The 114,833-nt window shown below is 70.5% G+C and carries 99 protein-coding genes, 1 pseudogene and 2 riboswitches (1 of these 102 running past the window's edge); of the genes and pseudogenes, 53 read left to right on the top strand and 47 right to left on the bottom strand.

The features are described from left to right. A protein-coding gene (locus tag ACV530_RS09575) for a MarR family winged helix-turn-helix transcriptional regulator (RefSeq protein ID WP_494331885.1) crosses the window boundary here: on the top strand, window positions 1-235 show its 3' portion. The gene continues 245 nt to the left of window position 1, outside the view; the window shows 235 of its 480 coding nt (coding positions 246-480); the start codon falls outside the window, past its left edge; its stop codon occupies window positions 233-235. Between the two features lie 33 nt (window positions 236-268). On the opposite strand, the gene ACV530_RS09570 is transcribed toward ACV530_RS09575, so the two are convergent. Beyond that, a complete protein-coding gene (locus ACV530_RS09570; RefSeq protein WP_494331884.1) occupies window positions 269-820 on the bottom strand; it encodes a hypothetical protein in 552 nt (183 codons plus the stop codon). A 328-nt stretch (window positions 821-1,148) separates the two neighbouring features. On the opposite strand from ACV530_RS09570, the gene ACV530_RS09565 reads away from it, so the two are divergent. The 4 genes from ACV530_RS09565 to ACV530_RS09550 all read left to right on the top strand — a co-directional run bounded on the left by ACV530_RS09565 (window position 1,149) and on the right by ACV530_RS09550 (window position 6,406). Then, window positions 1,149-1,613 (top strand): RICIN domain-containing protein, encoded by a 465-nt coding sequence (locus ACV530_RS09565; RefSeq protein ID WP_494331883.1) that lies wholly within the window; start codon window positions 1,149-1,151, stop codon window positions 1,611-1,613. A gap of 151 nt (window positions 1,614-1,764) precedes the next feature. Then, window positions 1,765-3,135: an FAD-dependent oxidoreductase gene (locus ACV530_RS09560; RefSeq protein WP_494331882.1), complete on the top strand. Its 1,371-nt coding sequence runs from the start codon at window positions 1,765-1,767 to the stop codon at window positions 3,133-3,135. A 644-nt stretch (window positions 3,136-3,779) separates the two neighbouring features. After that, window positions 3,780-5,009 carry a phosphatidylserine decarboxylase gene (locus ACV530_RS09555; protein WP_494331881.1) on the top strand — a complete coding sequence of 410 codons (1,230 nt, stop codon included), beginning with the start codon at window positions 3,780-3,782 and terminating at the stop codon, window positions 5,007-5,009. A 26-nt stretch (window positions 5,010-5,035) separates the two neighbouring features. Next, window positions 5,036-6,406: a S10 family serine carboxypeptidase-like protein gene (locus ACV530_RS09550; RefSeq protein WP_494331880.1), complete on the top strand. Its 1,371-nt coding sequence runs from the start codon at window positions 5,036-5,038 to the stop codon at window positions 6,404-6,406. Window positions 6,407-6,409: 3 nt separating this feature from the next. Here the strand turns inward: ACV530_RS09550 and ACV530_RS09545 are convergent, their stop codons facing one another. The 5 genes from ACV530_RS09545 to ACV530_RS09525 all read right to left on the bottom strand — a co-directional run bounded on the left by ACV530_RS09545 (window position 6,410) and on the right by ACV530_RS09525 (window position 11,058). Beyond that, window positions 6,410-7,441, bottom strand: coding sequence for an MDR family NADP-dependent oxidoreductase (locus ACV530_RS09545; RefSeq protein WP_494331879.1), 1,032 nt, complete (start codon window positions 7,439-7,441; stop codon window positions 6,410-6,412). 537 nt (window positions 7,442-7,978) lie between these two features. After that, window positions 7,979-9,043 (bottom strand): class I SAM-dependent methyltransferase, encoded by a 1,065-nt coding sequence (locus tag ACV530_RS09540; RefSeq protein WP_494331878.1) that lies wholly within the window; start codon window positions 9,041-9,043, stop codon window positions 7,979-7,981. Window positions 9,044-9,113: 70 nt separating this feature from the next. Then, a complete protein-coding gene (locus ACV530_RS09535) occupies window positions 9,114-9,287 on the bottom strand; it encodes a fibronectin type III-like domain-contianing protein (protein WP_494331877.1) in 174 nt (57 codons plus the stop codon). 20 nt (window positions 9,288-9,307) lie between these two features. Beyond that, window positions 9,308-10,531: an RNA-guided endonuclease InsQ/TnpB family protein gene (locus tag ACV530_RS09530; protein ID WP_494331876.1), complete on the bottom strand. Its 1,224-nt coding sequence runs from the start codon at window positions 10,529-10,531 to the stop codon at window positions 9,308-9,310. 59 nt (window positions 10,532-10,590) lie between these two features. Further along, window positions 10,591-11,058, bottom strand: a complete 468-nt coding sequence (locus ACV530_RS09525; protein WP_494331875.1) for a hypothetical protein — start codon at window positions 11,056-11,058, stop codon at window positions 10,591-10,593. A 182-nt stretch (window positions 11,059-11,240) separates the two neighbouring features. Here ACV530_RS09525 and ACV530_RS09520 point away from each other — a divergent pair, with 182 nt between their 5' ends. Genes ACV530_RS09520 through ACV530_RS09490 form a run of 7 tightly spaced genes read left to right on the top strand, consistent with a single transcriptional unit; the run spans window position 11,241 to window position 26,359 of the window. Further along, window positions 11,241-17,939, top strand: a complete 6,699-nt coding sequence (locus ACV530_RS09520; protein ID WP_494332028.1) for an SDR family NAD(P)-dependent oxidoreductase — start codon at window positions 11,241-11,243, stop codon at window positions 17,937-17,939. Between the two features lie 16 nt (window positions 17,940-17,955). Further along, window positions 17,956-22,299 (top strand): beta-ketoacyl synthase N-terminal-like domain-containing protein, encoded by a 4,344-nt coding sequence (locus ACV530_RS09515; RefSeq protein ID WP_494332027.1) that lies wholly within the window; start codon window positions 17,956-17,958, stop codon window positions 22,297-22,299. Continuing rightward, window positions 22,296-22,595: an acyl carrier protein gene (locus ACV530_RS09510; protein ID WP_494331874.1), complete on the top strand. Its 300-nt coding sequence runs from the start codon at window positions 22,296-22,298 to the stop codon at window positions 22,593-22,595. Before ACV530_RS09515 ends, ACV530_RS09510 begins: the two co-directional genes overlap by 4 nt. After that, window positions 22,592-23,380, top strand: a complete 789-nt coding sequence (locus tag ACV530_RS09505; RefSeq protein ID WP_494331873.1) for an alpha/beta fold hydrolase — start codon at window positions 22,592-22,594, stop codon at window positions 23,378-23,380. The genes ACV530_RS09510 and ACV530_RS09505 overlap by 4 nt, the downstream gene beginning before the upstream one ends. Beyond that, window positions 23,377-24,540 (top strand): nucleotide disphospho-sugar-binding domain-containing protein, encoded by a 1,164-nt coding sequence (locus ACV530_RS09500; RefSeq protein WP_494331872.1) that lies wholly within the window; start codon window positions 23,377-23,379, stop codon window positions 24,538-24,540. The genes ACV530_RS09505 and ACV530_RS09500 overlap by 4 nt, the downstream gene beginning before the upstream one ends. Before the next feature lie 8 nt (window positions 24,541-24,548). Then, window positions 24,549-25,610, top strand: coding sequence for a class I SAM-dependent methyltransferase (locus ACV530_RS09495; RefSeq protein WP_494331871.1), 1,062 nt, complete (start codon window positions 24,549-24,551; stop codon window positions 25,608-25,610). After that, on the top strand, window positions 25,607-26,359 hold the full coding sequence (locus ACV530_RS09490; RefSeq protein ID WP_494331870.1) for an SDR family NAD(P)-dependent oxidoreductase: 753 nt from the start codon (window positions 25,607-25,609) through the stop codon (window positions 26,357-26,359). Before ACV530_RS09495 ends, ACV530_RS09490 begins: the two co-directional genes overlap by 4 nt. A gap of 21 nt (window positions 26,360-26,380) precedes the next feature. On the opposite strand, the gene ACV530_RS09485 is transcribed toward ACV530_RS09490, so the two are convergent. Then, window positions 26,381-27,199 carry a class I SAM-dependent methyltransferase gene (locus tag ACV530_RS09485; RefSeq protein ID WP_494332026.1) on the bottom strand — a complete coding sequence of 273 codons (819 nt, stop codon included), beginning with the start codon at window positions 27,197-27,199 and terminating at the stop codon, window positions 26,381-26,383. Window positions 27,200-27,290: 91 nt separating this feature from the next. After that, on the bottom strand, window positions 27,291-30,431 hold the full coding sequence (locus ACV530_RS09480; RefSeq protein WP_494331869.1) for a bifunctional cytochrome P450/NADPH--P450 reductase: 3,141 nt from the start codon (window positions 30,429-30,431) through the stop codon (window positions 27,291-27,293). Between the two features lie 152 nt (window positions 30,432-30,583). On the opposite strand from ACV530_RS09480, the gene ACV530_RS09475 reads away from it, so the two are divergent. Then, the gene (locus tag ACV530_RS09475; protein WP_494331868.1) at window positions 30,584-31,162 is read left to right on the top strand and encodes a PAS domain-containing protein; all 579 of its coding nucleotides are present in this window, start codon (window positions 30,584-30,586) and stop codon (window positions 31,160-31,162) included. A gap of 7 nt (window positions 31,163-31,169) precedes the next feature. On the opposite strand, the gene ACV530_RS09470 is transcribed toward ACV530_RS09475, so the two are convergent. Beyond that, window positions 31,170-31,700, bottom strand: coding sequence for a SixA phosphatase family protein (locus tag ACV530_RS09470; RefSeq protein ID WP_494331867.1), 531 nt, complete (start codon window positions 31,698-31,700; stop codon window positions 31,170-31,172). Beyond that, window positions 31,697-32,488, bottom strand: a complete 792-nt coding sequence (locus tag ACV530_RS09465; RefSeq protein WP_494331866.1) for a hypothetical protein — start codon at window positions 32,486-32,488, stop codon at window positions 31,697-31,699. Before ACV530_RS09465 ends, ACV530_RS09470 begins: the two co-directional genes overlap by 4 nt. Window positions 32,489-32,619: 131 nt before the next feature. Here ACV530_RS09465 and ACV530_RS09460 point away from each other — a divergent pair, with 131 nt between their 5' ends. From ACV530_RS09460 to ACV530_RS09445, 4 genes are all read left to right on the top strand, one after another. Continuing rightward, a complete protein-coding gene (locus ACV530_RS09460; protein WP_494331865.1) occupies window positions 32,620-33,147 on the top strand; it encodes an AAA family ATPase in 528 nt (175 codons plus the stop codon). 115 nt (window positions 33,148-33,262) lie between these two features. Continuing rightward, the gene (locus ACV530_RS09455; protein ID WP_494331864.1) at window positions 33,263-35,188 is read left to right on the top strand and encodes a transglycosylase domain-containing protein; all 1,926 of its coding nucleotides are present in this window, start codon (window positions 33,263-33,265) and stop codon (window positions 35,186-35,188) included. Window positions 35,189-35,220: 32 nt separating this feature from the next. Then, a complete protein-coding gene (locus tag ACV530_RS09450; protein ID WP_494331863.1) occupies window positions 35,221-35,514 on the top strand; it encodes a hypothetical protein in 294 nt (97 codons plus the stop codon). Continuing rightward, on the top strand, window positions 35,511-35,750 hold the full coding sequence (locus tag ACV530_RS09445) for a hypothetical protein (protein ID WP_494331862.1): 240 nt from the start codon (window positions 35,511-35,513) through the stop codon (window positions 35,748-35,750). The genes ACV530_RS09450 and ACV530_RS09445 overlap by 4 nt, the downstream gene beginning before the upstream one ends. Here ACV530_RS09445 and ACV530_RS09440 read toward each other — a convergent pair. Then, entirely contained in the window at window positions 35,738-36,457 is a 720-nt protein-coding gene (locus ACV530_RS09440; RefSeq protein ID WP_494331861.1) for a (2Fe-2S)-binding protein, read from the bottom strand. The genes ACV530_RS09445 and ACV530_RS09440 overlap by 13 nt on opposite strands. Before the next feature lie 115 nt (window positions 36,458-36,572). Between ACV530_RS09440 and ACV530_RS09435 the strand changes: the two genes are divergently transcribed. The 3 genes from ACV530_RS09435 (at window position 36,573) to ACV530_RS09425 (ending at window position 41,103) form a co-directional block, all read left to right on the top strand. Further along, window positions 36,573-38,906 (top strand): GH92 family glycosyl hydrolase, encoded by a 2,334-nt coding sequence (locus ACV530_RS09435; protein WP_494331860.1) that lies wholly within the window; start codon window positions 36,573-36,575, stop codon window positions 38,904-38,906. 89 nt (window positions 38,907-38,995) lie between these two features. Continuing rightward, the gene (locus ACV530_RS09430) at window positions 38,996-40,441 is read left to right on the top strand and encodes an amino acid permease (RefSeq protein ID WP_494331859.1); all 1,446 of its coding nucleotides are present in this window, start codon (window positions 38,996-38,998) and stop codon (window positions 40,439-40,441) included. Continuing rightward, the gene (locus ACV530_RS09425; protein WP_494331858.1) at window positions 40,438-41,103 is read left to right on the top strand and encodes a YoaK family protein; all 666 of its coding nucleotides are present in this window, start codon (window positions 40,438-40,440) and stop codon (window positions 41,101-41,103) included. Before ACV530_RS09430 ends, ACV530_RS09425 begins: the two co-directional genes overlap by 4 nt. A gap of 1 nt (window position 41,104) precedes the next feature. On the opposite strand, the gene ACV530_RS09420 is transcribed toward ACV530_RS09425, so the two are convergent. Then, a complete protein-coding gene (locus ACV530_RS09420) occupies window positions 41,105-41,524 on the bottom strand; it encodes a VOC family protein (protein WP_494331857.1) in 420 nt (139 codons plus the stop codon). Between the two features lie 216 nt (window positions 41,525-41,740). Here ACV530_RS09420 and ACV530_RS09415 point away from each other — a divergent pair, with 216 nt between their 5' ends. From ACV530_RS09415 to ACV530_RS09400, 4 genes are all read left to right on the top strand, one after another. Further along, window positions 41,741-44,602 (top strand): alpha/beta hydrolase, encoded by a 2,862-nt coding sequence (locus ACV530_RS09415; RefSeq protein WP_494331856.1) that lies wholly within the window; start codon window positions 41,741-41,743, stop codon window positions 44,600-44,602. A 63-nt stretch (window positions 44,603-44,665) separates the two neighbouring features. Next, the gene (locus ACV530_RS09410) at window positions 44,666-44,857 is read left to right on the top strand and encodes a hypothetical protein (RefSeq protein WP_494331855.1); all 192 of its coding nucleotides are present in this window, start codon (window positions 44,666-44,668) and stop codon (window positions 44,855-44,857) included. 35 nt (window positions 44,858-44,892) lie between these two features. After that, complete coding sequence (locus tag ACV530_RS09405; RefSeq protein WP_494331854.1) at window positions 44,893-45,696, top strand: 2OG-Fe(II)-dependent halogenase WelO5 family protein; 804 nt, start codon at window positions 44,893-44,895, stop codon at window positions 45,694-45,696. A 77-nt stretch (window positions 45,697-45,773) separates the two neighbouring features. Next, window positions 45,774-46,613 carry a PhzF family phenazine biosynthesis protein gene (locus ACV530_RS09400; protein ID WP_494331853.1) on the top strand — a complete coding sequence of 280 codons (840 nt, stop codon included), beginning with the start codon at window positions 45,774-45,776 and terminating at the stop codon, window positions 46,611-46,613. On the opposite strand, the gene uppS is transcribed toward ACV530_RS09400, so the two are convergent. Continuing rightward, window positions 46,601-47,377, bottom strand: a complete 777-nt coding sequence (gene uppS, locus ACV530_RS09395) for a polyprenyl diphosphate synthase (protein WP_494331852.1) — start codon at window positions 47,375-47,377, stop codon at window positions 46,601-46,603. The two genes, ACV530_RS09400 and uppS, sit on opposite strands and share 13 nt — an antisense overlap. A 97-nt stretch (window positions 47,378-47,474) precedes the next feature. Between uppS and ACV530_RS09390 the strand changes: the two genes are divergently transcribed. After that, window positions 47,475-48,518 carry a methyltransferase domain-containing protein gene (locus tag ACV530_RS09390; RefSeq protein ID WP_494331851.1) on the top strand — a complete coding sequence of 348 codons (1,044 nt, stop codon included), beginning with the start codon at window positions 47,475-47,477 and terminating at the stop codon, window positions 48,516-48,518. Here ACV530_RS09390 and ACV530_RS09385 read toward each other — a convergent pair. From ACV530_RS09385 to ACV530_RS09350, 8 genes are all read right to left on the bottom strand, one after another. Then, window positions 48,507-48,974 carry a RidA family protein gene (locus ACV530_RS09385; protein WP_494331850.1) on the bottom strand — a complete coding sequence of 156 codons (468 nt, stop codon included), beginning with the start codon at window positions 48,972-48,974 and terminating at the stop codon, window positions 48,507-48,509. The two genes, ACV530_RS09390 and ACV530_RS09385, sit on opposite strands and share 12 nt — an antisense overlap. Before the next feature lie 73 nt (window positions 48,975-49,047). Beyond that, entirely contained in the window at window positions 49,048-49,716 is a 669-nt protein-coding gene (locus ACV530_RS09380; protein WP_494331849.1) for a response regulator, read from the bottom strand. Next, window positions 49,713-50,999 (bottom strand): sensor histidine kinase, encoded by a 1,287-nt coding sequence (locus ACV530_RS09375; RefSeq protein ID WP_494331848.1) that lies wholly within the window; start codon window positions 50,997-50,999, stop codon window positions 49,713-49,715. Before ACV530_RS09375 ends, ACV530_RS09380 begins: the two co-directional genes overlap by 4 nt. A 10-nt stretch (window positions 51,000-51,009) precedes the next feature. After that, window positions 51,010-52,134: an acyltransferase family protein gene (locus ACV530_RS09370; protein WP_494331847.1), complete on the bottom strand. Its 1,125-nt coding sequence runs from the start codon at window positions 52,132-52,134 to the stop codon at window positions 51,010-51,012. Further along, the gene (locus ACV530_RS09365; RefSeq protein WP_494331846.1) at window positions 52,127-53,095 is read right to left on the bottom strand and encodes an alpha/beta hydrolase; all 969 of its coding nucleotides are present in this window, start codon (window positions 53,093-53,095) and stop codon (window positions 52,127-52,129) included. Before ACV530_RS09365 ends, ACV530_RS09370 begins: the two co-directional genes overlap by 8 nt. A gap of 115 nt (window positions 53,096-53,210) precedes the next feature. Further along, window positions 53,211-54,590: an MFS transporter gene (locus tag ACV530_RS09360; protein WP_494331845.1), complete on the bottom strand. Its 1,380-nt coding sequence runs from the start codon at window positions 54,588-54,590 to the stop codon at window positions 53,211-53,213. A gap of 111 nt (window positions 54,591-54,701) precedes the next feature. Beyond that, window positions 54,702-55,673 (bottom strand): TauD/TfdA family dioxygenase, encoded by a 972-nt coding sequence (locus ACV530_RS09355; protein WP_494331844.1) that lies wholly within the window; start codon window positions 55,671-55,673, stop codon window positions 54,702-54,704. A gap of 340 nt (window positions 55,674-56,013) precedes the next feature. Continuing rightward, window positions 56,014-56,328 (bottom strand): putative quinol monooxygenase, encoded by a 315-nt coding sequence (locus ACV530_RS09350; RefSeq protein WP_494331843.1) that lies wholly within the window; start codon window positions 56,326-56,328, stop codon window positions 56,014-56,016. 143 nt (window positions 56,329-56,471) lie between these two features. On the opposite strand from ACV530_RS09350, the gene ACV530_RS09345 reads away from it, so the two are divergent. Next, complete coding sequence (locus ACV530_RS09345; protein WP_494331842.1) at window positions 56,472-57,335, top strand: helix-turn-helix transcriptional regulator; 864 nt, start codon at window positions 56,472-56,474, stop codon at window positions 57,333-57,335. Here ACV530_RS09345 and ACV530_RS09340 read toward each other — a convergent pair. Then, entirely contained in the window at window positions 57,332-57,877 is a 546-nt protein-coding gene (locus ACV530_RS09340; protein WP_494331841.1) for a DUF1707 SHOCT-like domain-containing protein, read from the bottom strand. The genes ACV530_RS09345 and ACV530_RS09340 overlap by 4 nt on opposite strands. A gap of 4 nt (window positions 57,878-57,881) precedes the next feature. Beyond that, a complete protein-coding gene (locus tag ACV530_RS09335; protein WP_494331840.1) occupies window positions 57,882-58,862 on the bottom strand; it encodes an aldo/keto reductase in 981 nt (326 codons plus the stop codon). A 128-nt stretch (window positions 58,863-58,990) separates the two neighbouring features. Here ACV530_RS09335 and ACV530_RS09330 point away from each other — a divergent pair, with 128 nt between their 5' ends. Continuing rightward, window positions 58,991-59,824: a helix-turn-helix transcriptional regulator gene (locus tag ACV530_RS09330; protein ID WP_494331839.1), complete on the top strand. Its 834-nt coding sequence runs from the start codon at window positions 58,991-58,993 to the stop codon at window positions 59,822-59,824. Here ACV530_RS09330 and ACV530_RS09325 read toward each other — a convergent pair. Both ACV530_RS09325 and ACV530_RS09320 read right to left on the bottom strand, forming a co-directional pair. Beyond that, window positions 59,783-60,658, bottom strand: coding sequence for a maleylpyruvate isomerase family mycothiol-dependent enzyme (locus ACV530_RS09325; RefSeq protein ID WP_494331838.1), 876 nt, complete (start codon window positions 60,656-60,658; stop codon window positions 59,783-59,785). The genes ACV530_RS09330 and ACV530_RS09325 overlap by 42 nt on opposite strands. A 24-nt stretch (window positions 60,659-60,682) precedes the next feature. After that, the gene (locus tag ACV530_RS09320) at window positions 60,683-60,856 is read right to left on the bottom strand and encodes a hypothetical protein (RefSeq protein ID WP_494331837.1); all 174 of its coding nucleotides are present in this window, start codon (window positions 60,854-60,856) and stop codon (window positions 60,683-60,685) included. Between the two features lie 162 nt (window positions 60,857-61,018). On the opposite strand from ACV530_RS09320, the gene ACV530_RS09315 reads away from it, so the two are divergent. Then, window positions 61,019-61,678: a double zinc ribbon domain-containing protein gene (locus ACV530_RS09315; RefSeq protein WP_494331836.1), complete on the top strand. Its 660-nt coding sequence runs from the start codon at window positions 61,019-61,021 to the stop codon at window positions 61,676-61,678. Window positions 61,679-61,927: 249 nt separating this feature from the next. Then, window positions 61,928-62,614: a double zinc ribbon domain-containing protein gene (locus tag ACV530_RS09310; protein WP_494331835.1), complete on the top strand. Its 687-nt coding sequence runs from the start codon at window positions 61,928-61,930 to the stop codon at window positions 62,612-62,614. Window positions 62,615-62,671: 57 nt separating this feature from the next. Here ACV530_RS09310 and ACV530_RS09305 read toward each other — a convergent pair whose 3' ends face one another. Further along, window positions 62,672-63,331 (bottom strand): hypothetical protein, encoded by a 660-nt coding sequence (locus tag ACV530_RS09305; RefSeq protein WP_494331834.1) that lies wholly within the window; start codon window positions 63,329-63,331, stop codon window positions 62,672-62,674. After that, on the bottom strand, window positions 63,328-64,572 hold the full coding sequence (locus tag ACV530_RS09300) for a pyridoxal phosphate-dependent decarboxylase family protein (RefSeq protein ID WP_494331833.1): 1,245 nt from the start codon (window positions 64,570-64,572) through the stop codon (window positions 63,328-63,330). The genes ACV530_RS09305 and ACV530_RS09300 overlap by 4 nt, the downstream gene beginning before the upstream one ends. 580 nt (window positions 64,573-65,152) lie before the next feature. Between ACV530_RS09300 and ACV530_RS09295 the strand changes: the two genes are divergently transcribed. Genes ACV530_RS09295 through ACV530_RS09285 form a run of 3 tightly spaced genes read left to right on the top strand, consistent with a single transcriptional unit; the run spans window position 65,153 to window position 71,368 of the window. After that, on the top strand, window positions 65,153-69,130 hold the full coding sequence (locus ACV530_RS09295) for a type I polyketide synthase (RefSeq protein WP_494331832.1): 3,978 nt from the start codon (window positions 65,153-65,155) through the stop codon (window positions 69,128-69,130). Window positions 69,131-69,177: 47 nt separating this feature from the next. Then, the gene (locus ACV530_RS09290) at window positions 69,178-70,611 is read left to right on the top strand and encodes a coproporphyrinogen-III oxidase family protein (protein ID WP_494331831.1); all 1,434 of its coding nucleotides are present in this window, start codon (window positions 69,178-69,180) and stop codon (window positions 70,609-70,611) included. After that, window positions 70,604-71,368 (top strand): SDR family oxidoreductase, encoded by a 765-nt coding sequence (locus ACV530_RS09285; RefSeq protein ID WP_494331830.1) that lies wholly within the window; start codon window positions 70,604-70,606, stop codon window positions 71,366-71,368. Before ACV530_RS09290 ends, ACV530_RS09285 begins: the two co-directional genes overlap by 8 nt. 50 nt (window positions 71,369-71,418) lie before the next feature. On the opposite strand, the gene ACV530_RS09280 is transcribed toward ACV530_RS09285, so the two are convergent. The 4 genes from ACV530_RS09280 to ACV530_RS09265 form a co-directional block, all read right to left on the bottom strand. Further along, window positions 71,419-72,084 (bottom strand): hypothetical protein, encoded by a 666-nt coding sequence (locus ACV530_RS09280; RefSeq protein WP_494331829.1) that lies wholly within the window; start codon window positions 72,082-72,084, stop codon window positions 71,419-71,421. A 625-nt stretch (window positions 72,085-72,709) separates the two neighbouring features. Next, window positions 72,710-73,024, bottom strand: coding sequence for a DUF7848 domain-containing protein (locus ACV530_RS09275; protein WP_494331828.1), 315 nt, complete (start codon window positions 73,022-73,024; stop codon window positions 72,710-72,712). A gap of 246 nt (window positions 73,025-73,270) precedes the next feature. Further along, complete coding sequence (locus ACV530_RS09270; RefSeq protein ID WP_494331827.1) at window positions 73,271-74,494, bottom strand: helix-turn-helix domain-containing protein; 1,224 nt, start codon at window positions 74,492-74,494, stop codon at window positions 73,271-73,273. Window positions 74,495-74,773: 279 nt separating this feature from the next. Continuing rightward, window positions 74,774-75,586 carry a hypothetical protein gene (locus tag ACV530_RS09265; RefSeq protein WP_494331826.1) on the bottom strand — a complete coding sequence of 271 codons (813 nt, stop codon included), beginning with the start codon at window positions 75,584-75,586 and terminating at the stop codon, window positions 74,774-74,776. 454 nt (window positions 75,587-76,040) lie between these two features. Between ACV530_RS09265 and ACV530_RS09260 the strand changes: the two genes are divergently transcribed. Continuing rightward, window positions 76,041-76,871 carry a hypothetical protein gene (locus tag ACV530_RS09260; protein WP_494331825.1) on the top strand — a complete coding sequence of 277 codons (831 nt, stop codon included), beginning with the start codon at window positions 76,041-76,043 and terminating at the stop codon, window positions 76,869-76,871. 11 nt (window positions 76,872-76,882) lie between these two features. Here ACV530_RS09260 and ACV530_RS09255 read toward each other — a convergent pair whose 3' ends face one another. Beyond that, a complete protein-coding gene (locus ACV530_RS09255; RefSeq protein WP_494331824.1) occupies window positions 76,883-78,373 on the bottom strand; it encodes a carboxylesterase/lipase family protein in 1,491 nt (496 codons plus the stop codon). 107 nt (window positions 78,374-78,480) lie between these two features. Between ACV530_RS09255 and ACV530_RS09250 the strand changes: the two genes are divergently transcribed. Beyond that, the gene (locus ACV530_RS09250; protein ID WP_494331823.1) at window positions 78,481-79,089 is read left to right on the top strand and encodes a TetR/AcrR family transcriptional regulator; all 609 of its coding nucleotides are present in this window, start codon (window positions 78,481-78,483) and stop codon (window positions 79,087-79,089) included. A 24-nt stretch (window positions 79,090-79,113) separates the two neighbouring features. After that, a pseudogene (locus tag ACV530_RS09245) lies at window positions 79,114-79,323 on the top strand (NF041680 family putative transposase); the annotation flags it as partial. A 10-nt stretch (window positions 79,324-79,333) separates the two neighbouring features. Here ACV530_RS09245 and ACV530_RS09240 read toward each other — a convergent pair. Next, entirely contained in the window at window positions 79,334-80,134 is an 801-nt protein-coding gene (locus tag ACV530_RS09240; RefSeq protein WP_494331822.1) for a helix-turn-helix transcriptional regulator, read from the bottom strand. 196 nt (window positions 80,135-80,330) lie between these two features. On the opposite strand from ACV530_RS09240, the gene ACV530_RS09235 reads away from it, so the two are divergent. Next, window positions 80,331-81,068 (top strand): SDR family oxidoreductase, encoded by a 738-nt coding sequence (locus tag ACV530_RS09235; protein WP_494331821.1) that lies wholly within the window; start codon window positions 80,331-80,333, stop codon window positions 81,066-81,068. A 65-nt stretch (window positions 81,069-81,133) separates the two neighbouring features. Here the strand turns inward: ACV530_RS09235 and ACV530_RS09230 are convergent, their stop codons facing one another. Continuing rightward, window positions 81,134-81,661, bottom strand: coding sequence for a DinB family protein (locus ACV530_RS09230; RefSeq protein ID WP_494331820.1), 528 nt, complete (start codon window positions 81,659-81,661; stop codon window positions 81,134-81,136). 34 nt (window positions 81,662-81,695) lie between these two features. Next, window positions 81,696-82,454, bottom strand: a complete 759-nt coding sequence (locus ACV530_RS09225) for an endonuclease/exonuclease/phosphatase family protein (RefSeq protein WP_494331819.1) — start codon at window positions 82,452-82,454, stop codon at window positions 81,696-81,698. Between the two features lie 214 nt (window positions 82,455-82,668). Between ACV530_RS09225 and ACV530_RS09220 the strand changes: the two genes are divergently transcribed. Then, window positions 82,669-83,379: an esterase/lipase family protein gene (locus tag ACV530_RS09220; RefSeq protein ID WP_494331818.1), complete on the top strand. Its 711-nt coding sequence runs from the start codon at window positions 82,669-82,671 to the stop codon at window positions 83,377-83,379. A 159-nt stretch (window positions 83,380-83,538) separates the two neighbouring features. Beyond that, the gene (locus ACV530_RS09215) at window positions 83,539-84,153 is read left to right on the top strand and encodes an RraA family protein (protein ID WP_494331817.1); all 615 of its coding nucleotides are present in this window, start codon (window positions 83,539-83,541) and stop codon (window positions 84,151-84,153) included. Between the two features lie 71 nt (window positions 84,154-84,224). Here the strand turns inward: ACV530_RS09215 and ACV530_RS09210 are convergent, their stop codons facing one another. Beyond that, a complete protein-coding gene (locus ACV530_RS09210; RefSeq protein WP_494331816.1) occupies window positions 84,225-84,782 on the bottom strand; it encodes a DNA-directed RNA polymerase subunit beta family protein in 558 nt (185 codons plus the stop codon). Window positions 84,783-84,887: 105 nt separating this feature from the next. On the opposite strand from ACV530_RS09210, the gene ACV530_RS09205 reads away from it, so the two are divergent. The 4 genes from ACV530_RS09205 (at window position 84,888) to ACV530_RS09190 (ending at window position 91,071) form a co-directional block, all read left to right on the top strand. Then, window positions 84,888-85,889: a GlxA family transcriptional regulator gene (locus ACV530_RS09205; RefSeq protein WP_494331815.1), complete on the top strand. Its 1,002-nt coding sequence runs from the start codon at window positions 84,888-84,890 to the stop codon at window positions 85,887-85,889. A gap of 116 nt (window positions 85,890-86,005) precedes the next feature. Next, window positions 86,006-88,255: an MMPL family transporter gene (locus tag ACV530_RS09200; RefSeq protein WP_494331814.1), complete on the top strand. Its 2,250-nt coding sequence runs from the start codon at window positions 86,006-86,008 to the stop codon at window positions 88,253-88,255. A gap of 173 nt (window positions 88,256-88,428) precedes the next feature. Then, complete coding sequence (locus ACV530_RS09195) at window positions 88,429-89,724, top strand: DUF5933 domain-containing protein (protein ID WP_494332025.1); 1,296 nt, start codon at window positions 88,429-88,431, stop codon at window positions 89,722-89,724. 177 nt (window positions 89,725-89,901) lie between these two features. After that, window positions 89,902-91,071, top strand: a complete 1,170-nt coding sequence (locus ACV530_RS09190) for an FAD-dependent monooxygenase (protein WP_494331813.1) — start codon at window positions 89,902-89,904, stop codon at window positions 91,069-91,071. 7 nt (window positions 91,072-91,078) lie between these two features. On the opposite strand, the gene nicT is transcribed toward ACV530_RS09190, so the two are convergent. Beyond that, window positions 91,079-92,194 (bottom strand): Nickel transporter NicT, encoded by a 1,116-nt coding sequence (nicT, locus tag ACV530_RS09185; RefSeq protein ID WP_494332024.1) that lies wholly within the window; start codon window positions 92,192-92,194, stop codon window positions 91,079-91,081. A gap of 31 nt (window positions 92,195-92,225) precedes the next feature. Continuing rightward, window positions 92,226-92,444: riboswitch (cobalamin riboswitch) on the bottom strand. 168 nt (window positions 92,445-92,612) lie between these two features. Between nicT and ACV530_RS09180 the strand changes: the two genes are divergently transcribed. Continuing rightward, window positions 92,613-94,103: an APC family permease gene (locus ACV530_RS09180; protein WP_494332023.1), complete on the top strand. Its 1,491-nt coding sequence runs from the start codon at window positions 92,613-92,615 to the stop codon at window positions 94,101-94,103. Between the two features lie 28 nt (window positions 94,104-94,131). Then, window positions 94,132-94,722, top strand: a complete 591-nt coding sequence (locus tag ACV530_RS09175) for a YIP1 family protein (protein WP_494331812.1) — start codon at window positions 94,132-94,134, stop codon at window positions 94,720-94,722. Window positions 94,723-94,820: 98 nt separating this feature from the next. Here ACV530_RS09175 and ACV530_RS09170 read toward each other — a convergent pair whose 3' ends face one another. From ACV530_RS09170 to ACV530_RS09155, 4 genes are all read right to left on the bottom strand, one after another. Then, window positions 94,821-96,020 carry a cytochrome P450 family protein gene (locus ACV530_RS09170; RefSeq protein ID WP_494331811.1) on the bottom strand — a complete coding sequence of 400 codons (1,200 nt, stop codon included), beginning with the start codon at window positions 96,018-96,020 and terminating at the stop codon, window positions 94,821-94,823. 125 nt (window positions 96,021-96,145) lie between these two features. After that, window positions 96,146-97,354, bottom strand: a complete 1,209-nt coding sequence (locus ACV530_RS09165; RefSeq protein WP_494331810.1) for an MAB_1171c family putative transporter — start codon at window positions 97,352-97,354, stop codon at window positions 96,146-96,148. After that, entirely contained in the window at window positions 97,347-98,015 is a 669-nt protein-coding gene (locus ACV530_RS09160) for a hypothetical protein (protein ID WP_494332022.1), read from the bottom strand. Before ACV530_RS09160 ends, ACV530_RS09165 begins: the two co-directional genes overlap by 8 nt. Before the next feature lie 5 nt (window positions 98,016-98,020). Then, window positions 98,021-98,530: a helix-turn-helix domain-containing protein gene (locus tag ACV530_RS09155; RefSeq protein WP_494331809.1), complete on the bottom strand. Its 510-nt coding sequence runs from the start codon at window positions 98,528-98,530 to the stop codon at window positions 98,021-98,023. Between the two features lie 243 nt (window positions 98,531-98,773). Here ACV530_RS09155 and ACV530_RS09150 point away from each other — a divergent pair, with 243 nt between their 5' ends. Next, window positions 98,774-99,691: a trypsin-like serine peptidase gene (locus ACV530_RS09150; protein ID WP_494331808.1), complete on the top strand. Its 918-nt coding sequence runs from the start codon at window positions 98,774-98,776 to the stop codon at window positions 99,689-99,691. A 51-nt stretch (window positions 99,692-99,742) separates the two neighbouring features. On the opposite strand, the gene ACV530_RS09145 is transcribed toward ACV530_RS09150, so the two are convergent. The 4 genes from ACV530_RS09145 to cobN all read right to left on the bottom strand — a co-directional run bounded on the left by ACV530_RS09145 (window position 99,743) and on the right by cobN (window position 106,323). Then, window positions 99,743-100,483, bottom strand: coding sequence for a hypothetical protein (locus ACV530_RS09145; RefSeq protein WP_494331807.1), 741 nt, complete (start codon window positions 100,481-100,483; stop codon window positions 99,743-99,745). Next, the gene (locus ACV530_RS09140; RefSeq protein WP_494331806.1) at window positions 100,483-101,742 is read right to left on the bottom strand and encodes a VWA domain-containing protein; all 1,260 of its coding nucleotides are present in this window, start codon (window positions 101,740-101,742) and stop codon (window positions 100,483-100,485) included. The genes ACV530_RS09145 and ACV530_RS09140 overlap by 1 nt, the downstream gene beginning before the upstream one ends. Window positions 101,743-101,844: 102 nt before the next feature. Next, window positions 101,845-102,618: a hypothetical protein gene (locus tag ACV530_RS09135; RefSeq protein ID WP_494331805.1), complete on the bottom strand. Its 774-nt coding sequence runs from the start codon at window positions 102,616-102,618 to the stop codon at window positions 101,845-101,847. A 114-nt stretch (window positions 102,619-102,732) separates the two neighbouring features. Beyond that, on the bottom strand, window positions 102,733-106,323 hold the full coding sequence (cobN, locus tag ACV530_RS09130) for a cobaltochelatase subunit CobN (RefSeq protein WP_494331804.1): 3,591 nt from the start codon (window positions 106,321-106,323) through the stop codon (window positions 102,733-102,735). Window positions 106,324-106,416: 93 nt separating this feature from the next. Beyond that, window positions 106,417-106,556: riboswitch (cobalamin riboswitch) on the bottom strand. 58 nt (window positions 106,557-106,614) lie between these two features. Here cobN and ACV530_RS09125 point away from each other — a divergent pair. The 3 genes from ACV530_RS09125 to ACV530_RS09115 are packed head-to-tail and all read left to right on the top strand — an operon-like array spanning window position 106,615 to window position 110,032. Then, window positions 106,615-107,898, top strand: a complete 1,284-nt coding sequence (locus ACV530_RS09125; RefSeq protein WP_494331803.1) for a ferredoxin-like domain-containing protein — start codon at window positions 106,615-106,617, stop codon at window positions 107,896-107,898. Continuing rightward, window positions 107,895-108,536, top strand: coding sequence for a precorrin-8X methylmutase (locus tag ACV530_RS09120; RefSeq protein ID WP_494331802.1), 642 nt, complete (start codon window positions 107,895-107,897; stop codon window positions 108,534-108,536). The genes ACV530_RS09125 and ACV530_RS09120 overlap by 4 nt, the downstream gene beginning before the upstream one ends. Further along, window positions 108,533-110,032, top strand: a complete 1,500-nt coding sequence (locus tag ACV530_RS09115; protein ID WP_494331801.1) for a precorrin-2 C(20)-methyltransferase — start codon at window positions 108,533-108,535, stop codon at window positions 110,030-110,032. Before ACV530_RS09120 ends, ACV530_RS09115 begins: the two co-directional genes overlap by 4 nt. Before the next feature lie 57 nt (window positions 110,033-110,089). On the opposite strand, the gene lepB is transcribed toward ACV530_RS09115, so the two are convergent. Continuing rightward, window positions 110,090-110,794 (bottom strand): signal peptidase I, encoded by a 705-nt coding sequence (gene lepB / locus ACV530_RS09110; protein ID WP_494331800.1) that lies wholly within the window; start codon window positions 110,792-110,794, stop codon window positions 110,090-110,092. A 139-nt stretch (window positions 110,795-110,933) separates the two neighbouring features. Here lepB and ACV530_RS09105 point away from each other — a divergent pair, with 139 nt between their 5' ends. The 3 genes from ACV530_RS09105 (at window position 110,934) to ACV530_RS09095 (ending at window position 112,707) form a co-directional block, all read left to right on the top strand. Further along, window positions 110,934-111,719, top strand: coding sequence for an SCO4651 family lipoprotein (locus ACV530_RS09105; protein ID WP_494331799.1), 786 nt, complete (start codon window positions 110,934-110,936; stop codon window positions 111,717-111,719). A gap of 220 nt (window positions 111,720-111,939) precedes the next feature. Beyond that, window positions 111,940-112,359, top strand: coding sequence for a DoxX family protein (locus ACV530_RS09100; protein WP_494331798.1), 420 nt, complete (start codon window positions 111,940-111,942; stop codon window positions 112,357-112,359). A 21-nt stretch (window positions 112,360-112,380) separates the two neighbouring features. After that, on the top strand, window positions 112,381-112,707 hold the full coding sequence (locus ACV530_RS09095) for an SRPBCC family protein (RefSeq protein WP_494331797.1): 327 nt from the start codon (window positions 112,381-112,383) through the stop codon (window positions 112,705-112,707). 4 nt (window positions 112,708-112,711) lie between these two features. On the opposite strand, the gene ACV530_RS09090 is transcribed toward ACV530_RS09095, so the two are convergent. Beyond that, the gene (locus tag ACV530_RS09090) at window positions 112,712-113,065 is read right to left on the bottom strand and encodes a hypothetical protein (RefSeq protein ID WP_494331796.1); all 354 of its coding nucleotides are present in this window, start codon (window positions 113,063-113,065) and stop codon (window positions 112,712-112,714) included. Between the two features lie 129 nt (window positions 113,066-113,194). Here ACV530_RS09090 and ACV530_RS09085 point away from each other — a divergent pair, with 129 nt between their 5' ends. After that, the gene (locus tag ACV530_RS09085) at window positions 113,195-114,016 is read left to right on the top strand and encodes a helix-turn-helix domain-containing protein (RefSeq protein WP_494331795.1); all 822 of its coding nucleotides are present in this window, start codon (window positions 113,195-113,197) and stop codon (window positions 114,014-114,016) included. Next, the gene (locus tag ACV530_RS09080) at window positions 114,013-114,228 is read left to right on the top strand and encodes a DUF397 domain-containing protein (protein WP_494331794.1); all 216 of its coding nucleotides are present in this window, start codon (window positions 114,013-114,015) and stop codon (window positions 114,226-114,228) included. Before ACV530_RS09085 ends, ACV530_RS09080 begins: the two co-directional genes overlap by 4 nt. Window positions 114,229-114,833: the final 605 nt, after the last annotated feature.

The following is a 114,833-nucleotide window of genomic DNA, read 5'->3' as shown; positions in this document are numbered from 1 at the left end:
CCGCCTGGAGAAGGCCGGCTACGTCACCCGTACTCGCGAAGAAGCCGACCGACGGATCGTCACCCTGCGCACCGGCCCGCAGGTCAAACAGCTCGCCGACGAGTTCTTCGGCCCCGTCAGACAACGACAGGACGCTGTCCTCGGCCGCTACCCCTCCGAGCTTCTGGAGCAGTTCGAGGCCTTCCTGACCCAGCTCCGCTCCGCCATGGACGTACGGCCCACCGACAGCGCATGACAGCAGCTCCGGCGGGCCCCTCGTCGGCGCGTTTCAAGCGACTGTCTCTTCGCGGCGGCGCGTGTAGTACGCGTACGTCACGGCCAGGAGAAGTGGTCCCCACAGGGCCAGCGGGAGTGTGGCCACTGCTGCAAGTGCCTTCCACCATCCGTTGGAGTACTCGACAAGGGGCACTCCACCGATGTGGAGGAAGGCGAGAGGCAGGGGATCCCACAGCGCGATCAGCCCCAGACCGCCCAGAGTGGCCGGGACGATCGCAGCGAGCGGTGGAATGCGCTTGCCTCCGATGACCGGGAGCCATGAGGGCGCCACTTCGCCCCACCGGGCCACCAGGCCAAAGGAGAGATAGGCCAGTCCCTCGGAGAGAAGGCTGAGTCCGAAGACGTACAGGATGACCCACCAGTGCCATGTCTTGTGGACCGCGTAGACCTGGCCCATCTCGTAGTCGAATGCGAACGGTAGACGCCACAGGCACGACGGGAGGACGACGAGGGGTACGAGCCGGGCGCAGCGGATGGCCCACCTCGGGACGGGCCGCCCGGTGTCACCGACCGTCGGGGAGGGATGAAGCGTCTTGATTCTCATGAGTCGATCTTCGTTGCCCGGTGAACGCCCGGGATCCGGCCCAAGACGGGTTCGTGGTCATCTCTGCGACGGGCATCGAGTCCTCCGCGCGGGGGACCCCAGGCGAACCGTTGGCCAGTTGACGCCGGACTGAGCAGCGCAGGCATGTCCGATTCCAGGATGTACGGCGCCGAGCACGACGGCCATCCTGAGCGATGCCCGAGAGGCAGACCAAGGGGAAGGAGTTCACGTGAACTCTCGCTTGAACCGTCGGCGAAGACTCATGAGCGCGGTAGTCGCGAGCGTTGCGCTCACCCTGACCGGCACAACGGCTGTGGCAGCGCCGTCAATGGCGCAACCAGCCGGCCCCGGCCCGCTGTTCAACCTACGGAACGCAGCCGACCCGAACGGGAACAAGTGCGTCGGGCTGGCGAACAACGGCAGCACCGCCAACGGGACGATCCTTGTCCTGTGGGACTGCCACCTCAACTTCGATCAGTGGTGGTACAAAGGCGACGACGGCGTCTCCCTCCGCAGCAACGCCTCCGGCTATCCGTACGGCAAATGCATAGGACTTGCGGACAACGGCAGCGAAAGAAACGGAACGCGCCTCGTTCTGTGGGACTGCCACCTCCACCCCGATCAGTGGTGGCGGATGCAGACTCTGAACGACGGCACCTTCGCCCTCGTATCCGGAGCAGGCCAGAACAAGTGCGTGGGACTGGCGGACAACGGCAGCACCGCCAACGGCACCCCGCTGGTCCTGTGGGACTGCCACTACCACCCCGACCAGCGGTGGTTCACGCGCTCATAGCGCCGGCCCCGGAACGCCCTCGCCACCTGGTTCGCGACCCTGCAGGGTGAGACACCGCCGAAACGACCGGTTCGCAACGGCGGAAGCCCTACGCTCGTCCCAGCGCCCCGCAAGGCGGGTCCGGCATCAGGTTCAGGGGAGGGACGCACCCATGAAGAACAGAGTTTTACGGTCCGATGCCCGCTGGGAGAAGGCCGTCATCGTCGGTGGCGGATACGCCGGTCTGGTGGCGGCCCGGGTCCTTGCGGACCACTTCTCCGAAGTGGTCATCCTGGAGCGGGACCCGGTGGACGAGGACACCGGTACCCATCCCCACTGCCCGCAGGGCTACCACGCCCATGCCATGCTCGCCAAGGGCGCGGAGGTCCTGGAGAAGCTCTTCCCCGGACTCCGTGCGGAGTTGAAGGACATCGGGGCACCCGTCTTCGACTACGGCGAGCGCATCAGCTTCCTGCTGCCGTCCGGGTTCGCTCCGCGGGCCCGGACAGGCGTGGAGATCCAGTCGTTCACCCGGGACGAACTGGAGCGGCGCCTGCGGCGCAGGGTGCTCGCGCTGCCCGAGGTGACGCTGCTCCCCTCGACCCGGTGCGAGGGTCTGAAGACGGGCACTCCCGGCACGGTGAGCGGGGTGCTGTACCGGACGGACGGCGCCGAGCAGCCGGTGGAGCTCACAGCGGACCTGGTCGTCGACGCCTCCGGGCGGTCCAGCGCCCTGGACGGCTGGCTGAAGGAGATGGGCCTGCCGGTCCCCCGCACACAGGTAGTGAAGGCGAAGATCACCTACACGTCGATGAACTTCGACCGGCCGGAGAAGGGCCATCCGGAATTCAACGTCGCCTACCAGATGACGTTCGCCCCCCACGTTCCCCGGGGCGGTGTCATCCTGGCCGTGGAGCGGAACCGTTGGACGTGCTCGCTGTTCGGGTTCGGGGACCATGTGCCGCCGACTGATGACGCGGCATACCTGGATTTCGCCAAGAGCCTCGACAACGCCCATCTCGCCGAGCAGATCGAACGCCGTACCCACCAGGAACCGGTCTACCGCTACACCAACGTCAACAACCAGTGGCGTCACTACCACAAGGTCAAGGAATGGCCTGACCGCCTGATCGCCATCGGGGACTCGGTCTGCGTGTTCAATCCGGTCTACGGGCAGGGCCTGACCGTCGCCGCGATGGAGGCCGACCTCCTCCACCGCACGCTGGGCGAACGCCGACGGCTCAAGGCCGACCTCGACGGTCTGAGCAGGACGTTCCAACGCGCGGTGGCGCGCATCGTCCTGGTGCCGTGGACGCTGTCGACCAACTCGGACCTCATGTGGAACCCGCGCCACCAGTCCGTCGCGGCGAAGATCGCCCACTGGTACAACAAGCACCTCTTCGCGGCGTCGGTCCGCGACGCACGGGTGTGGTCCCGTTTCGTACGGGTCGCCAACATGCTGGCGCCGCCCTCCATCCTGTTCCATCCCACAGTGGTGGCAAAGGTCGTCAGCCAGGCTCTGTCCGGCCGCCCGCGCCGCTGACCATGCCTCCGCGGTCCCCCGGACGCCACACCGCTCTCGCGCCGTGGCGTCCGCTGGGGCACCGTGGAGGAAGTCCCGGACACAGCCAAGTGGCTCCAGGAGCAATGAGCCCACGCTCCACGACAACCATCCCCGTAAAGTGGCTGAACTCAACGAGCCGGTTGTCGACCACCCAGTGAGTCGGGCACGCCGACCTGCGCCAGGATCCTGCTGTTCGCCTCCGTGATCCCCGCGGCCATGCCGAAATCCTGCCTCCAAGGGCCTCATCGAGGCATCCGAGCACTGGCCTGTTTCCCCCGAGCGGATCTCAGTCATCATGAACCGCTTCGGCGTGGGGCACCGGCGTTGCACGGTGAGATGAAGCCAACGCGTGGGGCACGCGGGAAGGCGACGCGGAGCTCGCGTGGGGCGCATGAGGCGCATGCCGTCAGCCGAGGCGGGATTCGACGCGGTTCCGCATGGCAGGGAATGCATTCCTACCCACAGTCCCCCTTTCGCAGAAGTCCGGCTCCGCGCCAGCCTTGTCCGGCACGCGAAGGCCCTGCCGCCAAACTTTGCCGCAATCCCCTATGCCGGTCCCGCTATCCGGGCGCGTGACACGGAGCCGCGCCGACGAAATCTGAGACGCACAGAAGGAGAGAGACGTGACGGACGACCAAGTGCATTACCCGCAAACCCTCGACGAGTTCATCGAGTTAATCAAGGAGTGGTACCACGACGACCACGAGGGTTTCCGCACCATGTACGACGCGGCGGTCAAGAACGTGGTGCCGTACCCGAATGACACACCGGAAGAAGTGCGCTGCGACTGGAAGAACAAGGACATCCAGTTCCTGTGCGACTTCTTCACGGAGTGGTACCGCTGGAAGTCAGGGGTCAACAACGGGCTGGACTACATCGAGAAGTTCAGCTGGATCAACTACGAGAACGACTACGGGATGGTCTTCGTGACCAGCGGTCCCGGCTACCGGATGACCGCCTTCTTCACGTACCTGCAGGGCCTGCAGATGGACGACAAAGGGCCGGACGGGCAGGAGCTCATCACGAAGTGGGTCAATGAGCTCGGGCCGAAGCGCATGGCCGACTTCGAGCCCGGGCCCTGGGCGACCTTCAACGAGTTCTTCATCCGGAATCTCAAAGACGAGGGCGTGCGGCCCATCGCCGACAGGGACGACGACAGCGTGGTGGTCGCCCCGGCCGACTGCGTCATCAACATGATCGTCGATGAGCTGACCGAGACCACACCGATCCCGGTCAAGACGGTGACCATGAACGTCAGGCAGTTGCTCGCCGACTCCGACTACGCCGAGATGTTCATCGGCGGTACGGCGGTGTCGTGCATTCTGATGCCCGACTCCTACCACTGGTATCACTCCCCCGTGAAGGGTCAGGTGGTGGAGGCCCGCAGTGACATCGGCGGTGTCTACTACGGAATGCGGGACTTCCCCGAACTGCTCAACAAGGGGAACGTGGGTTACGGCTACGACTACGAGATGTTCGATCACTTCCGCCGGGGCTACCTCATCATCAAGACGTGGTACCCGGACGCAAACGGAAACAACAGCGAGGTGGGATTCGTCGGGCTGGTTCCCGTCGGCCTCAACTCGATCGCCTCCGTGAACTTCAGGGACAAGTTCCATGGCCTGGAACCGGGCCTCACGACGCCGGTACCGGTGGACAAGGGCGAGAAGATCGGGAATTTCATGTACGGCGGGTCGCTGAACATCCTGCTGTTCGAAAAGGGCCGGTTCCCCGCGTTGCAACTGCTCCAAGGGCAGCGCATCGGAGTCCTGGAGCAACCGGAGCGCACGGCCGGTCTGTTCACCGGCTCCTACCACACGCAGTCCCGGCGGCGCCGTCCGCTGGCTCCCTGATCCTGCTGCCGAACAGAAGGTGAGTCATGTCCTCGGACCAGGTTGTCTCGATACCGGCGAACGTCCTCAACACCCAGAGCATCGGGTTCTTCACCACCGATGCCAAGAAGGTCCGCTCCTACGCCGGGCACGTGCACATCGACAGCACCGAGAATCCGGGAGCCCAGAACCACCTGTTCTACTGGTTCTTCGAGAGCCAGACCTGCAGCCCTCATGACGCGGCCCACGACCAACAGGACCTGATCAGCCGGACACCTCTGCTGATCTGGCTCAACGGCGGGCCCGGCGCCTCTTCGCTGCTGGGGCTGTTCCTGGAGAACGGGCCGCTGTCCATCGGCGACGATGCCTCCGGGACGATATCGGTAACCCCCAACACCTGGAACCAGGAAGCACACGTCGTCTACTGGGACCAGCCCATCGGCACCGGATACAGCTACTCCGACGCAGGGGAGCATGTCGAGAGCGAGGGCACTCTCGCCCAGATGTTCTGTGATGGCCTGCGGGAGTTCTTCGACGTACACCCGGAGTACGCTCAATGCCCGTTGTACGTCTGCGGTGAGAGCTACGCCGGCAAGTACGTGCCGGCGATCGCCCTGGAGATCGACAAGCGGAACAGCCAGGAAGCAGGCGGACGGCACCTCAACCTGCAGGGGATCGCCGTCGGCAACGGATGGATCAAGCCCGAGCTGTCGATCGGCGTCATGATCGACTATGCCTACGCGACCGGGTTCCTCGGCAAAGGCCAGCAGGAATCCCTGCGCACCGGCCCCTACGCCACCTTCCAGGACGCTCTCCGCCATGAAGAGTGGGAGAGGGCCACCGAGCTCGGCAACGACCTGGTGGCCACGATTCTGGCGTACGGGGGCAATTTCGACCTGTACGACGTGCGGCGCTGGGACGATCTGCCCATGGGAGCGCTGCGCACCTACCTGAACAACGAGGCCGTGAAAAAGTCCCTGCATGTTCCCACGGACGTCACCTGGGAGTGCGACGACGACAAGGGGCCGGTGGCCAAAGCGCTGGTGACGGACAACATGGCGGACCGCTCCGAGTGGTACGCCGATATTCTCCGCAAGGGTTACAAGTCCCTGCTCTACACAGGGAACTTCGACACCGCCTGCGGGTATCGGAGCACCGAGGAAATCCTGGACGACGTCACCGAGCAGACAGGTGAGCACGAGGCGTGGCACAACGCTCCCCGTCGGATCTGGACGCAGGCGCAGGGGAATCCAAAGGGATTCGTCCGCCACCACGGGAAACTGACGCAAGTCAGCGTGCCCGGCTCCGGCCACGAGGTACCGGCGTACCAGCCGCAGATCTGCCGGGAGATGCTCTACAACTGGCTCTTCGACCGTCCCTTCCCCGGCTATGACCCGCAGCAGCTGCGCAAGGGATGACGTTCAAAGCTCCACGACGACCGTCCCCACATGCCGTCCCGCGATGACGTCCAGCAGCGCCTGCGGTGCGTTCTCGAGCCCGGTGATGCGCACGTGCGGGAAGGTGACGGCGCCGGAGCGCAGCCAGTCGGCGGAGCACCGGGTCCATTCCGCCCGGGCCTCGGGGTGGTCGTCGGCGCTGTAGCCGCGTATCTCGAGCTTCTTGAGCAGGATCGGGAAGGAGTCCAGCTCGACCGGCGCGGTCCTGCCGGTGCCGTGCCGGGACAGCTGGCCCGAGAGGGCGCCGACCAGGACGAAGCGCGCCCCTGTACGCGCCGCGGTGACAGCCGCCTGGAGTTGTTCGCCGCCGACGGTGTCGAGGAAGACGTCGATGCCCTCGGGGGCGGCCTTCGCCAGCTGCTCGGCGATCGGTCCGGCGCCGCGGATCACGGCCGCGTCGTAGCCGAGTTCGGCCACCAGCCGGGCGGCCTTCTCCGGTGAGCCGGTGCTGCCGATGACCCGGCCCGCGCCGAGCGCGCGGGCGATCTGTCCGGCCATCGAGCCGATCGCGCTGCCGCCGGCGGAGACGAACACCGTGTCACCGGGCCGGATCCGTACGCCCCGGGTCAGCGCGGCGTACGCCGTCCAGCCGTGGCCGAGGTGCGCGACCGGGTCGGGCACGGCGTCCTCCACCGGGGAGCACTCGGCCGCCGCGACGGCGGCGTACTCGCGCCAGCCCTGGTGGTGCAGGACCAGGTCGCCGACGCGCAAGGCGGTCCCGGCGGGAGCCGAGACGACCTCGCCGAGCGCCTCCTCGGCCAGGACGTCGCCGGGGCGCAGGGCGGGGAAGGGAACGCCCTCCACGTTCTCGGCGCCCTCGCTGATCATCATGCGGAGCGAGGCGGAGATGCGGAAGTACCGGTTGCGGACGAGCACTTCGCCGTCGCGGGGTATCGGAAGCGGGCGTTCCATGATGGTGAAGTGTTCCGGTCCGGGCAGGCCGTCGGGCCGGGCGGCGAGGCGGACTTCACGGCTGGTGGGCGGCAGGGTGGACATGGTCGGTCGCTCCTCGGGTGTCGGATCGTGGAAGGAAGGATCCGACACCCGGTGGGTGTCTTCCAGACAGGAGCGGTTCGGTGACGATTTCCGACATGCGGCGGGTGCGATGGAGCGGAATTCCACGCGAGCAGCGCCCGGCCTGCATAAGGCCGGGCGCTTGGTCCAGCTGTCACCTAGGGGAAGACCCAGAAGCCGTTGAACTCCCCTCCTCGACAGACCAATCCAGTCGGGCCCCCATCGGGTACGACCTGCCCGCCGCGCTGCATGCACAGTTCGGCAGGAATGATGGGCTGCTGTGCTGCGGAGGCGGTACCCGTGGTGGCGGCCAGAGCACCCAGGCCAAGCGCCAGGGCGGCAAGGGAAGCCGCGATATATCGCCGCATCTCGAATCCCCCTTCAGGAAGCTCGTGTCCCTTTGAGACAGAGGATCGAGCACGCAGGCAAGTTGCGTACGGGTATCCACTCCTTCGTGTGACACGTCTTCACTCGTGTGGCCCATAAAACTGCCCATACGTCCGGGAGGCGTGTGACCGCTCAGTTCCTGCGTGCGAGCAGACGGTAGGCGTTGGACAGGCGGGTGCGGCGGGCGAGCGGGGCGAGGGCCAGGTCGAGCCCGAAGGCGACCGCCGTGAAAGGCATGGCGCCCACCGTCATCACCTTCCGCACACGTCGGTCCTTGGCGGACGGCGGCCGCGGGTACCAGGGTGCGTCGTCCCGGGGCATGAGGCGGGAGACGAGGAACTGGAAGGCCGTGCCCAGGTCCAACGGCTGGTGTGCGGGCCCGCGGACGGTCGACACCACGGTGAAGCCGCTGTCCGTCAGGGCTCGTTGGAGATTGCGGCAGGGGGCCATGTGCAGATGCTGGGGCTGGAACCACGGCATCCACCAGCGGCCCAGCAGTCCGGCATACGCCGACTCGGGGTCGGGGACTTCGATGTGGATCAGCCCGCCGGGACGCAACACGGTGCGGGCGGCATGCAGTTGGGTGCGCGGCTCCGGGGTGTGCTCCAGGTAGTGGTGCATGCTGACCACGTCGTACTGCCCGGCCAAGGAGGGTGCCAGCTCGTCGAGTTCGCCCCTCAGGGCGCGCTCGATCCGGCCGTCCCGTGCGGCGTCCTCCACCCCTTGGCCGTAGTCCAGGCCGTCGAACACGGTCCGCGGGAACTCCTTCTTGGCCATCAGCGGGAAGTGGCCGTGCCCTGTGCCCACGTCCAGCCAGCGCTCGGGGGCGGGGTTGGCGACGTGCCGGAGCGACTGCGCGACGGCCTGGTGGCGCCTCCTGTTGCCGGGGCCGCCGAGGATGGCTTCCGCCATTTCCCGGCCGAGCCCGTCGTAGAAGTCGCGGTAGTAGAACTCCATTCCGCCCAGGTTGAGCCGGGGGTTCTGGAAGTGATGGCCGCACGCACGGCACGCGTCGACGATGAAGGTGCCTGGTTTGCCCTGGATCAGGTCGGTTGTGCGCAGTCGCTCGCGCAAGCGGTCCGACTCGCACCAGGGGCAGGTGGCCCTGCGGGGCTCGAAGAACCGTGCCACGCCGGAAGCCAAGTCCTCTTGGTAGCGGGGCCGGAGGGCTGCGATGGTCTCGGCTCGCGTGGTCACGCTTCCCGTCTACCACCGCCCCGCAGTTGCGATGCATGCTCCGGCCCAAACCACCCCAAGCAGTGATGTGTCACGACAGGCGCGTCTCCGCGCTCAGTGGAATGTCGGCACTGGAGCGGCCGACGTGAATCCTGTAAAGGCCTGGGACGACTGTCCAGTCCTGCCGTGTCTCGCTCCAGATGGCGAAGGCGTCGCGGGGGACGTGGAGTTCGGCGGTCCGGGAGGACCCGGGAGCCAGGGTCACCTTGTTGAAACCTCCCCCTCCTAAAGGAGGGGGATTCCTGGCTCACGTTGGCTGTGGCCCGGCGGGCACACGGCTCTTACACGATCAGCACCAGCCGGGTTGAGACCAGCCCGGACGAGCATCACGCGCGCGGAGTTCTTGTCCCTGGGGGACACGGCTCCGCACGCGGTGCAGGCATAAGTACGTTCTGAGAGAGGTAGTGCGTGCTTGGTTCTCGCTCCGCACTGTGCGCAGTCCATCGTGGTGTGCGCGGGGTGTACGAGATACAGCTTGCGGCCGTGCTTGCGGGCCATCTCGACCAACGCCCGTTTCGTGGCGCCGATCGCCGCGTCAGCCGCTTTGCGGGCCATGGCCGACTTTGCCAGGAACTTCGGGCGGAAGTCCTCGACCGCAAGCCGGTCATGGTCGCGAACGACATGTTTGGCCCACTTGCGGCCGGTGTCCTCCCGTTGCCGGGCGACCTTCTTGTGAAGCTTTGCCCGAAGGCGCCTGGCCTCGCGGTAGCCCTTCGATCCGGCATGGCCTCGCTGCGGTTTCCTGCGGGCCATCATCCGGTCGTAGCGGGTCAGCTTCTCCCGCGCCTTCCTGCCGTGCTGGGCGTGGGGAAGGTCGTGCTCGTCGCTGGTGGTGGTCGCGGTCTCCCTGACGCCCCAGTCGATCCCGATGTCCCTGCCGGTAGTGGGCAGGGCCTCGGTGGTGATGGCCACCACGAAGGAGGCGTACCAGTGGCCGAGGCTGTCCCGGTAGATCCGCACCGACGAGGGGGGCTTGGGCAGGTCCCGCGACCACACCACCGTCACGACGATGCCGCCCGCCAGGTGCAGACGGCCGTCCTTGATCCGGAACCCGCGCTGCGTGTAGTTCAGCGACGGGTCGGATGCGTGCTTCTTCTTGTACTTCGGCATCCCGGCCCGCTGCCGGACCGGAAGCCGGGCCTTGACGTCCTTGAGTGCCCTGGCACGGGACTTGCCGAAGTCCCGGATGAGCTGCTGCTGCGGAACCGACGAACCCTCCCGCAGCCACCCGTTCACGGCACGGGCCCGGGTCAGCATCCTGTCCAGCCGCGCCGGACCGCACTCCTCGCCCTCGGCATGGGCCTTCTTCGAACGGGCCACGCACTCATTCCACACCCAACGACACCGCGCCCACTCCGCCTCAAGAGCGGTACGGGCTACCGACGACAGCCGCAGCCGGTAGGTGTACCGGGCATGCCCGGCATCCCCCGCCCTCGCCTCCGTCGCCACGCCCACCAACCTACCTGGGAGGTACGACAGTTGCCGATCCCCGACCATGGCAGGCCAGCTCACCACCACGGCGGGTGGACGATGAATCGCCCTGACGGCGATTCCTCTTTCCCTGCCCTGCTCCGCAGGAGTCCGATTCCTCCCCGGCCTGAACGCCGGGGCATCCTCGGAGGAATCCGGTGAACGCCTTGAGCACCGGTGACGGCTCGCCCGCGGAACCGGGGTGCTCCCGGGGAGCCGTTGCCCACGCCGTTCGGGCCGTCGGCGAAGTACAGGGCGGGGATGCCCAGCCGGGGGTTGCCGGGGATGCTCCCGTTGTACCCGGTGCCGCCGAGCTGGAGTCCCGTACCGTGCAGCTGGGCGATCTTCTCGTCCAGGGTCATCCGCCGCACCAGGCCGGCCTTGCGCCGCGCCCGGCCGGAGCCGGAAGGAGCGGCCGAGGCGGCGGGCACGGCGACCAGCCCTGTGCGCACCGCCACGACCGCCGCGCCGGCGAGCTTGACCGCCAGCCTCCGGCTCATCTCCATGCACGTCTCCTGAGGGAAGCGGGTCGGCCTGATATCGGCCTCACTCTTGCCCCACCTCAACTTCCCCGAACATCACGTGAGTTGCGCTTCACCGGAAGGGGTGAACGATTCTTGCTGCCCCGGGCGGGCCCCTGCCATCGTGATCGACACCATTGCAAGGTCTATGGAGAGCCGTCCTCTTGATGCAAGCCGTCATCGGTGTAAGTCCCTTCGGCGAAGCCAACGCGCAGATCGTCGCGGCCGTCAGCAAAGCCGGCGGGCTCGGCGTTCTCGATCTCGGCGTCGGGGACCGGCGCGCTCGTGAAGCCCTCGCTCTGGCCCGGCAGTGGACCTCCGGTGCGTTCGGTGTCCGCATCCCGGCCGGCTGCGCCGTCCGTCCGGACGACCTGTGCGTCACCAGAGACGGGGAGGGGCCGCACACCGTCCTCCTGGCCCCCGGTGTCACATGGCCCATGGGCGGCGGGAGCCGGGCCGTGACCGTCGTCGCCGAGGTCCGCTCACGGGACGAGGCCCGTGCGGCGGTACGGGCGGGGGCGGCCGGCATCGTCGCGCGCGGAAGCGAATGCGGGGGCCCGGCAGGCGAGTTGTCCACCTTCGTCCTGCTGCAACACCTGCTGTCCGACCCGCAGGTGACCGTTCCCGTCTGGGCGTGCGGCGGCATCGGACCGAACACCGCCGCGGCAGCCGTCTTGGCGGGTGCCGCGGGCGTGGTGCTCGACGTGCAGCTCGCGTTGCTGGAGGAAGCGGCCCTGCCGCCCGCGCTCGGCCGCCTGCTGCGTACCGCGGACGGCACCGGTACGGTCCTCGCCGACGGAGAGCGCCTGTTGGACCGCGACCGTCCCGGCCTCCCCGCCGACCTGCGCGAGCGCCCCGTACCACTCGGGCAGGACGCCTTCCTCGCCGCCCGGTTCGCCCGTACGCACCGCACGGTGGGCGCCGCCGTACGGTCCGTGCGCGAGGGCATCGACCGGGCGCTGCGGAACCCCGGCGCCGCGCAAGCTCTCCGCCCGGGATCGGCGATGAGCCGTGCGCTCGGTACCGAAATCCCCGTCGCGCAAGGGCCGATGACCCGTGTCAGCGACCAAGCGGGCTTCGCCGCGGCCGTGTCGGACGGCGGCGGCCTTCCGTTCATCGCGCTCGCCCTGGCGGGCCCCGACCGGACCCGTTCCCTCCTGGAGGAGACGAGGGACGCACTCGGCGGACGGCCCTGGGGCGTCGGCATCCTGGGCTTCGCACCCGAACACCTGCGAACCGCCCAGCTCGAAGCCGTCCGCGAGATCCGGCCGACGCATGCCGTCCTCGCCGGTGGCCGCCCCGCGCAGGCGGCCGCGCTGGAGGCCCACGGCGTCCGTACCTTCCTGCAGGTCCCGACGCCCGGGCTGCTCGGCCAGTTCCTCGCCGCGGGAGCCAGGCGGTTCGTCTTCGAGGGCGCGGAGTGCGGCGGCCACATCGGCCCCAGCAACTCCTTCCCGCTCTGGGAGGCCCAACTGGCCGTCCTGGAGGACTTCCTGGACAGACAACCGGCCATGAGTGAACCGCCGGACATCGAGGTGCTGTTCGCGGGCGGGGTGCACGACGAACGCTCGGCGGCGATGGTCGCCGCCCTGTCCGCCGGGCTCACCGGGCGGGGCGTGGCCGTCGGCGTACTGATGGGCACCGCGTATCTCTTCACCCGGGAGGCGGTGGAGTGCGACGCGGTCCGGCCGCTCTTCCAGCGCACGATGCTCGCGGCCGAGCGCACCGTACTGCTGGACACCGCTCCGGGCCATGTCACCCGCTGCGTGCCGAGCCCGTTCACCGACACCTACGAGACGCACAAGGAAGAGCTGCGCCGGCAGGGACTCCCCAGGCAGCAGGTGTGGGAGAAGCTGGAACGGCTCAACGTCGGGCGGCTGCGCATCGCGAGCAAGGGCGTCGAGCGGGTGGACGGCGAGCTGCGCGCGGTGAGCGGGCAACGGCAGTCGGACGACGGCATGTTCATGGCCGGTGAGGTCGCGGTACTGCGCGAGGCCACCACCACCATCGCCGACCTGCACCGGGCCGTGACGGACCGGGCGGCAGCGTTCTACGAGCGGCGGGCCACCCAACGGGCCGACGAACGAGCCGACGACGTCCCGGCCCCCGTGCCCGAGCCACTGGACGTCGCGATCGTCGGAATGTCCTGCATGTTCCCGGACTCGCCCGACCTGCCCGCCTTCTGGGCACACGTGCTCGGCGGCGCGGACGCGGTGACCGAAGTGCCGAAGGACCGCTGGGACACGGCGCTCCACTACGGCGAAGAGGCGTCCGCGCATGATGTCTCGGTGTCCAAGTGGGGCGGCTTTCTGCCGGGCATCTCCTTCGACCCGCTGCGCTACGGCATCCCGCCGTCCTCGCTCGCCTCCATCGAACCCGTGCAGTTGCTCGCCCTGGAGGCGGCCCGGCGGGCCATCGCCGACGCGGGATACGAGCGCAGGGAGTTTCCCCGGTCGCGCACCTGCGTGATCTTCGGCGCCGAGGCGGGAAGCGACCAGTCGCACGCGACGACGCTGCGCACCGTACTGCCGTCCTATCTTGGGCGGCTGCCCGAGGAGTTGGAGAACCAGCTTCCCGCCCTCACCGAGGATTCCTTCCCCGGCATGCTCGCCAACGTCATCTCCGGCCGCATCGCCAACCGGCTGGATCTCGGCGGCACCAACTACACCGTCGACGCCGCCTGCGCCTCGTCCCTGGCCGCGGTCGACGCCGCGTGCAGGGAACTGGTGACGGGCGCGGCGGATGTCGCCGTGTGCGGCGGAGCCGACCTGCACAACGGGATCAACGACTACCTGCTCTTCTCCTCCGTGCACGCCCTGTCCCCCACCGGCCGCTGCCGGACCTTCGACGCCGACGCGGACGGCATCGTGCTGGGCGAGGGCGTCGCCTGCGTCGTGCTCAAGCGCCTGGCCGACGCCCGGCGTGACGGGGACCGGGTCTATGCCGTCATCGAGGGGGTCGGCGCGTCCAGCGACGGCCGGTCCCTGGGCCTGACCGCGCCACGGCCGGAGGGCCAGCGCGCCGCCCTGGAGCGGGCCTACGCCCAGGCCCGGACGTCACCCGCGCGGGTCGGGCTGGTCGAGGCCCACGGCACCGGCACGGTGATCGGCGACCGTACCGAACTCGGCGTACTCACCGAGGTGTTCGAGGAGGCAGGCGCCGAGCCCGCCGCGTGTGTGCTCGGCTCGGTCAAGTCGCAGATCGGTCACACCAAGTGCGCCGCCGGTATGGCGGGGCTGATCAAGTCCGCCCTGGCGCTGTACACCGGTGTGCGCCCGCCGACCCTGCACATCCGGCGCCCCAACCCCGCCTGGCAGGGCGAGAACAGTCCTTTCGTCTTCCATGGACGCACCCTGCCCTGGGGGGTGCCGGCCGGCGAACGCGTCGCCGGAGTGAGCGCCTTCGGATTCGGCGGCACCAACTTCCATGTGGTGATGCGAGGCTGCGCGGATGGTGCTCCACCGCGCCGGGCCGCCGACGCCTGGCCCGCCGAGCTGTTCCTCTTCCGCGGCACGGCGGCGATCGAGGAGCTGCTCGCGATCACGGCCTGCCCGCAGCCGTGGCGACTGCGCGATCTGGCGCTCACAGCGGCACGCCGGGCCTCGGCGCAGGGCACCGGTCCCGTCACCGCGGCCGTGGTCGCGTCCTCCCCGGCCGAGTTGCCGGGTCTGCTGCGGGCCGCGCTGGGCGGCCGGGCCGCGCCGGGCGTCTTCACGGCCGGCAGCACCGAACGGACCGGCAGCACTGAACGCACCGAACGCACCGAGGGGAAGCTGGCCTTCCTCTTTCCGGGCCAGGGCAGCCAGCGGCCCGGAATGCTGGGGGACCTGTTCGCCGCCTTCCCTCAGACGCACCGGCATCTGCACGGTGCCCCGGTCTCCGCGATGTTCCCGCCCACCGCGTTCGACCCGGCCGGGCGGGACGCACAGCGTGCCCGGCTCGCCGACACCCGCTGTGCACAGCCCGCGCTGGGGGCCGTCTGTCTGGCCGCCCATGACGTGCTGTCGGAGCTGGGGGTCCGTCCCGACATGGCCGCCGGGCACTCCTACGGGGAGCTCGTGGCGCTGTGCGCGGCCGGAGTGTTCCCGGCGGAGACGCTGCCGGAGCTGAGCATGCTCCGTGCCGAGGCCGTGCTGGCCGCGGTCGGCGACGAGCCCGGCACCATGGCCGCGGTCGCCGCGGCGGCCGCGGCGGTGGAAGCGGCGCTGGCCGGAGCGGGCATCACGGACAAGGTGGTGCTCGCGGGCCACAACTCCCCCCGGCAGACGACGATTTCGGGCCCCTCGGAGGCGGTTCGGACGGCGGTGGCGGTACTGGAGGCGGCCGGCTTCGGCGTCCAGCCGCTCGACGTGGCCTGCGCCTTCCACAGCCCGGTGGTGGCCGACGCGGCGGATGCCTTCGCCGAGGTGCTGTCCTCCCGCGCCTTGCGGGCACCGGAGTTTCCCGTGTGGTCCAACGCGACGGCGACCCGCTACCCGGCGGACGGCGTGGAGCTGTGTGCCCGCCTCGCCGGGCAGATCGCGGCGCCGGTCCGGTTCACCGAGCAGATCGAGGCGATGTACGCCTCCGGTGCCCGGGTCTTCGTCGAGGCGGGACCGGGGACCGTACTCACCGGCCTGGTGCGCGCCGTCCTCGGCGACCGGCCGCACCTGGCCGTCCCCTTCGAGCCGCGTCCCGACGCGGGGTTGCACGGCCACCTGGAGGCCCTGGCCCGGCTCGCGGTCCTCGGCGGCATCCCGGTCGACGCCGAAGCGCTGTTCGCCGGGCGGGACGCGGTCGTGGCCGATCCGGAGCGGATGCCGGAACGACCCGGCTGGATCGTGGACGGCCATCGTGTCCGTACGGGGGACGGCAGCCCCGTCCCCGGAGCGCTGCGACCGGCGCGGCGGATCGCCCCGTCCGGCATGGGCACAGGGGACGATCGGGAAGCCCTGCTCCAGGAATTCCTGCAGAGCAGCCGCCAGATGATCGCAGCGCAGCGCGATGTGCTGCTGGCCTACTTGGGCGGACCGGGAGCACCTCCGCCAGTGACCCCCGCTCCGCCTCCCACCCCGGTCCCGGCAGCGGTACCGGACGAGCGGCCGGCGGCCGAGAAGCCCGACGTGCTGCACACGGTGCTGTCGGTGATCAGCGAACGGACCGGCTACCCGGTGGAGATGATCGAGCCCCACCTGGACCTCGAGGCCGACCTGAGCGTGGACTCGATCAAGCGGACGGAGATCGCGGGCGAGCTGGGCAAGCGGCTGGGAGGAGCGGGCGGAGGTCTGTCGTCCCTGGACGACGAGGAGCTCGAGGCCCTGACCCGGGCACGGACCGCGGCGGCCATCGCCGCATGGATGGCGGCACGCACGGGTGATCCGGCCGCGCGCCAGGAGCCGGAAGGCACCGCGGCCGTGGAGTTCGCCGGGGTCGCCCCCAGGCGGTATGTGCTGCGGAGCGTGGCACTGGACGACGCGCCCGCTCCGGAAGGCGAGGCGGCTCTGCGGGGTGCGCGCTTCCTCGTACTCGGTGAACAAGTCCCCGTGGCGGAGGCATTGGCCGCTCGACTCCGGGAACTCGGTGCACAGGTCGTACAGAACCAGTGCACCGGGGGCCTGGACGGCGCGATCTGGCTGGCCGACGCCACGGAGGAGGCGGAGGGGTCCGCACTGCCGGATGCCTTCCCCCTCCTCCGCGATCTGCTCGAACGCGGGCCGCGCCGGCTGCTGTACGTCCGGTGGGCCGAGGACCGTGACGGGGGCGCCGGACTGGGCGGGTTCTTCCGTACCGTCGCGCAGGAGTACCCGGACACGGTCGCCCGCGTCGTGTCCCTGCCCGGTGGGCCGCGCACCGCCGGAGCGGTGGAGGAGATCATCGGGGAGTTGCTCGCACCGGACCGGGTGCCCGTCGTCGAACGTGCCGGGGGCGGCCTGCGGTTCGGCACCGAGCCGCAGGAGTCCCCCCTGAACACCCCGGCCACCGACGGGGGATCCATCGGGGAACGGGCGGCCGAAGTCCTCGGGCTCGGGCCCGATTCCGTCCTGCTGTTCGCGGGCGGGGCACGCGGCATCGCCGCGCGGGTCGCCGTCGCCTTCGCGGCGGCCGCCCGCTGCCGGGTCGAACTGCTCGGCCGCACCGCGCCGGCCGACGCTCCGGAGCCACCGGATGTCGCGGGCCTGACCGGACGCGCCGCCCTGCGCACGGCACTCGCCGCTCGTGGTACGTCTGAGGCAAGCGGCGTCCGCCCCGCGGAGATCGACCGCGAAGCGGGCCTCATCCTGGCCCGCCGTGAGATCGAGGCGACGCTCGCCGGGATCCGTGAGGCCGGCGGCCGGGCCGGATACCGCGCTGTCGACCTGCGGGACGCGGACTCCGTCGAGCAGGCGGTCAAGGAGACCTACGCGCGGTACGGACGCATCGACGGCGTCGTGCACGCTGCCGGCGTCATCGAGGACCGGCTCATGGCCGACAAGGATCCGGTCTCCTTCAACCGGGTGTACGACACCAAGGCCGGCAGCGCCCGCGCGCTGTTCGCCGCTCTGCGCCGGATCCCCGAACCCCCCCGTTTCACCGTGCTGTTCGGCTCCGTGGCCGCGGTGTACGGCAACCGGGGCCAGGCCGACTACGCCGCCGCCAACGACGCCCTCGCCGTGCTGGGCAGGCAGTGGCGGCGGAGCACGGGGACCCGGGCACTGACCGTGCACTGGGGGCCGTGGGCCCCGGACGGTGTCCACGGCGGGATGGTCGGTCCGGAACTCGGCCGGCAGTACGCCCGGCGCGGTATCGGTCTGATCGACCCGGAAGAGGGGGTCCTCGCCCTGTTGCGCGAACTGACATGGGGTGACGACGACACGGACGAGGTCGTCCACGCCGCGCCGGGATGGTGAGCCCGGGATGGTGAGCATGGACCTCCGGCAGCAGCCCGTCGCCATCGTCGGCATGGCGGTCACCCTGCCCGGTGCGGACGGCCTCGAGCAGTACTGGCACAACATCGTCACCGGCGTGGACGCCATCTCCGAGGTTCCGCCGGGCCGTTGGGACCCGGCGGAGTACCGGCCCGACGCCATCTACTGCCGGCGCGGCGGATTCGTCGACGGGCTGCTCGCGGATTTCGATCCCGCCTCGTTCGGCATGATGCCGGGCGCCGTCCCTGCCACCGAGCCCGACCAGCTGATCGCCCTGCGCACCGCTGCCGCCGCGATCGCCGACGCGGGCGGCCTCACGGCGGTGGACCCGGCGAGGGTCGGAGTGGTGCTGGGCCGTGGCGGCTACCTGACACCCGGACTGGCGCGGCTCGACCAACGGGTCCGCACGGCCGGTCAGTTGGTCCGTACGCTGCGGGAACTGCTGCCCGAGCTCGGTGAGGGGCGGCTGGCCCAGGTCCGTACCGCCTTCGAGGAGGCCCTGGGACCCGACAGCGCGGACGCCGTCATCGGCCTCGTCCCCAATTTCGCCGCCTCGCGCATCGCCAACCGGCTGGATCTGCGCGGACCCGCGTACACGGTCGACGCGGCCTGCGCCTCCTCACTGCTGGCCATCGGCCAGGCGGCGGCGGAACTGGCCAGGGGCGACTGCGACATGATGCTCGCGGGCGGCGTGCACCACTGCCACGACGTGACCCTGTGGACCGTGTTCGCCCGGCTGCGGGCGCTCTCCCCGACCCAGCGGATCCGGCCCTTCCACCGGGACGCCGACGGTGTGCTGATGGGCGAAGGCACCGCGGTGGTCGTCCTCAAGCGGCTCGCCGACGCGGTACGCGACGGCGACCGGGTGTACGCGGTGGTGCGCGGCGTCGGTGTCGCGGGCGACGGTCGCGCCGCGGCCCTGGTCAACCCGGACCCGGACGGCCAGGTCCGAGCGGTCCGGCGCGCCTGGGAGTCGGCCGGCGCCGACCCGACCGCTCCCGGATCGATCGGCCTGCTGGAGGCGCACGGCACCGGCACTCCGAACGGTGACGCGGCCGAAATCACCACGCTGCGCCGCGTGTTCGGGTCACAGCACACGCCGGACGCGGTGATCGGCTCGGTCAAGTCGATGATCGGTCACACAATGCCGGCGGCGGGCGCGGCCGGCATCGTCAAGGCCGCCCTGGCCCTCCACCACCGGGTACTCCCGCCCACGCTGCACTGCGAGGATCCCCACCCGTCCCTGCTCGCCACCCGCTTCCGCCCGACCGCCGTGGCCCTTCCCTGGCAGGCGGAGGTGCGCCGGGCCGGGGTGAACGCGTTCGGGTTCGGCGGCATCAACGCCCACGTGGTTCTGGAGGAGTTCCCGCAGTCGCAGTCGGCAGGACCTCGTCGCACCGCGCGGCTCCGGGTCGGCGAAACCGAACCGGTCCTGCGGATCGCAGCGGAGACCGTGGACGGACTGCGCACACTGCTGGAGACCGACGACGCGCGACTGCGCACCGACTGGCACACCGGCACCGGAGAAGTACGCCTCGCCGTCGCAGGCCCCGGGACCGAACGCCTTGCCCTGGCCCGGAAGGTCGTCGCACGCGGACGGGCCTGGGGCGGGCGCCGCGAGGTCTGGTTCGCGCCGCGTCCACTGCTGGGGCCGGACGGCAGCGGGCGCACCGTCTTTCTCTTCCCCGGCCTGGAGGCCGGGTTCGAGCCCCAGGGCGAAGACGTCGCCCGTCACTTCGGACTGCCCCGTCCGCGCTGGCAGCAGGCCCGGGTGGGTCAGGTGGCCGAGCACGGTGCCGCCGTCGTCGACACGGGACGGCTCCTGGCCGCCGCACTGCGCCGGGCCGGTGTCGGCCCCGACGCGCTGGCCGGTCACAGCGTCGGGGAGTGGACCGCCATGGCCGTCGGCGGAATCTTCGCGGACGATGAAGTGGACGCGTTCCTGCGGGACTTCGACCCTGCGGCGCTGCGCGTGCCGGACCTGGTCTTCGCGGCGTTCGGAGCGCCTGCCGGCCAGGTGGAGGCCGCTCTGGCCGGGGTCCCCGGGGTGGTCCTCTCGCACGACAACGCCCCGCACCAGTGCGTGGTCTGCGGCCCGGCGGCCCGGGTGGCGACAGTGACGGAACGCCTGCGCGGCGAGGGGGTGCTCGGCCGGGAACTTCCCTTCGAGTCGGGCTTCCACACGCCCATGCTGGAGCCGTATCTCGGGCCGATCGAGCAGGCGATGGGGCGCTTCACCGTGCACCGGCCCTCGGTGCCGGTCTGGTCGGCGACGATCTGCGCGCCGTTCCCCGGGCGGGAGGCGGACATCCGTGAGCTGGCCGTGCGCCACCTCCTGGAACCGGTCCGGTTCCGCGGGCTCGTCGAGTCCCTGTACGAGGCCGGGTTCCGGGCCTTCGTCCAGGCTGGCCAGGGCCAGCTGCCGGCCCTGGTCGCCGACATCCTCGCCGACCGCGACCACCTGGCGGTGTCGGCAGGCTACACGGGCGGTGACGGTCTGGGGCAACTGCGGCGGGCCGTGGCCGGGTTGTGGGCGTACGGGGCGGAGCCCGACTTCGCGGCCCTGGCCCCAGGTCACGTGGCCGGTGCCGTGCGGCCGGGAGTACGGCTCGACTTGAGTGCCGGTCCGGTCGCACTCGAGCCCGCCATCCGGGACCGGCTCCGAACGGTCATGCTCGGCGCGGCCCCGTCCGGGGTGGGCCGACTCGATGCCGTGGCCGAGCGGTTCCCGGCGGCGGCGCAGCTGCGGGCTTTGCTCACCGAGACCGCCGACGCGGCCGCGACCGTTTTCACCGCGCTCGGCACACCCCGGCATACCACGCTTCGGGTGTCCCTCGACACCATGCCCTACCTCGCCGACCACTGCTTCTTCCACCAGCGGCCCGACTGGCCGGACATCGGCGACCGTTGGCCGGTGATGCCCGCGACGACCATGGTCCAGCACATGGCCGACACCGCGGCCGCTTCCGGAGGCATGCCGGTGGCCGTTCACGATGCCCGGTTCCTCACCTGGCTGGTCGCCGAGCCCGCCGTCGACGTCCCCGTGACGGTCGCTCCCCTCCCCGGCCGGCCGGACCGCAGCATCGTCGAGCTGGGCCGACATGCCCGCGCGGAGATCGAGACGGCCCCCGACCACCCGACACCGCCCGGCCGTTGGCCCGTTCCGGACGACGAGCACATGCCCACCGTCTCGGCCCGGCAGATGTACGACGAGCGCTGGATGTTCCACGGTCCACAGTTCCGGGGCGTCACCACTGTCACAGCGCTCGGGGCGCGGCATGTCAGAGGCGTGCTCACCGTTCCGCCCGCACCCGGCGCGCTCCTCGACAACGCCGGGCAGTTGCTCGGCTACTGGCTCATGGCCACCCACACCGACCGTACGGTCGTGCTGCCGTCCCGGATCCGCGAGATCCGCTTCCACGGCCCGGCGCCCTCCGTCGGCCGCCGTCTCGACTGCCACGTCCGGATCACTTCTCTCACCGAGACCCTTCTCGCGGCGGATATACAACTCAGCCACGACGGGACCGTCTGGTGCGAGATCCGGGGCTGGGAGGACCGCCGGTTCGACTCGCCGCCCGCCACCGAGGCCATCAGGCGGTGGCCGGAGCACAGCACCCTGTCCGTCGCCCAGCCCGGGGGCTGGCACCTGGCCTTCGAGTACTGGCCCGACCCCGCCTCGCGCGAGCTGTTCATGCGCATCCTCCTGGCCGGTACCGAACGGGAGGCCTACGCGGCCCGGCCGCCGGAGGGCAGACGGCAGTGGCTGCTAGGCCGGTTCGCCGCGAAGGACGCCGTGCGCCGCCACTTGTGGCAGCACGGTGCGGGCCCGGTCTTCCCCGCCGAGATCCGGGTACGCAACGACGCCAGCGGCCGACCGCACCCGGAGGGGGTGCACGGCCGGGAACTGCCGCCCCTCGACCTGTCGCTGGCCCATTGCCGGGAAGCCGCTGTCGCTCTTGTGCGTGCGGCCGGCGGCGCACCGGCCGGCATCGACATCGAGGAGATCACCGAGCGTCTGGCAGTGACCCGCGATGCGGCTCTCACCACCGACGAACACGCACTCCTCGACCGACTCGGTGGCAGTGCGCTCGACTTCACCCGCTTCTGGGCGGCCAAGGAGGCCGCGGCCAAGGCCGAGGGCACCGGACTGCGAGGCCGCCCGCGCGACTTCACCGTCGCCATCGCCGACGGCGGCCGGCTGACAGTCCGCGCGCCCTCCGGCCGCACCCACCAAGTGTCCCTGGCCGAGACCCGCAACCCGCCGGGTCTGCGGCCCCGGCAGTACGTCGTCGCCTGGACCGGGGACGACCGCCCGCACCACCCTCAGGAGAGCCCCTCATGACCACCACCCCGGCTCCGCGAGCCGACGAAGCCGTCGTGCTCGCCGAACTCACCGAGGCACTGCACCGGGTGCTCCCCGAGATCGGGTTCGAGGGCACACCGGTCATCATGGACACCCGCTTCGTCGAGGACCTCGACCTGGAGTCGATCGACCTGGTCGCCCTCACCGGCGAGCTCAGGAGCCGGTTCGACGACCGCGTCGACTTCCCGGCCTTCTTCGCCTCGCTCGAGCTGCCCGAGATCATCGGGCTGACCGTCGGGCAGGTCGTCCGTTACATCGCCGGTCGTCTGCGATGACGGCGACCCGCCGCCCTCGCCTGAACGTCGAACGCATCGGGCCCCCGGGCCGGGACACCGTCGTGCTGGTGCACGGCATCGCCATGGACAGCCTGGCCAGCTACTACTTCACCGTGGCCCCGGCGTTCGCGGCGGCCGGGTACAGCGTGATGATGTACGACCAGCGCGGCCACGGCCGCAGCGAACGCCCACCCACCGGCTACCGTCTCGAACACTTCACCCAAGACCTCACCGCTCTCCTCGACCGACTGGGCATCACCGGGGCGGTCCACCTCGTCGGGAACTCCTTCGGCGGCACTGTCGCCCTCGACTTCGCCCTGTGCCATCCCGGCCGGATCGCCAGTGTCCTGGTCGTGGAATCCGAGCCGCCCACCGTCGCGTGGGCCGAGAAGATGAGTGGCCTGCTCGCGGACACGGCACAGAAGTTTCGCGACGAGCGCGCGCTGCCATGGCTCGAGCGGACCTACGGCCGGTACGAGGCCCGGCTCGGCCGCCGAGCCCGTCCGCTGCTGCACGGGACCACTATCGCCGAGGACATCGCGGCCAGCCGCATACCCGCCGAGGAGCGCTGGCGCACCCTCGACGTTCCCGTGTTCGCCGTGTACGGGGCACACTCGGACCTCGCCGGCACGGCACCCTGGCTCGAACGCCTGCTGCCCAACTGCCGCACCCGGCAGGTCGAGGGCCATGGCCACTACGTGCTCGTGGGCGCCCCGCAGACGGTGGGACCGCTCATGCTCGACTGGGTCAGGACGGGCCACCGCACGAAGGCGGTCCGGACATGAGCCGGTTCCTCTTCGTCGTGCCGCCGCTCGTCGGGCACATCAACCCGGCCGTCGCAGTCGCCGGTGAGCTCGGCGAGCGCGGCCACCACGTGGGCTGGGCCGGACTGCCCGGCATCATCGAGGAGTTGGCAGGCCGTGCCGAGATCCACGCCTGCGACGTCCCCCGCGAGCTGCGGCGGCCCCCCGGTCTCCGAGGCGTCGCGGCACTGCGCTACCTCTGGCAGGACTTCCTCGCGCCGCTCGCCGGGGCCATGGCTCCCGGGGTGGAACGGGCCGTCGCCGCCTTCCGCCCGGACGTGATCGTCGCCGACCAGCAGGCGCTCGCCGGGGCCCTGGCGGCCGAGCGACTCGGCATTCCGCATGCCACCTCCGCCACGACCTCCGCCGAGTTCTCCGCGCCCCTGGCCGGGATCCCGAAGGTGGACGAATGGATCGGTCGACAACTGCGCGAACTACGTGGCGCGTTCGGCGATCCGTCACGCACCCATGACCTCCGGTTCTCGCCACAGCTCGTCCTCGCCTTCACCACGGCCGCCCTGGCCGGTGACTGCGTCGCACCCCGGCAGACCCGCTTCGTGGGGCCCGCTCTCGCCCACCGGCCCGATCCGGCCCCCTTCCCCCGGGAGTGGCTGGACCCCGGGCGGCATACCGTCCTGGTCTCGCTCGGCACCGCCAACACCGATCTCGGCGGGCGCTTCCTCGCCGAGTGCGCGGGAGCCCTGCGGGACCGGGCCCGACGTGTCCAGGCCGTGATCGCCGACCCGGGCGGGGTGCTCGGCGAGGTCTCGGACCCCGATGCTCTGGTCATGGCCCGGATTCCCCAACTCGCCCTGCTGCCCCAGGCGTCGGCGGTCATCTGCCATGCCGGGCACAACACCGTCACCGAATCACTGCTGCACGGTGTGCCGTTGGTCGTCGCACCCATCCGGGACGACCAGCCCGTCGTCGCCGCCCAGGTGGTGGCAGCAGGCGCCGGAATCCGCGTCCGGTTCGGCCGGAGCGACCGCCGAACGGTCGGCGCCGCACTGGACGGCGTGCTCGACGGCGCCCGGTACCGGACCGCTGCCGGCCGCGTACAGGAATCCTTCCGCGCTGCGGGAGGCGCCGCCTCGGCAGCCACGCACCTTGAAGCATTCGCCGCCGAACAGCAAGCAGAATGAGGAAAATCATGAACCGGACCCAGGAGATCGCCCGGCTCCGCCCCGCCTACCAGGGCGAACTCGCCCTCGGCACGGACCGCTTCCACGGGCCGAGGCGCACCGAGTGCCCCTGGTGCGGTTCCTCCCGGCTACGGACCCGGCTGCGCACCGTCGATCTGCTCCAGCACAAGCCGGGCACCTTCGTCATCGACCAGTGCCGTGACTGCTCCCACTCCTTCCAGAACCCCCAACTCACCGTCCAGGGGCTGGAGTTCTACTATCGGGATTGCTACGACGGCCTGGGCGCCGACGGTGCGGAACGGCTCCTCGGCTCCAAGGGCAGCAGGAAGCGCTACCTTTCCAGCGCCCGTGCGCTCCTCCCGTTCGGGGCTTCCCGGCGCTGGCTGGACGTCGGCACCGGGCACGGGTACTTCCCGGAGGTGGCCAGGACGGTCCACCCGGCCACCGTTTTCGACGGCCTCGACATCAGCGAGAGCGTCGAGGAAGCCCAGCGGCACGGCCGGATCACCGAAGCACACCACGGCTTGCTGACCGACCTCGCGCCCAAGCTCGAAGGCACATACGACACCGTGAGCATGTTCCACTGCTTGGAGCACTCCACCGACCCGCGCGCGGAACTGGCCGCGGCCCGGACCGTGCTCGCCCCCGGCGGTCACCTGATCATCGAAGTCCCCGACCCCGACTGCGCGCTGAGCAGGGTCCTCGGCCGCTGGTGGGTGCCATACTTCCAGCCGCAGCACCTGCACCTCATGCCGCTCGACAACCTGCGCCGCGAGCTGGAGTCGCTCGGCTGGACCATCGCCGCCGTCGAACGACGGGATCCGCATATCCCGGCCGACCTGGTCGGCGCGGGCGTGCTCGCCCTGTGCCGCTTCCTGCCGCGCAGCGACAACCCCTGGCATGCCCGGCGGCCGGGCCCTTTCCGGCGAGTGTCCGGGACGGTCCTGTTCTGTTCGGCCGTCCCGTTCCTGTTCGGCCTGTATGTGCTGGACCGGCTCCTCGCCCCGCTCGCCCGCCGTACCCGGTTCTCCAACGCCTACCGGATCGTGGCCCGCAAGGGGGCGGAATGACCGGCGAGTTCACCGGCCGCACGGCACTGGTCACCGGGGGCGCGTCCGGTATCGGCCTGGCCGTCGCCCACCGTCTCGCGGCCGGAGGGGCGGCCGTCGTGGTGGCCGACCGGAACGCCGAGGCGGCGGCCGACGCCGCCACGGCACTCGCGGCGGCCGGTGCCCGGTCCCACGCCCTCGCCGTCGACGTCACCGACCCCGAACAGGTCGAGCGCGCGGTCCGTACGGCGCTGGAGGTCTTCGGCGCACTCCAACTCGCCGTCAACTGCGCGGGAATCGCCGGACCGCCGGTCCTCACGGGTGACCTCTCGCCCGAGAAGTGGCGCCGTGTCATCGACACCAATCTGACCGGGGTCTTCCACTCCCTGCGGTACGAGATCCCGGCGCTGCTCGCGGCGGGCGGCGGTGCGATCGTCAACATGGCGTCGGTTCTCGGGACCAAGGGCTTTCTGGGCTCCCCCGCCTATACGGCGGCCAAGCACGCGGTGATCGGGCTGACCAGGACGGCCGCCATCGAGTACGCGGCCCGGAACATCCGGATCAACGCCGTCGGCCCCGGGTTCATCGAAACCCCGATGATCGCCGGAGCCGGTGCCGGAGTACGGGACATGCTGGCGTCCCTCCACCCGGCGGGCCGCCTCGGCACTCCCGGAGAAGTGGCCGAGCTGACGGCATTCCTGCTGTCGGACCGGGCGTCCTTCCTGCACGGAGGCCACTATCCGGTGGACGGTGGCTACGGGGCCCGCTGAGAGCGTCACCGGCCGTGCGGTTCAGACGAATTGAAGGAATGTCACCGCGGGAGAGATGGACCGGAAGAGCGGCACCCGGTGCTGGTACTGGATCCACCGGCCCGTCATCCCGCGGCCGCGGGGCATGGTCAGTGCCCTCACCCCCGCGATGCGCGGATGCACCTCGTACAGCGCGCGGCGCTCGCCGGGCGCCATCGACCAGTACATCGGCGGGATGGCCAGCCTGCCGATGCGGATCTTGCCCTCACGGGTCAGCCGGGTCATCCAGCGGGGCATCGAGTCCAGGACCATCGCCCCGTCGGGCAACCGCTCGGCGCACGCGGCGATGATCCCCTTCACCTCGTCAGGGTGCAGGTACATCATCAGTCCCTGCGCAGTGACGATGACGCCCTTCTCCGGGGCCTCGATCTCGTCCAGCCAACGCAGATCGGTGGCGGACCGGGCGAGGGTCCGCACCCGTGGATGGTCCGGCAGCAGCGCGCACCGCAGTTCCGCGGCCTCGGGAAGGTCGATGCTCAGCCAGCGCAGCCGCCCGTTGTCCACGCGCCAGAAGCCGGTCTCCAGGCCCTCGCCGAGCGCGACGACGGTCGCTTCCGGATACCGGTCCGTGTACCGCCGGACGGCTCGGTCGAAGGTGAGCGAACGCAGGCCCTGCACTTGGGAGAAGAGCGGGTGCGGAGGGCCCAGCCGTTGTTCGAAGGGGTAGTCGACGGCTCGGATCAGCTCCCCGGCCATCGGATCGTCCAGCACCGCGTCGGTGCGCTGTGCTTCACAGGCCCGGTTCCACAGGGTCCACAGCAGGGTCTCCGGCAGGCCGGTCAGCTCGGGCTTGACAGTCATCACGCCATGGACCCTATGGATACGGTCGGGTGTTTACTGGCGTGAAGCCGTATCTTCACCCCATCTGTTGAGCCTCAGGCTCCCGGACATGTCAGGCACCCGCCGCGTAGACGTCCTCCACGTACCGTCCGGCGTCGGTGAGTTCGCGCAGCCACGCCTCGGCGGCCTGCTCGTCCGCTCCCGTGCGCGCCGCGTACAGTTCGCGGAACGCGGCACGCACGCCGGGGGCCATGCGGTTGCCGTCGCCGCACACGTACACCCGTGCCCCGGCCCGCAGCAGCTCCCACACCTCGTCGCCCTCGGCGGCGATGCGGTGCTGGACGAACGGGCCTTCCGGGCCGGGTCGTTGACTGAACGACGGGCGTACAGACACCGCGCCCGCGCGCAGCTCGGCCTCGTGCAGGAAGTCCGCACCGGGGGCGTCGCAGCCGAAGTACAACAACGCCGGGGCGAGTTCGGTGCCCGAGGCCGCGAGCGCGGTGCGGTCGGCCACGGTGCCGCGGAAGGGGGCCAGGCCCGTGCCCGCCGCCACCATGACGACCGGTGCCGGGTCCCCGTGGTCGATGCGGAACGCGTCCCGGCACGGCTGGACGCGGGCGAGGACCGTGTCGCCGGGGCGGACGCGGCAGAGGTGGCCCGAGCCCGTGCCCGTACGGGACGGGGTCTCCAGCAGCGAGACCATGAGGTCGACGTGGCGCGGGTCGCGGGCCGGTGACGAGGAGACGGAGTAGTGCCGCGGGCGCAGCGGGGGCAGCAGGTCGAGCAGGGCCGCCGGGCCGAGTGCGCCGTGCAGGGCGGGGTGGTCCTCGATCAGGTCGAGTACGGTGCGCGGGTCGTCGTCGCCCGTCGCGCGCAGGGCGGCCTGTTCGGGCGGGCAGGGGTTGAGCCCGGCCAGGGTCTCGCGCTGGCGTGCGGTGGCGCGCTGCTGCAACTCCAGGTGGTGGGTGAGGAGTTCGCGCACGGCCAGGGGGCGGTCGACGGGGAGGGTGTCCCGGCCGGGGCGGCGTGCCTGGACGGCGAGGAGGGTGTCCGGGTCGAGGCCGAAGAGCTTGGCGGCGCGCTCGACGAGGTGCGGGTCGTTGGCGGGGAGGACCGTCAGGTGGTCGGCGGTGCGGTAGGTGACGCCGTCGGGGAGGGCGAGGCGGACGAAGCGCTTGGTGCGCGGGTGGGCGGGGTCGGTGAGTTCGTACGTCTCGGTGACCGTCATCGGCCGCATGCCGTGCCGGGCGGCGAGGGCGGTCAGCGGTCCGCCGGTGATCTCGGTGACGGTGTACGCGGGGCCGTCCGCGGGGGCCTCGGGGGCGCCTTCGCTCGCGGGGTCCCCGTGGCGCTCGAGCAGGGCGGCGCGCAGGGCGTGGGTGAACCGGTCGACGGCGCCGCCGAGATCGCCGGAGGCGTCGGCCTCGGCGCGGGGCAGCAGCCGGGTGCCGCCGAGGGCCTCGAGGCGCTCGTCGAGGAGGGCGGGTATGCGCTGGTAGGTGGCGGCCCAGTTGCGGTCGCCGATGCCGAGCACCGCGTAGGGGACGCCGGATGCGGCGCCCGGCGCGGCCTGCTCGGCCCACTGGACGAACGCGGCCGCGTCGTCGGTGGGGCGGCCGTTGTAGGAGGCGGCGACGATCACCACGGCGGTGCCGTCGGGCAGTTCGCCCGCGTGGGCGTCGAGGGGCGCGACGGTGGCGTCGCAGCCGAGGCGGGTGGCCTCGTCGGCGAGGCCGTGGGCCAGCTCGCGGCACGTGCCGTAGTTGGATCCGTGCAGCACCAGCAGCCCGGTGCCCTGCCGGACCCGGGTCGGGCCCGCGCTCGCGGGAGTTGCCTCGGGGCGGGCCGACGAGCGCGGGAGGACGGCGCGGGTGCGGTCGGCGGAGGTGCGGCGGGCGAGGCCGACGGTGAAGCCGTCGGGCTTGAGGGTCAGGGTCTCCTTGATGCGCAGCCGGTAGTCGGCGTGGTCGATCAGGCGGTAGCGGTGGACGAGCATCCCCAGCAGCATGACGGCCTCGTGCAGCGCGAACTGCCGTCCGATGCAGGCGCGTTCTCCGGTTCCGAAGGGCTTGTACGCGTGGGGCGATCGGGCCGCCTCGGCCTCGGGCGAGAAGCGCGTGGGGTCGAAGAGCTCGGGGTTGTCGCCCCAGACGGGGTCCCGGTGGAGCATCGGGGCGAGGATCGTGATGCCTTCCCCGGCGGGCACCGGGTAGCGGCCGCCGAGGAGGGTGTCCTCGCGGGCCTCGCGCGTGAACGCGGCGGCGGTGGGCCACAGCCGCAGCGCCTCGTCCAGCACCTGCCGGGTCCAGCGCAGCTTCCCGATGTCCTCGAAGGACGGCTCGGGGTCCTCGGTGTCGCCCCACAGTTCGTCCGTCTCCTGCTGGACGAGCCGCAGCGCGACGGGGTCCTTGAGGAGGTGGTGGAGCGCGAAGGACAGCGCGCCGGAGGTCGTCTCGTGCCCGGCGATGAGGAAAGTGATGACCTGGCTGCGGATGTTGGCCGGGTCGAGGAGGGCCCCGTCGGAGGGGTGCGGGGCGCCGAGCATCAGGCCGAGGAGGTCGTCGGTGCGGGTGTCGCCGGTGGCCGTACGGGCGGCGATGACCTCGTCCACGACGGCGGCGAGGAAGGCCGCGTCGCCGTGGAACGCCTCGTCCTCGGCGGTGTGGTCCTCGTCGGGGGCGTCCCCGAGCCGGTTCATGCTCCACTCCAGGCAGCGCACCATGGCGCTGACGAAGGGGTGCGGCTCGGGGCGTGCGAACGACTCGAAGTCGTAGCCGAATCCGGCCAGTCCGATGGTGTCGAGCGTCATCCGGGTCATGTCCTCGGCGACCTCGACGGGTTCGCCGCGTTCGAGGTGCGCGTCCCAGGAGCGGATGAGCCGCCGGGCGACGCGCAGCATGGCCGGGTGGTAGGTGCGCATCGAGCCGAGGGCGAAGGCGGGCATCAGGATGTCGTGCGCCTTGGCCCAGTTGGGCTCGTCGTTGTAGGCGGTGAACAGTCCGTCGGCGGTGAACTCGCGGACGTTCTCCAGCGCCGGGCCGACGTGCTTGGTGAAGCGTTCCTCGTCGGCCAGCTCGGCGACGAGGTCCAGCGAGCTGACGAAGAGCCGGTCCGTGCCGTGCAGCCGGCGCCGGAAGACGGGGCCGTGGCGGCGGGCCAGTCCCATCGCCTGCTGGAGGGGGGTGGCGGTCAGTCCGGTGGCGGTCACGTCCACGATCGGGATGTGTGCGGACTTCCGGTTCGTTGCGGTCATGTCCCCAGCCTGACCGCCCCGGTCCGGGCCGCCGGGGGCGGGGACTGCATGATTGTGCAGTGGACGGCGGCGTTTCGCTCTTGCGCGCACAGGGAGAAGAGTTACCGGCGGTGAACCGCGACGAGAATTACACATGGCGTAACCATTTCCTCGTGTTACTCGACCGGCTTCCGACCCCGATCGCCGTCTGCCGTGCGGACGGTGAGGTCACGGTCGCCAATCCGGCCATGGCCGCGGAGTGGGGCACGGTCCCGGGCCGGCTGACGGGCCGCAATCTGCAGGAGCTCTTCCGCCCCCGCTCGGCCGCCCAGCTCGACCGGCTGGTGCAGGCCCTGCGCATGGGGCGCCGGTCCCGCTACCGGATCGAGGTGTGCTGGCCGGCGGGCGGCCAGGGGGCCGAGCTCGAGGGCGAGCTCCTCATCGACCTCGTCGGCGATCCGTCACCGGTGTATCCGCTGCTGCTGGCCGTGCTGCGCCCGTACGAGTCCGTACCGCCCCGGCCGGCGGCGGAGGTCGGTGCGGTGGAGGGCCGGATCCTCGAGCTGGCGGCGGCCGGGGCGACAACGGCCGCGATCGGCAAGGCGGTCGGCCTGACCGTGGACGGCGTCAACTACCACCTGACCCGCCTCTCCCGCCGCTGGCGGGTGCCGAACCGGACGGCGCTGGTGGCCAAGGCGTACGTCCTCGGCGTGCTGCGACCGGGGCAGTGGCCTCCGGCGGCGGCCGAGTGACGGTCCGTCACTCCCGCTTCTTCCCGCGCGGGACGGCGAGTTCGGCCAGCAGTGCCCCGCCGGGCCGCAGATCCGTCCAGGACCCGTGCCAGGTCAGCACCGCGATCGCGGCGGTCGGGAACTTGGTCTCCGCCCGTTCCAGGCTGTCGCCGACCGCCTCGCCCGCGACCTCCAGGACCAGCTCCTGGAGGTCCGGGTTGTGTCCGATGACCAGCAATGTCCCGATGTCGTCCGGGGTTTCGCGGACGGCCTCCAGGAGCCCGGGTATCCCGCCGTGGTAGAGCCGCGCATCGTGGTGCACGGGCGGCGGGGCGCCCAGCTGGGCGGCCGCCAGGTCCCAGGTCTGCCGGGTGCGCCGGGCGGGAGAGCACAGGACGAGATCGGGCAGGCAGTCCGTCTCGCCCAGCCAGCGTCCGGCGGCCGGGGCGTCCCGCAGGCCCCGCGGGCCGAGCGGGCGGTCCCGGTCGGCGACGTCCGGCGGCCAGGCGGCCTTGGCGTGCCGCAGCACGACCAGCCGGCGACGGGGCCGCGGCGTCACGGCCGTTGCCCCGGTCCGGCCGTACGGCCCACGTCGCAGGCGACGTCGAGCGCGAGGACCCGGTCGAGATAGCCGAACGTCTCGAACTTGGACCCCGCGGGCGGTTCCGGGTCCTGCTCGAGCCGCCGGAGGGCGTCCAGGACGGCCGGTGTACCCAGGTCGTCCATGAGGCCCGCCAGGGCCGTGCCCAGAACCTCGGCGCACATCGGCTTCGACGGCGCCTGCGCCCACCCGGCCACCGCGCGCCGCCACCGCACCAACGTCTGCTGTGCGTCGGCCAGTTCGCCGAAGGTGAGCCGGACCGGCTCGCGGTAGGGGTGTGCGAGCAGCGCCAGGCGCAGGGCCGACGCGTCGAGACCGGCGGGGCCCGGCCGGTCGTAGGGCTCCACTTCCCCGACCTCGACGACGGCTTCGGGCGTGTCCGCCCCCTCCCCCGTGGCGACCTGCAGGTCGGCCGGACCGCCCAGGGCCCGGGCGACCTCCTCCGGCGGCCCCGCCGCCAAAGGCGGGCGGATGCCCAGTGCCGCCGCCCGCGCCTCGAACGTCTCCTGCCCGGCACCGGGACGCACGATCCCGAGGAACACCTGCCCGCCGTACAGTTCCACGGTGCGGGCGAGGACATCCGCGACCAGCCGCACCCGCAGTCCGGACGGTTCGACGGCGCCGCCGACGACGATCCGGAGGGGACGCCGGCTCCCCGGCTCGATCTCCATCCGGCGCCGCGTACGGGCTTCGGTGATGCGCAGCACCGTCTCGGGTTCGGGCCGCCCCACGGGCAGCACGCGCATGCCATTCAGTCCAGACACACTCCAGTGTCCCGCCACCGCCGCGCCACGACAACCGCGCCCCCTTCGAGGCCGCCGAGACCCCTGTGACAATCGAGTGATCAACCGTGCATCATCCCCAAGGGAGGGCAGGCATGATCGTCGTGATCACCGGAGGACCCGGATCCGGCAAGAGCACCCTCATCGACCGCCTCGAGCAGACGGGCTTCTCGCGGTCGCACGAAGCCGGGCGCGGCGTCATCCAGGACCAGACGGCCATCGGAGGGCGCGCACTGCCCTGGGTCGATCCGGACCATTTCGCGGAGTTGATGCTCTGCTGGGAACTTCGTTCCCTCCGGATCGCCGAGGAGCACCAGTCACCCGTCGTCTTCGACCGCGGCATTCCGGACATCGTGGGCTATCTCCGCCTGGAGGGCCGGCCCATCCCGGACCACCTGGACGCCGCCGCACGGCAATTCCGCTACCACCGGCGGGTGTTCATCGCCCCGCCCTGGCCGGAGATCTACGTCCAGGACGAGGAACGCCGCCAGTCCCCGGAGGTGGCCGAGCGGACGTACCGGTCCATGGTGCGGACGTACACGGAGTACGGCTACGAACTCGTACCGCTCCCCCGCGCGTCCGTGGAGGAGCGGGTCCGGTTCGTCACGGACGCTCTGTGCTGAGCTGTCATCAAACGCTCATACAAACCGGCCAACCACTGCCCCGGCCTGGTGCATCTCTGTTCACGAACCGATCAGAACGTGAGAAGCTGCTGCCCAGCCACACGCAATGAGGACCATGAGCACGCACCGGCATAAGCGACGCAAACGATTCATCGACTATCCGCGGCAGGGCCGGCGCGGGTTCCGCCGCTGGGTCCCGTCGTGGCGGCTGTTGCTGGGGACCTTCACGTTCTGCGTGGGCAGCGTGTGCGCCCTGCTCACCTATGTCTACGTCAGCGTGAAAATACCCAACGAGAATGTCGCGGCGCAGCAGGAGGCCAACGCCTATTACTGGGCGGACGGTTCGCACATGGTGAACGTCGGGCCGGTGAACCGGAACACCGTGCAGCTGTCGGATGTTCCGAAGGCGGCGCAGAACGCGGTGATAGCCGCGGAGAACGAGACCTTCTACCGGGATTCCGGGGTCTCGCTCAAGGGACTGACGCGGGCCATTGTGAGCATGGTGCAGGGGAAGGAGACCCAGGGCGGCTCCACCATCACCCAGCAGTACGTGAAGAACACGTATCTGTCCCAGGACCAGACGGTGACCCGGAAGGTCAAGGAGTTCGTCATCTCCCTGAAGCTGGACCAGCGCAAGAGCAAGGAGGAAATCCTCCAGGGTTACCTCAACACGAGCTGGTTCGGCCGTGGCGCCTACGGCATCGAGGCGGCGGCCCAGACCTACTACGGGATTCCCGCGCGGCAGCTCGACCCCAGTCAGTCCGCTTTGCTGGCCGCGCTGTTGAAGGGCGCGGAGCAGTACGATCCGGCGCTCAGTGAGAACAACCACGAGCGTGCGGTGAAGCGCTGGAAGTGGATTCTCGACCGGCAGGTCAAGACAGGACTGATGTCCTCGTCGGAGCGCGACAAGTACCAGAAATTCCCGGAGCCCCGGAAGCAGTTCAACTCCACCAGTCTCGACGGGCAGATCGGTTATCTCGTCGACGTGGCCAACAAATACATCAAGCAGCGCACCAAAATCACCGACCAGGATCTCGCCCACGGCGGCTACCGCATTCACACGACCTTCGACCGGAAGAAGACGGAGCAGTTGCAGAAGGCCGTCGAAGGCGTGCTGGCCCGCGGGATCGATCCAAAGAAACGTCCCGCCTCCGACAGCGATGTCCAGGTCGGCGCGGCGTCCGTACGGCCGTCGGACGGCGCGGTGCTCGCCCTGTACGGCGGCCCGGACGCCACCCGGCACTTCGCGAACAACGCGGACACCTCCGGTGTCCCCGTCGGGTCCGCGTTCAAGCCCTTCGTGCTCGCGGCCGCCCTCGAGCGCGGGGACGGCAAGCACAACTTCACCCCCGACAGCTTCTACGGGGAGGACGGCAACGTGCACGAGGACGGCGCTCCGGGCGACGGCAGGTCCGACGACTCGCACCCCACCCTGCGCCGGGCCCTGATCTCCTCGGGCAACGCGACATATCAGCGGCTGGGCCACGACGTGGGGCTGGAGAAGGTGCGGGACACGGCCGTCGGTGCCGGCCTGCTGAAGGACAGCATGGCGCAGTTGGAACAGACCTTCCCCGTCGGCACGTCGACGCCGAGTGCCATCCGCATGGCGGGTGCCTACGGCACGTTCGTCAACCAGGGCCTGCAGAGCGCCCCTTATTCGGTCACGATGCTGCTCAAGGACGGCGAGCCCGTCCAGGACTTCGACCGGGCGCCGGTGCGGCAGGCCCTGGACGACGGCGTGGCGTCGCAGGTCTCCGGCGTGCTGCGGGAGAGCGGTGCGCAGAGCCGTACGGACATGGACGCGGAGGCGGTGAAGCGCGTCGGCCCGTTCGTGGCGGGCCGGACCGGCGACCAGGACCGGCTGAAGTCGGCGTGGTTCGTCGGCTCCACGAAGGAACTGTCCACGGCCGTGGCCATGTTCCGCGCCAAGCCGGACACGCCGCAGCTGCTGCCCATGTCGGACGTCGGCGGGAAGAAGGACGAGCGCGGGAACGCGTTCCCGGCCCGCATCTGGGGCGACTACATGGGCGTGGCAGGCTAGGCTTCGGCCGGGCCGCCCAGCGGGAGGACAGCATGAGCACCGAACCCTGGACCATCGACAGCATCTCCCATCATCTGCCCCACCCCAATCTGCGGCAGACGTTCATGCAGGAGGTCCACTTCACCTCCGTCGACCGGCTTCCCGAACTCCTCGGCAGATGGATCCGCTTCATCGAGACGATCGAGGCGGAACGGCCCCGTATCGAGCAGTTGCGGGCGCATTACCAGGAGCACGGCGAGCTGCCCGCCGAGTACGAGGCCTCGCTGCTCGAGGTCGGTCCCGATGAGCTCCGCAACCGCCTCGGCGGGACGCGAGGCGCCGCGTGACCTATCGGCTTCACCTCGACCCGGTCGTCCATCTCACCTACAGCGCCCTGCCCGGCGAGGCCCGCCGGGACCTCGCCGTGTGCCTGCTCGACGCGCTCGTCGACCCCAAGACGCACTCGGCGCCCTACGGCATCGACGACGGCGTCTTCCGCACCATCGCGAGCGGGCACGTCGCCGGGGTCATCCTCATCGGCGCCGACACCATCACGCTGGTGCAGCTCACCTACGTCGGCTGAGCGCCCGCGCGCGGCGGATGGCGCAGGACGCAGTCGCCGCACATGCCACCCGCGGGCACGCGGTAGTAGAGGCAGCAGGTGCGGCGTACGAAGGACGGGCTCCCGTCGGTGCGCAGCGTCCCGGTGTCCCGCAGCAGCGGGTGCGCGAGGAGCGCCCGGGCGAGGCGGAGCGCGCGGGAGGCGTCCTCGGGGCGGCCCTGTTCACGGCACCAGGTGTGCAGGACGCGCAGCGCACCGGCCAGCGCCGAGCCCGCGTTGCCCCACAGCACCTGCGAGGAGACCGGCACCACCGCGCGCGTGGCGTCGTGGAGGGGCACGAGACACTCGAAGACGATGTCCGGTCCGGCCGGGAGGGCCTCCGGGCGGGGCAGCCAGAGGTCGTCCGGCGCGGTGCGGGCCGGGTGCCAGCGCAGTCCGTCGGCCGTGAGGCCGGGTACGTGCCCGGTCAGCACGGCGGAGCCGAGGGCGACGGACAGGAGCCGCCCGGCGATGCCCTGGTAGGCGATGGAGGCGGCCACGCGCCGGTCGTCCGTCCCCAGCCGCTCGGCGACGGTCGCCACACGAAGTGGTACGGCCTGCGTGAGCGGCAGGAAGCCGGGCCCGGGCGGCTCGCCGGTGCGCAGGGCGAAGAAGGGTCCGACAGCGGTGAGTTCGCTCAGGTGCATCGTGGAGCGGGCCCTTCGGTCCATCAGTTGTTCGAACAACACGCCGGTTCCGCTCCCCGGCCGCATCACCGGAAGACCGCGGCCTCCGTGGTAACCATGTCAGCACATTGTCAGCGCAGTCAGCGCATCGATCGCATCGGTGAAGGGCGGCCCGGGAATGAGACGGAGACGCACCGGCGCACTCGCGCTCGCCCTGGCGGCGGTCCTGGGCGGCACCGCGCTCGTACCGTGGCGGCCGGCCGCCGCGCCCGAGGACCCGGCCGCTTTGGTGAACCCGTTCATCGGCACCGCGAACGAGGGCAACACCTTCCCCGGTGCCGCGGTTCCGTTCGGCATGGTGCAGCTCTCCCCGGACACCGGGCACGCCACCGGCTACGACTACAAGGACAACCGCGTCCGCGGCTTCAGCACCGTGCACCTGTCCGGCGTCGGCTGCGCCGTCGGCGGTGACCTGCCCGTGCTGCCGACCACGGGCGCGGTGACGGAGACGGACTACGCGCGGTACGCGGCCGAGTTCAGCCACCGCGACGAGACGGCCCGTCCCGGCTACTACCGGGTCCGGCTCGGCTCGTACGGCGGCATCACCGCCGAGCTGACCGCGACCGCCCGCACCGGGCACCAGCGCTACACCTTTCCCCCCACCGAGCGGGCCAACGTCCTGCTGAACGCCGGGCAGTCCCTGCACAAGGCGGTCTCCAGCAGCATCGAGGTCGTCGACGACCGCACGGTCGTCGCCTCCGTCACCGGCCGCGGCTTCTGCGGCCAGGACACCCGGCCGTACACGCTCCACACCGTCACCCGCTTCGACCGCCCCTTCAGCGACTTCGGCACCTGGGAGGGCGAGCAGGTGACCGACGACGCCCGGGCGTCCGCCGGGGCGGGCGGCCGGAGCGGTGCCTGGGTCCGCTTCGACACGACCCGCGACCGGCAGGTCGAGGCCGTCACCGCGGTCAGCTGGGTCGACGAGCGCGGCGCCGAGCGCAACCTCCAGGCGGAGGAGGGGAGTTTCGACGAGACGGCCGAGGCGGCGCGGCACGCCTGGACGGAGCGGCTGGGCGGCGTACAGGTCCAGGGCGGGAGCGGGACGCTGCGCCGGAGCTTCTACTCCTCGCTCTACCGCGCGTTCCTCTCCCCCGCCGTCGGCGACGACGTCGACGGCCGTTACCGGGGCTGGGACCAGCGGGTACACCGCGCCGACGGCTTCACGTACTACCAGAACTGGTCGCTGTGGGACACCTATCGCACCCAGGCGCAGCTGCTGTCCCTGCTGGCGCCGCGCGAGGCGCGGGACATGGCGCTGTCCGTGCTGCGGGTCGACGCCGACAGCGGCTGGCTGCCCAAGTGGGGCTATGCCACGGTCGAGACGAACGTGATGACGGGCGACCCGGTGACGCCGTATCTCACCAACGCCTACCGGCAGGGGCTGCTGGCGGGGCATGAGGAGGAGGCGTACCGGGCGCTGCGCAAGAACGCGGACGGGGTGCCCCCGGCCGACTCGCCGGCGGTCGGCCGGGACGCCAACGCGGCCTATGCGCAAGGTGGTTACGTCCCGCTGGTGCCGCGTGACCCGCGGCGCAAGCCGGGTGAGTCGGACTTCGAGCAGGGCGCCTCGGCCACCCTCGAGTACGCGCTCGCCGACGGTGCGCTCGCGGGGATGGCCGGCGGGCTCGGCCACCGGGCGGACGCGGAGCGCTATGCGGCGCGGTCGCGCAACTACCGCACGATCCTGGACGCGAGCACCCGTTTCTTCCGCCCGCGCGATGTGCGCGGCGCGTTCACCGGCTCCGCGGACCCGGCGAAGAGCCCGGGCTTCCACGAGGGCACGGCGTGGCAGTACCAGTGGCTGGTGCCCCAGGACATGCCGGGCCTGGTGCGGCTGATCGGCGGCCGGGAGGCGGCCGACCGGCGGCTGGACTCCTTCTTCGCCTACGACAAGCTGCTCGCCGACCCCGCGCGCACGGCGCGCCGGGTGTGGGTGGGCGGGCCCTACGCCTACTACAACGCCGACAAGTACAACCCCCAGAACGAACCGGACCTCATCGCCCCGTACACCTATCTCTCCACCGGCAGGCCGTGGAAGACGGCGGACGTGGTGCACGCGGCGCTGACCCTGTTCACCGACGCCCCGGACGGGATCACCGGCAACGACGACCTGGGCACGATGTCCGCGTGGATGGTGCTCTCGGCCGTGGGCCTGTATCCCGTGCAGCCGGGGACGGACGTATGGGGGCTGAGCACGCCCGTCTTCGACCGTGTCGACCTGCGCCTGGACCGGCGCTGGTATCCGAACGGGCACTTCACCGTGACCGCGCCGGGCACGTCGGCGGTGAACCGCTACGTGCAGAAGGTGCGGCTCGACGGAGACCGGCGGGACGGGACGTGGCTGACGACGGCGGCGATCCGCCGGGGCGAGCGGCTGGACTTCGGGGTCGGCGCCGCGCCGTCGCGCTGGGGCACGGAGCGCGGGGCACAGGTGCCGACCATCGGCTGACCGCCCGATCGGCACGGGGCGGCGTCTTCCGTCACGGTCCGGGGTCGGCAATGATGATCGGCCGTCAGCGTCGACGAGAGGAGACCGCGATGGTGTTGAGACCGGGCCACGGCATCCTGCGCCGCAAGCCGATCGAGACGATCGAGGAAGCGGAGACGGCCGAGGGCGGCGGTCCCGCCGCACGGCTGACCCGCACACTGGGCCTGTGGCAGCTGACCGCCATCGGCGTCGGCGGCATCATCGGCGCCGGCATCTTCAGCCTGGCGGGCACGATCGCCAACGGCACGGCGGGACCGGCCGTGCTGGTCTCGTTCCTCATCGCGGGCGTCGCGAGCGCGGCGGCCGCCTTCTCCTACGCGGAGTTCGCGGGCCTCATCCCGCGTGCCGGTTCCGCCTACACCTACGGCTATGCCGTACTGGGCGAGATCGGCGGCTGGTTCATCGGCTGGGACCTTCTGCTCGAGTACACGGCGATCGTCTCGGTGGTGGCGATCGGCATCTCCGGCTACGTCAACTTCCTGCTCAAGGAGACGGGTGCCCATCTGCCCGCCTGGATGCTGGGCGCGCCGGGGACCGGGCACGGGCACCGGTTCGACATCTTCGCGGCGGTGCTGTGTCTGCTGATCGCCTATCTGCTCACGCTCGGCATCAAGAACGCGGCCCGTTTCGAGACCATTGTCGTCGGGCTCAAGGTGCTGGTGGTGCTGGTGGTGATCGCGGTGGGCTTCTTCCACATCAGCACCGCCAACTACCACCCCTTCTTCCCCTTCGGGATCAGCGGCGCCTTCACGGGCGCGGCCACCGTGTTCTTCGCCGTGTTCGGGTACGACGCCATGTCCACGGCGGCGGAGGAGTCGAAGGACGCGCAGACGCACATGCCGAAGGCGATCCTCTACTCGCTCGCGGTGTCGATGGTGCTGTACGTCCTGGCCTGCCTGGTGCTGACCGGCATGCAGAACTACAAGGACATCGACAAGGCGAGCGGATTCTCCACCGCCTTCAAGTCGGTGGGGCTGGGCGGCCTCGCGGACGTCATCGCGGTCGGCGCGATCATCGGCATCCTCACGGTCATGTTCACGTTCATGCTGGGAGTCACCCGTGTGTGGTTCGCCATGAGCCGCGACGGGCTGCTGCCCAAGTGGTTCGCGAAGACGCATCCGACGCGGCACGTGCCGATCCGGGTCACGTGGATCGTGGGCGTCGTGTCCGCGGCGCTCGCCGGGTTCGTCCCCATCGGGGAGGCGGCGGAGCTGACGAACATCGGCATCCTGCTGGCCTTCGCGGTGGTGTGCACGGCGGTGATCGTGCTGCGCTACAAGCGCCCGGACCTGCCGCGCGCGTTCCGCTGCCCGTGGGTGCCGGTGGTGCCGGGGATCGGGGTGGCGGCGTCGATCTGGCTGATCACCTATCTGGCGTGGCAGACGTGGGTGCGGTTCGCGGTGTGGTTCGTGATCGGCATGGCGGTGTACTTCTCGTACTCCTACCGGCACTCCGAGCTGGCCCACGCGGACGCCCGCGGGATCCCGCTGGAGTGAGCGAGGAGCACGGCCCCCTCGTGCCGGTCGTCCTCGGCTGCCTGACCGTGGTGAGCGGATTCATCGACGCCGTGAGCTTCATCGGCCTCGGCCGCGTCTTCACGGCCAACATGACGGGCAACGTGCTGATCCTGGGGTTCGCCGCCGCGCGCACCCCGGGATTCTCGATGGCCGCCTCCGCGGTCGCGCTGGGAGGCTTCGTCCTCGGGGCCGTGCTCGGCGGCCGGCTGGCCGTGCACCTGCGCTCCCGGCGGCGCTGGGTCAGCGCGGCCCTCGCGGTGGAGACGGCGGGGGCCGTGGTGGCGGCGGCCGTCGCCTCGGCGGCCGGGGGCGGATCCGGGGTCCGCTTCGGGCTCATCGCCACGCTCGCCCTGGCGCTGGGCTGCCGCAACGCCACCGTATGGCGCATCGCCTTCCCCGACATGACGACCACGGTGATCACCCGCACCCTCACCGGCCTGGTCTCCGAGTCCAGCCTGGCCGGCGGGGCGAACCCCCACGCGGGACGGCGCGTGGCGACGGTCTCCCTGCTGATCGTGGGCGCGTTCGCGGGTGCGTGGCTGCTGCGCGTCTGCGGCATCGCCGCGTGCCTGATCGCGTGGGCGGGCGGAATACTGGCCGTGCTGGCCGGTTACGCGGTGGCCTCGCGCGGGCGCTCCTGAGCTACGAGCCGAAGACCCACGGCGCCAGGACGACCACCCAGCCGTCCGGGTCCTCGAACAGCACCGCACCATGGTCGGGCCAGTACGGGTTGGCGGCCTCGACCGGACGGTGGCCGTGCTCCTCCAGGCGCCGCACCACCGCGTCCCTCGCCTCGGGCCCGCGCAGATAGAGCACCAGCTGGTTCTCCGGGTTCGGCTCGGGGATCCGCGGCGGCTCGCCGTGCTGGGTGAGCTCCATCTGCACCGGTGCGCCGGGCAGCCCGAAGACCACGCCGTCGTAGCCCGCGTGGTCACGCCAGCCGGCGAGCACGGGGAGGCCGAGGTGGTCCCGGTAGAAGGTCAGCACGTCGTCGTAACGGGCCGTGGGCCGTGCGAACCGCACGGCGCCGACGGCGAGATGGTCGGGCCAGGTGTTGTTCATGAGGCCACAGTTGCACGAGCGGCGAGCAGGTTTCCTCCGACCTCCGTGCTCCGCCCGGTCCGTCTTTGGTCCTAGGCCGTCTTTCCGGTTCCTTTGCCTATACGTCGTGCATCATTGATCCGACCGCACCTACGCCTTGCGCTTTGTTGACATGATTTCAACTCCCGCTTCCCGCAAGGGGGTTCCGCGATGGCGACACCACCATCAGTGCATCTTGTGTTCGTACACGGCCTGTTCTCCTCGGCCAAGGTGTGGACGGCCTTCGGGAAGCTGATAGCCACCGACCCGGATCTGCGCGACTGGGTCACGGTCCACTGCTTCGAGTACGACTCGCCCGTCTTCCGGCTGCGCCCGGACCGGCGGGTCGCCGAGACGGACGACATCGCCGACCAACTGGACGTGTTCCTGGACAACAAGCTCCGCGACGCCACGTCGATCGCCCTGGTCACGCACAGTCAGGGCGGGCTGGTCGTCCAGCGGTTCCTCGCCCGCAAACTCGCGAACGGCGAAGGGCGGTCGCTCGCCCGCATCAAGCACTTCACGATGTTCTCCTGTCCCAACACCGGCTCGGGGTTCTTCCTGACGGTGCGCAGGTTCTGGAACCACGCGCAGGAACGCCAACTGCGGCCGTTCGACCGGGCGGTGACGGAGGCCCAGCGCACGATCATGGACCGTGTGGTGCACGCGCGCACGCACAGCGACCAGGAATGCCCCATTCGCGTGGAGGCCTACGGCGGCACCGCCGACAACGTCGTGCCGGCCGTCGTGGCCAGAGGCCTGTTCCCGTCCGGCGGTGTCGTGCCCGGAGACCACTTCTCCATCGTGCAGCCGGACGACCACAACTCCCTGTCGTACATCACGGTCCAGTCCGCACTGCAGTCCGTCGCCGGACCCCGCCCCAGCCGAGCGCCTTCGGGCATTCCGCCGGAAACCCAGCAGGTCCACTCCGTCTCCCCTCCCTTCGCCAAGCTGGAGGGCCAGTTGCAGGGGCAGGAGCGGCACCGCATCATCGCCTCGGTCGTGTCCCCGGACTCTCCGCACAAGGTGCACGTGCTGGCGGGGCTCGGCGGCCTGGGCAAGAGCCGGCTGGCCCTCGAGATCGCGGTCGTCGCACGCCGGACGGGCCGCCGGGTCTGGTGGGTCTCCATGCCGCAGCTCAACGCCTGCATGCGGACGGTCGCCGCTGAACTGGGCGCGTCGGCGGCCCAGGTGGAGCACGCCTGGCAGGGCGTGGGCAGCGCCACGGACCTGGTGTGGCGGCTGCTCGACGCCTCGCGGGAGCCCTGGCTGCTCGTCTTCGACAACGCCGACGACCCGCAACGGCTCGGCCCGCGCGACGGTCCGGTGTCGGAGGGCAGCTGGCTGCGCGAACCGGCCGGGGACAACGGCATGGTGATCGTCACCAGCCGGGTGCGCGCCCGGGACGTGTGGGGGCCCTGGAGCCAGGTGCACCAGGTGTCCCCGCTCACCGAGGCGGACGGCGCCTCGCTGCTGCTGGAGCGCACGAAAGGCGTGGGCGGCACCAACGAGCAGGCCCGTCGCCTCTCGGCCGAACTCGGCCACCTGCCCCTGGCGTTGCGGGCGGCCGCCGACTACGTGAAGGTGGTCAACAGGCGCAGGGTGGCCTTCGGCGACAAGGAGATCAGGGACTTCGACAGCTACCGGCTGGCCGTGAAGCGGCGCTTCGAGTGCGCACCGGGCGACCTCGACGAACTGCTCGGGCAGGAGATCGTCGAGGAGGTGTGCGGCATCGCCCTGCGGCTGCTCGACCGCCAGGGCCTGACCCACGCCGCGCCGTTGCTCAAGGTGTTCGCCTGTCTCAACATCGCGCCGATCCCCTACCGCTGCCTGCTGGGCGGCGCGGCACCGGCCGAGTCGCCGCTCTTCCCCGGGTTCTCCGCCGCGCAGCGCGTGGACGTGCTGCAGGGGCTGGAGGACCTGGGGCTGACGGACGTCAACGAGCGTGACGACACGGACGATCCCGAACTGTCCTCCGTACTGACCCTGCACCCGGTCGTCCACGGCGTGCTGCGCGGCGACAGGGACGTACGGCGGCGGCGCAGCGACTACTACGGGCTCGCGGTGCGGATGCTGCTGGACGCGACGAAGGGCAAGGACCCCGACTACCCGGCGCGCTGGCAGCTGTGGGCGGCCGTCGCCCCGCACGCTATCGAGGTGGCGCGGACCTGTCTGCTCGGCAGCTGGCGGCCCGATCACGGCGTGCTCACCGACGCCCTCGAGCTCGCGCGGCTGACCGCCCGCTATCTCATCGCGACGGGGCTGCTCGGGCCGGCGCACGATCTGGTGCAGCCGGTCGTCGGGGGCTGTGCCGGCTTCGGTTTCCACGAGGACGACCGGGAGATCCTGGCCCTCCGGCACGAGAAGGCGCGCATCGCCCTCGAGCGCGAGGAGCACGCGGCCGCGGAGAAGGAGCTCGAGCAGGTCGTCGCGGCGCGTACGGACCTCCTCGGCGAGGACCACCCCGACACGCTGGCCAGCCGGCACAAGCTCGCACGCGCGATCCTCGAACAGGGCCGGGCGGCGGAGGCGGAGCAGCTGCTGTGGCCGATCGTCCAGGCCGAGCACCAGGTGAGCGGCCCGGACCACTACCACACGGTGGTCGTACGGCACAGCCGGGCGCGGGCGATGCTGAGCCTGGGACGGGCGGCCGAGGCTGAGGAGGAGGTGCGGGCGATCCTGGCCGTCGTCCGACGCAACGCCTGGCCGGCGTCGGCCCCGGAGGTCCTATGGCTGCGGCTGACCCTGGCACGCTGTCTGCTGTGCTCCAGTTCCCGGGAGGCAGAGGCCGAGGCCGAGGCCGAGCTGCGCGGTGCCCTCGACGACGCCGCCCAGCCCGCCGACTCGTACCGGATGATGCCGCTCCGGCACCAGCTGTGCGTCGCCCTCCTGGCGCTGGGACGGACGCAGGAGGCGGTCGGGGAGCTTCGGGGCCTGGTGGCGGACCAGCACCGGACGCTGCCCCCGGACAGCCCGCTGATGCGGCAGACCGAACAACTCCTGAACAAAACGTTGACGGAAATGAGTGGCGCGAACACCCTGCCGGATGAGGGGAGTTGACGAGGTCCGGCCATCTGCCCGAAGGACTTGCGGGCGGCATCCGTTTGCCACCACTCTGGATGGATGACACCCAATCCCACCGAGCCGGAAAACGATCGTTTACTGCAATGGGGCGCCCCGGGAAGCGCCCTCGAGAAGATCCAGTCGGAGATCGGCCGGCGGATCGCGCGGGAAGCGATGGAGACCGATCACCAGGCACTTGAACTCGCGGCCAAGACGGCCTTCCGGGCCATGACCGATCCGAGTCCCGCATAGCGGCATAGCGACCGACAAGAAACGGGGCGGCCCGAATGACTTCCGCCGACTTACACGACCCGTTCTTCCGCATCATCACCTCGTCGGCGTTCATCCATCGGCATCTCGCCGATCTCGCGGCAGGGCGTTGTGCCGTGGTCCGCGTCCCCGGCGTCCTGCCGCGTTCCCGGTGCGAGCAGACGCTGCGGGTGCTGGGGAGCAGGACGTTCGACTCCTACGGCCGCGAGCGCGTGGACCCGCCCGTGATGCGGTTCGGCGTGGGCGTCAGCGACCACCGCGAGAACGGCGAGGTCGCCGACGCCTATTGGGGCGCGCTGGAGGAACACCAGCGGGCCTGGAACCGGCTCGGCCTGCCCTTCGACCCGTTCGCGCTGTGCCGTGAGGCCATCGGGGCGGGCTGGCCGCAGGGCGTGGCGGTGGGCCGGCGCGACGGCCGGGCGATGGGCGCCGGTGTCTTCCGCGAGCCGAACCAGGGATTCCAGGTCCATTTCGACGACGCACAGCGCGAGTTCTCCGGGGATCTCCTGGATTCGCCGCTGATCGCCCAGTTCGCGTTCAATCTCTATCTCAGCGTTCCGGATTCCGGCGGGGAGACGGTCCTGTGGCGCCATCTGTGGCACCCGGCGGACGAGGCATTCCGGCTGCCCCATTCGTACGGTTACGACGAGGCCGTGGTCGGCGATGCCGAATCGATCGAACTCGAGCCCGAGGTCGGCGAGGCCGTTCTGATCAACCCGCGGTATTTCCATGCGGTACGTCCCAGCCGGGGATCCCGGCGCATCGCACTGGGTTTCGCCGTGGGCCTGAGTGCGACCGGCGAATTCATGACCTGGGGCTGACTCGCATTCCTGTGCGGCCCTTCTTACAGTCTTCCAGTGACTTTGACGGTCCGTCCGCACATCGCTACGTTGAGCTGATGGAGCTCTTGCGCTATGTCGCGTTCAGCACCGATCCGTTGGGCGGCAATCCGGCCGGAGTCGTGCTGGACGCCACGGGCGTCGATGACGCGACGATGGCGGCGACAGCGGCGGAGGTCGGCTTCTCCGAGACGGCGTTCGCCGTGCCGCGGGCCGACGGAAGCCTGGCCGTCCGCTACTTCAGCCCGCGCACCGAGGTGCCGTTCTGCGGTCACGCCACCATCGCGACGGCGGTCGCGTACGCCCGGCGCCACGGTGCGGGCGACCTGCGGTTCCGTACGAAGGCCGGGACGGTCCCCGTCACCACCCGTACCGCGCCGGACGGTTCGGTGGTGGCCACGCTCGTCAGCGTGGAGCCCCGGTCGGCGCCGATCGCGGATGCCGACCTGGCCGAGCTGCTCGCCGCACTGCGCTGGCAGGCCGCCGACCTGGACCCCGCGCTGCCGCCCCGCGCCGCCTACGCCGGTGCCTGGCACCCGGTGATCGCCGCGGCCCGCCGCGAGCGGCTCGCCGCGCTGGACTACGACATGCCCGCGCTCGCCGCCCTGATGCGCCGCAACAACTGGGCCACGGTCGACCTGGTGTGGCGGGAGTCCCCGGCCGTTTACCACGCACGCAACCCGTTCCCGCCCGGCGGCGTCGTCGAGGACCCGGCAACCGGGGCCGCGGCAGCCGCACTTGGCGGCTATCTGCGCGAGCTCCGGCTCATCGACGCACCGGCTGCCTTGACGGTCCACCAGGGCGACGACATGGGCCGCCCGAGCACGATCGCCGTGGAAGTGCCGCACACCGGCGGCATCGCGGTCACCGGCACGGCGGTACCGATTCAGGCGCCATAGCGGCGCTGACGGGCGGCGTACGCGCGCAGGGCACGCAGGAAGTCGACCTCGCGGAACGCCGGCCAGTACGCCTCGCAGAAGTACAGCTCCGAGTAAGCGCTCTGCCACAGCAGGAAGTTCGACATGCGCTGCTCTCCGCTGGTGCGGATGACCAGGTCGGGGTCGGGCTGACCGGCGGTGTAGAGATGGCGGGCTACGTCCTGTGCGGTCAGGTCGGCGGCGAGGTCCCGCATCGGCCTGCCGGCCTCGGCCTGCTCGTACAGCAACTCCCGCATCGCGTCGACGAGTTCCTGGCGGCCGCCGTAGCCGACGGCAAGGGTCACGTGTGCCCCGGTGGTGCACTCCCGCGTGGCCTCGACCGCCTCTTTGAGCGCACGCGCGGTGGTGTCGGGCAGCGTGTCGAGGTTGCCGGCGACGTGCACCCGCCATCGCGGCCGCGGCTTGGCGAGCTGCGCCGTCAGAACGTTCTCGATCACCCGCATCAGGAAGGCGACTTCGGCGTCGCCGCGTCGGTGGAGGTTCTCGGCGGAACAGACGAACACCGTCACGTGCCTGATCCGCAGGGCGTCGCACCAGGACAGCACTTCTTCCACGTGCTCCGCCCCGTACTTGTGGCCGAGGCTCGGATTCCCGATGCCCTGTCGGCGCGCCCAACGGCGGTTGCCATCCATGATCAGCCCGATATGTCCGGGGAGTTGACCGCCCCGAAGCCGCCGGCGAAGCCGACGGGCGTAGAGGGCGTAGAGCGGGTCGGTGAGGAGCACGACGGAGCCTTTCGGGAGTGGCGTGCATACTGGGGGAGCAATAGCACGCGCCGCGTGTCATTGAGGGAAACCTACTGTCCACTGCCCGGGGGCGCCAGTGCGTACCAACGATGCCCAGATGCTCGTCCTGTCCGCGCTGGCGGACGGCCCTCTGCACGGGTATGCCGTGAGCACCGCGATCGAGCGGATGACCGGCACACGGCTCGGCCGCGGCAGTCTGTCCGGCGCGCTGGCCCGGCTGCGCGGCAAGGGGCTGATCGAGTACCTGGAGGCCGAGGGGAGACGGCGCCCTCTGCGTCTGACCTCTGCGGGCCGCGAGTTGCTCGAGTGCGAGATCGAGAGCCTGACGCATGTCGCGGGGCGCATGTTCGAGACCGTTGTCCCCGACAAGGCCGTCTATCTGGACCGGCTCGCCGCGACCGATGCCGCGCGCTCGTACAAGCAGGCGGCGCTCGACGCGCTGGCCGTCCGGCCCGGGCATGCGGTCCTGGACCTGGGCTGCGGTCCGGGCACCGGTCTCGAAGCGCTCGCCCGCGCGGCAGGCTCCGCCGGTACGGTCATCGGCATCGACTCCGATGCCGGGATGGCCCGCGAGGCCCGGGACCGGGCCGCCCGCCTCCCGCGAACCGGCGTGCTGCGGGCCGACGTTCACGCGCTGCCGCTGCCCTCGGGCTCCGCCGACCGCGCGCTCACCGATCGTCTGCTGCAGCACGTCGCAGACCTCCCCCGGGCCCTGGCCGAGCTGGGGCGGGTCCTGCGCCCCGGCGGCCGGCTCGTCATGGCCGAGCCCGACTGGGACTCGCTCGCCGTCGACCACCCCGATCCGGAGATCGCCCGGGCCTACACGCGTCACATCGCCGACAGGATCGTGCGCAACGCGGTCGTCGGGCGACAACTGCCGCGGCTCGCCGAGCAGGCCGGATTCGCCGTCTCCTCGGTCGCCCCGGCCACATCGGTGTTCCGGGATGTCCGCGCCGCCGACCAGGCCCTCGGTCTTCAGCGCAACACCGAGCGCGCCGTGGCCGCGGGCTACCTCACCGAACGGCAGGCCGACAGCTGGCTCGGCCATCTCGCACAGGGCCCGTTCTTCGCTGCCGTGACGCTGTACATCGTCACGGCGGAAGTCCCGTCACGAACCTGACACTTCCACCGTCACCTCGATCTCCACCGGTACGTCCAGCGGCAGCCGGCCGACCCCGACGGAGCTGCGGGCGTGCCGCCCGGACTCGCCGAACACCTCGACGAGGAGTTCGCTCGCCCCGTCGACCACCCCGGTCTGCCCCGTGAAGTGCTCGGCGGACGCGACGTATCCGACCACCTTCACCACCCGCACCACCGCATCCAGCCCGGCCACCGCATCGACGGCGGCCAGCGCGGCCAGGGCGCACCGGCGGCTGAGCTCCCGTGCCCGCTCGGCCGTCACCTCGGCGCCGACCTGGCCGGCGGCGATCAGCTCGCCGTCGGCCATCGGGACCTGGCCCGAGACGTACACGTACCGCCCGGTGCGGACCGCGGGGACGTACGCGCCCTTGGGCGGGCTCACCCCGGGAAGTTCGAGGCCGAGTTCGGCGAGTCTGGCGTGGGCATCAGCGCTCATGGCACCTCCTGACGACCCGGAACACGGCGCGATTCTCCCACCGGCGCGGCGGCCCCGGGCCGGAATGTGCGGCTCAGTACCCGGTCGGCCGGATGAGCCCGGTCTCGTAGGCGAAGACCGCGGCCTGGGTCCGGTCGCGCAGGCCCAGCTTGACGAGGATCCGGCTCACATGGGTCTTCACGGTCTGCTCGGCCACCACCAGGCGCTGGGCGATCTCCGCGTTCGACAGGCCCTGGGCCACCAGGGACAGGACCTCGGTCTCGCGCTCCGTCAGGGCGCCGACGCGCTCCTTGAGCGGGGCCCGGGGTATGACGTTCATCCGGGAGAACTCGGTGATGAGCCGCTTGGTGACGCTGGGGGCGAGCAGGGCCTCGCCCGCGGCCACCACCCGTACGGCCTGGGCGAGTTCGGCCGCCGAGGCGTCCTTCAGCAGGAATCCGGACGCGCCCGCGCGCAGCGCCTCGTAGACGTACTCGTCGAGGTCGAAGGTGGTCAGGACGAGGATCTTGACGGTGGCGTCGTCCGGCTCGGTGAGGCGGCGGGTCGCCTCGATGCCGCCGAGCCCGGGCATGCGGATATCCATCAGGACGACGTCCGGGGCGAGTTCGGCGGCCTTGGCGACGGCGTCGAGGCCGTCGACGGCCTGGCCGACCACCTCGATGTCGTCCTCCGCGTTGAGCAGCACGGTGAAGCCCTGACGGACCATCACCTGGTCGTCGGCGATCATCACCCGGATCGTCATGTGTTGTCGTCCTTCGCCATGGAAACGGGGAGTTCGGCCACCACTTCGTAACCGCCCTCCGGAGTGGGCCCGTTGGCCAGGGTTCCGCCCAGCATCGCGGCGCGCTCGCGCATGCCGGTCAGGCCGTGCCCCGCGCCCCGCGAGGGCGGGGCGGGGCGGTCGGGGGCGGTGTTGACCACCCGGATCATGAGCGCCGCGGGGCCGTGGGCGAGAACCACCCGCACCGTGGCGCCGGGCGCGTGCCGCATCGCGTTGCTCAGCGCCTCCTGCACGATGCGGTAGGCCGACAGTTCCACGCCGGGTGCGAGCGGGCGGGCCGTGCCGGAGGTGGCGAGTTCCACCCGCTGCCCGGCGCCGCGCACGTTGGCCAGCAGCTCGTCGAGCCGGTCGAGTCCGGGCTGCGGCGCGTGCCGTGCGCCGTCGGACGGGTCGTTCTCGCTGCGCAGGACGCCCAGTACGCGGCGGAGTTCCGCCAGGGCGTCGACCGCGTTGCGGCGGATGCCCGCGAGGTTCTCCTTCAGTTCCTCGGGCGGGTCCTTCACCAGGTGCGGGGCGACCTGGGCCTGGATGGAGATCACCGACATGTGGTGGGCGACCACGTCGTGGAGCTCGCGGGCGATGCGGCCGCGCTCCTCGAGGAGGGTGCGCCGGGCGCGTTCCTCGGCGGTGAGCTCCTCCTGCTCGACCAGCCGGGTACGGGCCACCCGGCTCTGGCGCAGCGAGGAGCCGGCCACCACCGCGGTGACGAAGACCACGACGGCCTGGTCGAGGTTGCTGTGATGAACCTGCGTCGCGAAGGCGTTGTTGACGAGCGCCGACAGGACGGTCACGGCCACCGCGACGGCCGCGGCCAGCGGGCGGACCCGCAGCGCGAGGAGGAGCAGGACGAAGGTGTGCAGGACGGCCCCGAAGATGTTCCAGGGCCACAGCACCCCGATCCTGATGCCGTTTTCCACTGCCGCGGCGGTCACCATGAGCCCCGCCGTCGAGAGCCACCAGGCGGGCGCCGGGCGGGACATCGCGAGGACCACGGCCCCTGTCTGGACCACTGCGAGCAGCAGACCGGTCGCCCCGAGCCCGGCGCGCGCGATCTGCCCGCCGTTGAACAGGCCGAGGATCACGGCGAGCAGCGCCAGATGCGCGTGCGGCATCCGGCCCAGCCAGGCCGAGCGCGGCAGGGGGTCGCGGGCGGTCGTCAGCAGGTCCTCGCGCAGGATGCGCGGCACCGCCAGGAGAGCGGCGGCCAGCCGTCTCCCTCTGCCCCCTTCTCCCCCCGTGTTCACATGATCCACTCTAGACACGCCTCGCCTCCGCCCTCCGGGCAGGCTGCCGTTCGTACGCGCGGAACGCGGCTCCGCACACCGCCAGCAGGGCCGCGAACACGGGCAGCCAGGCCAGCCGGGCGAGCACCCAGCCGACGCCGTCGGGGAGCGTGTGCAGGCCGGGCAGGGGCGGGCCGACGAGCAGGCCGAGCGCGGTGACGGCCATCATGGCGGTCTGGTGCCAGAGGAAGACCGTCATCGCGGAGAGGTTCGGCAGCACGACCGCCGCCCAGACGGCGGGCCGGCGCAGCACCCGCCGCAGCGGTCCGAGCAGCAGGAGGGCCGCGCCGCACTGGGCGAGCCCGAAGGCGACCGCCGCGAGGGTGGGCGGGTTGAGGTTGGAGATGCGGGAGCCGGGCACGCCGACCATGGCGGCCGGGTAGCCGGCCCACAGCACGAGCCCGGCGGTGGCGGCGGCGCCGCCGAGCAGCAGCACCCATCCGGCTGTGCGTCCCCGCAGGGCGCCCCGGGCCCAGGCGGCGCCGAGGCAGTACGGGACGAGCCAGCCCGCCGCCACGTTGATCCAGCCGGGCCAGGACGGACCGCCGAGCCCGAAGCGGATCAGGTCGACGTGCAGGACGACGGCGAGCGGCCACAGCGGATGCAGCCGCGCGACCAGCGGGGTCGCGGCGGTCAGCACGACGAAGACCAGCAGGAACCAGAGCGGGGACAGCACCAGCTTGAGCAGGGTGTACAGCGTCTCGACGCCGACTCCGGCCAGGAGCATGGCGCTTGCCGTCACGGCCCACAGGGTCAGCACCGCGGCGACCGGTCCGAACAGCCGGGCCGTCCGGTCGCGCAGCCACCGCCCGTACGGGACGCCCCGGGCGCGGGAGCGGGCGTAGCTCGCGGCACCCACCCTGCCGCCCACCAGGAAGAAGACGGCCAGGGTCTGGAACAGCCAGGAGACGGGCGTGAGTTCGGGCAGGTAGTGGAGCGGGCTGACGGCCCGCACCGTGCCGCTGTCGGACACGAGGGCGGTCACCAGCCAGTGGCCGAGCACCACGCCGAGGATGGCGAGGGCACGCAACGCGTCGACGGCGCGGTCGCGTTCGGGCGGGGTGGCGGCGTCGATCCGCCGGACGAGGTCACGCATGACGGGCCTCCCCCGTGGAGGTCCGTCCGGTGACGATCCGGGCGATGTTCGCGAGCGGGACGGAGCCGGGCGCGAGGTAGTCGCTGTGGCCGCCGTGGCCCGCGGCGAAGACGTGGGCGCCGAAGGAGGACGAGACCGGGTCCGTCCCGAACCCGACGGTGACGAACGGGAGCCGGAGCCGTATGTGCGGTACGGAGCCGACCCAGTCGCCGCTCCCGCGGCCCGCCCAGACGGTGGCCCGGGTGTGCAGTCCGGCGACGTCGCGGGCCCCGGTGCCGGGGCTGCCGTACAGGACGATGTCCGCGACGTCCAGCCCGGACGCGGCCCGGGCGCAGACCACGGAACCGTACGAGTGGCACACGACGGACATCCGGGCGGCGGGCCGGAGCGTGCGCAACTCCCCGGTGAACCGGCGCAGTCCGGGGGCGGCGCTGTCCGCGCGGTCCGCGGTCAGCGCGTCGGTGCTCACCGTGCCCGGCGTCTCGTACCCGAGCCAGGCGATGACGACGGACCGGCCGCCCATCTCCTGCCGCAGTGCCTCGGCCCCGGCGCGGAGGCGGCCGTAGGTGTCGAGGCTGGTGTCCGATCCCGGTACCAGGACGGCGATCCGCTCGGCGCGGGAGAGGTCCCCGAACACCTCGGCGGTACGGCCGCCGTCGCGGCCGTCGAAGGAGAGGAACCGGCGCTCCGGTTCCTCCATGGAGCGCAGTGCGGCGGCCCGTTTCCGGTCGCCGTGGTCCGTGGCCGTCCGCTCGGCGGCCCGTACGTCCTCCCGCGTGGCGGCGTACCGCGCGGCGAGGGCGGCGGGGGTCGCGGCCCGCAGCGGGGCGAGTGCGGCCGGGGCGGGGGCCGGTACGGCCGCGGGGCGGGCGGCGCCCGCCAGCGGCACCGCCACCGAGGCGACGACGAGTGCGGCGATCAGGGTGCGTCGCAGGCGGCTTGTGCGCGGGCGGGGCGCCATGGTGAAGGGTCCTTCCGTGCCGGAGGGTTGATCGTGTTTCCGGCACAGAAGGTAGGGACAGGGCCGTGTGGTCGGCGTCCCGCCATGGGGGTCAGTCGCGGGTAGCTCCGGAGTACTACGGGTAGGGGGCGGCTTCGTCGAAGCCCGCGGAGACGCGCTCGGCCGAGCGCCGTGCCGCGCGGCTCGAGGCGACGGCGCCGAGGACGACGATGGCCAGGCCGATGCCCGCGATGAGATACCAGCCCGGCAGGCTCGCGCGGGCGAAGCCGTCGGTGATGTCCTTGCCGGGACCGGCGAGCACGATCGCCCCGAAGACGGCCACCCCGAGCGACTGGCCCAGTTGCCTGCTGCTGGAGGCGACGGCTCCCGCGACCCCTGCCTGGTTGAGGGGCATGCCCGCCATCGCGGTGTTGTTCACGGGGGTGTTGGCGCCGCCGAAGCCCAGGCCGAGGAGCGTGTACCCGGTGAGCAGCAGCACCGAGGAGTCGGTGCCGATGACGTCGGCCGTGATCAGCGCGGCGCCGGTGACGGCCGCACCGGCGGTCACCAGGGCGGCCAGCGCGCCCCGGGCCCTGACGAGCAGGCCGGACAGCTGTGCTCCGAGCGCGGTGCCGACGGCCATCGGCAGGGTGTACAGGCCGGCGCGCACCGGTGAGTAACCGCGCACGTCCTGGAGGTAGATGGAGTTGAGGAAGAGGAAGCCGCCCATGGCGGCGTAGGTCAGCACGGCGATGAGCATGGACGCCGAGAAGGGCACGCTCCGGAAGAACCGGAAGTCGATGAGCGGATCGTCGCGCCGCCGCTCGACCACGCCCAGGCCCGCCGCGGCGAGGACGACCACGGCGATGCCGGCCTGGATCCGGAGCGACCCCGCACCGAGCCGCGGCACCTCGATGATGGTGAAGACCGTGCCGGCCACGAGGACGAGCACCAGCGCCTGGCCCACGAGGTCGGGTCTGCGGCGCAGGTGCGATCTGCTCTCCGGGATGAACAGCCGTGCGCAGACCGCCACGGCGAGGGCGATGGGGATGCTGGTCCAGAACACCGACCGCCAGCCCAGTGTCTGCACCAGCACACCGCCGACCACCGGCCCCGAGGCCATGCCCAGCCCGACCGCGGCGCCCCAGATGCCGAACGCCGAGGCCCGGGCGCGGGGTTCGGTGAAGATGTTGCTGATGATCGACATTCCGACCGGGTTGAGCATGGACGCCCCCACCGCCTGGACGACGCGGAATCCCACCAGCCATCCGGTGGTGGGGGCGAGGCTGCACAGCAGTGACCCGAGAGCGAAGGTGACCAGGCCTATGCCGAAGATCCGCCGTCTGCCGAACCGGTCGCCCATGGAACCGCTGAGTATCAGCAGCGAGGCCAGGGTCAGCAGATAGGAATCGACGATCCACTGCAACCCGGAAACGCCGGGATGCAGTTGCGCGCGAATGTCCGGCAGCGCCACATTCAGGATCGTGTTGTCCAGGTTCACCAGGAACGTGCTCATGCAGGCAATGGCCAGTACGAGCCGTTTCCGCGTGGACGACAGATCCGTACCGGGCGGACCGACACAGCGGCCGCCTGTCCTTACCACACTCAACGAGTCAACCAACCTTGTTCAGCGGACGTGCTGGGTGTCGTGGAACCTGATGCGCAGGAGATGACGGCCGTGGTCGGTGAATGCCGTACGGGCGTGCACCGCGCGGTGGTTGTCGACGAGCACGAGGCTGTCGTCGCCGAGCGTCAGCCGGACCTCCTGCGGCGCGTCATTCAGCGCCGCGTCGAGTGCCTTCATCGCGGCACGCAGATCCGGGTGGTCGTACTCGGGACGTTCCGCGAGCCCCTTTTCGACGGTGTCCTTGCGCCACCGCAGCGTATTGTTCTCGCCGATGATCGGGGCGAGGGTGTACTTCCGCTCCTCGGCCTTTCCGCTCTCGGTGTAGACGGACGGAATCCGGAAGGGAATATCGAGCGCCTGCAATACCTTCAGCGCCCTGCGGCCCTCGGGTGTGGTGCCCAGGTGATCCATGATGTGGTTGTTCGCGCGGAGCTTGCTCTCTCCCCCGCCGCAGCGTGCCGAACGCACCGCATAGAGCAGGAAATAGCGTTCCGGGTCCGGGTAGTACTGCGCGTCCGTGTGGTACTCGGCCTCGGAATCCAGCTCCGAATAGGTCGCGAAATACTCGCCGTTCTTGGCACGAGCCGTGACGGGCCACACGACCTGGTTCTGCCGGGGATCGGTACCGGTCGGGTACCCCATGCCCACGGTCAGGGAGTAGAGCAGCACGCCTCGGTCCTCGACGTCGAGGCTGCTCAGGTGCATCCGGGGGACGATGAGCGCCTTCGCCTCACCGAGTATGGCTCCCTGAAGTTTCGCGACCATGTCGGCCAAGTGACGGGAGCGCGACAAGAGTTCCTTGCGGAGGACGTCGGGCTGTTCGGACGGGACGAGCTTGCTTCCCTGCGCGGGGAATCCGAAGTGCTCCTCGAGGACCTCGCGCAACACGGGGAGGTCGTCGACCCAGAACGGATCGACCTCGATCTCCTCGATCCCGTCCGCCAGTAACTTCACTGCCTGCTTCTCGCTCATGGGCATATCCATATCCGTGCCGAATCCAGGTGCAGAGGAATAGGTCTTCCCCCTATGCGGCTGCACTCTACACAGAGGCCGCGAAAGGGCAACAGCTTCGATGTGACGGACTCGAAACGTCCTCTCCGCGCAGACAACTGACGCCTCATCCGCAACCGGCGCCCGGCTTACCGCAAGTAGCCCGTCGCGGACCACGGCTTTCACCTTGGGGCCGACCGCTTGGGCCATACCTCGCCTATACCTGCCCCTTGCCCAAACCACAGACGAATGTGCCGTACATCTCACGCGCGCATTGCGCATTGCGGCGGCCCGGGCACGGAGCGTGCCCGGGCAATGCCCGTCATTCGGCGGGGACTTCGGGAACTTCGGGGACTTCCACTAGTTTCCGCACGGTCATCGGCTCGGCGAGGATCAGCGCCAGCACTTCTTTCACATGACGGAAGTGGGGCGTGGCGAAGTGCTCTTCGAGGGCCTCCCCACTCGTCCATTCCTCCACGATCACCATGCGGGCGGGGTTGTTGGGGTCGGCGTAGGGCCGGTAGGCGAGGCAGCCGGGCTCGTCCAGGGACGGCTCGATCATTGCTTCCAGAGCGGTACGGAGCCGGTCCTCCTGCCCGGGGGAGGCGAGGCATTCGGCGATGACGAAGAGGGACATGAGACGTGCTCTCCTTCTCCTTGGGAGTTCGGTGAGGTGCGTCCACCACTCTGCTCCCCCGGCGGCACCTCACCCAGTGGCAGCCGGTGCCTGGGCACGGCGTGACCACCCTGGCCCTGCCCCCCGCCCGCGATACTGACCCCATGGCACTGGACAGACGCGCAGAACTGGGTGAGTTCCTCCGCTCCCGACGGGCCCGGCTCCGGCCCGAGGAGCTGGGGCTGCCGGACTACGGCGGCGCCAGGCGCGTCCCCGGACTGCGCCGCGAGGAACTGGCCCGGCTGGCCGGGGTGAGCGTGGACCACTACGTACGCCTGGAACAGGGCCGCACCCTGCACTTCTCCGGGGCGGTACTGGACGCGGTCGCCCGCGCGCTGCGGCTGAACGCGGTGGAGCGGGAGCACCTGTACCGGCTGGCCCGCCCGTGGCCGGAGCCGGAGGGCACGGACGCCGTGCCCCGGCCGCAGACCGTACGCCCCGGACTGCGCCGGCTGCTGGACCTGGCCGCCGACGTACCCGCGTACATCGTCGGCCGCAACACCGACGTCCTGGCCTGGAACCGGCTCGCCGCCGCCCTCATCACCGACTTCGGCGCTCTACCGCCGGAGCAGCGGAACCTGGCCCGCCTGGTGTTCCTCGACGAGGGCGTGCGCAACCTCTACGCCGACTGGCGCGGCAAGGCGAGCGACGTCGCCGCCTACCTCCGCCTCGACGCCGGACGCCACCCGGACGACCCGCACACGGCGGCGCTGCTCGACGAACTCGACGCCCACAGCCCGGAGTTCCGGGAGGCCTGGGCCGAACACCGGATCAAGGACAAGACCCACGGGCGCTACGTCTATCTCCACCCGGTCGTCGGCGAGCTCGACCTCGGCTTCGAGACCCTCCGTCTCCCCGACGACCCCGACCAGGCCCTGATCGCCCACACCGTCGAGGACAACTCCCCGTCGCAGACGGCACTCCGGCTGCTGGCGAGCTGGGCGCAGGACAGTCTGCCGGTGGGCTAACGCCACGCGTGGCGGACCGTCAGCCGTCCGTACCCCATGACCCCGGAGATCCGGATTGTCGGCCCGCCGGGGCGGGAGTCCCGCGGGGGCCTGTAGCGCATGTCCTTCCATGCGGTGTGCAGACCCTCGAAATCGACGATCGCGTCGCGAGGCACCGTGATCCTGGCCCTGCCGGTGCCGAGCGACAGCTCGATGTCGACCACCGGATGCTCGATGACCGCCTGGGACAGGTCCAGGTCCACCTTTCCGAACTCGGACGCGACCTTGAGGGTCCGGGGCACCTGCCACGCGCCACGCCGTCGGATCCATCCGGTGGCGGCGCCGATCGTGGACGTGGTGCCCGCGTCCTTCCGCTCCGGGAGCGAGGCCAGGGCCTGTATGAGCTCGCCGTGTGTCTTGGCGGTGAGCGTCTGTTGAAGACGTACGTCCATCTCCTCGTGCGAGATGCGTCCTGCGGCGAACGCCTCCTGCAAGCGCTGCACAGCCGTGTCGCGGTCGTCGTCACCGATCAGTGTCGAAGGGTCTTCCGGCAGAGAAGTCACCGTTTCACTTTAGTAGCACACCGGAGTTGGTGCTCGCGGCGGCGATCTCGTCCAGGTCCCGCCGGGTCAGCGCCACGGAGTCGGCGCCGATCCAGCCGTCGATCTGCCCGGCCCTGCGGGCCCCGACGATCGCACCGGTGACACCGGGCCACGCCAGCGCCCAGGCGATCGCCACCTCCGCGACACTCACACCGTGCCGGGCGGCAACGGGCCTGAGCGCTTCGACGAGTTGAAGGTTGGCGGCAAGCCCGGTGGTGAAGTCATGGTGGGCGGAACGCCAGTCGTCGGCGGGCAGACTCGCCACGCGCTCCGCCGAGAACGCACCGGTCAACAGCCCCGACTGCAACGGCGAATACACGATCACCCCCGTACCGTGCGCATGCGCCCACGCGATCTCCTCCGCGGCGGACCGGTTGACAGCCGAGAACGGCGGCTGAACCGCGTCCACATGGGCAACCCGCTCGGCTGCCTCCAACTGCTCGGCCGAGTGGTTGGACAGACCGATCGCCCGCACCTTGCCCTCGGCCTTCAGGTCGGCCATGACCTGCCAGTACTCCTCCAACGGCGTGGCCGGGTCCGGCCAGTGCACCTGGTACAGGTCGATGTGATCGGTGTTCAGCCGTCGCAGTGAGTCCTCCACCTCGCGGCGCACGCTCGCGGGCCTCATGACCTTGCGCGGCGCGGCGTGCGGGTCCTTGGGATCCCCGACCATGCCCGCCTTGGTGAAGACGTACGGCCGGTCCGCCTCCGGCAGACCGGCGATCGCCTTGCCGACCAGTTCCTCGGAGTGGCCGAGCCCGTAAACAGCGGCAGTATCGATCCAGTTGACCCCGGAGGCCACCGCATGCCGGATCGCCGCGATCGACTCGGCATCGTCGGCAGCGCCTCTGCCGAAGCGCCAGCCGGAACCCGCTATCGCCAGAGCGCCGAAGCCAAGACGCGTGATGTCCATGCCGGTGCCGCCAAGAGGAAGAGTGGTGGTCATGTCGGGCTGCTCCCTGAAGAGTCCTGAAGAGTTCGGTGAGGTGCCCACCACTCTGATCGGTCCCCCGCAGCCCGTACCTGGGCACGACATGACCAGGCTGGCGCGCACAGCCCGTGAATACTGACCCCATGGCACTGGACAGACGCGCAGAACTGGGCGAGTTCCTCCGCTCCCGACGGGCCCGGCTGCAACCGGCTGAGCTCGGGATACCGGACTACGGCGGCGTCAGGCGCGTCCCCGGACTGCGCCGCGAGGAACTGGCCCAGCTGGCCGGGGTGAGCGTGGACCACTACGTACGCCTGGAACAGGGCCGCACCCTGCACTTCTCCGAGTCCGTACTGGACGCGGTGGCCGACGCACTGCGCTTGAACCCGGTCGAGCGGAAGCACCTGTACCGGCTGGCGCGGCCCGAGCGCAGGGACCCGGCCCCGCAACCGCAGCACGTACGGCCGGGGTTGCGCCGGCTGCTGGACGCGGCGGCGGGCGTACCCGCGTACATCGTCGGCCGCAACACCGACGTCCTGGCCTGGAACCGGCTCGCCGCCGCCCTCATCACCGACTTCGGCGCCCTGCCGCCACAACAGCGCAACCTGGCCCGCCTGGTGTTCCTCGACGCGCGCATCCGCTCGCTCTACGCGGACTGGCCCAGCAAGGCGAGCAACATCGCCGCCTACCTCCGCCTCGACGCCGGACGCCATCCGCACGACCCGCACACGGCGGCCCTCATCGACGAACTCGACGCCCACAGCCCGGAGTTCCGGGAGGCCTGGGCCGAACACCGGGTCAAGGAGCAGACCCACGGACGACGCGTCTACCTGCACCCCGTGGTCGGCAGGCTGGACCTCGGCTTCGAGACGCTCCGCCTCCCCGACGACCCGGACCAGGCCCTGATCGCCCACGCCGCCGACGGCGGCTCCCCGTCACAGGCCGCGCTGCACCGCCTGGCGGTCCGGGTCGCGTGACGCCGCCAGTCCCGCCTCGAGGTCGAGGTCCTCGAAGGACACCAGCTCCAGCCACTCCTCGAGGAGACCGCGGTCGCCGAACACCTCCACGCGGTCACCGGTGAGGGGAAAGCGGCGGTAGAAGATGCCGAGGATGTCGGTGAGCGGGGCACGCAGCGCCACGGCGGCCTTCTCGTGGGTGCGGCGGTAGGTGAGCGTGCTGCCGGTGAGGTCGATCAGCCACTCGGCCGTCAACTCCGGTGCGGTGTCCGTCGCGTGGAAGTGGATGGTACGGCCGGGGCTGAGAAGGCGGGAGCGTTCGGGGTGGAGTCCCTTGGCCTGGGCCAGACAGCACATCTGGATCCACTCCTCGATGCCGTCGGCGGCGACCTCAGGGTCGACCCGGAAGTCGGTGCCGGCCGCGAGCGTCGCGTCGAGGCGGTGGATCACGAACTCGTGCGTCATCCGCCGGGCCCAGTACCACGCCGGCCCTGCCGGCCCCAGGCGGCCAGAGGTCTCGGCATCCGGCCCGAACTCGAGCAGGGCGGTGACGACGGCCCGCTCCCCCGCCGCGAGCCAGGCGTCGAGCGCCGCCGCGTCATGGTGGTCCACGGGACCGCCCAGTCCGGGCGGGGGCACCGAGGGGTCCAGTCCGAGGGGCTTCATCCGCAGGGCGCGCTCGGTACGGCGGTGGTAGTCACCGACGTGGACGGCGAGGTCGGCCAGGGTCCAGCCGGGGCAGCTCGGCACGGCCGCGGCGAGGTCGGCGCCCTTGAGGACGTCCCTGAACCGATCGGTCTCGGCGGTGACTTCGGCACAGCAGCGTTCGAAGGAGAGGGAACCGTCAAGCGTCATGCCCGCAGGGTAGCGGGCACCGGTTCACCGCTCTTCTTCGGAGAGGGCGCTCCTCACTTCCTTCCCCGCCCGGTCGAGTTGCTCAGGAGTCTTCTCCCGCAGGGCCTTCTCGCGGTCGGCCCTGGTCATCCCGCTCAGGAAGAACCGGGCGTCGCCGGACAGCTTCCTCTGCTTGTCGTCGTCCGATTTGCCGGGCATGGGGCGTCCTCTCCGGTGTGCGGGTCGTCTCCCACCAGCCTCGCCGCTGGGCCGCGAGCCTGCGCGCCGACTGGCCCATCCGGGCGATGCGAGCTCCTCCTTGTGCGAGCTCCTCCTTGTGGGACACTTCCGCTCGACAGGCTGAACACGGGGGAGCATGCGGTGAGCACGGAGATCTACTTCGCCAACAACTACCGGGACATGTGCGAACAGCACGGCACGGCGGCCGGTTTCCAATTCGAGTTCCACTGCTCACGCTGCCAGGACACCTGGCGCTCCGCCTTCGAGCCCTATCACGGCGGACGGCTGTCCAGCTGGCTGAACAAGGGCATCAGCGCCGCGTCGGGCGTCCTCGGCAGCCTCGGGAACGACATATCCAGCGCCGCCGACGGCCTGGCCGGCTCCGGGTGGGGCAACGCCCGCGACGCCTCCTTCAAGCGGGCCATCACCGCCGCCGAGGGCCACTTCAACCGCTGCGGGCGCTGCGCCTCGTACGTCTGCGTCCGCTGCTGGAACCCCGAGAAGGGCCTGTGCCTCCACTGCGCCCCCGACACCGCGGGCGAAATGATGGCGGCTCAGCAGCGCGGTCTCAACGACATGGTGTCGCAGCGTGCGTACGACGACGGCCAGCGGCAGGGTCAGGAGTACGACGCGCAGACGGCCCGCCAGTTGGTGTGTCCGCAGTGCCGTGCCGAGACGCACGGCGGCCGGTTCTGCCCGGGCTGCGGCGTCCAGTTGGCGCAGCAGACGCCGTGCTCCGGCTGTCAGGCTCCGCTGCCGGAGGGCGCGACGTTCTGCCCGGGGTGCGGGCAGCGGCGCTGAGCGGTCTCGGGGAAGTGGGGTGCGTTCCCGCGTCGTCCGGTGCGTGCTCTCGGCGCGCCGGCCGATGGCCTTCGTAGTGGGCTACTCAGGTCATCGGCCGGTGCGGCGAGAGTACGTGCCGGGCGGCGCGGGGGGCGTGCCCCACTTCCCCGAGACCGCTCAGCAACGTTGGCGCAGGTTGCTGTCCCCGCAACTTCCGTGGCTGTGCCACACTTCCGCTGTCCAGTACGGAATCCACGGGAGCATGCGGTGAGCACGGAGAACTACTTCGCCAGCAACTACCGAGACATGTCAGAGCAGCGCGGCAACGCAGCAGGTTTTCAGTTCGAGTTCTCCTGCTCGCAATGCCGTGACAACTGGCGGTCCCCCTTCGAGGCCTTCCGGGGCGCCCAGATCGCAAACTGGGTCAACATGGGCGTTCGCCGCGCATCCGGGCGACTTGGGCGCATGAGGAATGAAATATCCACCGTTGCCGAGGGGTTGGCGGGCACCGGCTGGACCAATGCGCACGATGCGGCTCTGCAGCGGGCCATCACTGCGGCCCAGAACCACTACAACCTCTGCGAGCGCTGCGGCACGTATGCGTGCGGCCGGTGCTTCAATTCCGGCCAGGGGGCGTGCAACAAGTGCGCGTCCGGCGGTGGATCGTCGGCGCAGGGGTCGTACCAGCAGCGGGGCTTCGGTGACATGCCGTCGGCTGAGCGCTCGTACGACCGGCAGCCTTCCCCGGCTCCGTCCCCGTCGCCTTCCGCTCCGTCCCCGTCGCCTTCATCGTCGCGGAACGCGGCCTGCCCGCAGTGCCACAGCGAGACCCACGGCGGCAAGTTCTGCGCGAGCTGCGGCCATCAGCTCGACCAGCAGACGACGTGCACCTCCTGCCGGGCGCAGCTGCCGGCGGGTGCGTCGTTCTGCCCGGGCTGCGGGCAGCGGCAGTAGGAGGCGTACGGCTCGCAGTGGCCCGGCACCGTCATGCGTGTGCCGGGCCGTGTGCGGTCAGGCCGTCTTGGTGGCGAGGGACAGGACGACGGGCAGTGCGGGGTGGCGGGCGACGTCGTCCGGGGACATGAACAGAGGGGTGACGACGGCGTCGCTGTCGGGCAGCGGGACGGTCAGGCCGATCGGTGCCGGGCCCAGCCGCTGCCACAGCGCGGAGCTCGAGTCCGACGACGCCTCGACGTAGAGGCCCAGTTTGCCGTGGTACAGCTCCCTCAGCAGGTCGGCGGCGAGGAGCAGGAAGGCTCCGCGGCTCGGGGCTCCGGGGCGGGCGGCGGCCAGGGCTCCGTGGACGTGGGGCGGGAGGTCGGACGGGTAGTGCGCGTCGAGGATGTCGATGAGCGCGAGGCAGCTCTTCGCGGCGGGCCCGGTCGAGGCGGCCATGTCCGCGCGGAAGGCCTCGTTGTCCTCGTCGGTGATGGGGGCGCGCACGGAGGGCTCCCAGACGATGACGGCGTCGCGGGACGGCGAGATGAGCGCGACCCCTTCGTGCCGGACCATGAAGCGGACCCAGGCGGTCATGAAACCGGCGATCCACCGCTCCCGTTCCGGGAGTTCGAACGGGACCGCCCAGCCGATCACCGGGTCTTCGGTGAACGCGGCGGCTAATATGCCGGCGATCTCCTCGAAGTCCTCGGACACTTCCACGCCGTACGTCACTGTGCCTCCCGTTGCTGGTCGCCGCGCCGCTGCTCGTCCCGGTGGGCGGTGAGGAAGGCGGATACGACCGGTTCGACGGCGTCCCGGTCCGCGCGCCAGCTGCACACCGAGAGGCGCACGGCGTTCTGGCCCTTCCATTGGGTGGGGGTCACCCAGCACGTTCCCTCGGCGTTGAGCCGGGCGATCACCCGCTGGGCGTGGTCGTCGTCCCCGATCCGCAGCAGGATCTGGTTGAGCCGGACGGGGACGAGGAGTTCGACGCCCGGTTCGCGGGCCAGGCGCCGGGCGAGGTGGCGCGCCACGTCGCAGGTGCGGTCGACGAGCTCGGCGATGCCTTCGCGGCCGAGGTGGTGGAGGACGGACCAGAGGGTCAACGCGCGTGCCCGCTGGGACATTTCCATGCGGTAGTCGACCGGGTCGCGTCCGGTGCGGGCGCTGGTGTGGATGTAGTCGGCGTGGATGCTCACGGCCTGGCGGAACGGCGCGGGCTGTGCGCAGAACGCGAGGCCGCAGTCGTAGGGAGTGTTGAGCCACTTGTGGCCGTCGCAGGACCACGAGTCGGCGCGCTCCACACCGTCCAGCAGTCCGCGCAGCCGGGGGGAGGCGGCCGCCCAGAGTCCGAAGGCCCCGTCCAGGTGGAGCCATCCGCCGTGCTCGTGGGTCACGTCGGCGATCTGCCGCAGCGGGTCGACGGAGCCGGAGTTGATGGAGCCGACCTGGCCGCACACGATCAGGCCGCCGGAGGCCCGGGCGGACAGCTCCCGCAGATGATGGACGTCCATGCGGCCTTCGCCGTCGGCCTCGACATAGCGGACCTCGCCGCTCAGGCCCAGGAGGCGGAGGCAGCGCAGGACGGAGATGTGGGTCTCCTTGCCGAGCAGGACGGTCAGCGACGGCGCGCCTTGCATGCCCTGCTCGTTGACGGCCCAGCCCGCACGGTCCAGTTGGTGTTCGCGGGCCGCGGCCAGGCAGATGAGGTTCGCGGTCGTGGAGCCCGAGGTCAGCCCCATCACGGTGGTGGCGGGCAGGGTGAGCAGGTCGGTGAGCCAGCGTTCGCACACCTCTTCCGCCACGGCCGCCAGCGGGCTGAGGTCGTGGAAGACGGCGCACTGGTCCCACAGGCTGGTGAGCCAGTCGGCGGCGATGCCGACCGGGAGGGCGCCGCCGACGGCGTAGCCGAAGCTCCGCGCCGCGCCGGAGGCCAGCGCGCCCGCCTCCCCGGCGCGCATCAGCTGTTCCACGGTCGCTTCCGCGGGATTCCCCGACTCCGGCAATTCGCCGCCCAATAACTCCCCTAGTCGGCCGGGTTCGTGTGCGCATATCGGACGCTCGCGGCCGAGAAACGAATGCGCGTAGCGAGTCACTTCCGAAAGCAGGCCCAACTGATCCTTCACGATTCCCCCACACCCCGTCTCCAGCACACATTCCGGGAATGACAGAGCGGCGCCCCGACCGCAGCCACACACTATTCACGGGCCGGGCACGCGCCACAACCCACGAAATCACGCCATCTTGGCAGATTCGAACACGTTCCCATCGAACGCAGGAGCACTTGCACGTGCCCCTGTCACTCTGCTCTACTCGGGATCCGGCTGAACAGCGCTTCGACGATCTTGCAGGCCACGCCGGTCATGAAGGTGATGCCTCGGTGAATCACCAGTCCAATGTCATTCCGTTAACCGTGAATTCACATGCGCGGACGCCCCGTTCACCTTTATTGGAATTGATTCGTCCGCCACGCCCGCCTCCTCCTCGGCAGTCCTCCGCGAGATCACCGCATTCCGCGACTGCTCCCTCATTTCGTCACCCGAGGAGGACTCTTTGCATACAGAACCCATCGCCGTCGTCGGGGTCGGCTGCACGCTCCCCGGCAGCGTGCACAATCTGGAAGAGGCCCGCGCCGCCTTCGAAGAGGGCCGCGACTGCGTCCGTGAGATCCCGCCGGACCGGTGGGACGTGGACGCGTTCTACGACGCCGACCCCCTCGTCCCCGGCAAGACCTACGTCCGGCACGGCGGCTTCATCGACGATCTCGACCGGTTCGACGCGGCGTTCTTCGGCATCTCCGACAAGGAAGCCTCCCGCATGGACCCGCAGCAGCGCATGCTGCTCCAGACCGTGTGGCATGCCCTGGAGAACGCCGGGCAGAACCCCGAGGAGCTGGTGGGGAGCAACACCGGTGTGTTCCTCTCGCTGATGTCGTACGACTACAGCGTCCTCAAAGTACGCGCCGACTACGACACCATCACCGCGTACGAGGCGCTGGACACCGACAGCATCAGCGCCGGCCGCATCGCGCACTTCCTCGGCCTGGAGGGGCCGTGCCTCTCCCTGGACACGGCCTGCTCCGGATCGCTGGTCGCGCTCCACCTGGCCAGGCAGTCCATCCTCACCGGCGAGTGCGACGCCGCCATCGTGGCCGGGGCCAACGCGATCCTGGCCCCCCATACGCACATCTCCTTCTCCAAGATGGGCCTCTTCTCGCGCGGCGGACAGTGCCGCTCCTTCGACGCGGGCGCGGACGGCTACGTACGCAGCGAGGGCTGCGTGGCCGCGCTGCTCAAGCGCCAGTCGCTGGCCGAGGAGCACGGTGACCCGATCCTGGGGAGCATCCTGAGCACGGCGGTCAACCACACCGGCCGGACCAGGACTCTCACCTCCCCCGACGGCCGCAGCCAGCAGCGGGTGATCCGCACCGCGCTGACGGCTGCGGGCATCGACCCCGCCCAGGTCGGGTACATCGAGGCGCACGGCACCGGCACACCGGTCGGCGATCCGATCGAGATGGACGCCATCCTGAAAACATACGGCGCCGCCCGCACCAACGGGAAGCCGCTGTACGTCAGTTCCGGGAAGAGCAACGTCGGCCACATCGAGGCGGGCGCCGGACTGCTGGGCGTGGTGAGGGCGGCCCTCTCCCTGGACCGGGAGACCATCTACCCCAGCCTCCACCTGGACCGGCTCAACCCGAAGATCGACCTGGCCGGTGCGTCCGTCGAGATCCCCACCGAGCCGGTGGACTGGCCCCGGGGGGACGCCCCGCGGCTGGCCGCCGTCAACTCCTTCGGCTACAGCGGCACCAACGCCCACGCGATCCTGCGCGAGGCACCGCTCCCGAAACCGGCCGCTCGCACTGAGGGCAAGCGCTCCGAGGAACTCCTGGTCCTGTCCGCCAAGGCCCCGGAGTCCCTGCGGGAACTCGCCGTCCGCTGGGCTGACTTCCTGTCCCGGACCCGTACGCCCGAACTGCCCGCCGCGGTGTTCACCGCCGCCGACGGCCGGGCCCCGCTGCGCCACCGGCTGGCGGTGACCGGCCGGAACGGCACCGAACTCGCCAACAACCTCCGCCAGTGGGAGACCGGACGCGCCTCCGCCGCGGTCCGCACCGGACGCGCCCGTGGCACCGGGGCCGCCAAGACGGCCTTCGTCTTCTCCGGGCAAGGCACGCAGTACCCCGGGATGGCCCGCGAACTCGACGAGCAAGAGCCCGTGTTCGCGGCGGCGATCGACCGCTGCGCCGCGGTCATGGACGCCCACCTGGACGTCCCCCTGCGGCAGGCGCTCTTCCGCACCGACGCACCGGAGGAACTCCAGAACACCCGCCTCGCCCAGCCGGCGCTGTTCGCGGTCGAGTACGCCCTCGCCGAACTCCTGCGCTCCTGGGGCGTCGAGCCGACGGCCACCACCGGGCACAGCATCGGCGAACTCGTCGCCGCCTGCGTGGGCGGTCTGCTGACGTTCGAGGACGCGGCCCGGTTCAGCGTGCTGCGCGGCCGCGCCATGGGCGAACTGCCGAGCGCGGGACGGATGCTGGCCGTCCGCTCCGACGAGGAGACCGTACGGACGTGGCTCGCCGGCCAGGACGACCGGGTCTGCATCGCCGCGGTGAACGGACCGCAGAACGTCGTCGTCTCCGGCGCCGCCGAAGCGGTGGACGAGATCGCGGCCCTGGCCGAGAAGGCGAGGATCGAGACCGCGTGGCTGCGGACCTCGCACGCCTTCCACTCGCCCCTGATGGACCCGGCCCTGCCCGCACTGCGCGAGCACGCGGCCGCGTTCCGGTCCGGTACCCCGACCGTCCCCGTGGTCTCCGGCGTCACCGGCCGCCCCCTCACGGGCGACGAGGGCCCGGACTACTGGGCCGACCAGGCGCGGCAGGCGGTCCGCTTCCACGACGCGATGCGGACCATCGTCGAGTCGGGCTGCACCGTGATCGTCGAGATCGGCCCGCAGGCCGCCCTGACACGGCACATCCGGGAGGGCTTCGGCGACTCGCACATCACCGTGATCCCCACCCTGGCCACGGACCGCCGCGACGTACGCAACATGCTCACGACCGCCGGCGCCCTCTTCACCTGCGGGGCCGGCATCGACCTGCCGAAGCTGTACCAGGGACCGCGCTACCGGCGTACATCGGCCGCGCCGCAGTACCCGTTCCGCAAGGACCGCTACTGGTGGGACGAGCAGCCCGACCGTACGGAGGCGGCTCCCGCCCCCGCCCCTGCCACCGCGGCCCCGGCTCCACGGCCCGAGCCGTCGGTGCGCGAGCACCGGCTCACCACCGCCGCGCCCTGGTCCGACCACCGGCTGCACGGGGCGACGGTCTTCCCCGCAACGGGATATCTGGACCTGGTGGTCCGCGCCCACGCCGAGGCCAACGGCAACAGCAACGGCAACGGCCACGGCAGCGGCAGCGGCTCCGGCAACGGCTCCGGCCCGGTGGCACTGACCGGCGTCGGCTTCACCCGCCCGCTCGTCATCGAGCGCGGCGGGACCACCACAGCCCGGCTCGCCCTCACCGACACCGGGCAGGGGACGAACGGCGGCGGACGGCAGTTCACGATCAGTGCCGGCTCCAACGGTGCCCCGTGGGCCGACCACTGCCACGGCACGATCGCACACGCCGGGGACACCGACCGGTCCGGCCCGGCCCCTGAGGCACTGCGCGCGGAGATGCCCAACGCCATCGCGCCCGCGAAGCTGTACGGACTGCTGCGGGACGGCGGGCTGGAGCACGGGTTCCACTTCTCCACCGTCCGGGAGCTGTGGCTGGCCGACGCCGGCCGCGAGGAGGCCCTCGCCCGGATCACCGCCGTACCCGACGGCGCTCCGGCCGAGAAGCACGAGCACCGGACCGCCACCATGCTCGACGGCTGTCTCCAGATCGCCGCGGCCCTGTTCCTCTCCCCCGGCCCCGATCTGCTGCCGGGCGGCTACGTCCCGGTCGCGATCCGGCGGATGGTGCTGGACGGTCCCCTGCCGGACCAGATCTGGGCCCATGTACAGCGCCGGCCGCACGACGCCCGTACCGCGTTCGTCGTCGATCTGCGGGTCACGGACGACAAGGGCCGTGTCGTGGCCGCGTACGAGGGCGTCGAGTTCCGGCACTCCGGGATGCTGTCCGGCGGCCCGGCCGACGTGGAGGAACTCGGCCAGCACGGCGGCAAGTCCCGGCAGGAACTGCTCGACCAGCTCGCGCCGCTGGACCGCCAGCAGCGCCGGCAGGCGGTCATCCGGTGGCTCGCCGAGGAGGTCGAGGCAACGCTGGGCAAGGCATCCGCGGAACTGGAATTCGAGGCGGAACACCTCGACCCGTCCCTCGCGCTCCTGGAGATCGGCCTCGACTCGCTCAAGGTCACCGAACTCCAGCGCCGCATCCAGGAAAAGCTCGAATTCCGCTTCAAGGCGATGGAGACGATCGACTACCAGACCGTCGAAGGCCTGGCCGACTTCCTGCTCGACCGGGTACTCGATCTTTCCCGTGCCGACGACCGGGAATCCGCCGGCACGACCGCCTGAGCGCAGCCGCCCGAGCAGCCATCAGCGTAGGGAAATTGGAGCAGGCCATGCTCGATTCCGCATTCGTCAAGGACTACATCGACAGCCACCTCGAACAACGGCAGGTCAACAAGATCCAGCACGGCTTCCCCTCGCCGCGTTTCTGGAACGAGACGACCGTGCCCGTCGACGAGCTCACCGAGGACCGCCGCCGCCTGCAGAAGGACGCTCCGTACCTGAGGACCTTCTTATACGTCGGCGTGCCGTACTGCATCAAGACGAATCCCGGGAAGTGCGGCTACTGCCTCTTCCCCGTGGAGGAGTTCCAGGGGAACGAAGCGCTCGAGGACTACTTCGGCTACGTCGAGCGGGAGGCCGACCTCTACCAGGAGCGGGTGGCGGGATCCGTCCTCGGCTCGGCGTACTTCGGCGGAGGCACCTCGAACCTGTACCGGCCGCAGCACTACCACAAGTTGATGGACCTGGTCCGCCGCCTCTACCCGGAGATCGACGAGACGGCCGACCTGACCCTCGAGGGCATCCCCCAGCTGTTCACCCGCGACAAGATGCAGGCGATCCGCGACTCCGGGATGAACCGGATCAGCATGGGCGTCCAGCAGATCAACGAACGCCTCAACAGCTTCAGCGGCCGCAAGCAGACCACCAGGCACGTCATCCAGAGCCTCGAGTGGGCGCGGGAGTTCGGCCTGGGCGCCAACGTGGACCTGATCTTCGGCTGGCCGCAGCAGACCGTCGAGACCATGCTGGAAGACCTGCAGACGGTGGTCTCCTGGGGCGTCCACGACATCACCCACTACGAGCTGAACGTCGGCGGCCCGACCGACTTCGCGCTCAACCGCTTCCACGAACTGCCCAGCACCCTCAGCAACTTGGAGATGTACCACGAGGGACGGGCCTTCCTGCTCGACCAGGGCTACGAGCAGCACGGCGCCTACAGCTTCCGCAAGCCCGGAGACCCCACCAGCCGTGACTTCCGCGAGGGATACCGCCCCCAGACGGGCGACATCTCGGACGCCGTCGGCCTCGGATACGCCGCGATCTCCTTCTTCGGCGCGGCCGACCTGGGGCCGGGGCGCTCCTGGTCGTACATCAACCACCGCAACCTGCGGAACTACAAGGCCGCGATCGACGAGGGCAGGTTCCCCATCGAGCGGGCCTTCCGCCACGATCCCGAGGACTGGGTCCTGACCACCCTCTTCCGCGGCCTGCTGAGCATGGAGATCCACCGCGACGGCCTCAAGGCGGCGATGGGCGTGGACGTCTACGAGGAGTTCGCCACCATCTGGGACGCCCTGGCCGAGCGCGGCCTGGCGGAGATCGCCCCCGACCGGATCACCCTCGTCGGCGACGGCCCGTTCTACACGCCGATGATCTCCACCCTGCTGGCCGAGGAACGCTACCGCGCGCTGCGCTCGCGCGAGGTCGCCAGCAAGCGCACCGAGCTCGTACAGATCGGCGGAGGAGGACTGGACGATGACTGACGAACTCCCCCTCCACGGCCGGAAGTTCGTCATCACCGGGGGCGCACGCGGCATCGGCGCCGCAGTGGTCCGGCTCGCACTGGCACAGGGCGCCGACGTGGCCTTCAGCTACCACCGAAGCGCCGACCGCGCGGACGCGCTCTGCGACGAACTCCGCGCCGCCTACCCCGACCAGCGGTGCACGGCCCTGTCCGCCCAGGTCTCCGACGGCACCGGCGCGGAGAAGTTCGCCGCCGCGGCCCTGGATTCCCTGGGCGGGGGCCTGGACATCCTCGTCAACAACGCGGGCGTCACCCAGGACGTCACCTTCGCGCGGATGCGCCGCGAGCAGTGGGACGAGGTGATCGGCACCAACCTCGACAGCATGTTCAACGTCACCCGTCCCCTGGTGATGCCGCTGGTGAAGGGAGGCAAGGGCACCATCATCAACATCACCTCCGCCTCCGGCCTCCACGGCGCCCCTGGCCAGACGGCCTACTCGGCCTCGAAGTCCGGGATCATCGGCTTCACCAAGGCCCTGGCGAAGGAGGTCGGCGGCCGCGGCGTCACGGTCAACGCCGTCGCCCCCGGCTTCATCCGGACGGACATGACGGACGCGATCCCCGACGCCCAGACGCAGCACCTCAAGTCCCTCATCCCTGGTGGTGAGTTCGGCTCGGCCGACGATGTCGCGGCACTCGTCTGCTTCCTCGCCTCGGACCGGGCGCGCTACATCACGGGGCAGGTCATCGAGATCTCGGGAGGGCTGGTCATCTGACGCGGTTGGGGGTGGCGGTACGGAAACGGTCCGTACCGCCACCCCCGTGCTCAGACGGCACGACGGCGCCGGCGCATCATGGCGAGCCATGTGCCTACCGCCACGACAGCCGCCCCGGAACCGCCGACGAAAACCCAGGGCACCCAGGGGTCAGGGGCTTTCTCATCACCGTCCACCGCAAGGCTCGCAATTGTTGTCTTTCGGCCGTGGTGGCTGACGGCCGTGACGTCGTACGTTCCCGAAGCCGTGCCCTTCGGGACGGCGATCCGTGTGGCGTAGACCGTGGCGCCGTCATCGCACTTGCAGCCCGGATTCTCGGGACTGTCGGGCCCCGCTTCCTTGACGCGGCGCGAGCCGCCGAACGCACGGGAGTTGATGGTTATCGCGTGCTCATCCGGTGCTACGTGGTCGTCCGACAGAACGACCAACACCGTCTCACCGGGGCGGGCCTTCTTGCCCTTGGGATCGACGCGGAACCATCGAATCTCGGCCGGCCCCTGCGGTACGGCCTTCAGCCGCGCGGTCGCCACGGTCCGCCCGTTCAGCGTCGCGGTGACCGGGTATTCCCCCGGCGCGATGTCGCTGCGCACCCTGACCCACATTTCGGGCCCAATAGGTTCTGCGGAGCGCGAGTCTCCCCTGCTTTCGGGGTGCAGGTGCAGGGCCTTGACCAGAGCGGGCGACGTGACCACCACGTCATCCCACGGCTTGGTCATCCCCTCGATGACGGGACCAACGCCGGCTCCTACTTCAACGGAATTGTCATCGAGTACCAACCGGGGGCCGCTCGGAGTTCCGTCGCGGGGCACAGCCACCGCCTCCACCGGCGCAAGCACCAGTAGAGCCGTGAGTACAACAGCGCTCCGGCGCCAGAACACAACCCATCCCCAATGAATACGGGTCCGGCTGACCCACTGTCACAGTAACGGCCGCATACCCATGACGAACACGCCGTGTGATCACGATTACACGCAGGTGACACCGATACCCGAAAGCCTCCGAGACCAGGCGGCAATGTTGGAGTAGCACGTCCGTCCCTGGGCGGCCGAGCCGCCGAGGACGGCACCCAGAGCATGCGGAAATCGGCCCTTGATCAGCTCCAAGGCTTGGGTGGCCAGAGCGACTTGACCATTCATGGGCGATCACCGTGCCAGCCCTCGGCTGAGCATTCCAGGGCCGCCCCGTACTGACGCTACTGCTGCCGATGTCGAAGCCAGCGAGCTTGACCCGACCAAGGGCTCAAAGGCCGGAGGTTAAAAGCCAAGTTGAGCACCTGTTCTTGAGAGAGCCCCGGCCAACGCTCGAGGGAGAACGCCGACCGGGGCCGTAGCACCAGTTAGATCAACCGGGCTGGCAGACGAGCCGCCACGGGCGCACGATGACCTCGCTGTACGTGTGGTGACTCGGGTGCTTCTTGCCGTGCGCGATGACCCACGCTTGGGCTTCGGTGTGGTCCTCGAACCAAGGACTCTGCGCCTCGTTGCTGACCACCTCGCCACGCACAGGCCCGTGCTCCTGCACGTAGGCGCACACGTCACAGCTCATGGCGTACTTCACCGGCTGCGCGTCGGGCTCACGGTCAGGCGATAAGTTCAGCGTCTCGGGCCTGATGATCGTGTTGGGCCCCATCACTTGCCCGCGCATGCGCGTGCGCACTTCGTGTGCCGGTACATGACCACAGGGGCCGCTGACCCCCGCTCCGTGTCCGTTCGGTACGCAGGCTCATCCGACAAGACCGGTTTACCGCACAGGGTGCAGGTTGCCCCCGAAGGGGCGTAAGTCACGTAGTCGTATGGATGCCCGGTCTCGCGCCTTGCCGTCATCATCATCACTGTCCCCTCGCGTAGGTAGCGGAGGACAGTAAGCGGAACGGAGGTTCGTGAGGGGCCCATACTGTCCCCCTCAGCTCGCCAGTACCTGTACTTCCTCAGCGAGGGCCATCGCGTCCGACTTCAGCGGGCCCCGGGCTTCCTTCGACAAGTCATGGACCAGTCCCCGGGCAACCGGCGTGAACCTCACCGTCTCCGGCGACGCCTCCACCGCCCGCCTCATCCAGTGCAGCGCCCCGGCATGGTCCCTCCGCTGTTTCTGCGCCCGCCCAAGCTCAATCAGCACCCGCGAACGGCGCTCGGCGCTCGGGACCGTGTCCAGGTCCACCGATTCGGCCCGGCTCACGGCAGTGCCCGGCGCATGGAGGTCCGTGGCGACGCTGACGGCGTGGATGTCCACGTTTCCCCGACCGAACACCGTCCACGAGTGCGCGTACCCGGCGGGCAACCGGTCCGCCGTGCGGGATGCCTCGTCCCAGTGCCGCCACGCGTCGCCCTCAGCGCCCTCCCGGGCATGTGTGATGGCCGCGTGAAGGTGAAGGGCCCCGTAGACACCGCGGAGATCATCGGAGCCCGTCTCAAGATGTGGCTTGATGGCCTCGACGGCCTCCGTGACGACACGGATTGCCTCGTCGGCATAGCCGGACTCGCGGAGCCCGTTCGCCCACGTCCAGGACGCCCCGGCAAGGCACAGCGAGCTGTCGGCTTCCTGTGCGGCGTTCCTGCCACGGTCGGCAATCAGCCAATACAGCTCCGGCTCGACGGCGAACGCGGCGGCCTGCTGGGCAAGGTGGTAAACGTCGGCAAGGACGGCGTACGCCTTCCGACGCTCCGGCCCGTCCAGATGGCGAGGGAGCTCGGACGCATCCCGGATGAGGCTGGGGAGAAGGGCAGAGACCTCCGACCGCTGGAACCGGGACGAGTGCCACAGCCGCCATGCCTCGGCGACACGCCCCCGGAGCACGTCCACGCTCGGCGGCTCGTCCGGGACAGCGAACAGCGGCCCTCGCAGGGCATCGCGGAGCTCGGCGACGCCGGGCAGCACCAGCCGCGCGGACGGTCCGACCGGGGAGGGCACGGGGTCACCGGTAAGAGCTGTCAGGTCGCTGATCTTCAGCGCGGTTGCGAGCCTGACGAGGAGGGCGTGGTCTCGTACCTGCCGCTCGCCGGACTCAACCTTCTTCAGCCAGTCGGGGCCGCGCCCGACAAGGCCGGCGAGCACAGGTCGTGTCATCCCCCGTCGTTCCCGGTAGAACCGTACGCGCTCCCCGGTCGTCATCTCGGCCAGGTTGGTCATAGCTGTGCTCCTTGAAGGAAGTCAAGCCTTCTGGCCAGCGTACGCCGCGCGGTCAGCGCGAACGAGCCTTGTTCACCTGCAAGTTGACGCGGACCCAAGAGGGCGAACCGGAGAGCGGGAAGTGATGATCAAAACCCCCTGACCGTACGCGGGGGATTGCGCTACTGACCCCCGGCTGGGGTTGGCCAGCTTCGGAGCCCCACCGCACAGCGCGACGAAATCTGACCGAGCGGCCAGGACGCAACATTGAAGGGACGCCCCGGACCGGAACGCTCGGAATCAGGCGACTGCGCGACGGCGTCGATTCAGCGCGGCGAGCCATGTACCTGCCGTCACAACAGCAGTCCCGGCGCCGCCGACGAAGACCCAGGTCGCCCAGGAGTCGGGGGCTTTCTCGTCACCGGCCACCACAAGGCTCGCGACCGTCGTCTTCCGGCCGTGATGGCTGATGGCCGTGGCGTCGTACGTCCCCGAAACCGTGCCCTTCGGGACGGCGATCCGTGCGGAATAGACCGTGGCGCCGTCGTCGCACTTGCAGAACGGGTCGTCGGGACTGTCAATTTTGATGTGGTGGGAGCCGCCGAACGCACGGGAGTTGATGGTCACCGTCTCCTCGTCCGGTGCCGCGTGATCGTCCGAGAGGACGACCAGCACTGTCTCGCCCGGACGGGCCTTCTTGCCCTTGGGCTCAAGGTGGAACCGCCGAATATCAGCCGGTCCCTGCGGTACGACCTTCAGCTGCGTGGTCGCCACGGTCTGCCCGTTCAGCGTCGCGGTGACCGGGTAGTTCCCTGGAGCGATATCGCCGCGCGTCCTGACCAGCAGCTCGGGCTCATAAGGAGTCACAGAGCGCGAGGCTCCCTTGTGCTCCGGGTGCAGGTGCAGGGCCTTGATCAGAGCAGGCGAAGTGACCACCACGTCGTCCCACGGCCTGGCCATCCCCTCAATGGCCACGCCGACCTTGTCCCCCACTTCAAGCGACTTGTTGTCGAGCACCAACCGGGGACCGCCCGGCGTTTCATCGCGAGGCACAGCCACGGCCTCCACCGGCGCAAGCACAAGCAAAGCCGCCAGCATCGCAGGCCACGCCATGCCACGTGAACGCTGCACATTCGTGCCCCGGCACCAGAACACAATCCCCCCAGTGACTGCGGGCCCGAGGGACCCACCGCCACAGTAGCGGTCGCATGTACATGACCGACACACAATGCCATCACGACTACGGCCACCGACGTCCGACGCCCGAAGCTCGGCCCGACTCAACGGACCTCCATTACCTGGGTATTTGAACGGCGAACCGCTCCGGGGCTTGAGCTTCGGGTTTCGGGGCTCGGGATTCGAGTCCTTTATCCAAGGAATGGTTGGTTGGAGTCTTTCCCGCCCACCCACCCAACTCCCTTGCGCACTCGTACGGATGACATTTCGCGATCGGGGCGTCGCGGCCCGCCGCATCCGTATAGCGTGCGGAGCAAACAAGCGGCCCCCGCCGGTGCGCCAACACTCGACGAGGGCCTGACCACGCAAGATCGCAGATCGGAACGATCACATGGCTGTCGCCCAGCTTATCGCCACCGTCCCCATGGCCGCACCCGGCTACGGCAAGCGCACCGCGCCCGAGCAGGCGCCCCGTACCGCGCGCGACTTCGCGCACCTGCCCGTCCGCGAGGCGGCCATCGCGGCGCACATCGACCGGATCCCCGACGGGGCAGCCATGGACGTAAAGACCCTGGCCAAGACGATCCCCGCCTACGGCCAACAGGCCATCCGCACCGCCCTGAACAACCTCTCCGACGCCGGGCACCTCCGCCGCGTCCGCGAGGTCCTCGGTACGCAGTGGGTGACCCGCACCGTCTTCAGCCGCACCGCACGAGACGACACCTGGTGGTCAACCTTCCTTGCAGGCGATGCCCCGAAAGAGCCCGCGCCCATCACCCCCGTGGACAAGCCCAGCCGCTCTTCCGGGTACACCGCTCTCGCCGCGCTCGGCCGCACCAACCCCCGCATCACACTCTCCGCGGCGGAGTGCCAAGCCCTCGAACCACTCGCCGCCGAGTGGTTCCAACGCGGCGTCACCCCGCAGGAGTTCGCCCGTATTCTCACCACGGGCCTGCCTGCGGAACCCATTCACTGCCCCGGCGCTTTCATCCGCCGACGCCTCAACGACAAAATGCCGCCGGAAGCGGTCGAAGCAGCACCCGCCCGCATCATGGAATGCACCAACTGCGGAATCCCAGGCCGCCCCGAAGCTCTCCCCGGTGGCCTCTGCCGCGCCTGCCACAGCAGCGCCACCACAAACCCGGACCCGACCGTCACCGCCGAATTCCGCGCCCGCGTCGACGAACTACGAGCCGTCGTCCGCGACCGGCCACGCCATTGAGGCCTGCGCGCCTACACGAGGTCGAACAGCACCGGGGCATGCCCTTCCCAGATCCGGCGGGAGGCCTGTTCGGGATAGGGCACGGTCTTCGATTCGGCGTCCAGGACGTGCGTGAGCTGCCGGCCGGAGTCGTAGGCGGGCCAACCCGGGTCGCCGGTAGTGACGAAACCGGCCCATGCCCGCTGGAGTTCATGCGAAGCCGCAATGACACCGGGGGTGGGCCGGTCCCCGAGGAATTGCTTGCCGGCGGGACTGTCCAGCGTGCCGAATGCCAGGGGGACGTCAAGACCGTGGCAGGCGCCCAGAGCCTCCCCGAAGACCGGCGAGGTCAGTTGGAGTTCGGTCAGGTACGAGGTACCGCCGGCTGCGACGTTCGCCTCGGCCAGCAGCAGCGAAGACATCCGGAACGTGGCATCGGAGTACACCGTTTCCCACAGCTTCTCCGCAGTGGCCTGCGGGTACGCGGCGCGGTAGGCATCCGCACCGTCCGGCGCCGGAGCGAACAGGTCCAGAGCGGTGCGGGCTTCCTCATCGGTGATTTTGCCCTGCCGTCCGGCCAGGAAGCTGAACAGCCGGAATTCATCGCGGGTATGGCCGACGAGGAGCTCGATTCCACTTGCGCGGCCACTGGCCAACGCAGGCCAGGGCGCCTCGGGGAGGACGTCGCCGTCGACAACGGGAAAGACGGCGATACCGGTGTGCGCAAGGCGTCCCCAGCGCTCTGCGTGCTTGGGGAGGTCGGCGTTGAGAGCGGTGAGTTCATCGGCCAGACGCCAAGGGTCGATGCCGGAGAGGCCCGCGGCGGTGGGCACTGTGCCGAGCCGGTCCGCGAGTACGGCAGTGACCTCTTCCGCCAGAGCGGGGGTGCAATGCCAGACGCCCACCGAGTGGGCAATACCCCGTCGGAACAGCCCACGCGCCGACTTCATCGTCAACAGGGCGGCGACCGACGACGCCCCGGAGGACTGCCCGGCCACGGTGACCTGGCCGGGGTCCCCTCCGAAGGAGGCGATGTTCCGCTGCACCCACTCCAGCGCCGCGATCTGGTCGAGGAATGCACGGTTGGCCGGGGCGCCGTCAATGAGTGCGAAACCTTCCACGCCCACCCGGTAGTTGATGCTCACCACGACGAGCCCGGCCGCGGCCAACGCTGCCGGTTCATAGATCGGGTCGCTCGAGGCCCCCGACATATATCCGCCTCCGTGGATCCACACCAGCACCGGCAGCCCCGCCGCGCCCGGATCCGGAGTGCAGACGTTGAGCGTCAGCCAGTCCGTGCCCTTGACCGGAGGCGCGGGCAGCGGACCGGACTGCGGTACCACTGGCCCGAACTCCACGGCCTGCCGTGTCCCTTCCCAGGGCTGCATCGGCGCGGGCGCGGCGAAGCGGAGTGCTCCCACTGGTGGCTGGGCGTACGGGATGCCGCGGAACACCGCGTTCCCCTGACTCCAGCAGCCCTGCACAACACCCTCTGCCGTACGCACCGTTGGCTGTTCAGGCATGTCGCTTCCTTCCTCCGAAGGCTTGCAGCGTTCGTTGCAGGACAGGTGTATTAGGACAGCTGTATTATGTCAACCGTATTGAAACGAGAGTCACAAGGAAGCCGACGATGCCGAAGCAGGTGGACCATCGCGAACGCCGCGAAACGATCGCCCGAGCACTGTGGCGGGTGGTGGAGCGGCACGGCGTCACGCACCTGACCATGCGCCGGGTCGCGGAGGAGGCGGGCATCTCCCACGGGCAGTTGCAGCACTACTTCGCTTCCCGGGAGGCCATGCTCGCCTTCGCCATGGACTTCGCGTCCGAGCAGGCCTCACTGCGCGTCGGCCGAGGCCTCCAGGAACTCGGCGACCAGCCGCACCCCCGCGACGTGCTCCGCGTGATGATCACGGAGATGCTGCCCCTGCACGCCGATGCCCGCGCGACCAGCCGGATGAGCGCCGCCTACGTGCTGGAGGCACTGCACAACAAGAACATCCACGCGCGGGCCCGCGGCGGGCTGATCCAAGGCCGCGTCATCGTCGAGCAGCTGGTCCGCCAGGCAATCACCGACGGACACATCGACGCCGACCGCGACCCGGCGATCGAGACCGACCTCCTCCTCGCCCTCACCGGCTTCACGACGCTCCTCGAGCTGGACGTGCTCAACCCCGAGGACGTACTCGCCGCCGTCGACCAGCACTTGAACCGGCTGTTCACCAACGCGAGCGGGGCGTGAGACACCTGGTCGTCGTTCGTGGCCGTCCGCCGCGGGTTCCGGCACCTGCGCGCCAAGATCTCGACGCCAGTCAGAGTGCCGAAACCCTCCAGGCCCGGCCCTGGCCGCCCGATAGGCTCGAAGAACCGCCGCCCCGCCGAACGCTACGACGTGGGTCTACTCCTGGTCACCGGCGAGCTCCACCGCCGACCGACCCATCACAAAACCGGCACCAAACCATGCCGCACGGGGTAGCTGACGGAGCCTAATCGGCCGATTCCCGGTCCTCGGAATAGATCACCAGCGTCTGTTCCGGCTGTTCGGCCAGGTGGAACGCGGTATAGGCGAAATCGACCGCCCCGCGTCCCGGGCGCCGTAGCCGTTTCCGTCCACCGTGCCGGGCCTGCACGTCGTACTGCGGCCACCAGGCACGCACTTCCGGGCTGCCCGCGTTCAGCTCGTCGATCTGCCGGGTGTATCGGACGTCGCCGGGGTGGCGTCCGGCCAGCGTCCGCAGCCGGGCGAGCAGGCCGCGCGCCTCGAGCTCCCAGTCGACCAGAACGTCCCGGGCCGCAGGTTCGAGAAACACCCAGCGGGCGAAGTTCGCCGGCCGGTCCGCCGCCGCGGTGAGGTGCGGAAACAGCTCGTCGGCCGCCTGGTTGCAGCTGAGCACGTCGTAGTTGCCGCCGATGATGTACGCCGGGTGCGGCTGGAGCAGGAGTGGGACGGCCGCCACCTCGACGGCGAGCGGCTCGGGTTCTTCGGCGTCGGCCGCAGGCGCGTGACCGGCGAGCCGGAAAAGATGACCTCGCTCGTGCCGGTCGAGCTGCAGCGCCGAGGCGAGGGCGTCGAACACCTGGTACGAGGCGCGGACGTCCCGGCCCTGCTCGAGGTACGTGTACCAGGTTGCGCTCATCCCGGCGAGCAGCGCGATTTCCTCCCGGCGCAGGCCCGGGGTCCGGCGTCGGCCCGTGTGCCGCAGTCCGACCTGGTCAGGGGTGATCCGCTCTCTGCGGCTGCGGAGGAAAGCGCCCAGCTCACGGCGTTGGTCCGACTGCTGCTGCATGGTGAATGGCACCTCTGGTTCCAGAATAAACACGCTCTGGATACCAGGCTAAAGGCATCGCAGACTGAAGCCCGAGTGGGGGTGCAGCTCTCACCGATGGCCTGCGTCCCAGCGCCGCAGGCGCCCCGGGGAGCAGACGCGTTCCAGGCGATCACCGGGAACCGGTACCGAGAAGGAAAAAGGAGAGGAACACATCATGTCGGGAATCGACGGCAAGGTAGTGGCGATCACGGGAGCCAGCAGCGGCATCGGCGAGGCGACCGCACTGCTGCTTGCCGAGAGAGGCGCGCGGCTCGTCCTGGGTGCGCGCCGCTCCGACCGTCTCGCGGAGTTGGTGGCGCGGATCGAGAAGGCGGGTGGCGCGGCTGTGCAGACCCGTACGGACGTGACCCGACGGGACGACCTGCACACCCTGGTCGCCCTGGCCGGCGAGCGATTCGGCCGGCTCGACGTGCTGGTCAGCAACGCCGGGGCCGGCACGATCTCGCCTCTGGACGATCTGCGGGTCGACGAGTGGGACCAGATGGTCGATGTCAACGTGAAGGGTGTGCTGCACGGAATCGCTGCCGCGCTGCCGGTCTTCCGGGCCCAGGGCACGGGCCATTTCATCACCATCGCCTCCACGGCCGCATTTCGCATCGTGCCGGCCATGGCGGTCTACGCCGGTACAAAGTTCGCGGTCCGTGCCATCTGCGAAGGCCTGCGTCAGGAAGCCGGCGACTCCCTGCGGGTGACCACCGTCTCGCCCGGCGTGATCGGCACCGACTTCGCTGAGGCATCGACGAATCCGCAGGTCCGAACGCAGATCACGGAGATGCGGGACCGGATCGCGATCCCGCCCGCTGCGATCGCCCAAGCCATCGCGTTCGCAATCGAGCAGCCTGCAACCGTCGACGTGAACGAGATCGTCGTCCGGCCCACCGCCCAGAACTGACCCACGCTCAAGTTCCAGTTAAATCACAAGCTCAAGGGCGGGGAGCTGCCCGCACGTTGACGCGATCAGCGCCCGATCGCGCCGTCGATGCGTTCGCGCAGCAGGTCGGCGTGACCGTTGTGGCGGGCGTACTCGGCGATCATGTCCACCATGATCCTGCGGAGCGATATCGGCTCGCCGGTGCTCTTGCGTATGCCGGTTTCGTCCAACGACGCCGCAGCAGCCGTGATGCGCCGCGATCGTTCGCACTCAGCCCGCCAGACGGTGAAGGCCTCGTCGACGTCGCCGCCCAGACGGTCGAAGTCCTGGTCGGGGTCGTCGTCGGAGTAATAGAGCAGCGGCACGTCCTCGCCGGCGAACTGGATGCGGAACCACCAGCGTTCGGCGCCGGCCAGGTGTCGTACCAGGCCGTGCAGGGACAGCGTGGACGGCGGCACCGCACGTTCGGACAACTGCTGCGGGGACAGGCCCGAGCACTTGAGCTCGAAGGTCGCCCGGTGCCAGTCCAGGACCGCGCTCAGCGTTTCCCTCTCACCGCCGACGGCGGGCGGGGTGGGTCGGGTGTCGCCGTTCCACATAGGTGAGTAAGTCATCGTCCGAGTGTGGCAGGCAGCACTGACATTCAGCTCACCACTTCACGGCCCAGTGGTCGCTGCCCCCGCTCTTGTCGATCTTGGCCTTCCACTTGGTCGTGGTGACGTTGGAGACCAGGTAGTCCAGGGTGCCGCCGCTCTGCTGGGTGGCCCCCTTGGGGGCGTAGATCTTCGCCGAGGCCGGGAGGTTCTTGTCCTTCTTCAGGTCGGCAGGGCCGCGGTTGTAGTCGCCCAGTACCGCCCAGCTGGGAATCTTGTTCTGCGACGCATAGTTGGCCGCGTACTTCACCAGCGTCGCGGCGTCCCCGCCGCCCTTGGCGCTGGCGTGCAGGGAGCAGAACAGCGTGGAGTTGGCCGTGTCGTTCACGCACAGCAGCGGCCGGTACTTCCCGGGAATCTCGATGACGTTGGCGGCGGCGGGAGCCCAGTCGGTGACGATCGCCAGGTTCTTGGACGGCGTCGTCAGCATGTGCAGTTTGCGGTAAACGGGACGGGACTTCGTCCCCACGTTCCACTTCCAGGCGAAGAGGTTCGGGCGGATCGTCTCCTTGCGCTCCACGTTGGCCGGTGGTTGTTTGGAGACTTCCTGAAGCGCGACCACGCTCTGGGTCCTCGCCAGCTTTCCGGCCGCGTCCCACCGTGCGGCCGAACTCTGGACGTTCCACGTCGCCAATGTTCGGGCGTCCGCGGCCGCTTGTGCCGGTGAGGACACCGTAGCCACCATCGTGAACGCCGCGCCTGCCACGGCAGCGAGACGCCCTCTCCGGCTCCAGCGTGCGACAGTACGACTCATCGTCAGCTCCTCTCGTACCGGGGATCCTGGCTACAGGACTGACCGCCGTCCCCGCCGCACATGCCGCGTCTCTCCGGAATCCACCGCACGAGGGGCAACGGGAACAGCAGAACCACCGGACCATCGTCGACTGTCGTGATCAGCGAACTCAAGCGGAATCAGGCCGAGTTGGACATCATGAGCTCCATCTCAACCAACCGGAGAGGAACGCGCCATGAGCAACAAGCGCAAAAGAATCCCCCGGCTCCTGGCGGCGCTGTCGGCCGCCCTCATCTGCTGGACGCAGTTCACCACCGTCCCCGCCCTCGCCCAGCCACCGGCGCCCGATCCCGTTGTCTTCGTCCACGGCCGCAACGCCGACCCCGGCGTCTGGGGCACCATGAAGGCCGACTTCATCAGGGCCGGCTACCCCGCCGACCGCCTCTTCGCGTGGTCGTACGACACCACGCTCTCCACCAATGAGGTGCTGTCGGGTCAACTGGCCGGATACGTCGATACGGTGCTGAAGCGGACCGGTGCGCAGCGGGTGGACCTCGTCGCGCACAGCCTGGGGAGCCTGCCCACCCGGTGGTACGTGGAGTTCGGCGGCGGGCTGGAGAAGGTTGCGCACTGGGTGTCGCTCGGCGGCCCCAACCACGGTACGACCCTGGCGTATCTGTGTGCCCTGTGGGACCAGGGCTGCCGGGACATGACCCCGGACTCCTACGTCCTGCGGCACCTCAACTCCGGCGGCGGGACACCGGCCCCGGTGCGCTATGCGACGTGGCGCTCCTCCTGCGACGAGCAGATCCTGCCCACCGACAGCACGGCGCTCGCCGGCGCCGCGAACACGGTGGCAGCTGCCTGTCTCAAGCACAACGACCTGCTGACGGACAGTGCTGTCTCGGCACAGATACGGACGTTTCTGTCGCCCATCGCCAAGTAACCGGCAGGCCCGAAAGCGGGCAGGTAGCGGGGCCCGATTGCAGTGATCACTCTCACCAGGCCGATGCGACCGTTCCACGGGAGACTGCCGTCATGTGGACACAGACCGCGGCGACGGGCTGACGGTAGGCGTTGCGGAACGGAAGAGAAGACAGGAGACATGAGCGACTTCACCACCACCCCCACGACCGCCCTCGCCGAGATCCTGGGCCGCGCCCAGGTCATGGACATCGGCATGCGTCCCCTGTGGACCCCGGTCCCGCGCGTCGCCGGGCCGGCCTTCACCGTGAAGTGCCCTCCGGGCGACAACCTCATGCTGCACAGCGCCATTTACCGCGCGGAGCCCGGCTCGGTGATCGTCGTCGAGTCGGGCGACGTCGACTATGCCCTCGCCGGCGGGAACGTCTGCGCCGTGGCCCAGCGCCGCGGAGTGGCGGCGTTCGTGGCGGACGGGGTGATCCGCGACCTCGCCGAGGTCCGCGAGGCGGGCTTCCCCGTCTTCGCCCGCGGCATCATCCCGATTCCGGGCACGAAGGCGGCAGTTGCACCGCTCAACGTCGATGTGCGGTGCGGCGGTGTGAGCGTGAGCCCCGGGGACATAGTCGTCGCCGACGAGGAGGGGATTGTGGTCGTCCCCGCAGCCCGCCGAGAAGAGGTACTGCTCGCCGCCCGGGCGAAGCTGGCCAAGGAGGCCGAGCAATCCCTCGACGACTGGGAGGCGGCACACCGCGCCCGTATCGACGCCGCGCTGCGCGAGAAGGGCTTCGAGGGCTGATGGAGCAGTAGCCACGGCCCCCGCACGCGGGATGAGGTGCGGGGACCGTACGGGCAACTTCGGTCAGCGGCTCACGCGTTCGCCGACCACCACGTCTGGTAACGGTTGTTGGGGTTGCACCCCTCCTCCCTGAAGAGGAATGCGCCCTGACCGGCGTCCAGACAAGAGCGGCTGTCGAAGTTGAAGAACTGCCAGCCGTCTTGCTGCGAGCTCCAAGTGAGGGCCCAGATCTGCCCCTTCTTGGAGCGGTCGCAGCCGGACATCTTGACCCGCCAGCCGCCGCTGTTCACGGCAGTGAGACAACTGCCGCTCCACAGGTTCTTGATCTTCACGTTGGAGTAACCGGTATCGGGCGCCGCGGACTGGACCGCCCACTGCATCCCTCTGGGAACCGGGCGTGCGCCTCGCTGGCACACGTTGTAGTTCGCTTGCAGATGGGGGACGTTCGCGCCCCAGTCCTGGGCCAGGCAGACGTTGCCGTTGTTGCGGGGGATGAGTATCACGTCCGGCCAGGCCGTGTAGGCGTGGGCGGTGCCGCTCGTGGCGGTGGCGAGGGTGCAGGACAGGGCGGCGGCGGCCAGGCCGACCGCGGCTCGTCGCGTCCTGCGGCCGAAGCGGAGATGTGTCATGGCCATCCTTGCGTAGCCGGTGGTCTCGGACGGTTGGAACCATGCTGGGGGAACGCCCCGTACCGCCATTGACGGGGTTGACATGTTCCGGTCCAATCTCGCCTCGTGATAACACACTTGGCGTTGGACGGCGTACTGGAAGGTGCGCTCGGCATCGGGATCGATGTGATCGATACGGCCGCCTTGCTCGCGGGCAGTGATCGGCTCCTGTCCCAGAGGGTCGTATCGCTGGATGGCGCGTCGGTTCGGTCCGGCACCGGGCGGCCGATCCCGGTCACGGCCAGGGCTCCGCTGCCGCCCGAGGGGTTCGGCCCCGATGACGTACTGGTGATTCCGGGGCACTCCGCGTCCAGCGGGCCCGGCGGCGTCGAGCGTCTCCTCGCCCGGCCCGACACGATGCGGGCCGTCGGTGTGATCCGGCACGCCGCGGCGGACGGCGCGACGGTGGCGGCCTCGTGCTCGGCCACGTTCGTCCTCGCCTCGTCCGGTCTGCTGTCGGGGCGGCAGGCGACCACGACGTGGCGGCTGGCCCCGCTCTTCGCGCGGCGCTTCCCGGACGTCACCTTGCTCGCCGACCGCATGGTCGTCGACAGCGGGAACATGCTCACAGCTGGCGCCGCGTTCGCGCACACCGACTTGATGCTGGCGCTCGTCGCCCGCCTCGCGGGCCCCGAACTGGCCCACCGCGTGGCCCACTACCTCGTGCTCGACGCGCGCATGTCGCCATCGCGCTCCACGGTGCTGGAACGCCTACGCACCACCGACCCCACCCTGCGCGCCGTCGAGCTCCATGTCAGGGCCAACCTCGACCGGCAGCTCACACTGGGCGAACTGGCCGATGCCGCCTCGGTGTCCACGAGAACCCTCGCACGGCGCACTCAGGAATGCCTGGGGATGTCGCCGATGGAGTTCGTCCACCGCCTCCGGGTTGGTCACGCGGCCGATCTGCTCGTCACCACACGACAGCCCGTCGACGTCATCGCCGCCGCTGTCGGCTACTCCGACGCAGCCGCGTTCCGGCGTGTCTACCGCAAACACACGGGCGAGGCACCCAGTTCCACCCGGTCACGGTCGCAGGGCCAGGCGCGGCTGCGGCCCGTGCGGTAGTCGTGCAGCCAGGGGGCTCCTGTTGCTCCGATGAGGTGTCCGCGGGATATGAGGCTCTGCCCGGCGTCTACACATCTGACGTGCTCCCGGCCCGGCCAAGGGGTGAGTCCTCGACGGTGCGCGCCCCACGGCATGTCCGGCACTGGGCCACCCTGGGGCTGGCCCTGGTGTTCGCTGTGGCCGGCGGCTGGTGGGGCGCCTCGGTCCACCAGCGGCTGTCGCCCGGTGGCACGGTGCCGGCCGCCGCCGAGGCGGCTCGCGCCGAGCGGGTGCTCGACGACGAGTTCGCCGCCGCGCCACCGGATCTCGTGCTGGTCGCCCGGGTGCCGGGCGCGACAGGGTCCGTGGACGATCCCGAAGCGGCCGCCGAGGGCGAGCAGCTGGCGCGGCGGCTGGCCGCCGATCACTCCGTTTCCCGGGTGGACTCCTACTGGCAGTCGCACTCCCCGTCGCTGCGCTCGAAGGACGGGGACGGCGCCCTGGTGCTGGTGCGGCTGCGCGGCCGCGAAAAAGCGGCGACGCGGGCCGCGGAGCGTCTGGTGCCGGAGCTGTCCGGCCGTCACGGTCCGCTGGACATCATGGCCACCGGAGAGGCCGTGGTGCGCGCCGAGCTGCTGCGGCAGGCCGGGCGCGACCAGCTCCGGGGAGAGGCGCTGGCCCTGCCGCTGACCGCGCTGCTGCTCCTCCTGGCGTTCGGCTCGGCGGTGGCCGCGCTGCTGCCGGTCGTCGTGGGCGCACTGGCGGTGCTGGGCGCCTTGGCAACGCTGCGGCTGCTCTCCGTGTGGACCGACATCTCGGTCTACGTCAGCGGCATCTCCTCCGCGCTCGGCTTCGCCCTTGCCGTCGACTACAGCCTCTTTCTGCTCGCCCGCTATCGCGAGGAGCTGGCAGCGGGCGCGGGCACCGAGGCGGCCCGGAACACGGCGCTGCGGACAGCGGGCCGGGCCGTGGCGTTCTCCGCCGCCACGGTCACCCTCTCCCTGGCCGCGCTGCTGGTCTTCCCGCACACCATCCTGCGCTCCATCGCCTACGGCGGTATCGCCGTGACGGTCTTCGCGGCGCTCGGCAGCCTCACCGTGCTCCCCGCCCTCCTGGCCGTCCTGGGTGAGCGGATCCGGTGTTTCGACGTCTTCGCACGCTGGCGCCGCGGCCGGCCGGGAAGGCACGCGAGGCCGCGGCCGCCGGACCGGCTCGGCTGGTGGGGACAGCTGGCGCTGGCGTCCATGCGCAGACCGGGGATGGTCACCCTCGCCGCCGCGGCGGCACTGCTGGCGCTCGCCCTGCCGTTCACGCACGTCCGGTTCGCCCTCTTCGACGACCGCGTCCTGCCCGCCTCGTCCACGGTGGGGCGGGCCGGGGCGCTGCTGCGCGAAGGCTTCCGGGCGGGCGCCGTGGTCACCCCCACGACCGTCGTACTGCCCCGGTTCGACGCCCGGGCCCGGGCCGCCGAACTCGACGCCTACGCACGCCGTATCGCCGCCCGGCCCGGGGTGGTGCGAGTGGAGACGACCACGGGTTCCTACGCCCACGGCAACCGTGTGGAGCCGGATGGCGCCACCGCGGCGGCCTTCGCATCGCGGCATGGCGCCTGGCTCTCCGTTACCACCACCGGCGAGCCCTATTCCCCCGCCAACCGGGACCTCGCCCAGGCCCTGCGCCGGCTTCCGGCCCCCGCTCCCGTCCTGGTCGGCGGCCCCGGCGCGACCCTGGCCGACGTCCAGCGCGCGCTCACCACGCGGCTGCCCGTCGCTCTGGCCCTGGTGACGGGCACCCTGCTCGTCCTGGTGCTGGCGCTGACCCGGCGACCGCTGCTGGCCGTCAAGGCGCTGCTGCTCAATGCCCTGAGCCTGTGCGCCGGCTTCGGTGCCCTCGTGTACGTCTTCCAGGACGGCCACCTGACGGGTCTGCTGGGCGGCTTCACCGTCACCGGAACGACGGACGTGCTGATGCCGGCCCTCGTCTTCTGCATCGCCTTCGGCCTGTCCATGGACTACGAGATCCTGCTGCTGGCCCGCATCTGCGAGGAGTACGAACGCGTCCCCGACGGGGATGGCGCCGTGGCCCGCGGTCTCGACCGCACGGCGCGCCTGTTCACCTGGGCGGCGCTCACCCTGGCCGTCGTCATGGCGGCGCTGGCCACCTCCGACCTGGTCCTGCTCAAGATCATCGGCCTCGGGCTGGCCCTCGCCGCCCTGCTCGACGCCACGATCGTGCGCGGCCTGCTCGCACCCGCCGTGATGGCGCTCGCCGGGCGCGCCACCTGGTGGCGCCCGTCTCCCTTCGGCCGAGGATCCCCACAGCGCGGGAGCAGCCGACCGTCACACCGCCCACGACCGGCGAAACCCGCCCCAGGACAGCTCCGATAGCATGTTCGGGCTCACGACGATCACGCCCATCACCCGCCCTTCACCGGAAAACGCACTGTCCGGCACGACGAGTAGCCCGTTCACCCATGTCTAGTAAATCGGCCGATTAATTGATACCTATATCGCGAATAAACCGCAGAATTACGTTCGCCGCATGGCGTCAACCACGGACGATACTGTGGGCCGCGGCGGGTGTGGTAACCCTCGCATTCCTTGTCGCGCTGGAAATCACCGCTCACCATTACGGCCTTCGGGGGCCGCTCACCAACCAGGTACGGGAGCTGGTTTTCGCCCCCAAGTCGCCGGCACTGCTGTACACCAGCATGGCGTTGATGATGGTGGTGTTCACCTGGCGGCAACGGCTCATCGCGGCTTGTACCGCAATCGGAATCGACATCGCCTTCTTTCTGGTGCGGTGGGCGGCCGGCGCCCACGGGCTGGGGCTGATGCCCGGCAACGGTGCGTTGTGGGTGATTCTGGGCTGCGGGGTCATCGCCGTCACGCGCCGCACCGGCCGGGAACGTGTCCTGCTGCTGCAGGGCGTCGGGCTGGGCCTGCTGATGGTGACCGCGCGCAAGGTCGGTGACATCTGGCTGCTCATCACGGCGAAGGCCCGTCCGATGGTGCTCGACCAGTACGTGGCGACCGCCGATCACGCGCTGGGCAACCCGTCGTGGCTGGTGGGCCGGATCGTCCGGGCCACCGATCCGGTCGGCCCCTGGCTTCTCCACGCCGTCTACGCCCAGCTCGCGGTGGCCGCGGTCGTCGTCGCGCTGTACCAGCTGCGCAATGTGGCGGCCGAGCGCCGCTTCCCGGGCCACTATCTGGTGCGCACCTTTCTGGTGATCGGCGTCCTCGGGCCGGGCATCTACATGCTCTTCCCCGTGGTCGGGCCGATCTTCGCCTACGGCGCCGACGGCGGGCACTGGGCGGTGGCCAATGTGTGGCCGGACACGTCGTCGATCGCCGTGCCGCACCACATGCCGTTCGACGAGTTCACCCCGCGCAACTGCATGCCCAGCCTGCACACGGCATGGGCCACCGCGATCTTCATTCACACCCGCAAGGGCTCCCGGATTCTGCGATACGCGGGCACGTTCTGGCTGATCGCCACGCTCGGCGCGACGCTGGGCTTCGGCTATCACTACGGCACGGACATCATTGCCGGCGTGGTGTTCACGCTCACGATCGAGGCGGCACTGCTCTCGTTCGACCGTGGCTGGGACCGGCCGGGAATCCTGCTGGTCGCCTATGGCACAACGGTCTTCACCGCGTTCCTGGTGGCATATCGCTATCTGTCGACGGAGCTGGCCGACTATCCGTGGGTGTTCGGGCCGCTTCTCGTTCTGGCGATGCTCTCGGTGATCTACGGCTACATACGGAACAACCGCCGGTGGGCGCCGAAGGCCGTACCGGCGCCGCGATCGGAGCCGCAACCGGAACCGCAACCGCAGACCGAACTGGTCTGAATCACAACGCATCGGAAGCCACCACCCGCGAGGAAGCGGGCGGTGGCTTCCGGCCGTTGTGGGCCGTCGAGGAGGTGGCCTGTCGAAGAGGTGACCTGCGGTCTTGACCCCGCCGACGTGCGACATGTGTGATGCGATAGATGTTCATGACACAACTCCCCACTCCTGTGAGGCAACATGAGCCCGTCGCGAGCCGTCGTCATCGGTGCCGGAATCGGTGGTCTGGCGGCTGCCGCCGCGCTGGGGCGGCGCGGGTGGGAGGTCACCGTCCTCGAGCGGGCGCCGGCTCTGGAGCCCGTCGGGGCCGGGATCGGGATCGCGCCCAACGCGCTGCGGGCGCTGGACGTGCTCGGCCTCGGGGATGCCGTCCGTGCCATGTCGGCGATCCAGGGGGAGAGCGGACTGCGGCGGCCCGACGGGCGATGGATCTCCCGTACGTCGGGCGAGGCCGTGGCGAAACGGTTCGGCGGGTCGGTGGTCGTGGCTCACCGGGCGGATCTGGTCGAACTGCTCGTGAGTGCGCTGCCCGAAGACACGGTACGCACGGGTAGCGCCGTGACCGGTGTGGTGCCGGGCGGGGCGGGCGGCGAGCTCGCACGGGTGACCACCGCGGACGGGGAGTTGGAGGCCGAGCTGGTCGTCGCGGCGGACGGGATCCATTCGTCGACGCGCTCGGCGCTGTTCCCGCGCCACGGGGGTCCGCGGTATGCGGGGGTCACCAGCTGGCGGATGGTCGTCCCGGCGCCGGCCGCACCGTACCGGCCGCACGAGACGTGGGGGCGCGGGCTGTTGTGGGGCACCCTGCCCCTCTCCGACGGGCGGGTCTACTGCTACGCGACCGCGGTCGCCCGGCCCGGCGGCCGGGCAGCCGACGGGGAACGGGCCGAGCTGCTGCGGCTGTTCGGGGGCTGGCACGAACCGATCCCCACGCTCATCGAGGCCGCGGGGGACGGCGACATCCTGCACAACGACATCCACTCGCTGGCCGAGCCGCTGGCCGCGTTCCACCGGGGCCGTACCGCCCTGCTGGGCGACGCGGCGCATGCCATGACGCCGCACCTGGGCCAGGGCGGCTGCCAGGCCATCGAGGACGCGATCGTGCTGGCCCATCTCGCCGCGCCGGACGGGGACATCGGGGTGGCGCTCGCGGCGTACACCGCGGAGCGGCTGCCCCGCACCACGGCGGTGGTGCGGCGGGCGCAGCGGATCGCAGGGCTCACCACCTGGGCCTCGCGGCCGGCGGTGGCCCTGCGTACCGGGCTGTTCGCCACGGCGGGCCGCCTGGGCCCGCACGTCGCGCTGCGGGCGCTCGACGGGATCGCGGACTGGCGGCCGCCGGTGGATTGACGGTCCGTCAGCTGTCGGCGGGAACCGTCTTCGCGCGGTCGGCCCAGCGCTGTTCGACGTCGGCGAAGCGCCAGTACGCCAGGGCGGCGGCCCACACCACCACGAACAGGCCGACGATGACGAAGCCGACGTTGTCGAGGTCGAGTCCGGCGACCCAGCTGGTGACCGCGTCGTTCATGCCGAGCTTCTCGTGGAGCACGCCGACGAGTTCGATGGTGCCGATGAGGAAGGCGACGGCGATCGACAGGCCGGTGATGGTGAGGTTGTAGTAGACCTTGCGGACCGGGTTGGAGAACGCCCACTGGTAGGCGAAGTTCATGAACGTGCCGTCGAGGGTGTCGAACAGGCTCATGCCGGCGGCGAACAGCAGCGGCAGGCAGACGATCGCGTACCAGGGCAGTCCGGCGGCGGCACCGCTGCCCGCCATCACCATCAGGGTGACCTCGGTGGCGGTGTCGAAGCCGAGGCCGAAGAGGAAGCCGAGCGGGTACATCTGGCCGGGGCGGCTGATGGAGCGCGTGAAGCGGCCGAGGAGGCGGTTCATGAACCCGCGGGAGTCCAGCTGCTTCTCGAGCTCGGCCTCGTCGTAGCGGCCCTCACGCATGGAGCGGAAGATGCGCAGGATGCCCGAGAGGGCGACGAGGTTGAGGGCGGCGATGAGGTAGAGGAAGCCGCCGGAGACGGTGGTGCCGACCACGCCGAGGGTCTGGTGGGTGGCGGAGTCCTCGTTCATCAGGGTCCCGGCCAGGTGCGTACCGCCGGCGACGAGGGCGGCCATGACGACGACAACGCTGGAGTGGCCGAGCGCGAACCAGAAGCCGACCGAGACCGGGCGCTTGCCGTCGGCCATCAGCTTGCGGGTGGTGTTGTCGATGGCGGCTATGTGGTCGGCGTCGAAGGCGTGCCGCATGCCGAGGGTGTAGGCGGTGATGCCGAGGCCGACTCCGTAGACCTTGGAGCCCACCGTGTAGTGGTTGGGGGCGACGAGCAGGAAGAGCACGCCGAAGGCGACGACGTGCAAGGCGGCTATGACGGCCAGCAGGCCGGCGGTTCGTATGGTGTCCTCGCGGCGCCATCGGAAGGCGGCGGGCACGCCGGCGGGGGTATCGGTGGGCAGGGTCATCTGCGGATCACGCTCCAGCACCTCGTGGATCGATTCGTGAGATGCCGTGGCCGGTCTCCTGGCTTACGGGTCCGCATGCGCGACCGTCCCTGCCTTCCCAGCAGCCGGCTGCTGCCAGTGGCTCCGCGCACCGCGAAGGGCGTGCGGAACGGGACGGTGACTTCCCGATCACAGTGGCGAGGGCCGCTCCGGAGTCGGACCTCGAAGGTCCCCACCGGTCTTCCCGAACACCACGGCCGGGCCACTGTAGCGCCTCGCCGGGGACGGGGTGGCCGGAAAGTGGCGATTGTCATGGCCCGTTCGAGCGGAGGGCGGCCATCCGCCGCTCTCGAACGGTCCAGGTGATGGACGTGTCCGGCGCGCCGGTGCTACGAGTGCGAGTGCAACCGATGACGACGAGAGGTTGACCGCCGTGGCAATTCCAGACAACGAGCCGGAGAAGCCGGTCGGCTTCGTCCGCCGTATCGGCCTCTTCCAGGCCACCGCCATCAACATGACGCAGATGTGCGGGATCGGACCTTTCATCACCATCCCCACCATGGTCGCCGCCTTCGGCGGGCCGCACGCCGTCATCGGCTTCGCGGCCGGTGCGGTCCTCGCGCTCGCGGACGGCCTGATCTGGGCCGAGCTGGGTGCGTCGCTGCCCGGGGCGGGCGGCAGTTACGTCTATCTGCGGCAGGCGTTCCAGTACCGCACCGGCAAGTTGATGCCGTTCCTGTTCATCTGGACGGCGATGCTCTACATTCCGCTCGCGATGTCCACGGGCGTCATCGGCTTCGTGGCGTATCTCCAGTATCTCTGGCCGGATATGACGCAGACTCAGGGCGACCTCGTCGGCGTCGGGCTCATCGTGCTCGTGGTCGCGATGCTGTGGGGGCGGGTGGACAGACTCGCGCGGATCGCGGCCGGGATGTGGTGGGTGATGATCGCGTCGATCGGTCTCGTGATCGTCGCGGCCTTCAGCCACTTCAGCCCCGACCTCGCCTTCACCTACCCCGCACACTCCTTCGATCTGACGACCAATCACTTCTGGATCGGCTTCGCCCTGGGGCTCACCATCGGCATCTACGACTACGGGGGCTACAACACCACCGCCTACATGGGCGCCGAGATCAGGAACCCGGGGCGCGTCCTGCCGCGCTCCATCATCTACTCCATCCTCGGCATCATGGTTCTGTATCTGCTGCTGCAGATCGGCACCCTGGGGGTCATCGACTGGAACGAGATCGTCGACGAGAAGAGCCTCGCGCACACGTCCGTCGCCTCCGCCGTGCTCGAGAAGAGCTGGGGCAAGGGCCCCGCGGAAGCCGTCACGGGGCTGATCCTCGTCACGGGCTTCGCCTCGGTCTTCACCGGGCTCCTGGGCGGCTCCCGCATCCCCTACGACGCCGCGCGGGAAAAGGTCTTCTTCCGTGCGTTCGGCACCCTGCACTCCCGCCACCGCTTCCCCGTGGTGGCGATGCTGACCATGGCGGCCGTCGGCATCGTGGGCACCCTGATCGGGCGTCATACGGACCTGGCGACGCTCATCCAGCTGCTGACCACGGTCATGGTGCTGGTGCAGGCCTTCGGGCAGGTCGCGGCCGTGACCGTCCTGCGGCGCCGCCAGCCGGCGCTGCGGCGCCCGTACCGCATGTGGCTCTACCCGCTGCCCAGCCTGGTCGCGCTCGTCGGATGGGTCGTCATCTTCGGCTACGCGGACAAGGCTTCACCCGGCAGGCACCCCATCGAATGGTCGCTCGCATGGGTGGCCATGGGCTGCGCGGCGTTCCTGCTGTGGGCGCGCTACGAGAAGATCTGGCCTTTCGGGCCACGGGAGATCAGCGAGGAGTATCTGCACGTGACCGCGTCCGGCACGGACCCGGACGGCGATCCCGACCCCGGCCCCATGGAGCCCGCGCCGGTCTGAAACGGCGAACGGTGATAAAACGACAACCATGCCTTTGACCACAGCATCCGCCCCCCACTCCCCTGCCGCCAAGCCGCGCCGACTGCTCTGGCACCGGCTCATATTCGGGCTCTGGTACCGACCCGTCGAGGTGCTCGACGAGGCGCGGGACCGGAGCGTCTGGGGGGCGGCCGCGCTGCTGTCCCTGGTGTGCGGGGCGCTGGGGACCCTGGCCAAGGACTCCTTCTGGGCCCAGTGGGACGTGAGCCAGGCCCTCGCCCTGGAGGCGATGGCCATCGGGGCAGGCGTCATGACGCTCGCGAGCGCGCTGCTCGGCGCGGTCACCCACGCCATTGCCCGCCGGCTGGGCGGCAGCGGCCGGTTCGGGCCCACGGCCAGCCTGTTCGTCCTCGTCTTCTGGGCGAGCGATCTGCCGCGGCTGGTACTGGCCACCTGGCTGCCGGCCTCGTCCATGCCGGTGCGGGCCGCGGCCTGTGCCACGGCGGCCCTCGGCTGCGCGCTCGCCACGCTGCTGATACGGGGTCAGCACCATCTGCCCACCCACAAGGCGGTGGGCGCCGTGAGCATCCAGATGCTGGCGGCACTCGCTCTGCTCAAGTTCCCGCCCGGCAGTTGGTGAGACGACAGCGGCCCGCCCGGTGCGACGGGGGATGCACACCGGGCGGGCTCGAAGACAGTTCTACCTCATCAAGGATGGGTTATGCATCAAAAACCCGTTCAGCTTTTCGACGACCAGCGAACGGGCAGTGATTTCAAGCCACGTGCGCGGATCGACGGACGCCAGCCCAGTTCCGCGCGCGGCACGGCGAGTTCCAGCCCGTCGAAGCGCTCGAGCAGGGCGGCGAGGGCGATCTCGGACTCCATCCGTGCCAGCGGGGCCGCCAGGCAGTGGTGGATCCCATGGCCCAGCGCCAGATGGCCCGACCGGTCCCGTTCCAGGTCGATGCGGTCGGCATCCGGGAACTGGCGCGGATCGCGATTGGCCGAGGCCAGGGAGAGCAGCACCGTCTCCCCCGCCGGGACCGTCACTCCGCCGATCTCGACGTCCTCCCGCGGGAAGCGGCGAATGGCCAGCGGATACGGCCCGTCCCAACGGTTGATCTCGTCCAGGGCTGTCGCGAGACTGTCCGGATTCCTTCGCAACTGCCGCATCAGCTCGGGGCGGTCGAGCAGGGCCAGCACCGCGTTCCCGATGAGGTTCGCCGTGGCCTCGTAACCGGTGAGCAGCAGGAGGAAGGCGAGCGAGGTCAACTCGTCCTGCGACAGCGCGTCGTCATCGTCGTCACGGACCGCGACGAGATCGGAGAGCAGGTCGTCGCCTGGTTCGGCGCACTTGCTCGCGATCAGCTCGGCGAAGAACCGCATCATGGCGACGACGGCTTCCTTCAGCGCCTCCGGCCGCCCGGGGTCCGGGGTGAACATGGCGTCGGTCCACTGCCGGAAGTCGAGCCGGTAGCGTTGCGGGACGCCGAGCAGGTCGCAGATGACGCCGACCGACAACGGGCTCGCGTAGCCGGCGAGCAGGTCGGCGCGCCCGTCCGCCTCGACCGCGTCCAGCAGTTCGTCGGCGCTCTTGCGAATCGGCTCCCGGAGCTTGTCCACCCGGCCGGGCGTGAACGCCCTGACCACCAGCCGGCGCACCCGGGTGTGGTCCGGCGGATCCATGTTGAGCAGGTTGGCGTCCAGCGCGGGAGGCAGCGAGAAGCCGCTGTAATGGCCGGGCAGCGCATGGCGCTTGTCCAGCGAGAGCCTGGGGTCGTTCAGAGCACCGCGCACGTCCTGATAGCGCGTCACCAGCCAGGCGGGCCGGCCGTCGGGGCCGGTGATCCGGTGGACCCCGCCCTCGTCACGGAGCCGGGCGTACGTGGCGTGCGGATCGGCGACGAGCGGTGCGATGTCAATGGGTTCGGGTGGCATTCCTCGACCTTAGGGTGCGTCCGGGTACGGGCGGCGTCGGGGCGGTACTCGCGTACGGCCCCGACGCCGGCCCGTTTCTCAGGCGGCCGTGACCCCCGTCCACGGCCGCCCTCGGTGACGGTTCCTCAGAGCCGGTGTGCGGCGCTGAGGTCCCGAAGTTCGTCGAGCACGGTGTCGACCAGGTCGTGGTGGTAGACGTCCGCGACCTGTGCCAAGTGCTCGTGTTCCTCCCGCGGATCGGAGCTGACGGTCATGACCACGCTCTCGGCATGCGGGGAGGGCACATGGCCGGTGGCCTGGTTGGCCAGACCGCGGCGCAGAGCCGCGGCCTCGACCAGTGCGGCGACGGCGCGTTCGTCGAGTGCCGCCTCCGTCGCCCTGCGGCGGGCGACCTCGAGGACGGCGGGCTCGACATGGCGCCGTACGCCGCGCTGGATGTCGCGGATCTCCGCCATCTGCCGGTTGGCCCGCCACTCGAGGTCGGCCAGCGGCCAACGGCCCGTCCAGCGGGACCCGATGGTGACCTCGGGGACATGGGCGGTGACCTCCCGCCACAGCGGGTCCAGCCGGCGCAGCCGGCGCCAGGCCGCGGCGCGGGGCCCGGCGGCGGGCAGCGAGAAGCCGAGGAGGACCAGCACGGCGGCCACCGAAGCGCTCATCGGGGCCACGCCGTTGGAGAGCCAGTACACGTCGTGGCCGGCCCAGGTCAGGACGAAGCCCGCCAGTTTGCACACGCAGTACAGCAGGCCCAGCCAGCAGCCCGCGGCGAGCGTGCGCAGGCCCTTGGACAGCCACGACGGCCCGAGGGTGACGGCGTAGCGCGGGCACAGGACGCCGAGTCCGGCGAGGCTGGTGCCGAAGATGGCCAGGTACAGCGCCAGGAAGGCGACCACTCCGGGTGCGTTCGCGTAGGCGGTGCTGAAGTCCCTTGGATGCTCGACGCTGTCGGGGCGTCCGACGGCGAAGCAGACGATGGCCGCGGTCCAGGCGACCAGCACGGCGGCGACGGCGACGCGGGAGCGTACGGCCGCGCGGGCGTGGGCGGCCTCGTCGCTGCGGCTGGTCCAGCGCAGCAGCAGCACCGTGGCGCCGGAGGCGAACAGGACGACCGCCGAGTACAGGAAGACCATCGCGAGGTTGGCGACGCCGGTCAGCCGGTCGAAGGCGCGGTAGACGCTGGGTGCGGAGAAGAGGAAGACCACCGGGACGCCCGCGGTCATCAGGGCGGTCAGGCCGAGGTCGATGTTGCTGCGGTCGCGGAACCAGGCGGCGGCCTTGTAGCCGACGATGACCCAGGTGATCGCGCTGAGGGTCAGATAGAGGGCGTCAAACACCGGCGTCCTCCTGCCCGTCGGCCGCACTGTCAGCTGCACCGCCGGCCGCGCCGCGGCGCCGCATCTCGCCGCGTACGTGCTGCAGGGCGGGGCCCAGCGAGGCGGCGAGCTCGGCGGCCTGGCCCTCGGCGGGTTCCTGGCCCGGGGGCGGCGGTACGACGCGGGCCATGAGGAGGGTGCCGAGGATCTCGGTCTCGCGCTCGGTGAGGTCGTCGTAGCAGTGGTGGCGGGCCAGGCCCATCGTCAGGCCCAGGCGCCGCATGGCGGTGGCCACGTCGACCGACGGGGTCCACACCTTGAGCGCGTTCTCCGTCACGGTGGGGTCCTGGTCGTGGCCGAGGAGCAGGTGGCCGAGCTCGTGCAGCACGATGTGGACTTGGTGCCAGGGCGAGGTCCGCGTCTCGTGGACGATCCAGTAGGCGTCGTCGGTGGTGGCCGTCATCCCGGAGACGACGCCGTCCAGGCTCATCGGCACCAGGTGGATGGGGCGTCCCACCCGCTCGGCCACGACGGCGCACAGGCCCTGCAGATCGGTCGTCGCCGGCAGCGCGAGCTCGGAGATGAGTTGCTTGCACCGGCGGCGTATCCGCCCCACCCGCATGCCTGCACCGTCCTCGTTTTCGGTACGCCGCCAGTAGGTGAAGAGCCGGTCGTCGGCCATGACGGTCACGGGCGTTCCTCACCACCCGCGTCGGGAGCGTCGGCCGGGAGGTTCATCTGCTGCCGGAACTGGCCGATGATCGTGGTGAGGCTGTCCTGCACCTCGGGGGGCAGGCCCACCGAGCGCAGGGCGATGGCCCGCACCCGCTGGTCCCGCATCGCGACGAGGAACCTGACCTCCTCCTCGACCCGGGCCGCCTGGGAACCCGACAGGTCGCCCAGGAGATAGCCGACGGGCACGGCGAAGAACTTCGCCAGCGCGCGCAGCACCTCCGGACTGGGGTTGGCGCGCCTGCCGTTGCGCAGCATCGACAGGTACTGCTCGGTGAGCGTGACCCCGCCGTACTCCTCGGTCCCCCGGCTGATCTCCTCCGCCACATGGGCGTTGGTGTACGGGGCGCCGGGCGGGTGCATGTTCGCGAACAGGTAGTTGAGCCGCCCGGCGAGCGGACTGCCCGCCTCCCCGGCCGGCCGGTCCCTCCTGACCGCCATCTGCGCCCCCCGCCGTCGCGTCATGTCTCCCCCGGCAACATCACGGCCGGTTAAGCCCGATCCTGCCTCGGTGAGCATCCTGTCATGCGTGGCTGCCGGGCACCAGACCGCTCCGGGTTACGAGCAGATGACGGAACTTAACCCTGAGTTGTGTGCGGCGTCCTGGTGAATCCTGTCGCGTCCGGCTCTCACCACCGGCCCGGTGACCGTAGGACGATGGCACGCTCACCCCGTACGTGTTCCGGCGCACCAAGGGAGGAACCGCTCATGCGCAGACCCTTCGCCGTACGCGGCACCGTCGTCCTCATACTGAGCGTGCTCGCCATGAACCTCTCCGGACCCACGGCCTCGGCGGCCGGCGGGTCGCCTTCCGCGGCCCTCGCGGCCGACGCCTACTGGACGCCCGACCGCATGCTGGCCGCCGTTCCGTCCGCGGACGAGCGGCGCTCGGCCGAGCCCTCGCCGACCGGGTCCGTACCGCCGAGCCACCCCTTCGAGGGGCTGCCCCAAGTGGGCACGTTCTTCTGGACCGACGGGCACGGCCAGGGCCGCTTCTGCGGCGGCACCGTGGTGCGCAGCCCGTACCACGACCTGGTGGTCAGCGCGGCGCACTGCCTGCGGCGGCCGGACCCGAAGAAGCACCTGTCCTTCGTGCCGCAGTACCACGACGGCGTCAAGCCCCACGGCATCTTCCCGGTCGAGCTCATCTACATCGACCAGCGCTACTACGACCTGGGGACGGACGGCGGCGCCCAGTGGGACTACACGGTCGTCCGGCTCGGCCACCGCTCCGACGGGACCTCGGTGGAACGCGCCGTCGGCGGCTTCGACCTCGCCGTCCACACCGGGTACCGGCACAGCGGCGTACGGCTGATCGGCTACCCGGGCAGCAGCGACGCCAAGTACCCCAGGCCGCTGGACTGCACCTCCTCCACGCACCGGTACACCAGCACCGACCCGAAGGCGCCGGGCGACTTCCTGGAGATCGCGTGCGCGGGGTACATCGGCGGCACGTCGGGCGGCCCGTTCCTGGTGCGCGACCTCACCGGGTGGGCGCTGATCGGTGTCATCGGGGGCTATCACACGGGCGGCGACACCCCGGACATCTCCTACAGCTCGTACTTCACCGAGGATCTCTTCGACCTCTACCTGAGCGCCGTGCGCGGTGACCCGCCGGCGGAGTAGCCACAACGGCGAAGGCCCCCGCCGTATATGGCGGGGGCCTTCGGCCGCTCGCTACTGGCCGAACCAGCGGCGCGGGTGGCGGGTCAGGACGTACCCGCCGATGGCGGCGAGTGCGCCGAGCACCGCTCCGCCCACGGTCCACAGCCAACGGTCCGACCACCAGCTGCCGTTCCAGCCGTCCTTCGGCTCGGCGACGGCCCCCGCGTGCAGCGGGGCGCCCAGCGAGCCGCCCTCGGCGTGGTTGCCGCCGGTGTCCTCGGCACTCGCCTGGAGCTCGGCCCGCACCGGCAGGCCCTTGTCCTGGTCGGGGCCGTCGGCCACGGTGAGGCGGACGTAGTACGCGCCCGGCAGCGGGTCGTTGGCCCACCGCTCGGACCAGGGCCGCACCGTGCGCAGGGTGCAGGTCAGGGTCACCGAGGCATCCTGCTGCGACGCCTTCTTCAACGGCTCGCCGGAGGCACAGGCCTGACGGCGGCGCAGGCCGTCGAAGACGTCCAGCCGCCAGGTGGCGGCGCCGTGCCGCGCGGAGGCCTCCGGCAGGTTCACCGTGGCCGTCGCGGTGGCCCGCTGGCCGGCCCCGGCGGGGAACTGCCAGTAGAGGTAGTCACCGGCGGACGCGTCGGCGGTCGCCTTCTGGCCCTGCTTGACCGCGGTCGCGGTACGGAAGGTCGTACCGGCCTCGGTCGGGTTGCCGTCCTCGCCCTTGCCGCCGTCCGCCACCGCGGCGGCGGAGGAGGTGAGTATTGCGGACGCGGCCAGCAGCACCGTGGCCAACACACGCTTCGTACGCATCAGTTCTCCCTCCACACCGCGACGCGCCAGCGGGCCAGCCAGCCCCACAGCAGACCGGCGATCAGGCCGGTACCGCCCAGCACGAGGAGCAGGATCCAGCCGCGGCCCAGGCCGAAGGCCGCCATGTCCGACGGGTTGTCGGGGGCCTTGACGAGGTCGACGGCCAGCTCGACGGGCAGGCCGGGGTCGCGCTTGACGGAGTCGGGCGCGGAGAAGGAGTTGGAGACCTCGAGGCAGACGCTCCGGGCTTCTCCGGCGTCATCCTTCTTCGCCTTGCCGACGGGGTATCTCAGCCCCGACGACATCACGTCGGTGCGCCCGCTGCCGGCGTCCGAGCCGCGCACCAGTTCCTGGCCGTCCTCCCCCACGGCGCGCACCAGCACGCCGTAGTCCAGGTTGACCTGACGGTCCGCGCCGACGCTCGCCGCGGCGCGCAGTTCCTGGCCCGGCTTGACCTTGACGCGGTACCAGCGGTGCTCGCCGAACTTCTCGCGGTCGGTGAAGATGCCGCCGCCGATCTCGGGCGCGGACGCGCAGTCGTTCCCGCCCTGCGTGGGCTTGGGCTGCTCGACCGGTGTGTCCGCCCGGCGCACCAGCTGCTTGACGCGGCTGGAGAGCTCCTTCTTGTGCCGGATGGTGGTGTAGGTGCCACCGGTGGCCTCAGCGATGCAGCTGAGCTGTTCGCGGGTCTTGTCGTCCTGGACCAGGCTCAGCGTGTCGACCGTCAAGTGCGTGCCCTTGGCGGCCAGTTCACGGGCCACCTCGCACGGGTCGGGCTGGCCGCAGGTGTCCTCGCCATCAGTGATGAGCACCACGCGGCGGGTGCCGCCGTCCGTGCCCAGGTCCTCGTCGGCGCCGCGCAGCGCGTACCCGATGGGCGTCCATCCGGTGGGCTGCAGGGCGGCGACGGCGGTCTTGGCCTCGGTCCTGTCGACCTGGCCGACCGGGTACTCCGACTTGCTGTCCTTGCAGCCGATGGTCTTGTCGTCGCCGGGGTAGTGGGCGCCGAGGGTGCGGATACCGAGCCGCACGCCGTCCGGCACGGCGTCGATGACTTCGTCGAACGCCTGCTTGGCGGCCGCCATGCGCGATCCGCCGTCCACGTCGCGGGTGCGCATCGAGCCGCTGACGTCGAGCACGAGCTCGACCTTCGGGCTGTCCTTGGGGGGTCCGTCGGCGGCGCTCGCCGGTGCGATGCCCCCGGCGAACGCGGCGAGCAGGGCGCACACGCCCGCCGCGAGCCGTCTTGTGATGATCATTCGAGCGATCTTACTGAGCGGCAGCAGGCCGACTCAAAACGGGAGTTGCGGCGGGGCGCACGTACGTGCCGGGCGCCCCGCCGGCGCCCTTGAAGCCCTGCTTTAGAAGCCCTGCTTCATCTTGTCGATGTCGATCGTCTCGTCCGGCGACGGGGTCTTCGTCGGGACGGGCTTGTCGAAGTCGGAGAAGGCCACCGTGCCCTTGCCCTTCTTGACGAGGAGGACCGGGTACGGCTTGCCCGTCGCGGCCACGTTGATGGTCGTGCCCTTGCTGCTGGTGACCGGGATGACCTGCTGGCCGTTGACGGTGGTGGGCGCGCCCTTGGTCATTCCCGCGTCGCCCCCGGTGTCGGTGCTCATAGACGCCTGATGCACTGTCAGGTTGCACATCTGGGCGAAGTCCTTGAGCTTCGGGTTGCTGGTGCCGCCGGTCATGTAACGCCCCTTGAAGAGCTTGGCGCCCTCCTCGCCCGCACCCTGCTGCTTCCAGAACGCGTCGTCGGGCTTCATCCAGACCCGGTCGCCGACCTTGATCACCTCGATGTTGGCGCCGCTGTTGGACATCGTCCCGGCGCAGTTGCCCTGGCGGTCCATGGCCAGGTCGGCCTTGATCGCCTTGGTGCCCTCGGTCTGCTCCATCTTCATCCGCAGGGACTGGGCCGACATCAGCTCTTGCTTGGCCTTGTCGGATATCTCCTTCGCGGAGAGCTTGTCCAGACCGCTGTCGGCCGGCTTCTGCTCCTGCTGAGCGGAAGCCGACGGGCTCGCCTTGTCGCTCGCGGACGACTTGTCGCTCTTGCCGCCGCACGCCGAGAGCCCCACCACCGCTGCCGCCACGCAGGCGGCGGCCATCACGACGCTGTGCTTACGAGCCATGGTGCTCAATCCCCGTTCCCCTGTTACAGACTGTTGTTCCTTCCCGATCACCCTACGGGCTGCCACCGACAGCGGGACCGGCGGGCCCCACTGTCGGTGACGGGAAGGGCCGGGTCAGTCCTCGCCCTCCAGCTCACCCTCCGTGTCCAGGAACACCTGCCGCAGCGCCTCCAGCGTCTCGGCGTCGGGCTTGGCCCACATACCGCGGCTCTCGGCCTCCAGCAGCCGCTCCGCGATGCCGTGCAGCGCCCAGGGGTTGGCCTCCTGGAGGAAGGCGCGGTTCTCGGGGTCGAGGACGTAGGTCTGGGTGAGCTTGTCGTACATCCAGTCGGGCACGACGCCGGTGGTGGCGTCGTAGCCGAACAAGTAGTCCACGGTGGCGGCGAGTTCGAAGGCACCCTTGTAGCCGTGGCGGCGCATGGCCTCGATCCAGCGGGGGTTGACGACCCGGGCGCGGAAGACGCGGGAGGTCTCCTCGACGAGCGTGCGGGTGCGGACCGTCTCGGGCCGGGTGGAGTCGCCGATGTACGCGGCCGGGGCGGTGCCCTTGAGGGCCCGTACGGTCGCGACCATGCCGCCGTGGTACTGGAAGTAGTCGTCGGAGTCGGCGATGTCGTGCTCGCGGGTGTCGGTGTTCTTCGCCGCGACCGCGATGCGCTTGTACGCGCTCTCCATCTCGGCCCGCGCCGGGCGGCCCTCGAGGCCGCGGCCGTAGGCGTAGCCGCCCCACACCGTGTAGACCTCGGCGAGGTCCGCGTCCGTGCGCCAGTCGCGGCTGTCGATGAGCTGGAGCAGGCCGGCGCCGTACGTGCCCGGGCGGGAGCCGAAGATGCGGGTGGTGGCGCGGCGTTCGTCGCCGTGCTCGGCGAGGTCGGCCTGGGCGTGGGCGCGGACGAAGTTCGTGTCCGCGGGCTCGTCCAGGGAGGCGACGAGCCGGACGGCGTCGTCCAGCAGGCCGATCACATGCGGGAAGGCGTCCCGGAAGAAGCCGCTGATGCGCAGGGTGACGTCGATGCGGGGACGGCCCAACTCCTCGGGGGTGACGGGCTCGAGCCCCGTCACCCGCCGCGACGCCTCGTCCCACACCGGGCGGACGCCCAGCAGGGCCAGCGCCTCGGCGACGTCGTCGCCGGCGGTGCGCATGGCGCTCGTCCCCCACAGGGACAGGCCCACCGACTCGGGCCAGGTGCCCTCGTCGGTGCGGTAGCGCTCCAGCAGGGAGTCGGCCAGGGCCTGGCCGGTCTCCCAGGCGAGGCGGCTGGGCACGGCCTTGGGGTCGACCGAGTAGAAGTTGCGGCCGGTCGGCAGCACGTTGACCAGGCCGCGCAGCGGCGAGCCGGAGGGGCCGGCGGGTACGAAACCGCCGTCGAGGGCGTGCACGGCGTGGTCGAGCTCGTCGGTGGTGGCGGCCAGGCGGGGTACGACCTCGCGGGCCGCGAAGTCCAGGATGGCGGCGACCTGTTCGCCGTGCCCGGTGGGCACGGCGGCCGGATCCCAGCCCGCGTCCTCCATGGCCTGGACCAGGGCGCGGGCCTTCTCCTCCGCCTCGTCGGCGGTGGTGCGGGTGGCGGCGGACTCGTCGAGGCCGAGGGCCTCGCGCAGTCCGGGCAGGGCGGTGGTGCCGCCCCAGATCTGCCGGGCGCGCAGGATGGCCAGCACCAGGTTGACGCGCTCGGGACCGGTGGGAGCGCCGCCGAGGACGTGCAGACCGTCGCGGATCTGGGCGTCCTTGACCTCGCACAGCCAGCCGTCGACGTGCAGGAGGAAGTCGTCGAAGCCGTCGTCCTCCGGGCGGTCGTCCATGCCCAGGTCGTGGTCGAGCTTCGCCGCCTGGATCAGGGTCCAGATCTGGGCGCGGATCGCCGGGAGCTTGGACGGGTCCATGGACGAGATCTGGGCGTACTCGTCGAGGAGTTGCTCGAGGCGCGCGATGTCGCCGTAGGAGTCGGCGCGGGCCATCGGCGGCACGAGGTGGTCGACGAGCGTGGCGTGCGCACGGCGCTTGGCCTGGGTGCCCTCGCCGGGGTCGTTGACGAGGAAGGGGTAGACGAGCGGCAGGTCGCCGAGCGCCGCGTCGGGGCCGCAGGCGGCGGACAGGCCGGCGTTCTTGCCCGGCAGCCACTCGAGGTTGCCGTGCTTGCCGAGGTGGACCATCGCGTCGGCGCCGAAGCCGCCGTCCTCGCGGGAGGCCGCGATCCAGCGGTAGGCGGCCAGGTAGTGGTGCGAGGGCGGCAGGTCGGGGTCGTGGTAGATGGCGATGGGGTTCTCGCCGAAGCCGCGCGGCGGCTGGATGAGGATCAGCAGGTTCCCGCGGCGCAGGGCGGCGAGGACGATGTCGCCCTCGGGGTTGGCGCTGCGGTCGACGAACATCTCGCCGGGCGCCGGGCCCCAGTGCTCCTCGACGGACTCCCGCAGTTCGGAGGGGAGTTCGGCGTACCAGCGCCGGTAGTCGGCGGCCGGGATGCGGACGGGGTTGCGGGCGAGCTGCTCCTCGGTGAGCCACTCCTGGTCATGGCCGCCGGCCTCGATCAGGGCGCGGATCATCTCGTCGCCGTCGCCGGACGCGAGACCCGGGACCTCCTCGGTACCGAAGTCATAGCCTTCCGCGCGCAGCCGGCGCAGCAGCGCCACCGCGCTGGCGGGGGTGTCGAGGCCGACGGCGTTGCCGATGCGGGAGTGCTTGGTGGGGTACGCGGAGAGGACGAGCGCGATGCGCTTCTCGGCGGCGGGGATGTGGCGCAGCCGCGCGTGGCGGACGGCGATCCCGGCGACGCGGGCGGCGCGTTCGGCGTCGGCGACGTAGCAGGGCAGGCCGTCCGCGTCGACCTCCTTGAAGGAGAACGGCACCGTGATGATGCGCCCGTCGAACTCGGGCACGGCGACCTGGGTCGCGGCGTCGAGCGGGGAGAGCCCCTCGTCGTTCTCCTCCCACGCGCTGCGCGGGCCGGTGAGACACAGGGCCTGGAGGATGGGGACGTCGAGGGAGGCCAGGGCGCCGGCGTCCCAGGACTCGTCGTCGCCGCCGGCCGATGCCTCGGCGGGCTTGGTGCCGCCCGCGGCGAGGACGGTGGTGACGACGGCGTCGGCACCGCGCAGGGCCTCGATCAGCTCCGGCTCGGGGGCGCGCAGGGAGGCGACGTACAGCGGGAGCGCCCGGCCCCCGGCGTCCTCGACGGCGCCGCAGAGGGTTTCCACGAAGCCGGTGTTGCCGCTCATGTGGTGGGCGCGGTAGTAGAGCACGGCCACCGTCGGGCCGCTCGCCCCGGGCTTGGGGGCGCGCTCGAGCTCGCCCCATGAGGGGGCGGCGGCCGGGGGCGCGAAGCCGTGGCCGGTGAGCAGCACGGTGTCGGAGAGGAAGCGGGCGAGCTGCTCGAGGTTGGCGGGGCCGCCGTGGGCGAGGTAGGCGTGGGCCTCGGCGGCGATGCCGACGGGGACGGTGGAGGCCTCCATCAGCTGGGCGTCGGGGGCCTGTTCGCCGGTGAGGACGACGACCGGCCGCGGGCCGGCGAGCAGTTGCCCGAGCCCCTCCTCCCAGGCGCGGATGCCGCCGAGGAGTCGGACGACGACGAGCTCGGTGCCCTCCAGCAGGGCGGGCAGTTCGTCGAGTGGAAGCCGTGCGGGGTTGGCGAGCCGGTACGGGACCGGGCCTTCGGCCGCGCGGGCGCTGAGCAGGTCGGTGTCGGACGTCGACAGGAGAAGGATCACGCGGCGCTCCCGAGTGCGAGTGCTTCGAGGGTCGTCCGTGCGCGGGACCGGAACATGCGCATGCTGCGGCAGGCCTTCCTCGGGGTCCGCGCCCCGGGCAGTGGGAAGACGGCGGGAGTTCCTGACTCGCGCGGCATCGCTGCCGTGCTCACAGTGGCGGGACCGTGCCGGAGTCTCACCGGCTTCCTCCCCTGGCGCCGTCTTGGGCGATGAGCGCCATAGTAGCGATCCGCGGCGCGGGCCCGGGCGGGCCCGCCCCCGTGACCAGGGCGTCCGCCGGAGTGCCTCGGTATGCTCGCCGCCATGTCCGTCTCCCCCCAGCCCCCCGCGGACCGGGGCGAACCGACCGTCCGCGAGCGCGGTGACGCATGCCCCGGTGCGCTGCGGCTGCACGCCGCGGACGACGGCTCGCTGGCCCGAGTCCGGCTGCCCGCAGGCTTGTTGACGCCACGTCAGGCAATGGTGCTGGCGGACGCCGCCGACGAGCTGGGTGACGGTCGGCTCGACCTCACCTCGCGCGGCAATGTGCAGCTGCGCGGCCTCGCCGACGGCTGCGGCGCGGACCTCGGCGGGCGGCTGCGCGCCGCCGGGCTGCTGCCGTCGGACCGGCACGACCGCGTCCGGAACATCCTGGCTTCTCCGTTGTGCGGCCTGGACGGTCCGACTCCCGTGGACGCAGCGGATGTACAGGCGTGGGCACGCGCCCTTGACGCACTCCTGTCCACCGACGAAGCCGAACTGTCGGCTCTGTCCGGCCGTTTCCTCTTCGGCCTGGACGACGGCCGCGGCGACATCGCCGCCCTCGCCCCCGATGTGACATTGATCGCAGACACGGACGGCCGCGCCGTCCTCCGCCTCGGAGCGACGACCCTGCGGATCGCCGCCGAGCACGCGCCCCGCGCCGCCGCCCTGGCCGCGGGCGAGTTCCTCGCCGCGCTGCGCGAGCACGGCAGCAAGGCCTGGCGCGTACGGGAGCTGCCCGCCGAACAACGGCCGCGCACCGACCGGTTGACGGACCGGCTCGCGGCGGCAGGCATCCCCTCCTCACCGCTCCCCTCCACTGACCTACCTGTAGGCTCCCCACCCGAACCGGGCGTCGTCGCCCGCGCCCTGTACGTGGCCGCGCCGCTCGGCCGGCTGACCACCGCGCAGTGGCGGCACGTGATCCGCGCCGCGCACGGTGAACTCCGGGTGACCCCCTGGCGCGGCATCGTCCTGCCCGGCGCCGACCCGGCCCGCCTGGCGGACCTCGCGGCCGCCGGCCTCGTCACCTCCCCCGCCTCCCCGTGGCACGGCGCGGGCGCCTGTGCCGGACGGCCCGGCTGCGCCAAGTCCCGCGCGGACGTACGGGCGGACGCGACCGCCTGTCTCACCGCCATGCGCCCTGGTGGGACGGGCGTACTGCCGGTGTACTGGTCCGGGTGCGAGCGGCGCTGCGGCCACCCCGGTGGCGCGTGGGCCGACGTACTGGCGACCGGCGACGGCTACCAGGTCACCGCGCCGGACGGGACGGCGCGCACGGTGACGGCAACAGACCTGGCCGACGCGGTGGCGGCGGCCCGTACCACACGATGAACGAGGGCACAGTGTTCGACTACGACAAGGACGGCGCGTCCATCTACCGCCAGTCCTTCGCCACCATCCGCGCCGAGGCCGACCTCGGCGGACTGCCGCCGGACGTGAGCCGGGTGGCGGTCCGTATGATCCACGCCTGCGGGATGACCGACCTCGTACGGGACCTGGCCTACTCCCCGCAGGTGGTGGCCCGCGCCCGCGAGGCCCTGCTGGCGGGTGCGCCGATCCTGTGCGACGCGAACATGGTCGCCAGCGGTGTCACGCGCAAGCGGCTGCCCGCGGACAACGAGGTGCTGTGCACCCTCGCCGACCCGTCCGTGCCCGAACTGGCCCGGCGCATGGGCACGACCCGCAGCGCCGCCGCGCTGGAACTGTGGCGGGACCGGCTCGACGGCGCGGTCGTGGCCGTCGGCAACGCCCCCACCGCGCTCTTCAGGCTGCTCGAGATGGTGGCCGAGGGCGCACCGCGCCCGGCGGCGGTGCTCGGCATCCCGGTCGGGTTCATAGGCGCCGCCGAGTCCAAGGAGGCGCTGGCCGAGAGCCCGTTGGGGCTGGAGTACCTGGTGGTGCGGGGGCGGCGCGGCGGCAGTGCGATGGCCGCCGCGGCGATCAACGCGATAGCGAGCGAGGAAGAATGAGCGAGCAGCCTTCGACCACGGGACGGCTGTACGGCGTGGGGCTCGGCCCCGGCGACCCGTCCCTGATGACCGTACGGGCGGTCGAGGTCATCTCCTCCGCCGACGTCGTCGCGTACCACAGCGCCCGGCACGGCCGCAGCATCGCGCGCTCGATCGCCGAACGGCACCTGCGCGCCGACCACATCGAGGAGCGGCTGGTCTACCCCGTCACCACGGAGACCACCGACCACCCCGGCGGCTACCGGGGCGCGATGGAGGAGTTCTACGAGGAGGCCGCCGCCCGTCTCGCCGCGCACCTGGACGCGGGCCGTACGGTCGCGGTCCTCGCGGAGGGCGACCCGCTCTTCTACAGCTCGTACATGCACATGCACAAGCGGCTCGCGCCCCGCTACCCGACGGAGGTCATCCCCGGCGTCACCTCGGTGAGCGCCGCTGCGGCCCGCCTCGGCGAACCGCTCGTCGAGGGCGAGGAGGTGCTGACGATCCTGCCGGGCACGCTGCCCGAGGAGGAGCTGACGGCGCGCCTGGCCTCGACCGACTCGGCGGTGGTGATGAAGCTGGGCCGCACCTTCCCGGCGGTGCGGGGCGCGCTGGAGCGCTCGGGCCGGCTGGCGGAGGCGCGGTACGTCGAGCGCGCGACGATGCCCGGCGAGCGCACGGGCAAGCTCGCGGACGTGGACCCGGAATCGGTCCCGTACTTCTCGGTGGCGGTCCTCCCGAGCCGCGTGGACGGCCGTATCACCTCCGCCCGGGGCGAGGTCGTGGTCGTCGGCCTCGGCCCGGCGGGCCCGCTGTGGCTCACCCCCGAGGCACGCGGCGAACTGGCCGCGGCGCAGGACATCGTGGGTTACAGCACCTACGTGGACCGGGTGCCCGTACGCCCGGGCCAGCGGCGCCACGCCTCCGACAACAAGGTCGAGTCGGAACGCGCCGACTTCGCCCTCGACCTCGCCCGCCAGGGACGCCGGGTCGCCGTCGTCTCCTCCGGCGACCCGGGTGTCTTCGCCATGGCCACGGCCGTGCTGGAGGTCGCCTCCGACGACCCGTACCGCGAGATCCCGGTGCGCGTGGTCCCCGGCATGACCGCCGCCCACGCCGCGGCCTCCCGCGCCGGCGCCCCCCTGGGCCACGACTACGCGGTGGTCTCCCTCTCCGACCGCCTCAAGCCCTGGGAGGTCATCGCCTCCCGCCTCCGCGCCGCCGCCGAGGCCGACTTGGTCCTCGCCCTCTACAACCCCGGCTCCCGCAGCCGCATCTGGCAGGTCGGCAAGGCCCGCGACCTGCTGCTGGAACACCGCGCCCCGGACACCCCGGTGGTCCTGGGCCGCGATGTGGGCGGCCCGGAGGAGAGCGTACGCATCGTCCGTCTCGGCGAACTCGTGCCGGAGGAAGTCGACATGAGGACGATCCTCCTCGTGGGGTCGAGCCAGACGCGTGCGGTGTCACGCGCGACCGGGGAAATCGTCTGGACGCCGCGGCGGTATCCGGAGGAGTGAGCGAGCCTCGTTGCTCCGGCGGCGGCAACGGCCGCCGGAGCAACGGGCACGGCTATCTCACAGCGTGGACCAGTGGGTGACAGGCCAGGCGACGGCGACGGCCCTGCCAATCACATTGTCCACGGGCACGAACCCACCGCCCGGCTCGTTGACGTGGGCGCGCGAGTCCCGTGAGTCGTTGCGGTGGTCACCCATCACCCACAGGTGATCCTTGGGCACCTTGACCGTCCCGACCGGCATGTCGTCGCACGGGGTGGCACCCGAGTAGATGTACGGCTCGTCCAGAGCCTTTCCGTTGACCTTGACCGGTTCACCACTCCTGCACTCGATGGTGTCGCCGCCGACCCCGATCACCCGCTTGATCAGGTCCTTCTCGTCCGCCGAGGGCATCAGGCCGACGAAGGACAGCGTCTTCTGCACCCCGCGCTGCAGGGAGTTGGTGTGCTCTGCGGGCTGTCCGTCCGACCAGCCCCCGGGGTCCCGGAAGACCACGACGTCTCCACGGTCCGGCGTCCCGCCGAACCAGGGCGTGAACTTGTCGACCAGCACCCGGTCACCGACCTGCAGCGTGTTCTCCATCGAACCGGAGGGGATGGAGAACGGCTGCACGAGGAACGTCTTGATGCCGAGCGAGAGCACCAGGGACACACCGATCAGGATGGGTATCTCCCGCCACATCGACCGCTTCTTTTTCTCTCGCGTGACGCGCGCGGCCCTCCCCTCCGGCGTCGTCACGCTCTCCTCGGTCTCCCCAGCGGCCATCGTTCGTCCCTCTCCCCTCGGTCGGTCACGCCGGGGCCTTGATCAACGCCCGGCAGAGACTCAACGAACAGATGTTCCCGAGGGCCTGGAATGAGGTAACCTCACCAAGGTTTTCCCAAGTATTGACAAAGGTGGAGTTTTGCGAGCGATCCGCAGAGGCGTTCTGGCAACCGCGACGGCCGCGCTGGTGATGAGCGTGGCCGCGTGCGGAGGCGGCGACAAGGCCGACCCGGCCGCCGAGCTGAAGGCGGCCGCGGAGAAGGCCTCGAAGCAGAACTCCTACAAGGCCAAGGGAACCAACAAGGACCAGGACGGCCCGAAGTCGTTCGAGGCCGTCTATTCCGACAAGCCGAGGATCTCGGACCTCAAGGGCACCACCCCCAAGTCGGCCGCCAACCCCACCGGGGAGGTCCGCATGCTCCGGGTCGGTGACGACCTCTACATCAAGGGCGCCGCCGCCCTGCCCGGCAAGCCCTGGATGAAGGTGGCCAAGGTAGGCCAGTACGACACCCAGGAACGCGATTCCCTGAAGTCCGCAGGGCTCGACACCGCTGTCCTCGCCACGTCCAAGGACGTCAAGAAGGTCGGCGAGGAGACGGTGGGCGGACAGAAGGCCGTCCACTACCGGGGAACGGTCGACATCTCGGAACTCGCCTCCTACGACGGCGACGTGCTGAACAAGACGCAGCGCGACAGCTACGTCCGGCCGCTGAAAAGCACCGGCGTGAAGTCGGTCGAGCTGGACGTCTGGGTGGGCAAGGACGGACTCCCGGCGAAGACCACGGAATCCGCCAAGGGCTCCAAGGGCGAGAGCACCACGACCCTCGAGTACCTGGAGTACGGCCTCGAGGTGAAGGTGCAGGCGCCCCCGGCCGGTGAGGTCGCATCGGTGGCGGACATGATGAAGGGGCTCGGCAAGCAGTAAAGCGCTCTCCCTTGTGAACTGGGGAGATTCCGTCCGGCCGACGGGGCGCATGATACTGGAGGGCGGTGTGGGCAGCATGCTCCAGATGGCACGCTCCGACCTGCGCAACATCACGCGCCCCTAGCCGACGACACGCGGGACACCGTCACCGGCGTTACGGTGGGGACGAGGGTGTACACGACAGGCACCCAGTGACCCCCGTCCGTTGGAGGTCGTCACCATGGACATCCTGGTCCTCATCGGCCGCATCCTCTTCGCCCTGCTCTTCCTGATGTCCGCCCTCGGCCATCTGACCAAGACGAAGGCAATGGCGGGCTACGCGGCGGCCAAAGGGCTGCCCGCCCCGGCCCTGGCGGTCGCGGGCAGCGGACTGCTGATGCTGGCCGGCGGCCTGAGCCTGTTGCTCGGCGCCTGGGCCGACCTGGGCGCACTGCTCCTGGCGGTCTTCCTCATCCTGGCGCCCCTGACCATGCACCGCTTCTGGCAGGAGACGGAACCCATGGCCCGCCAGCAGGAGATGATCCACTTCCAGAAGGACATCGCACTCGCCGGCGCGTGCCTGATGCTGCTGGCCTTCTTCTCCTACGTCGGCCACGACCTGGGGCTGACACTCACCGGACCGCTCTTCGACATCGGGTGACGCCGCCGGAAGGGGAAGCACATGCCCAGCATGAGCGGCACCGCCACCGTGCACATCGACCGTCCGCCGGAAGCCGCCTACGCGGTCCTGGCCGACCCGGACAACTGGTCCCGCGTCAACGATGTCGCGCGCCGAACTCGGCCCGAGGCAGCACTGCCTGCAGACCATCGCCTTCGAGTTCGCCCCCTCGGGCCCCGGCACCGCCTACACGCGCACATTCGCGTCAGCTTCCCCGACGGACTCCTCGAAACGGCCCCGGCGGACCAGGCCGACGCGTTCCAGGACTACGTCGCGCGGCAGTACGCGATGGCGGTGAAGCTCAAGGAGTACGTCGAGGGGCAGGACTGATCCGTCATCCGTGCTCGAACCGCTGATGACGGGCGAAGGCCATGGCCCATGACTCGGCCCCTTCCCTGTCCCCGGCGCCGGCCGCCTCGGCACGCTCGCCCTTGATGCGCCCGCACTCGGCGCACGCCCGGCGAGCCGGAGATGCCGCCCGACCGACGGGGTGAATGTCCTGCGGAGCCGCGTTCCACTCGATACCCCCACCGGGCGGGCGGAGTTGATAGCGCGACCACCGGTTGTCAATGACCTCGCCGAGACGCTTCGCGGCGGCGTCCCAGACGAGCTCACCGATGATGCGCGACCGCAGCTCCGGGGCCTCAACTGTCAAGGCTTCGTCGCCCTGTTGGGGGGTATGGGCCATGGCGTCAGAACTCCAGTTTCCTTGTCACTCACGCGAGCGATGTTCACTGTTGGTGCCTCCAGCATCGCGCTCCGCACGTAGCGTCGGGAAGGTCTGCGGCCACGCCGAACGATCTGGGGTGAACGAACCATGCAGGACGAAGAGACCGAGCCACCGACCGGAGCCGCCTACTTCGGGACCGAGGTGCGGGCCTGGCGCACGGCCCGGGGCATGAGCCAGCGAGAGCTGGCGAAGGAGGCGAACTACGGGCAGCAGTACGTGGCGAAGGTGGAGGCGGGAGAGCGGCTGGCCAGCCGGGCATTCGCCGAGGCCTGCGACAGGGTCTTCGGTACGCCCGGCACGTTTGCGCGCTTGCGGAGGCGGGCCGCGGAACGGGATTACCCGAACTGGTTCGAGCCGTATGTGCGGATGGAGCAGCGCGCTACGACGATCCTGGACTACAGCCCCAACCTCATCATGGGTTTGCTGCAGACCGAAGGGTACGCACACGCCATCTTCCGCAAGGCTCATCCAAGGGACGACCTGGAAACGACCGCCGAAAGGGTCGCCCGAAGGCTCAGGCGCCGCGAGGTGATGGAGTGTCCAACACCGCCACTGCTGTGGGTCGTTCTGGACGAATCATGCCTTCGCCGAATGATCGGCAGCCCTGAGGTCATGCGTGAGCAGATGGAGCACCTGCTCAAGTCCGCGGATTCGCCGCACATCACCCTTCAGGTACTTCCCTTCACCTCCGGGGCCGCCGCATCGCACTTGGCCTTCGATGTGCTCAGGTTCGACGGTGACGAGCCGGACGCCCTCTATGCGGAGAACCCGTTCTCGGGCCAGGTGATCGACTCCCATGAGATCGTCGCGGACGCAATGGAGATCTACGATCGACTGCGCGCCGACGCACTCTCACCAGAGGCATCTTTGAACCTGATTCATCACGTGATGGAGGAATGGTCCCCATGAGCACGCCTGACATATCCAGTGCGGAATGGATCAAGTCCAGCCACAGCGGCGGCAACGAAGGGCAGTGCGTCGAGTTCGCCAGAAGCCTGGCCCATACGGGCCTCGTCCCGGTCCGCGATAGCAAACGCCCCCACCGGACCGCTCTGCTCCTCCCCGCCCCCGCCTGGACGGGCTTCCTCTCCGCACTCCGCGAGGAATCACTCCGACCCTGACAGCCACAGCAGTTCACCATCCAGTGAATCAGCCCGCACATGCCTCGTAGTTGCCGTCCGACCAGCCCATCGCCCCGCTGGGTCGAGCGCGACGGAGATGCCTTCAAGCACCGACGGGCGCCGCAACGCCTCGCGCAACGACAAGCCCAGCGACCGCCCGTCAGCTTGGGCACCCTCAGGCGTCTACGCCGAATAGCGCAGACACAGGTCATCGAATTGACTGGTTAGGCGGTCGACTCCGCCGAGGTTCGCCCGGTGCTGCCGCACCAACAGGCACGGGCGAAGCAACTGGTGAGCTGCTTCAGCTCGTTGCGCCATAGATCACTTCTCCTTGTTTTGACTTCAGCTGATGATCGCCAATGCTTGCTGCCCGAGATTTCGATTGCTCGGCACGAGGGACCAATGGTGTGTACCTTGCGTTCGATCTGGACGGGAGACATGGGGCTCACGAGTGACCTAAGAGGATGTCTCACGTGGCGCTGTGGTGACGTGCGGCATCATGGTCGCTTGTGAGTGTTGATCTTTCGCGGCGGCTGGTTCCTGACGGGTTGTGGGAACTGGCCGCTCCGTTGCTGCCATCGTTCAGGTCCCGTCCGCAGGGCGGT

The sequence above is a fragment of the Streptomyces sp. SX-6 genome, assembly GCF_059089585.1.
Note: the sequence above shows the minus strand (reverse complement) of the source record. Positions and strands in the feature narration are given on the sequence as shown.

Coding starts and splice junctions, on each gene's coding strand:
- ACV530_RS09570 (WP_494331884.1), bottom strand. CDS start 820: ATGAGAATCAAGACGCTTCATCCCTCCCCGACGGTCGGTGACACCGGG.
- ACV530_RS09565 (WP_494331883.1), top strand. CDS start 1,149: ATGGCGCAACCAGCCGGCCCCGGCCCGCTGTTCAACCTACGGAACGCA.
- ACV530_RS09560 (WP_494331882.1), top strand. CDS start 1,765: ATGAAGAACAGAGTTTTACGGTCCGATGCCCGCTGGGAGAAGGCCGTC.
- ACV530_RS09550 (WP_494331880.1), top strand. CDS start 5,036: ATGTCCTCGGACCAGGTTGTCTCGATACCGGCGAACGTCCTCAACACC.
- ACV530_RS09545 (WP_494331879.1), bottom strand. CDS start 7,441: ATGTCCACCCTGCCGCCCACCAGCCGTGAAGTCCGCCTCGCCGCCCGG.
- ACV530_RS09525 (WP_494331875.1), bottom strand. CDS start 11,058: ATGGAGATGAGCCGGAGGCTGGCGGTCAAGCTCGCCGGCGCGGCGGTC.
- ACV530_RS09520 (WP_494332028.1), top strand. CDS start 11,241: ATGCAAGCCGTCATCGGTGTAAGTCCCTTCGGCGAAGCCAACGCGCAG.
- ACV530_RS09515 (WP_494332027.1), top strand. CDS start 17,956: ATGGACCTCCGGCAGCAGCCCGTCGCCATCGTCGGCATGGCGGTCACC.
- ACV530_RS09510 (WP_494331874.1), top strand. CDS start 22,296: ATGACCACCACCCCGGCTCCGCGAGCCGACGAAGCCGTCGTGCTCGCC.
- ACV530_RS09505 (WP_494331873.1), top strand. CDS start 22,592: ATGACGGCGACCCGCCGCCCTCGCCTGAACGTCGAACGCATCGGGCCC.
- ACV530_RS09500 (WP_494331872.1), top strand. CDS start 23,377: ATGAGCCGGTTCCTCTTCGTCGTGCCGCCGCTCGTCGGGCACATCAAC.
- ACV530_RS09495 (WP_494331871.1), top strand. CDS start 24,549: ATGAACCGGACCCAGGAGATCGCCCGGCTCCGCCCCGCCTACCAGGGC.
- ACV530_RS09490 (WP_494331870.1), top strand. CDS start 25,607: ATGACCGGCGAGTTCACCGGCCGCACGGCACTGGTCACCGGGGGCGCG.
- ACV530_RS09485 (WP_494332026.1), bottom strand. CDS start 27,199: ATGACTGTCAAGCCCGAGCTGACCGGCCTGCCGGAGACCCTGCTGTGG.
- ACV530_RS09480 (WP_494331869.1), bottom strand. CDS start 30,431: ATGACCGCAACGAACCGGAAGTCCGCACACATCCCGATCGTGGACGTG.
- ACV530_RS09465 (WP_494331866.1), bottom strand. CDS start 32,488: ATGCGCGTGCTGCCCGTGGGGCGGCCCGAACCCGAGACGGTGCTGCGC.
- ACV530_RS09460 (WP_494331865.1), top strand. CDS start 32,620: ATGATCGTCGTGATCACCGGAGGACCCGGATCCGGCAAGAGCACCCTC.
- ACV530_RS09455 (WP_494331864.1), top strand. CDS start 33,263: ATGAGCACGCACCGGCATAAGCGACGCAAACGATTCATCGACTATCCG.
- ACV530_RS09450 (WP_494331863.1), top strand. CDS start 35,221: ATGAGCACCGAACCCTGGACCATCGACAGCATCTCCCATCATCTGCCC.
- ACV530_RS09435 (WP_494331860.1), top strand. CDS start 36,573: ATGAGACGGAGACGCACCGGCGCACTCGCGCTCGCCCTGGCGGCGGTC.
- ACV530_RS09430 (WP_494331859.1), top strand. CDS start 38,996: ATGGTGTTGAGACCGGGCCACGGCATCCTGCGCCGCAAGCCGATCGAG.
- ACV530_RS09420 (WP_494331857.1), bottom strand. CDS start 41,524: ATGAACAACACCTGGCCCGACCATCTCGCCGTCGGCGCCGTGCGGTTC.
- ACV530_RS09410 (WP_494331855.1), top strand. CDS start 44,666: ATGACACCCAATCCCACCGAGCCGGAAAACGATCGTTTACTGCAATGG.
- ACV530_RS09405 (WP_494331854.1), top strand. CDS start 44,893: ATGACTTCCGCCGACTTACACGACCCGTTCTTCCGCATCATCACCTCG.
- ACV530_RS09400 (WP_494331853.1), top strand. CDS start 45,774: ATGGAGCTCTTGCGCTATGTCGCGTTCAGCACCGATCCGTTGGGCGGC.
- ACV530_RS09385 (WP_494331850.1), bottom strand. CDS start 48,974: ATGAGCGCTGATGCCCACGCCAGACTCGCCGAACTCGGCCTCGAACTT.
- ACV530_RS09380 (WP_494331849.1), bottom strand. CDS start 49,716: ATGACGATCCGGGTGATGATCGCCGACGACCAGGTGATGGTCCGTCAG.
- ACV530_RS09370 (WP_494331847.1), bottom strand. CDS start 52,134: ATGCGTGACCTCGTCCGGCGGATCGACGCCGCCACCCCGCCCGAACGC.
- ACV530_RS09365 (WP_494331846.1), bottom strand. CDS start 53,095: ATGGCGCCCCGCCCGCGCACAAGCCGCCTGCGACGCACCCTGATCGCC.
- ACV530_RS09360 (WP_494331845.1), bottom strand. CDS start 54,590: ATGAGCACGTTCCTGGTGAACCTGGACAACACGATCCTGAATGTGGCG.
- ACV530_RS09355 (WP_494331844.1), bottom strand. CDS start 55,673: ATGAGCGAGAAGCAGGCAGTGAAGTTACTGGCGGACGGGATCGAGGAG.
- ACV530_RS09350 (WP_494331843.1), bottom strand. CDS start 56,328: ATGTCCCTCTTCGTCATCGCCGAATGCCTCGCCTCCCCCGGGCAGGAG.
- ACV530_RS09345 (WP_494331842.1), top strand. CDS start 56,472: ATGGCACTGGACAGACGCGCAGAACTGGGTGAGTTCCTCCGCTCCCGA.
- ACV530_RS09335 (WP_494331840.1), bottom strand. CDS start 58,862: ATGACCACCACTCTTCCTCTTGGCGGCACCGGCATGGACATCACGCGT.
- ACV530_RS09330 (WP_494331839.1), top strand. CDS start 58,991: ATGGCACTGGACAGACGCGCAGAACTGGGCGAGTTCCTCCGCTCCCGA.
- ACV530_RS09325 (WP_494331838.1), bottom strand. CDS start 60,658: ATGACGCTTGACGGTTCCCTCTCCTTCGAACGCTGCTGTGCCGAAGTC.
- ACV530_RS09320 (WP_494331837.1), bottom strand. CDS start 60,856: ATGCCCGGCAAATCGGACGACGACAAGCAGAGGAAGCTGTCCGGCGAC.
- ACV530_RS09290 (WP_494331831.1), top strand. CDS start 69,178: ATGCTCGATTCCGCATTCGTCAAGGACTACATCGACAGCCACCTCGAA.
- ACV530_RS09285 (WP_494331830.1), top strand. CDS start 70,604: ATGACTGACGAACTCCCCCTCCACGGCCGGAAGTTCGTCATCACCGGG.
- ACV530_RS09280 (WP_494331829.1), bottom strand. CDS start 72,084: ATGACCAAGCCGTGGGATGACGTGGTGGTCACGTCGCCCGCTCTGGTC.
- ACV530_RS09270 (WP_494331827.1), bottom strand. CDS start 74,494: ATGACCAACCTGGCCGAGATGACGACCGGGGAGCGCGTACGGTTCTAC.
- ACV530_RS09265 (WP_494331826.1), bottom strand. CDS start 75,586: ATGGCGTGGCCTGCGATGCTGGCGGCTTTGCTTGTGCTTGCGCCGGTG.
- ACV530_RS09260 (WP_494331825.1), top strand. CDS start 76,041: ATGGCTGTCGCCCAGCTTATCGCCACCGTCCCCATGGCCGCACCCGGC.
- ACV530_RS09255 (WP_494331824.1), bottom strand. CDS start 78,373: ATGCCTGAACAGCCAACGGTGCGTACGGCAGAGGGTGTTGTGCAGGGC.
- ACV530_RS09250 (WP_494331823.1), top strand. CDS start 78,481: ATGCCGAAGCAGGTGGACCATCGCGAACGCCGCGAAACGATCGCCCGA.
- ACV530_RS09240 (WP_494331822.1), bottom strand. CDS start 80,134: ATGCAGCAGCAGTCGGACCAACGCCGTGAGCTGGGCGCTTTCCTCCGC.
- ACV530_RS09235 (WP_494331821.1), top strand. CDS start 80,331: ATGTCGGGAATCGACGGCAAGGTAGTGGCGATCACGGGAGCCAGCAGC.
- ACV530_RS09230 (WP_494331820.1), bottom strand. CDS start 81,661: ATGACTTACTCACCTATGTGGAACGGCGACACCCGACCCACCCCGCCC.
- ACV530_RS09225 (WP_494331819.1), bottom strand. CDS start 82,454: ATGAGTCGTACTGTCGCACGCTGGAGCCGGAGAGGGCGTCTCGCTGCC.
- ACV530_RS09220 (WP_494331818.1), top strand. CDS start 82,669: ATGAGCAACAAGCGCAAAAGAATCCCCCGGCTCCTGGCGGCGCTGTCG.
- ACV530_RS09215 (WP_494331817.1), top strand. CDS start 83,539: ATGAGCGACTTCACCACCACCCCCACGACCGCCCTCGCCGAGATCCTG.
- ACV530_RS09210 (WP_494331816.1), bottom strand. CDS start 84,782: ATGACACATCTCCGCTTCGGCCGCAGGACGCGACGAGCCGCGGTCGGC.
- ACV530_RS09190 (WP_494331813.1), top strand. CDS start 89,902: ATGAGCCCGTCGCGAGCCGTCGTCATCGGTGCCGGAATCGGTGGTCTG.
- nicT (WP_494332024.1), bottom strand. CDS start 92,194: ATGACCCTGCCCACCGATACCCCCGCCGGCGTGCCCGCCGCCTTCCGA.
- ACV530_RS09175 (WP_494331812.1), top strand. CDS start 94,132: ATGCCTTTGACCACAGCATCCGCCCCCCACTCCCCTGCCGCCAAGCCG.
- ACV530_RS09170 (WP_494331811.1), bottom strand. CDS start 96,020: ATGCCACCCGAACCCATTGACATCGCACCGCTCGTCGCCGATCCGCAC.
- ACV530_RS09160 (WP_494332022.1), bottom strand. CDS start 98,015: ATGGCCGACGACCGGCTCTTCACCTACTGGCGGCGTACCGAAAACGAG.
- ACV530_RS09155 (WP_494331809.1), bottom strand. CDS start 98,530: ATGACGCGACGGCGGGGGGCGCAGATGGCGGTCAGGAGGGACCGGCCG.
- ACV530_RS09150 (WP_494331808.1), top strand. CDS start 98,774: ATGCGCAGACCCTTCGCCGTACGCGGCACCGTCGTCCTCATACTGAGC.
- ACV530_RS09145 (WP_494331807.1), bottom strand. CDS start 100,483: ATGCGTACGAAGCGTGTGTTGGCCACGGTGCTGCTGGCCGCGTCCGCA.
- ACV530_RS09140 (WP_494331806.1), bottom strand. CDS start 101,742: ATGATCATCACAAGACGGCTCGCGGCGGGCGTGTGCGCCCTGCTCGCC.
- ACV530_RS09135 (WP_494331805.1), bottom strand. CDS start 102,618: ATGGCTCGTAAGCACAGCGTCGTGATGGCCGCCGCCTGCGTGGCGGCA.
- ACV530_RS09125 (WP_494331803.1), top strand. CDS start 106,615: ATGCTCGCCGCCATGTCCGTCTCCCCCCAGCCCCCCGCGGACCGGGGC.
- ACV530_RS09120 (WP_494331802.1), top strand. CDS start 107,895: ATGAACGAGGGCACAGTGTTCGACTACGACAAGGACGGCGCGTCCATC.
- ACV530_RS09115 (WP_494331801.1), top strand. CDS start 108,533: ATGAGCGAGCAGCCTTCGACCACGGGACGGCTGTACGGCGTGGGGCTC.
- lepB (WP_494331800.1), bottom strand. CDS start 110,794: ATGGCCGCTGGGGAGACCGAGGAGAGCGTGACGACGCCGGAGGGGAGG.
- ACV530_RS09100 (WP_494331798.1), top strand. CDS start 111,940: ATGGACATCCTGGTCCTCATCGGCCGCATCCTCTTCGCCCTGCTCTTC.
- ACV530_RS09095 (WP_494331797.1), top strand. CDS start 112,381: ATGCCCAGCATGAGCGGCACCGCCACCGTGCACATCGACCGTCCGCCG.
- ACV530_RS09090 (WP_494331796.1), bottom strand. CDS start 113,065: ATGGCCCATACCCCCCAACAGGGCGACGAAGCCTTGACAGTTGAGGCC.
- ACV530_RS09085 (WP_494331795.1), top strand. CDS start 113,195: ATGCAGGACGAAGAGACCGAGCCACCGACCGGAGCCGCCTACTTCGGG.
- ACV530_RS09080 (WP_494331794.1), top strand. CDS start 114,013: ATGAGCACGCCTGACATATCCAGTGCGGAATGGATCAAGTCCAGCCAC.